This window comes from Pseudomonas sp. FG47 (genome assembly GCF_057809115.1).
Genome location: NZ_JBMDJI010000006.1, coordinates 115,343 through 204,302, shown reverse-complemented (window position 1 = coordinate 204,302; position 88,960 = coordinate 115,343). Strand labels below are relative to the sequence as shown.

The window sequence follows — 88,960 nt, the reverse complement described above, 5'->3', positions numbered from 1 at the left end:
CGTTCGGCCTCCTGAAGTCGCGAAGTTAGGGGCGGCGCCTGCACTGGCGCAGCTATCGCTCGCAAGGTTTGGCGTTAGCCTCTTGATCGGCAAAGGCAAAGGCAAAGGCAAAGGCAAAGGCGCAAGCCGATAGAGATGCGAGTATGGGCGCGCGCGGGGCGGTCGATAGCCTGGCCTCATCAGCACAATAGCGAACGGTGGTTGTTCTGGAACCTGCGAAGTAGGACAATTACCGGCTTCACGTCCCTATCAGCGACCTTGCATGGCCTTTCTTGCACTTGGTATCAACCATAAGACTGCCTCGGTAGACGTACGCGAGCGCGTGGCGTTTACTCCAGAACAGCTGGTCGACGCCCTGCAGCAGCTGTGCCGACTGACCGCCAGCCGCGAGGCGGCGATCCTGTCGACCTGCAACCGCAGTGAACTCTATATCGAGCAGGACCACCTCGCCGCCGACACCGTGCTGCAATGGCTGGCCGACTACCACCAGCTGAGCCTCGACGAACTGCGCGCCAGCGCCTACGTCCATGAGGACCACGACGCCGTCAAGCACATGATGCGCGTGGCCTCCGGCCTCGACTCGCTGGTGCTCGGCGAGCCGCAGATCCTCGGCCAGATGAAGTCGGCCTATGCGGTGGCTCGCGAGGCCGGCACCGTCGGTCCGCTGCTAGGGCGCCTGTTCCAGGCCACCTTCAGCGCCGCCAAGCAGGTGCGCACCGACACCGCGATCGGCGAGAACCCAGTGTCGGTGGCTTTCGCCGCAGTCAGCCTGGCCAAGCAGATCTTCTCCGACCTGGGCCGCAGCCAAGCCCTGTTGATCGGCGCCGGCGAGACCATCACCCTGGTCGCCCGCCACCTGCACGAGCAGGGCGTGCGCCGCATCGTCGTGGCCAACCGCACCCTCGAGCGCGCCAGCATCCTGGCCGAACAGTTCGGCGCCCACGCCGTGCTGTTGTCCGATATCCCGCAAGAGCTGGTCAACAGCGACATCGTCATCAGCTCCACCGCCAGCCAGTTGCCGATCCTCGGCAAAGGCGCGGTGGAAAGCGCCCTGAAACAGCGCCGGCACAAGCCGATCTTCATGGTCGATATCGCCGTGCCACGGGATATCGAGCCACAGGTCGGCGAGCTGGACGACGTCTACCTGTATACCGTCGACGACTTGCACGAAGTGGTCGCGGAAAACCTCAAGAGCCGTCAGGGCGCGGCCCAGGCTGCCGAAGAGCTGGTTTCGGCCGGTGCCGACGACTTCATGGTGCGCCTGCGCGAGCTGGCCGCGGTGGACGTGCTCAGGGCCTACCGCCAACAGAGCGAGCGCCTGCGCGACGAAGAGCTGCAAAAGGCCCAGCGTTTGCTGGCCAACGGTGGCAACCCCGAGGACGTGCTGCTGCAACTGGCCCGGGGCCTGACCAACAAACTCCTGCATGCGCCCAGCGTGCAACTGAAAAAGCTCTCCGCCGAAGGCCGCCTCGATGCGCTGGCCATGGCCCAGGAACTCTTTGCCCTCGACGAGGGCTCGACGGATAAATCCCCGCAATGAAAGCGTCGCTGCTGAATAAACTGGACACCCTCCAGGACCGCTTCGAGGAACTCACCGCGCTGCTTGGTGACGCCGAAGTCATTTCCGACCAGACGCGCTTTCGCGCCTACTCGCGCGAGTACGCCGAAGTCGAGCCGGTGATCGGCGCCTATCAAGAGTGGCGCAAGGTGCAGGACGACCTCGAGGGCGCCCAGGCGCTGCTCAAGGACGCCGACCCCGACCTGCGCGAGATGGCCGTCGAGGAAGTGCGCGAAGCCAAGGAGCGACTGGTTGGCCTGGAGTCGCAGTTGCAGCGCATGCTGTTGCCCAAGGACCCCAACGACGGGCGCAACGTGTTCCTGGAAATCCGCGCTGGCACCGGCGGCGACGAGGCGGCGATCTTCTCCGGCGACCTGTTCCGCATGTACTCGCGCTATGCCGAGAAACGCGGCTGGCGCCTGGAAATCCTCTCCGAGAACGAGGGCGAGCACGGCGGCTACAAGGAAATCATCGCCCGCGTCGAGGGTGATAGCGTCTATGGCAAGCTCAAGTTCGAGTCCGGCGCGCACCGTGTGCAGCGGGTGCCCGAGACCGAATCCCAGGGCCGTATCCACACCTCGGCGTGCACCGTGGCGGTGCTGCCCGAGCCCGACGAGCAGGTGGCGATCGAGATCAACCCGGCCGACCTGCGGGTAGACACCTACCGCGCTTCCGGTGCCGGCGGCCAGCATGTCAACAAGACCGACTCGGCCATCCGCATCACCCACTTGCCCACCGGTATCGTGGTCGAGTGCCAGGAAGAGCGCTCGCAGCACAAGAACCGTGCCCGCGCCATGTCCTGGCTGTCGGCCAAGCTCAACGACATGCAGACCAGCGCCGCGCAGAGCGCCATCGCCAGCGAGCGCAAGCTGCTGGTGGGCTCGGGCGACCGTTCCGAACGCATTCGCACCTACAACTATCCACAGGGCCGGGTTACCGACCACCGTATCAACCTCACCCTCTACTCCCTGGACGATGTCCTCGCCGGGGGCGTGGAGGCCGTGATCGAGCCGCTGCTGGCTGAATACCAGGCCGATCAGCTGGCCGCCCTGGGAGACTGAGATGACCATCATCGCCAGCCTGCTGCGTAACGCGCAGTTGCCGGAGTCGCCAACCGCGCGGTTGGACGCCGAACTGCTCCTGGCCGCGGCCCTGGGCAAGTCGCGCAGCTACTTGCACACCTGGCCCGAGCGGATCGTCAGCAGCGAAGCGGCCGAGACCTTTGCCGGTTACCTCGAACGCCGTCGCGGCGGTGAGCCGGTGGCCTATATCCTCGGCCAGCAAGGGTTCTGGAAGCTCGACCTGGAAGTGGCGCCGCATACCCTGATCCCGCGCCCCGATACCGAGCTGCTGGTGGAGGCCGCGCTCGAGCTGCTGCCCGGCACGCCGGCCCGGGTGCTCGACCTGGGCACCGGCACCGGGGCCATCGCCCTGGCCTTGGCCAATGAGTGCCCGGCCTGGCAGGTCAGCGCCGTCGACCGTGTCGACGAGGCCGTGGCCCTGGCCGAGCGCAATCGCCAGCGCCTGGGCCTGGGCAATGTCCAGGTGCGCCGCAGCCACTGGTTCGAGGCCTTGGTCGATGAGCGCTTCGAGCTGATTCTCAGCAACCCGCCTTATATCCGTGCCGCCGATCCGCACCTGGTGGCCGGCGATGTGCGTTTCGAACCGAGCAGTGCCCTGGTGGCCGGCGAGGACGGCCTGGACGACCTGCGGGTGATCGTTGCCCAGGCCCCTGCGCACCTGGTGCCCGGTGGCTGGTTGCTGCTCGAGCATGGTTACGACCAGGCTCCTGCCGTGCGCGCGTTGCTGGTCGCGGCCGGTTTCGGCGAGGTCGCCAGCCGGGTCGACCTGGGTGGCCATGAGCGTATCAGCCTGGGGCGCCTGCCATGCTGAGCGACCAGGAGCTGCTGCGCTACAGCCGTCAGATCCTGCTGTCGCAGGTGGATATCGACGGCCAGTTGCGCCTGAAACATGGCAAGGCCCTGGTGATCGGCCTCGGCGGGCTCGGCTCGCCGGTGGCGCTGTACCTGGCTGCCGCGGGTGTCGGCACCTTGCACCTGGCCGACTTCGACACCGTTGACCTGACCAACCTGCAGCGCCAGGTGATCCATGACAGCGACAGCGTTGGCATGAGCAAGGTCGACTCTGCGATCAAGCGCCTGCTGGCGATCAACCCAGAGATTGCCCTGGTTGCCCATCGTCGGGCGCTCGACGAGGATTCGCTGGCCGCTGCCGTGGCGGCGGTCGATGTGGTGCTGGATTGCTCCGACAACTTCGCCACCCGCGAGGCGGTCAACGCCGCTTGCGTGGCGGCCGGCAAGCCGCTGGTCAGCGGCGCGGCGATCCGCCTCGAGGGGCAGTTGTCGGTGTTCGACACCCGTCGCGACAGTAGCCCTTGCTACCACTGCCTGTACGGCCATGGTAGCGAGGCCGAGCTGACCTGCAGCGAAGCTGGGGTCATCGGCCCGTTGGTCGGCCTGGTGGGCAGCCTTCAGGCCCTCGAGGCGTTGAAGCTGCTGGCAGGCTTCGGCGAGCCACTGGTGGGGCGCTTGCTGCTGATCGATGCGCTGAGCACGCGCATGCGCGAACTGCGGGTCAAGCGCGACCCCGCCTGCGCCGTGTGCGCCAACCGCCATGGCTGAGCGTTCGGCGCCGGTGGGCGTGATGGACTCGGGGGTCGGCGGCTTGTCGGTGCTCGCCGAGATCCAGCGCTTGCTGCCCAACGAATCGCTGCTGTACGTCGCCGATAGCGGCCATGTGCCCTATGGTGAGAAATCACCGGACTATATCCGCCAACGCCTGCGCCATATCGCTGGGTTCTTCCAGACGCAGGGCGCCAAGGCCATGGTCCTGGCCTGCAACACGGCGACCGTGGCGGCGGTGGCCGACCTGCGCGAGCTGTATGCGGATTGGCCGTTGGTGGGGATGGAGCCTGCGGTCAAGCCGGCGGCGGCGGCGACCCGTTCCGGCGTGGTGGGCGTGCTGGCCACCACCGGCACGCTGCAAAGCGCCAAGTTCGCCGCCTTGCTCGACCGTTTCGCCAGCGATGTGCGGGTGGTTACCCAGCCTTGCCCTGGGTTGGTCGAGCGTATCGAGGCGGGAGACCTGAGCAGTGCGCAACTGCGCCAATTGCTGCTGGGCTATGTACAACCCTTGTTGGCGGCCGGTTGCGATACCTTGATCCTTGGCTGCACCCATTACCCCTTCCTGCGTCCGCTGCTGGCCGAGATGGTGCCCGCTGAGCTTGCGATCATCGACACCGGCGCGGCCGTGGCGCGGCAACTGCAGCGTTTGCTGGTCGCGCGCGAGCTGCTGGCCGAGGGGCCGGCGCGGGCTACCGAGTTCTGGAGCAGTGCCGATCCCGATGGTTTGCAGCGGGTGTTGCCGCTGCTGTGGACAAGTACCGCCAGCGTGCAGCGTTTCCCCCTGTAGGGACCGGCATGGCCGGTGCCGTGTGCCGCGGCGCCTGGTTCGCCAGCAAGGCTGGCTCCTACGGGTCGGGGGTGGCCGGGATAACGCTGTAGGAGCCGGCTTTGCCGGCGAACACCGGCATGGCCGGTGCCATCCATCGCGGCGCTTGGTTAGCGCACATGTTCCGGCAACGGCCACAGGTTGTTCATGCCCAGGGCCTCGAGCATCAGTTCGGGGTCGCGCTGCTCCAGCTCTGCAATCAGCACTGCCGCGGCGCTCTGCGCGGTCCAGGCTTCAGGTGGCAACGATACACTCAGTGCCGGCGGCGCCACCACGGTCAGGTCGATGCCTCGGTCCAGCAACAGCTGGCGTTGCTCGCGCACCCCTTGGGGTAGGCTGTTGACGCCGCTGGGTGGCTGGGTCGGGTTATATAATTGCAAGGCCGAGTAACGGTTGAAAATCACCATCACCTGCGGCTGCTTACCTTTCATCAGCGCCGACAGGGCGCAGTTGAGCGCGCTTTCTGTGGCGCTCATGTTGCTTTGCACGATCCTCTCGAACAGGTTGCCAAGCGTGGTGTTGTCCGGCAGGTAGTCGCAGGCACCGGCGTTGATGATCAGGCCGTCGAGTGCCCCCCACTTGTCCAGTAGCCGCTGGTGGATGGCAGCGGCCTGGCTGGCCTCGGTCAACAGACCGGGCAGACGCAGCAAACTGGCCCCATGGTGGGCGCCCAAGGCGTCGAGCTCATGGCTATCCCTGCCACTGGCGGCAACTCGATGCCCTTGATCGAGCAACTGTTCCACCATGGCCAAGCCCAATCCCTGGCTGGCGCCTGTAACCCAGAAACTGCGTTTTGTACTCAAGGCAAGGCCCCCTGATCCTGCCAGCCGGACAAGCCCTTGAAGGCCGCCAATGCCCGCTGACGACTGCTTTCGAGATCGACTATTGGGTTCGAGTAATTATTAGTAGCAAATAGATCGGCAGATTTCACGGGGTAGTGAATCGATTTATCGTCCAGCGCCTGCAACTCAGGTAGCCAATGACGGATGAAACGCCCCTGCGGGTCGAAGCGCTGCGACTGGTTGATCGGGTTGAAGATCCTGAAATAGGGCACCGCGTCGGTGCCGGTCGACGCGCTCCACTGCCAGCCACCGTTGTTGGCGGCCAGGTCGCCGTCTATCAGATGGCGCATGAAATGCCGCTCGCCGTGGCGCCAGTCGATCAGCAGGTTCTTGCTGAGGAACATGGCAACGATCATGCGCAGGCGGTTGTGCATCCAGCCGGTGTGCAGCAATTGGCGCATGGCCGCATCGATGATGGCAAAGCCGGTACGGCCTTGCTGCCAGGCTTGCAGGTCGTCGGGCGCGGTGCGCCAGGGCAGGGCCTCGGTCTGTGGGCGGAAGGCGCGATGTCGCGAAACGCGCGGGTAGCCCACCAGCACGTGTTTGTAGAACTCGCGCCAGAGCAGTTCGTTGACCCAGGTCTGCACGCCGACGTTGCCGCTGTCGAACTCGCCGCGGTTGCCGGCCAATGCGCCATGTAGGCATTGACGCGGGGAGAGCACGCCCGCCGCCAGGTAGGGCGAGAGCTGGCTGGTGCCGGCCTTGGCCGGCAGGTCGCGCCATTGCTGGTAGTCTTCGATGCGTTCGTCGACGAAGCGTGTCAAACGTTGCCGCGCTTCGTCTTCGCCGGCTGGCCAGTGCCGACGCAGCGCCTCGCTGGGGGCTTCGAAACCGTCGATATGCTGGGGAATCGGGTCGCTGGCGATCGCCATCGCCGCCTGCCGGCGCACAGGCCGGGCCAAGGCCGGCACGTCACGGTGCAGGTGCTCCAGGCAGACGCGCTTGAACTGGCTGAACACCTGGAAGTAGTGGCCGCTGCGGGTGAGGATGCTGCCCGGTTGGAACAGCAACTGGTCGAGGTGGCCAATGGCATCGACGCCCGCTTGGCGCAGGAGTTGCCGGGTAGCCTGGTCGCGGCGGGCTTCGTTGAGGCCGTATTCGTCGTTCCAGTGCACGGTTTGCACATTGTGCTCCCGGCAGACCGCCAGCACGCACTGCGGCACCGTCGCCCAGGTGTCGGTGCTGCGGATCAGCAGCGGAATGTTCAGTGCTTCGAGGGCTTGGCGCAGTTGGCGCAGGTTGCGCAGCCAGAAGTCGACCTTGCAGGGCGCATCGTCGTGGGCTTGCCACTGACCGGGGCTGGCGACCCACAGGGCCAGGGTCGGCCCACGTTGGCAGGCGGCCGCCAGGGCGGTGTTGTCGTCGATGCGCAAGTCGTTGCGCAGCCAGATCAGTTGCATGCAGAGAGCGCCTTGTGAACGGTCATGATTGCTGGAGCGCGCGCAGCGCGGCCGCTGGTGTATCGAACAGCTGCAGGCCGGGCAGGGCCATGGCCTTGAGCGTGGTCTCATGGATAAGGACCGCGGCGCCACCCAGGAGTTTGGGGCCGGTGACGTCGTGCAAGGCACGGGTGAGCCCGGCCAGGTCCGGGTGGCGCCCCAGGTGCAGCACCAGGGCGCGGGGTTGCAATTGCTCGATGGCGTGGCGTAACTGGCGTGGTTCCACCGCCCACTCGAGGATCTCCAGTGCCTGGCCACTGCTGCTCAGCAGCCAGGCGCTGAGCCAGAACTCGGCAGCGAAGAGCGTATCGTCGGTGCGGGCAAGCAGTACGCAGGGCCCGGCCAGGGAGTGGTTGTCGTGGTACACCCTCGCGCCCAGCTTGCTGCGTAGCCAGGTATGGAAGAACACTTGCTCCAGGCGGGCATCGAAGTGGGTCTGCCAGCGCAGGTGCAAGGCATCGAGCAGGGGCAGGAGCAGGCGCTCGCAGACGGTCACCGCCGGATACAGCGCCATTGCCTGGTTCAGCAACTGGTCCAGCGGGCGTTGGGCCAGACGGGCGACGGCGTCGATCAGCTGTTCGATGCGCGCGCCCCATTCCCCCTGGATCGGCGCTGGCGCTTCGGCGGCATGGTCAAGCAGTTCGCGTACCTGGCTCACCGCAGCGCCGCGGTCCAGCCAGCGCAGCACGTCCTGGACCCGCTGTACCTGGTCCTGTGGATAAAGCCGATGGCCCTTGGCCGTGCGCTGCGGCTTGATCAGCCCGTAGCGGCGTTCCCAGGCGCGCAGGGTGACGGGGTTGACCCCCGTCAGGCGGGCGACCTCGCCAATGGGCAACAGGGGGTCAGATGGCATTGCGCAGTCCCAGTTCGAGGGGGTGAGGTTGTAGGTAGACCTGTTGCAACAGGTACGGGTCAGGGTGCTTGCGCAGGTGGTGGCGCAGCAGGGTCAGGGGAACCACCAAGGGCACCACGCCCTGCTGGTACTGGCCGATGATCTGCTGCAGCTCCGCCTTGTCCGCCTGGCCAAGGTCGTTGCGCAGGTAGCCGCTCAGGTGCTGCAGCACATTGCCGTGGGTGCCGCGACTGGCGCAGCGGCGCAGGGCCTGCATCAGTTGGCTGAAGTAGCGCGGGCCGACCAGCGCCGGATCGTCGTCGCGGCGCAGGCTGCCGAGTAAACGGCCCAGGCGGCGGTAGGCTTCAGGGTTGTGGGCCATCAGCAGGTATTTGTAGCGCGAGTGGAAAGCGATCAGCGCGCCGCGGCTCAGGCCCTGGCCCAGCTGCTGCTGCCAGTCGGCGTAGGCGTAGACCCGGGCGATGAAGTTTTCCCGCAGGACCGGGTCGTGCAGGCGGCCTTCTTCCTCGACCGGCAGGTCCGGGCGGCGTGCGCAGAATGCCGCCGCGTAGGCGCCACGACCGCCCTGCTGGGCAGGGCGGCCGTCGTCCTGGTAGACCTTGACCCGTTCCAGGCCACAGGACGGCGATTTCTGCATGAAGATGTAGCCGCAGATGTCGTCGACTTCCTCGGCGATCTGCTCGGCGTAGGCGCGCAATGGCCCGGCCAGGTCGGTGCCGCCATTGCGCGTGCCGACCACGGCAGGGTGCTCGGGGGCGCCCACCAGACGAATCGGTTCGCGCGGGGTGCCCAGGCCGATCGCCACCTCCGGGCATAGCGCCACCCAGTCGAAGTGCTGGCCAAGCAGCTCGAGGCACAGGTTGGAGGCTTTGTGGCCGGCGTTGTAGCGCACCGGTTGGCCGGTCAGGCAGGCGCTGATGGCCAGGCGTGGCTTGTGGGCGAGCGAGGGCGCGTTCATCGCTGTCTCCGAAGTGACTTGTACAGATTGCACAGGTTGTACAAGTCAATTCCAGCACAAATGCAAACTTATACAAAGCAACTTTTTTGTATAAGTCTGCTGACGCGCTATTCCAGATGCGCCAACAGGCGCCTTGCCGCCTCCTGGCCGCTGAGCCACGCCCCTTCGACCCGACCGGACAGGCACCAGTCGCCACAGGCATACAGGCCCAGGTCGGCATCGGCCAGTGTGCCCCATTCGTGGTTGCCCGCCGGGCGTGCGTACAGCCAGCGGTGGGCGAGGGCGAACGTGGGGGCTGGCACCACGCAGCCGACCAGTTCGGCGAACTCGCCCCACAACTGTTCGATCACCTCTTCCTTGGGCAGGTCGATATGGTGCTTGCTCCAGCTGGAGGTGGCATGCAGCACCCAGGTATCGAGCTGTTCGTCACGCCCCGGCTTGCTGCGGTTGCGTGCCAGCCAGTCGAGTGGATTGTCCTGCACGAAGCAGCCTTGCATGGGGGTGTCGAGCGGGGTCTGAAAGCCCAGGGCGATGGCCCAGGTCGGTTCCATCTGCACGCCGGCGGCGACCGCGGCGAGCTTCGGCGCGGCGGCCAGCAGCGGTGTGGCCTGGGGGGCGGGCACGGCGATCACCACGCGGCTGAACGGCCCATGGCTGCATCCCTCGGTGTCCTGCAGGTGCCAGTATTGCTTGCCGCGAAACACTTCGGCGATACGGCAGCCGAAGTTGACCGTGACATCCTTGAGCAGGCCGCGGGTGATGGCGCTCATGCGCGGCACGCCGACCCAGCGCACCTGCTCGTCGGGGGATGGGGTCAGCTCGCCATCGCGGTAGTTGTACAGCTGGGGCTTCCACTGCTCCGCCCAGCCGGCGTCTACCCAGTGGTGCACCTGCTCGACGAAGCGCCGGTCGCGGGCGGTGAAGTACTGGGCGCCGAGATCCAGCGCGCCAGCATCGCTGCGCTTGCTGGCCATGCGGCCGCCGCTGCCATGGCCCTTGTCGAACAGGTGGACGGTCTGCCCGGCCTTTTGCAGAGCCTGGGCGGCGGACAGGCCGGCGATACCGGCACCGATGATGGCAATAGGTACTGTCATGATGGCCTCTTCGAACCTAGCTGTATGCAGCCTACGCTGCCAGGCAAACCTGTACAATGCACAATCTTTGTATAAGGTTATTCCGCTCGATTAGGACAGGTTGGCCTATGTTTATCCGAGAGCGTTCGGTCAAAAAAGTGCCTTGATCTTAAAAATAGACCACGGCCGCCAAGTGTGAGGACACAGCCATGCATATATTGCTGACCGGCGGTACCGGCCTGATCGGCCAACACCTCTGCCAGCTGTGGCAGGAACAGGGGCATCGCCTGAGCGTATGGAGCCGCCGCCCCGGGGAGGTGGCGAAAATCTGTGGCCGCGATGTTCGCGGGGTCGCCCGGCTTGAGGAAATCGCCAGCGATGACCGGGTGGATGCGGTGATCAACCTGGCCGGTGCGCCGATTGCCGACCGGCCCTGGACGGCGGCCCGACGCACCTTGTTGTGGGCCAGCCGGGTGACCCTGACCGAGCAGCTGCTGGCCTGGCTGGCAAGCCGCGAGCAACGGCCGCAGGTGTTGGTGTCGGGCTCTGCGGTGGGCTGGTATGGCGATGGCGGCGAACGTGAGCTGAGCGAAGCCTCGCCGCCGGTGAAGGAGGACTTCGCCAGCCAGCTGTGCATCGCCTGGGAAGAAACCGCGCAACGCGCCCAGGCCCTTGGCATTCGTGTGGTGTTGGTGCGCACGGGGCTGGTGCTGGCCGCCGATGGCGGCTTTTTGTCGCGCCTGCGCCTGCCGTACAAACTGGGCCTGGGCGGGCCGTTGGGCGATGGTCGGCAGTGGATGCCATGGATCCATATAGACGACCAGATCGCCTTGATTGATTTTCTTGTGCAGCATAACGACGCCAGCGGTCCTTATAATGCCTGCGCGCCAGAGCCGGTGCGCAACCGCGCATTCGCCAAGTGCCTGGGCCGCGCCCTGCACCGTCCGGCGTTCATGCCGGTGCCGGCGTTGCTGCTCAAGGCCGGGCTCGGCGAGCTGTCGACGCTGTTGCTCGGTGGCCAGCGTGCCCGCCCGGTACGCTTGCTGGCGGCGGGCTTCACGTTCCGCTTCAACGATCTGCAATCGGCCCTGGACGACCTGTCCAGCCGCCTCTGACATAGGACGCTGCATGACCGATCATGCCCTGCTGCTGGTCAACCTGGGTTCGCCGGCTTCAACTTCGGTGGCCGATGTGCGCCGTTATCTCAACCAGTTCCTGATGGACCCATACGTGATCGACCTGCCCTGGCCGGTGCGTCGGCTGCTGGTGTCGCTGATCCTGATCAAGCGCCCGGAGCAGTCGGCCCACGCCTACGCGTCGATCTGGTGGGACGAGGGCTCGCCGCTGGTGGTGCTGACCCGGCGCTTGCAACAGGCGATGACGGCCCACTGGCCCCATGGCCCGGTGGAAATCGCCATGCGCTATGGCCAGCCGGCGCTGCCCGAGGTGTTGGAGCGCCTGGCAGCCCAAGGCGTGCGCAAGGTGACCCTGGCGCCGCTTTATCCACAGTTCGCCGACAGCACGGTGACCACGGTGGTCGAGTTGGCCAGGCAGACCATCGCCGAACGCAAGCTGCCCCTGCAAACCCGCATCTTGCAGCCATTCTACGAGCACCCCGACTACATCGCGGCGTTGGCTGCCAGTGCCCGGCCCTACCTGGAGCAGGGCTACGATCACCTGCTGCTGAGCTTCCATGGCTTGCCCGAGCGGCACCTGAAGAAGCTCGACCCCACCGGCCAGCACGACTTCCAGGCCGCCGACTGCTGCAAGGACGCCAGCGCCGAGATGCGCGCGGTGTGCTATCGCGGCCAGTGCCTGGCCACGGCACGGGCGTTCGCGGTGAAGATGGGTATCCCCGAGGGCAAGTGGTCGGTGTCGTTCCAGTCGCGCCTGGGGCGGGCCAAATGGATCGAGCCCTATACCGAAACGCGGCTGGACGAGTTAGGCAAGGCTGGAGTGAAGAAGCTGCTGGTGATGTGCCCGGCGTTCGTTGCCGACTGCATCGAGACGCTGGAGGAGATCGGCATGCGCGGCAGCGAGCAGTTCATCGAGGCGGGCGGCAGGGAGTTGGTGCTGGTGCCGTGCTTGAATGAGCACCCGGAGTGGGTGAAGGCGTTGGCGGGGATGTGCGAGAAGGCTTGAGATTTGTATAGAGGGGCTGTTTTGCAGCCCTTTCGCGGCACAAGGCCGCTCCTACATCGTCTGTAGGAGCGGCCTTGTGCCGCGAAAGGGCCGCAAGGCGGCCCCAGGATGTCAAGAAAGACTTAAGGCAGTTGATCGTCCAGCTTCTTGTTCTTCCAGCCGTCGTTGCCCGGCAGGATCAGGTTCAGGGCAATGGCCACCACCGCGCACAGCGCGATGCCTTTCAGGCCCCAGTCATCCGGGCCGTCACCGCTGCCGATCAGCACGCCACCGATACCGAACACCAGGGTCACCGAGACGATCACCAGGTTGCGGGCTTCGGCCAGGTCGATCTTGTGGCGGATCATGGTGTTCATGCCCACCGCCGCGATCGAACCGAACAACAGGCACAGGATGCCGCCCATCACCGGTACCGGGATGCTCTGCAGCAGCGCGCCGAACTTGCCGATGAAGGCCAGGGTGATGGCAAAGATCGCCGCCCAGGTCATGATCTTCGGGTTGTAGTTCTTGGTCAGCATCACCGCGCCGGTCACTTCGGCGTAGGTGGTGTTGGGCGGCCCGCCGAACAGGCCGGCGGCTGTGGTCGCCAGGCCGTCGCCCAGCAAGGTGCGGTGCAGGCCCGGCTTCTTCAGGTAGTCGCGTCCGGTCACGCTGCCCACCGCGATCACTCCGCCGATATGCTCGATCGCCGGTGCCAGGGCGACCGGGACGATGAACAGGATGGCCTGCCAGTTGAACGCTGGCGCGGTGAAATTGGGCACCTCGAGCCAGGGCGCGGCGGCGATCTTGGCGGTATCGACCACGCCGAAGGCGAACGACAGGGCGAAGCCCACCAGCACGCCAGCGATGATCGGCACCAGGCGGAAGATACCCTTGCCGAACACGGCGACGATCAGCGTGGTCAGCAGCGCCGGCATGGAGATCAGCATGGCGGTCTTGTAGGGCATCAGCGCGGCGCCGTCGCCGCCCTTGCCCATCGCCATGTTGGCGGCGATCGGCGCCATGGCCAGGCCGATGGAGATGATCACCGGGCCGATCACCACCGGCGGCAACATGCGGTCGATGAAGCCGGTGCCCTTGATCTTCACCATCAGGCCCATGAAGGTGTACACGAACCCAGCAGCCATCACGCCGCCCATGGTCTCGGCCAGGCCGAACTGGCCCTTGGCAAGGATGATCGGGGTGATGAAGGCAAAGCTCGAGGCCAGGAATACCGGGACCTGACGGCCTGTGACCAGCTGGAACAGCAGGGTGCCGATACCGGCGGTGAACAGCGCCACGTTAGGGTCCAGGCCGGTGATCAGCGGCATCAGCACCAGCGCGCCGAATGCCACGAAGAGCATCTGCGCGCCCGAAACGACCTGGCGCCAGAGCGGGTCGTTGAAGCCGTCCTGCATGGTCAGGCGTCCTTCTGCTTGGTGCCGAAGATCTTGTCGCCGGCATCGCCCAGGCCTGGAACGATGTAGCCGTGTTCGTTAAGGCGCTGGTCGATCGAGGCGGTGTAGATCTGCACGTCCGGGTGGGCTTTTTCCACCACGGCGATACCTTCGGGGGCCGCGACCAGGACCATGGCGCGGATCTCCTTGCAGCCGGCTTTTTTCAGCAGGTCGATGGTGGCGACCATCGAGTTGCCGGTGGCCAGCATCGGGTCGATGATCAGGGCCAGGCGCTGGTTGATGTCCGGCGCGAGCTTTTCCAGGTAGGTGTGGGCTTCGAGGGTTTCCTCGTTGCGGGCGACACCGACGGCGCTGACCTTGGCGCCGGGCACCAGGCTGAGCACGCCGTCGAGCATGCCGATACCAGCGCGCAGGATCGGTACCACGGTAATCTTCTTGCCGGCGATCTTCTCGACTTGCACCTTGCCGCACCAGCCGTCGATCTCGTAGGTTTCGAGCGGCAGGTCCTGGGTGGCTTCATAGGTCAGTAGTGCACCGACTTCCTGGGCGAGTTCGCGAAAATTCTTGGTGCTGATATCGGCACGGCGCATCAGGCCGAGCTTGTGGCGGATCAGCGGATGGCGGATCTCACGAGTAGGCATAGGGGGAGGGCTCCGGGAGGCGGGCAAAAAAACCGCGCTAGATTAATCTATTCAGTCCTTGATGTCGTGCAGTCATTGTGCACGTTAGTCCATAAAGGCTTGATCTGAGACGAGCGGATGCGTACCTTTGCCCGCTTTTCCAAAATGCACCCCCTGGAGCGCGCCATGTCCGCCGATCTCGAGCATATCCGTCAAGTGATGCACGAGGCTGATTGCCTGTACAACGAAGCCGAGGTCGAGGTGGCCATCGCCGAGGTCGGCAAACGCATCTGCGTTGACCTGCACGACAAGAACCCGGTTGTGTTCTGCGTGATGAACGGTGGCCTGATCTTCGCCGGAAAGCTGTTGACCCACCTGCAGTTCCCGCTGGAAGTCTCGTACATCCATGCCACCCGCTACCGCAACCAGACCAGCGGTGGTGAGCTGTTCTGGAAGGCCAAGCCGGAAGTGTCGTTCATCGACCGTGACGTGCTGATCGTCGATGACATCCTCGACGAAGGCCACACCCTCAGCGCGATCATCGAGTTCTGCAAGCATGCCGGCGCCCGTGCGGTGCACACTGCCGTGCTGATCGACAAGGACCACGACCGCAAGGCCAGCCCGGACCTGAAAGCCAGCTACTTCGGCCTGTCCTGCGTGGACCGCTACATCTTCGGCTACGGCATGGACTACAAGGGCTACTGGCGCAACGCCAACGGCATCTTCGCCGTCAAGGGGTTGTGAGCATGCGCCAGCCCGCTTACCTCGATCAGTCGTTGTTCGCCGAGCTGGCGCAAAAAGCCACCGATAGTCCGCGTGGCCGGCATCACCACAATTTCCATGAAATGCACGAGCCTTGCCACCGCCTGGCGGTCGGCCTGCAACCGTCTACCTACATTGCGCCGCATCGGCACCTGAGCGACGACAAGGCCGAAGTGTTGGTCGTACTCAAGGGGCGCCTGGGGCTGTTGATCTTCGATGATCAGGGCGTGGTAATCGAAAAGCGTGTACTGCAGGCAGGCGGTGAGTGCCTGGGCGTCGACCTGACGCCAGGCACTTACCATGGCTTGGTGGTGCTCGAGCAGGATAGCGTGCTGTTCGAAGGCAAGGCCGGGCCCTATCGCCCGTTGGGCGAAGGCGAGCATGCCCACTGGGCCCCGCGCGAAGGGGAGCCCGAGGTTGCCGAGTACCACGCCTGGATGCGCGCGCAGTTCGACTGACCGTCTTTCGCGGCGGTGCGGGCTTGCCCCGTGATGAGGCCTGTGCGTAGAGTGCCTGCTCATGCCAAGGAGCCTCACATGCGTGCGATCGTCCCCCTGCTGCTGGCGGTGAGCCTGCCGTTGTCCGCCGCCCCGCTGCACAGCCAGTTTCTCCCGCCAGACGATCTTTCCCTGCGCCAGGAGGCACCGACCAGCCAGCAACTGCTGCAGGTCACCGACTACAGCGTGGTGGTCGGCACCCAGCGCCAGTCCGACCAGCAGCCGATCCCTATCACTGCTTCGTTGCAGATGCGCCTTAAAGGCAAGCCGCTGAGCAAGGGCGCGACCATTGGCCAGGTGCTGGTCAACTTCGATGGCGAGGGTGGCAAGAGCCTGAAGAAGCCGGTGTATGACGACAAAACCCGCACCCTGACCCTGAACTACCCGCTGGCCGATTACCGGGTGATCGTCGACCTGCTGCGCAACGAGACCCTCTACGTGCAGTTCCTCACCTATGCCAATGGTCATATCTGGGCCGACTTGCACACCGGTAGCGTACGTACGCGTTGAGGCTCGTCGCTGCGCGAGGGTAAACTGCCGGCCTTTGAAAATGCCCGTGATGGCCCAGTTGGAGTCGGCGATGCGTAAAGACAAGAAACAAGTGATTGGTGATGAGATCAGCGATGACTACATCAAGACCTTCCTGCAGTTCGAGCCGGCCGATGGCCTGACCTCGCCGTCGCATCACAAGCTGATCAAGGCCTATCGTGGCCTGCGTGTCGACGACTTCGAGCGCTATGTGGGCTTCTTCGTCGAGGCCGGTTACGACCTTGACGGCAAGGACGAGCATGGCAAGACCTTCGTCGAGGCCATCGCCGACCAGCGCAATGCGCCGGAGTATATCGAGATCATCGACAACGCCCGCGGCTGATTTCACCTTTCGGCTTCTCCTGTAGGAGCGGCCTTGTGCCGCGAAAGGGGCGCGAAGCGGCCCCAGATTTCAGCATTCCTGTAACATTGCCGGGGCTGCTTTGCAGCCCTTTCGCGACACAAGGCCGCTCCTACAAGAGGGAGGTCAGCCTGGCGAGACAGGCACAAAAAAACGCCCCGAAGGGCGTTTTTTCGTTTCAGCCGGATCAGGCGTAATGCTTGGCCGGGCTGCTCTCCACCAGTTCCAGCGCCACATCGTTGTCGGCGCTGATCTTGTGGTACAGGGCCGCGTCGGTGGCCAGGGTCTTCTCGCGTGCCGGGAAGATCTCCTTGAGCTTGGCGGCCCAGGCACCCTTGGCCTGCTCGGGGAAGCAGCGTTCGATCAGCTCGAGCATGATCGAAACGGTCACCGAAGCGCCTGGCGAGGCGCCGAGCAGTGCGGCCAGGCTGCCGTCCTGGGCCGAGACCAGCTCGGTGCCGAACTGCAGCACGCCGCCTTTCTTCGGGTCCTTCTTGATGATCTGCACGCGCTGGCCAGCCACTTCCAGGCGCCAGTCCTCGGCCTTGGCCTCGGGGTAGAAGCGGCGCAGGGATTCCAGGCGCTGTTCCATCGACTGCATCACTTCGCTGACCAGGTACTTGGTCAGGTCCATGTTGTCGCGGGCCACGGCCAGCATCGGGCCGATGTTGCCCATGCGCACCGAAAGCGGCAGGTCCATGAACGAGCCGTGCTTGAGGAACTTGGTGGTAAAGCCGGCGTAAGGTCCGAACAGCAGCGATTTCTTGCCATCGACCACGCGGGTGTCCAGGTGCGGTACCGACATCGGCGGCGCGCCAACGGCGGCTTGGCTGTAGACCTTGGCCTGGTGTTGCTTGACGATTTCCGGGTTGTCGCAACGCAGCCACTGGCCGCTGACCGGGAAACCACCGAAGCCTTTGCTTTCCGGGATGCCGGACAGCTGCAGCAGTGGCAGGGCGGCGCCACCGGCACCCAGGAAGACGAAGCGGGCGTCGACTTCACGGCTGCCGCCGCTGTTGACGTCCTTGATGCTCACGGTCCAGCCGCTGCCGTTGCGGCGCAGGCCGACGACCTTCTTGCTGTATTTGACCTGTGTGTCCGGCGTGTCGCCGAGCAGCTTGAGCAGCTTGTTGGTCAGGGCGCCGAAGTTGACGTCGGTGCCCTTGAGCACGCGGGTGGCGGCGATGTGCTGGTCGGCCGGACGGCCTGGCATCATCAGCGGCATCCAGTCGTTCATCACGGCCTTGTCTTCGGTGTATTCCATCTCGGCGAAGGCGTGGTGCTGCTTGAGCATCTCGAAACGCTTCTTGAGGAAGGAAACGCCCTTGTCACCCTCGACGTAGCTCAGGTGCGGCACCGGGTTGATGAACGCGCGCGCCGAGCCGAAGCTGCCCTTCTTGCTCAGGTACGCCCAGAACTGGCGGGAAACCTCGAACTGGGTGTTGATGTGCACGGCCTTCTTGATGTCGATGCTGCCATCGGCGGCCTGCGGGGTATAGTTCAGCTCGCACAGGCCGGCATGGCCGGTACCGGCGTTGTTCCAGGGGTTGGAACTCTCCGCGGCCCCGGAGTCCATCGCCTCGACGACCTCCAGTTTGAGGGTCGGGTCGAGCTCCTTGAGCAGTACGGCCAGGGTGGCACTCATGATGCCCGCGCCTACCAGTACCACATCAACCGATTCGTTCTGCGCCATTAACGCGTCTCCACAATCTACAGCACCTAATTGACAGCATAGGATCCCTGGGGTGGCCAGGATCGCCATGTCCGACTCTTCGCAGTTCTTGCAACTTCCGCGGACACCGCCAATCAGTCTTGGGTGTTCAGGTATTGAACCCCGTTTGCCGCAGGTGCGGCAATTCGACTTATGGTCAAGTGAACCGTCGTGCGTTATGGACCGGCCTCAGGCTCCCATCCAGGATGAGCGCTTTTGCCGTCTGTTCAGGGCTGTTCGGGACACATCTGCCGCTTTTACACATGCCAGACTGTTCATTTGCTCGCCACACTCTCGTGAAGTTGTGAAAAACCGTTTTTTCACGCTCTTTTGGAGTCGTGAACCTCAAAAGTGGACTGCGCGATGGCAACCCGCAGGTTCATGCGAAGCGGAAGGCCGGGAACAGCAGGCACGACAGCCAATGCAAGACCTGAGTGGAAGGCTCTCTGTGGGCGAAGCGTCGAGGGTGCCGGGGTCAAGCGGCGAATGCGGGGCCCGATCAGGAGACGTCCTTATAATCGGGGGGAGATTATAACGATGTCGCGGGCGGAAAGGGCGTACTTGTTGGGTTTTTATTGCAGCGTTTATCAGGCTGACAGGGTGCGTCGCTGCCAATGCTGCATTGCGCGGGCGCAAACCCGGGCGCTGCTCGGTAGCGGGCGACCGAGCCAGGCCAGTTGCGCCTCGTGCACCTGCACCCAGGCGCCGTTGCCCGGCGCTGTAGTGCACTGCTTGAAACCGAGGCAGGTGCCATCGCTGTCGAGGCGGGCGTAAGTGGCGTGGCGCGGGCGGTGCAAGAGCAGGGTCCAGAGCGAGGCCATGATGGTCAGTCCTGTGTGTGAGGGCTGACGCGAGGATAACCGCAGGGGCATGAAACGATTGTGACAGAAGGGCGGTTGCAAGCTACAAGCGGCAACCGCCAAGGAAAAGCGCAAGTGCTTTTGCCTGCAGCTTGCCGCTGGAAGCTTGCCGCTAGGTATACTGTGGGCCTTTGCCGCTTTTTCTGGAGAAACGCGCATGTTGCAACGTCTGTTGGTCGGTTTGTTCGCGGTGGCCAGCCTGAGCCTGGCCGGTTGTGCCCACAGCCCGCAACAACTCAGCCCGCAACCCAAGCTCACCCAGCAGTTGGCCCCGGTCGGGCATGGCCAGCCGGTGGTGGTCAAGGTGGTCGATGGGCGTGCTTCGCAGTCGCTGGGCACCCGCGGTGGCATGTACCCCGAGACCAGCACCATCACCGTCAATGGCAATGACGTGGTGCCCAAGCTGCAGGCCCAGGCCGAAGCCGCGGTGCGCCTGCTCGGCTTCACCCCGACGCCCAACGCCGCTAACGCCCCGCAGCTGACCGTGACCCTGGCCGAGCTCAAGTACCAGTCGCCCAAGGACAAGATGTACGTGACCGAGGCGACCATCGGCGCCACCTTCCGTGCCGATGTGTCCAACGCCAACCGTCGCTACAGTGGCCGTTACGGTGCGTCGCTGGACCAGCGTTTCGGCATGGCGCCGAACCAGGAGACCAACACCAAGCTGGTGAGCGATGTGCTCAGCGATGCCCTGACCCGGCTGTTCAAGGACCCGACCGTCGGTCAGGTACTGGGCGAGTAAGGCTTTTGTGCTAAAGAAAACCCGCTGCCTGGGCTCAGGCAGCGGGTTTTTTATTGTGGCGCGGATAATTCGGCAATTTGTAGTCGCAGCAGGCTCAGGCGGCCAGTACGGTGAAATCCAGCAGGCTGATCCCGGTGTGCGGATCGATTTCCGGCAGGTCGTCGTGGGCATGCCCGCCGAGGGCGCAATAGACCAGCCACTGGCGATCCTGGACATTGATGGCGAAGCCATCGATCAGCGCCTGCTGTTCGTCGCTCTGGGCGACGAGGTAGAGGCGGTCCTGGTTTTCGGCGTGCAGCATGACAAGCTCCGGTCAGTTGAAGGCCGACAGGGTGGCCTGTCTTGATGACGAGCGTGTGACAGATGAAATTAAATGACAGCTGGTCGCAAAGTCGCGGTGACGGGCTGGGCCTTGGGTAGAATGCCCGGCTTTGCCGCACGTGATACCGAGGTCGCGCAATGTCGTTGCAAATGCTCTGGGGCTTCTTGGCCGCCCATCCGGCCAAATTGATCAACTTGCTGGCCCTGATCATCACTTGCCCAGGCGGGTTGTTGCTGCACAGTGCCCGACGCCGCGAGGCGGTGGTCCGTGCAGGCCTGGCGGTGGAAGACGGCATGGTGGATGCCTTCGAGCAGCGCGTGCCGCGCTACTTCTACATCCTTGGCTTCTCGTGCCTGGCGATGGCCTTGCTGTTGTCCTGGTTCAGCACCTGGGTCTGAAGGCTGCCGGTGCTGGCCTGTGGGCGCGGGCTTGTCCCGCACCCACGAGGTGCCTTCACGTACCTGGTCAGGCGGATGCCGGCTGGCGCTTGACCTGATACTGGTTGCGTACCGGCGTCGCATACTGCTGCACCAGGTACGGCTGGTGTTCCACTGGGCAAGCGTCCAGGCGCCGTTGCCATTCTTGCTTGGCCCTGGCCAGTTCATCGGCGGGGAACATCTTCTCCGCGCTCGGCACATCCAGGGCTGGGTCTTGCTCTGCCCACATCGCATACGCCAGGTAATGCACCGGGAACAGCCGGTAGCCGCCGAGAATCTGGCGGTCGATGGCCTGTGCCAGTTGCTTGGTGTCCTCGTGGTACTCGGTCACCGGTGGCGCGAAGTTGATGTGCACCCGGCCTTTGTAGCCGGTGATGCCCTGAGCGATGCTGTTGTCGTCCTCGCCCGGGGCCTTGGTGTAGCTGCCGGTGGTGGCGCGGATGTATAGCTCGCGGGCCTTGGCTTGGTCACAGGGGTCGTATTCGTAGCTGATCGACACTGGCGTCAGGTTAAGGCTCTGGACCACCGCGCCGAATGGCTCGTCCTTGCGGCTCATGTGGAACATCTTGAGGATCGCCGAATCGGTACGGTCGTCACCGTCCTTGGCGCGGCCTTCGGCCTGGGCAATCCAGATCGACACGCAATCGTGGCGGATCGAGTGGTTGATATAGGCCGACAGCAACTGGTAGGCGGCCAGCTTCTCGCGGCGGCCGCTGATCGAGCGGTGGACGATGAAGCTCTTGTTCAGGCGCATCATGTCGCTGACGAACGGCTTTTGCAGCAGGTTGTCGCCGATGGCGATGCGCGGCGTCGGCAGGCCTGCGTGGTACACCGCGTAGTTGACGAACGCCGGGTCCATCACGATGTCGCGGTGGTTGGCCAGGAACAAATAGGCGGTACCGGCCTTGAGCTGCTCGACGCCGGTGTAGGTCACGCCGTCGGTGGCGCGGTCGATGGTGCGGTCGACGTAGTACTCGACCTTGTCCTGCAGGGTGGAGACGCAGGTAACCCCGGCGAACTCCTGGCGCAGACGTCGGGCGATCAGCGGTTTGAGCAGCCAGCCGAAGGCGCCCGCCGCGCGCGGGAAGCGGAAGTGGGTGAGGATATCGAGGAATGCCGGGTCGCTGAGCAGCCGTGCCAGAACGGCAGGGACCTCAGCGTCGTCGTACGGTCGGATGGCATCGAATTCGCCCATCATGCTCTCTTGTTGGAAACGGCTAGGGTAATAAGGTAGGGGCGGGCTCCGAAAAACGGCTCGGACACACACAGGCCCTGTAAACAGACCGGCAATTATACGCACAAGTCACCCCGGAGGCCGCGATGCTGGAAACTGCGATCTACGATTGCCCCTATTGTGGCGAGCGAATCGAAACCACGGTGGACCTGTCCGGGGGCGATCAGGAGTACATCGAGGACTGTCAGGTGTGCTGCAAGCCTATCCGCTTCGTGCTGCAGGTGCATGGCCAGGAGTGGATGCTGGATGTCTACGGTGAGAACGACTGATGCAACGGATCTATGAGCCGGAAAGCCTGCTGGAGGCGCAGATGTTGATGGGCATGCTGGCCAGCGAGGGTATCGCGGCGCACCTGGTCGGGCGTGATCTGATGGGCGCCATGGGCGAGCTGCCGATCCAGGGCTTGCTGGGCCTGGCGGTGGCCGATGAGCAGGCCGAATACGCACGACAGTTGATCGATGCGTACAATGCTGCCCAGCCACTTGCCGGCGACGAACCGGAGAGTTATCCCGGAACCCTGATCTGCTAGGTTTTGAATTCGCCCATGTGTGGACGCTACGCCCTGTTTCGCTGGTCCCAGGCCTTTGCCGGGCTGCCCGGTTTCCCGGTGGGCCAGCAGGCCCAATGGAACATCTCGCCCGGTGCCTCGGTGCTGATCCAGCGCCAGCTCGACGGCCAGTTGCAGCTGGCCAGCGCCCGCTGGGGGTTGACCCCAGCGTGGTTGACCGACCTGTCCCGCACCCCCGCCCAGGCCCGCGCCGAAACCGTCGCCGAACAACCTATGTTCCGCGAGCCTCTGCGCCAGCGGCGCTGCCTGATGCCAGCCAATGGTTTTTACGAATGGCGGGGCACGGCGCGCAAGCGCCCGTACTGGGTGACGCCGGGGGAGGGCGCGTCGCTGTTCTTCGCGGCATTGTGGGAAGTCTATCCGGTGCAGGAGCAGGCCTGGCTGAGCTGCGCGGTGGTGACCCAGGCGGCGATGAACCAGCGTCGGCCGCTGATCCTGGACGAGGCCGAGCAGGCGCTGTGGCTGGATCCTGAAACACCGATGGCGAGATTGCACGAGTTGTTGGCCAAGCCGCCGTCGGCCTTGCGCGAGCGGGCGCTGGCGTATTTCGTCAACGACCCGCAGCTCAATGGGCCGGAGTGCCTGACGCCTGCCTAGACGACGGACGCTACCCCTGTAGGGGCGCGTGTGCAGGTCTACACCCTGAACTGATTGATCAAGCGCCGCTGCTGCTCCGCCAGCTTGGTCAGCTCGGCGCTGGCCTGGCTCGACTCGTCGGCGCCGCCGGCGACCTCGCCGGCCACCTGGCCGATGTTGATCACATTGCGGTTGATGTCCTCGGCCACGGCGCTCTGCTCTTCGGCGGCGCTGGCGATCTGGGTGTTCATGTCGTTGATCACCGACACCGCCTGGGTGATGCTCTCCAGCGCCTCGGCGGCGCGGCTGGCCTGCAGCACGCTGTCGTCGGTCTTGCCCTGGCTATCCTCCATCACCTTGACCACTTCGCGGGTGCCTTGCTGCAACTGCTGGATCATCTGCTGGATTTCTTCGGTGGCCTGCTGGGTCTTCTGCGCCAGGTTGCGTACCTCATCGGCGACCACGGCGAAGCCGCGGCCCTGTTCTCCGGCGCGGGCTGCTTCGATGGCGGCGTTGAGCGCCAGCAGGTTGGTCTGCTCGGCAATGGCGCGGATGGCCACCAGGATGGCGTTGATGTTCTCGCTGTCGCGGGCCAGGTCCTGGACCACGGTCACCGCCCGGCCGATCTCGCTGGCCAGGGCACTGATGGCGCTGGAGGTATCGCGGACGATGTCCAGGCCCTGGTTGGCCGCGCGGTCGGCCTCGCTGGCGGCCTGGGCCGCCTGGGTGGCGTTGCGCGCCACATCCTGGGCCGTGGCGGTCATCTCATGCACGGCGGTGGCCACCTGGTCGATCTCGGCCATTTGCTTGTGCACGCCCTGGTTGGTGCGGATGGCGATGTCGGCGGTATGCTCGGACGAGTCGCTGACTTTCTGCACCGAGCTGACCACCTGGCTGATCATCGCCTGCAGCTTGGCCAGGAAGGTGTTGAAGCCGCTGGCGATGGCGCCCAGTTCGTCGGCGCGGTCGCTTTGCAGGCGGCGGGTCAGGTCGCCCTCGCCCTGGGCGATGTCGTCGAGCATGGCGACCATCTGCTTGAGCGGGCGGGCGATGCCCAGGGCCAGCAGCCAGATTACCAGCAGGCCGACGGCGGCGATGGCCAGGCCGACCAGGGTCATGCCGGTGATATCGGTGCGGCGTTGGTCAGCCAGATCCTGCTGCAACTGATTGACGTCGGCCATGACCGTGCTCAGCGGCAGCTCCAGCAACAGGGTCCAGCGCGCATCGGTGCTGGCGACCTTGAAGGGCAGGTACAGTTCGATGCGGTCCTTGCTGGCGTCCACTTCGTAGTGCAGTTGCTCGCCGCTCAGGGTGTTGAGGGTGGCGGCTTCCTCGCTGTCCAGCACGTCGCTGGCCTTCTCGCCGAACTTGGCCGGGTCGCGGGTGTAGGCCACCAGGCGACCGTTGCTCGAGACCAGGGCCAGCTCGCCGGCGCCGTCGTACAGCTGGCGATCTGCGGTGTTGAGCAGGTCCTGGATGAAGTTCACCGACAGGTCGGCGCCGGCCATGCCCTGGAATTGGCCGTCGATCATGATCGGTTCGACGAACGAGGCGAGCATGACCATCTTGTCGCCCACCTTGTAGGGAGCGGGGTCGATCACGCAGGCTTTTTTCGACTCTTTCGGGCACAGGTAGTACTCACTGGCGCGCACGCCGGTGGCCAGCACCGTGCGGTCGTCGACATCGGCCAGCTTGTCCTGGCCGAGGCTGCCGTCGGCGTTGCGGAACCACCAGGGCAGGAAGCGCCCGCTGGCGCTGTCGATGCCCACCAGGTTGCTGCCGACGTAGCGCGCATCGGCGTGGTCGAGGGCGTTCGGTTCCCAGCCCAGGTAGGCGCCGAGCACGCTCGGATTGGCCTGCACGGTGCGCTTGAGCTGGTTGATCAGGTGTTCGCGGTCGACGCGCATCAGTGGCTGGCCATCGCCCCCCTGCATGCCGATCATCGCGTTGCCGGTGGCCAGGCCGCGGGCGATCGCCAGCGGCGCTTCCAGGCCGCGCTGGATCTCGCTGACCTGGGTGCGGGCCAGAGCCGCCAGGCGCTGCTCGATGACGTTCTCGAACTGCTGCTGGGTACGTTGTTGCACCAGTGCCTGGGTTCGTTGCCCGGCATACACCGCGTACAGCACCAGTGCCGCGACAATGCTCAGCACGATGGCACCGGCCAGGGCGGCCACGGAAAACTGGATCGACTTGAACTTCATGGCAAAGCTCCGCGCGCAAGGAGGTCGTTATCCAGGGTTATCGGCGGGCTAATACCAAAGCATGAGGCGACGGCGAGAAATCTTCCCTGTGGCTCTGGCAGGGGCGGGCGACTGGGCCTAGGATACGCGGCACGTAAAAAGGGAGTGTTTTCATGCGTAAGTCATTCGTTGTCAGCCTGCTGACTGCCGGTGTCCTGCTGGGCGGCTGCCAGGCGGTCAATACCACCAGTGGTGGTGCCGTGGGCGTTCAGCGCCAGCAGTACATGTTCAGCATGCTGTCGACCGACGAGGTCAACCAGATGTACGCCCAGTCGTACCAGCAGACCCTCGGCGAAGCGTCGAGCAAGGGCGTGCTGGACAAGAGCAGCAACGACGCCAAGCGCGTGCAGGCCATCGCCAAGCGCCTGATCGCCCAGGCGCCACAGTTCCGGCCGGATGCCGCGCAGTGGAACTGGGAGGTCAATGTGATCAAGAGCGATGAGCTCAACGCCAACTGCGGCCCGGGTGGCAAGATCATCGTCTACACCGGCCTGATCGATCAGTTGCAACTGACCGACGCCGAGATCGCCGCCGTGGTCGGCCACGAGATCGCCCACGCCCTGCGCGAGCACAGCCGTGAAGCCATGTCCAAGGCCTACGGCGTGCAAATGGCCCGTCAGGGCGCTGGTGCCATCTTCGGCCTGGGCCAGGACAGCATGGCCATGGCCGACACCGTGGTGAACTACGCCATGACCCTGCCCAACAGCCGCGCCAACGAGAACGAGGCCGACCTGATCGGCCTGGAGCTGTCGGCTCGCGCCGGCTATGACCCGAACGCCGCGATTACCCTGTGGAACAAGATGAGCAAGGCGTCCGAAGGCGCGCCGCCCGAGTTCATGAGCACCCACCCGGCCTCGAGCAGCCGTATCGCCTCGTTGCAGGCGGCGATTCCTAAGGTGATGCCGCTGTATCAAGCCGCCAAGAAGTAATTCACCGGGCCCCCTGTAGGAGCCGGCTTGCCGGCGAACACCGGCAAAGCCGGTGCTAGGCACCGCGCTGTCTGGTTCGCCAGCAAGGCTGGCTCCTACAGGGTCTTCAGCCTATCCAGCCACTGGTCTTCATCGCCGAATACACCGCGACCACGGCCAGCACGAAGAACGCGGTCGCCGCCAGGCGACGGATCAGCGTCAGCGGCAGTTTTTCCGCCGCGAAGTTGCCAGCCAGCACCACCGGCACGTTGGCGATCAGCATGCCCAGCGTCGTGCCGATGATCACCATGATCAGGTGCGGGTACTGCGCCGCCAGCATCACCGTGGCCACCTGGGTCTTGTCACCGATCTCCGCCAGGAAGAACGCGATCAGCGTGGTCACGAACGGCCCGAAGCGGCGCGCGTTGCTGGTTTCGTCATCGTCCATCTTGTCTGGCACCAGGGTCCACAGCGCGGTGGCGGTGAAGCTCGCGGCGAGGATCCAGTGCAGTACCGACTCGGTGAAGAAGCTGCTGACCCAGGCGCCGACCGCGCCAGCGGCGGCATGGTTGGCCAACGTCGCGGCGACGATCCCGGCAATGATCGGCCAGGGCTTGCGAAAGCGAGCGGCAAGGATGAGCGCGAGCAATTGCGTCTTGTCGCCGATTTCGGCAAGCGCGACGATCGCGGTAGGGACGAGCAATGATTCCAGCATCAGGATTCCTACGGGGGCGGGTCGACACGGCTATGACACGTACGACCTCCCCGCCCCGGGTAAGGTGTGCGTGTCATAGGTCTTGTCAAACCCTGGACCTGTCTGCGCAGATCGTGGGTCGCACGCGCCATGGCCTGTGGGCCAAGTGTGTTGACGCGTGCCGGGCGAGCAGGGTGCTCGCGGGAGACTACTCCCCTAGGACGGAGCGGATTCTGCCTAGGCGAATCGCTTTCGGCAAGCCCTGTTTTTATCCATGTGTTGCGCGGTAGATGCGAAAACCTTGTGCTTCGGCACGGATCTCACAGTTGCCCAGGGCGCCTTCGATGAGCGGCTGGTAACGAAGGAAGCTGTTGGCTACCAAGCGGATTTCACCGCCTTTTCGCAGATGTTCCCTGGATTTTTTCAGCAGGTTTTCCGAGGCGTGATAGTCGGTATGTACACCGGTATGGAACGGCGGATTGCTCAGGATTACATCCAGGTCGCTGGGGGCCGCATCGATCCCGTCACCGCTGATCACCTCGCCTTCCAGACCATTGGCGGCCAGGGTCAGGCGACTGGCCGCGACCGCGAAGGCGTCGACATCGAGCAAGGTGACCTGGCTTTGCGGATAGCGACGCTTGATCGTGGCCCCGAGCACCCCGGCACCACAGCCGAAGTCCAGGACATGGCCGCTCGGCAGGCCGTCGAGGTGCTCCAGGAGCAGGGCGGTGCCCTTGTCCAGGCGCCCGTGGCTGAACACGCCGGGCAGGCTGATCACCTGCAGAGGGCCATCTTCGAGCGGCAGTTCGAAGCGTTCGGCCAGGCTTTCCAGAGGCTTGGCTTCGGGCGCGTTGTCCACGGTCACCTGCCATAGTTGGCAGTGGCGGGCGCTGTCGAGCTTGCGCGGCCGGCCGAAGGCCTGCAATTGCTTGGCCGCGCCCTCGACGCCACCGCGTTTCTCCCCCACCAGGTACAGCGTGCGCCCGGCAAGGCGCGAGGCCAGGGCGTTGAGCAGGTAGGCCGCCAGCTCGCGTGACTTGGGCAGGAACAGCACGGCGGCGTCGAAGGCTACCTCGGGCACTTCGACACCGTAGTGGCTGCGCCCGGCGAAGCGGCTCTCGAGCACGGCCTGGTCGCCGGCATGCCAGGTCCAGCCGTGGGCCCCTGGCAACTGGCCGAGCAGGCCATCGGCCTGGGCGCCGGCGACCAGCAGCGGGCCTTGGAACAGCTCTGCCTGGCGGAGCAACACTTCACTGCGCGGGTCCATGGACGACGCCTCCTGAAAAAGTGGCGCAGTGTACCAGAGGCGGGTCAGCCGACCACGCGCCGCGGATGCCCGGCGAAGTAGGCCTGGGCGTTCTCGGCCAGCTGGCCGACGATGCGCTGGCGCGACTCCACCGCGCCCCAGGCACTGTGCGGGGTGATGATCAGGCGGGGGATATCCGCCGCCAGCAGCGGGTTGCCGTTGACCGGCGGTTCGACGCTTAGCACATCGCTGGCGGCGCCCCCCAGGTGGCCGCTGCGCAGGGTGTCGGCCAGGGCCTGTTCGTCGATCAACCCGCCGCGGGCGGTGTTGACCACCAGCGCGCCGGGCTTGAGCAGCGCCAGCTCGCGGGCACCGATCATGTGCCGGGTCTGCTCGTTTAGCGGGCAGTGCAGGGTCAGGGCATCGACCTGTGGCAGCAATTCGTGCAGTGGCAGGCGATCGGCCCGGGGTGGCCGGCCGGGGATCTGCCCGCTCAGCACGCGCATGCCGAAGGCCTCGGCCAGGCGCGCCACCGCGCCGCCCAGTTCGCCATGGCCGAGCAGGCCGAGGGTCTTGCCCTCCAATTCGACAATAGGGAAATCCAGCAGACAGAACTGGCTGGCCTTGGCCCATTGCCCGGCCTTCACCGCCTGGTCGTAGTCGCACAGGCGCGTGGCCAGGGCCAGCAGCAGGGCCAGGGTGTGCTGGGCCACCGATGGCGTGCCGTAGCCCTGGCAGTTGCTCACGGTGATGCCCTGGGCTCGGGCGGCGGCCAGGTCGACATTGTTGGTGCCGGTGGCGGCCACCAGGATCAGCTTGAGTTGCGGGTTGGCGGCCAGCGTGGCGGCATCGAGCATCACTTTGTTGCTGATGACGGCCACGGCACCTTGCAGGCGTTCGGCGACCTGCTCCGGGCGGGTCGTGGCATGCAGTTGCAACGTGTCGAACTGGGCATGCAAGGGCGAAAGGTCGAGGTCACCCAGGTCCAGTGACTGGTGATCGAGAAACACGGCGCGACGTGGGCTGGACATCAGGGGCTCCGGTGGCAGGGCAGGATGGGGTCGGCGCAGTGTCCGGCCCGGCGCCGCCGCTCGTCAACGGTAGCGCCTGCGCTCATACCTGCACGGCACAAATCATTCCTTCGGCTGATTTGACCGGTGCGTCACCGAACTACAGTTGATCTCTGAACTGTCCTGCCCGCTTTGAAGAAAAGGGATACCCATGTTGCAGACGCGCATCATCAAGCCCGCCGAGGGCGCCTACCAGTACCCGCTGCTGATCAAGCGCCTGTTGATGTCCGGCAGCCGCTACGAGAAGACCCGCGAGATCGTCTACCGCGACCAGATCCGCCTGACCTATCCGCAGTTGAGCGAGCGTATCGCCCGCTTGGCCAACGTGCTGACCGAAGCCGGCGTCAAGGCGGGAGACACCGTGGCGGTGATGGACTGGGACAGCCACCGCTACCTGGAGTGCATGTTCGCCATTCCGATGATCGGCGCCGTGGTGCACACCATCAACGTGCGCCTGTCGCCCGAACAGATTCTCTACACCATGAACCACGCCGAAGACCGCTTCGTGCTGGTCAACAGTGATTTCATCGGGCTCTACCAAGCGATCGCCGGCCAGTTGACCACGGTCGACAAGACCCTGCTGCTGACCGACGGCCCGGACAAATCCGCCGACCTGCCGAACCTGGTGGGCGAGTACGAGCAGCTGCTGGCCGCCGCCAGCCCGCGCTACGATTTCCCCGACTTCGATGAAAATTCGGTGGCTACCACCTTCTACACCACCGGCACCACCGGAAATCCCAAGGGGGTTTACTTCACCCATCGCCAACTGGTGCTGCACACCCTGGCCGAAACATCGGTACTGGGCAGTTTGGACAGCGTGAGGCTGCTGAGCAGCAACGACGTCTACATGCCGATCACGCCGATGTTCCACGTGCACGCCTGGGGCATCCCCTACGCGGCGACCATGATGGGGATCAAGCAGGTCTACCCTGGGCGCTACGAGCCGGACATGCTGATCAAGCTGTGGCGCGAGGAAAAGGTCACCTTCTCCCACTGCGTGCCGACCATCCTGCAGATGCTGCTCAATTGCCCGTCGGCGGCCGGCCAGGATTTCGGTGGCTGGAAGATCATCATCGGTGGCAGCGCGCTCAACCGCGCCTTGTACCAGGCAGCGCTGGCCCGGGGCATCCAGCTCACCGCCGCCTACGGCATGTCGGAAACCTGCCCGCTGATCAGTGCCGCGCACTTGAACGACGAGCTACAGGCGGGCAGCGAGGATGAACGCACCAGCTACCGGATCAAGGCCGGCGTGCCGGTGCCACTGGTCGAGGCTGCCATCGTCGACGGCAATGGCAATTTCCTCCCCGCCGATGGCGAAACCCAAGGCGAACTGGTGCTGCGTGCGCCCTGGCTGACCATGGGCTACTTCCGCGAGCCGGAGAAGGGCGAGGAACTCTGGCAGGGCGGCTGGTTGCACACCGGTGACGTCGCCACCCTCGACGGCATGGGCTACATCGACATTCGCGATCGCATCAAGGACGTGATCAAGACGGGCGGTGAGTGGATTTCCTCACTCGACCTCGAGGACCTGATCAGCCGCCACCCGGCGGTGCGCGAAGTGGCGGTGGTCGGCGTGCCCGACCCGCAATGGGGCGAGCGGCCCTTTGCCCTGCTGGTGGCGCGTGACGGCATGAACATCGATGCCCGGGCGCTCAAGGAACACCTCAAGCCTTTTGTCGAACAGGGTCATATCAACAAGTGGGCGATTCCCAGCCAGATCGCCCTTGTTACTGAAATTCCCAAGACCAGCGTCGGCAAGCTCGACAAGAAGCGCATTCGCCTGGATATCAGCCAGTGGCAAGCCAGTAACAGCGCCTTCCTCTCTACCCTGTAACCGCTGCGCGGGTCGTGCTACCGCGAGTACGACCCGCAGGCTAGAGGGATCGCGCCTTGTCAAACGATGAAATTGAGCCATGCTTGAGCACTGCCAGCACGCAGGGCGGCCAATCGGGGTGGGGCTTCACCCAGGCGCGCAAATCACACTTTAGAGGGATCAAGCACCTGTGACCGCTGGCTATAGTCGGGTCAGGGGATTTTCAGGAATGGGGGAGGGTACCGCGCATCCTGTGCGTGGTGCCTTGGGCAGGAGCCTGCTTCAACCAGGCGCTCAAGCCGTTTCTGAAAGGACTCACTGCCATAACAAAAAAGTACATGGAGTAGCGTCGATGACATCTGCAAACCCGTTCTGGCGCCGGGCACGTCTGCCCCTGGCCGTCAGCCTCGCTTCCACGCTCGCAAGTCCAGCTTTCGCGGTCAGCTTCAACATCGGTGAAATCGAAGGCCAGTTCGACTCGTCGCTCTCCATCGGCGCCAGCTGGTCGACGGCCAACCCCAACAAGAACCTCATCGGGGCCAACAACGGCGGCAGGGGGCTGTCGCAGACCTCCGACGACGGCCACCTGAACTTCAAGAAGGGCGAGACCTTCTCGAAGATCTTCAAGGGTATCCACGACCTCGAGCTCAAGTACGGCGACACCGGCGTGTTCGTCCGCGGCAAGTACTGGTATGACTTCGAACTCAAGGACGAAGGTCGCGAGTTCAAGGACATCAGTGACTCCAACCGCAAGGAGGGCGCGAAGTCCTCGGGCGCCCAGATCCTCGACGCCTTTGTCTATCACAACTACTCCATCGCCGATCTGCCAGGCACCGTGCGCTTCGGCAAGCAGGTGGTGAGCTGGGGCGAAAGTACCTTCATCGGTGGCGGCATCAACTCCATCAACCCCATCGATGTCTCGGCATTCCGTCGTCCGGGCGCGGAGATCAAGGAAGGCCTGATCCCGGTCAACATGTTCTACCTGTCGCAAAGCCTGACCGACAACCTGACCGCCGAAGGTTTCTACCAGGTCGAGTGGGACCAGACCGTCGTCGACAACTGCGGCACCTTCTTCTCGCAGCCAGACGTGATCGCCGATGGTTGCGACAACAACCTGGCAGTGCTGGCCAAGCAGTCTGCCGTGGCCGGACGCCTGGGAGCCCTGGCGGGGCCGACCATGCGTGCCTTGCAGGGGCAGGGCGTCAGCTGGGGCTCGCCGGACGAAGGCGTGATCGTGCGTCGTGGCCCGGACCGTGATGCCCGCGACAGTGGCCAGTTCGGCTTGGCGCTGCGCTACATGTACGAACCCCTGAACACCGAGTTCGGCGGTTACTTCATGAACTACCACAGCCGCGCGCCGATCTTCAGTGGCCGTGGCGCCGCAGCCCGCTTCTACAACCCAGCCAACCTGGCTGGCGCGCTGGTCCGTGCCGGGGTGCCGGCCGGCGCCGCCACCAACCCGGCCCTGCTGCAGCAGCTCATGCCCCTGTATGTGGCCGGTAACTCCAGCTACTACGTCGAGTACCCGGAGGACATTCGCCTGTATGGCCTGAGCTTCTCCACCACCCTGCCCACCGGCACGGCCTGGAGCGGCGAAATCAGCTATCGGCCGAACGCACCGGTGCAGCTGAACACCACCGATATCCTGTATTCGGGCCTGACCCCGCTCGACCCCAACGCCTCGGTGCTCAAGGGCATCCCGGACACCGACCAGCCTGGCTACCGGCGCAAGGAAATCACCCAGTTGCAAACCACGTTCACCCACTTCTTCGACCAGGTCATGGGCGCCGAGCGTCTGACCATGGTCGGCGAGGTCGGCTGGACCCACGTCGGCGGGCTGGAAAGCACCTCCAAGATGCGTTACGGCCGTGACCCGGTCTACGGGCCTGGCCCGCTGCCTGGCGGTCGTTGCCAGAGCCTCAACGCCACCACGCTGGCCGGCGCCCCGCAGAACAACCTTTCGCGCTACTGCGAAAACGACGGTTTCACCACCTCCGACTCCTGGGGTTATCGCGTACGCGCCATCTGGGACTACAACAACGTCTTCGCCGGCGTGAACCTGCGCCCAAGCGTGGCCTGGTCCCATGACGTCGATGGCTACTCGCCGGGCCCTGGCGGCAACTTCGAGGAAGGGCGCAAGGCGGTCAGCCTGGGGCTGGACGCCGAGTACCAGAACACCTACACGGCGAGCCTGTCGTACACCAACTTCTTCGATGGCAAGTACACCACCGTGGATGATCGCGACTTCGTCGCCCTCAGCTTCGGCGTGAACTTCTAAGAACTCTGATCCAGGACGACAACAGAATGAAAATGACCACACGTCTGCTGCAAGCCGGGGTATTGGGCATGTCCCTGCTGGCGACCAGCGTCATGGCTGCGGTTTCCGCCGACGAGGCGGCCAAGCTGGGCGCGTCGCTCACGCCGATGGGCGCGGAGAAGGCCGGTAACGCCGATGGCTCCATCGGCCCGTGGGAGCCGCTGTCCAAGAGCGCCGGCAGTGCCGACAGCAAGGGCTTCCTGTCCGACCCTTATGGCAGTGAAAAGCCGCTGTTCACCATCACCGCGCAGAACGCCGAGCAGTACAAGGACAAGCTCTCGCCTGGCCAGCTAGCCATGCTCAAGCGCTACCCGGACAGCTACAAGCTCCCCGTGTACAAGACCCACCGCGGTGCCACCGTGCCGGACGACGTGTTCGCGGCGGTCAAGGAAAACGCCACCAAGACCACCCTGGTCGCCGGTGGCAACGGCCTGGAGAACTTCCGCACCGCCATTCCGTTCCCGATTCCCAAGGACGGCCTGGAAGTGATCTGGAACCACATCACCCGCTACCGTGGCGGCAGCGTGACCCGCCTGGTCACCCAGGCCACTCCGCAGCAGAACGGCTCCTATAGCCTGGTGTACTTCCAGGACCAGTTCGTCTTCCGCGACAAGATGAAGGACTACGACCCGGCCAACCCCGGCAACATCCTGTTCTACTTCAAGCAGGAAGTGACCGCGCCGGCGCGCCTGGCCGGTACCGTACTGCTGGTCCACGAGACCCTCGACCAGGTCAAGGAGCCGCGCAAGGCGTGGATCTACAACGCCGGCCAGCGTCGTGTACGCCAGGCGCCGCAGGTGTCCTATGACGGCCCGGGTACCGCTGCCGACGGCCTGCGTACCTCCGACAACCTGGATATGTACAACGGCGCACCGGACCGCTACGACTGGAAGCTCGAAGGCAAGAAGGAGATGTACATTGCCTCCAACGCCTACAAGCTGGATGATCCGAAGCTCAAGTACGCCGACATCATCAAGGCCGGGCACATCAACCAGGACCTGGCGCGTTACGAGCTGCGCCGCGTGTGGCATGTGGTCGCGACCCTGAAGCCAGGCCAGCGGCACATCTATGCCAAGCGTGACTTCTACATCGACGAGGACACCTGGCAGGCTGCGGTGATCGACCAGTACGATGGTCGCAACCAGCTGTGGCGCGTATCGGAAGCCCACGCCCAGCCGTACTACAACGTGCAGGTACCGTGGTACACCCTGGAAGCCATCTACGACCTGCAATCGGGCCGTTACCTGGCACTGGGCATGAAGAACGAAGAAAAGAGCGCGTACAACTTCGGCTTCAGTGCCAGCAAGGCCGACTTCCAGCCAGCGGCCCTGCGCCAGGCAGGTGTGCGTTGAACTGATCGCTGTTCACTCCGTGTGATCCCCCAGAACGCCCCGGCTTGCCGGGGCGTTTCTGTTCCCGCGCCCTCGGCCCGCATCCTTGGTGTTGTTTCGTTTTGTTGTAGTCTTTTTGGGCCAAAGGGCCTGCATCATCTTCAAATGCGCGGCGTTTGCCGCTAGTCTCGCAACCATCCGTACCCGCCGCATTACTCCAATCAGAACGAGCCGGCCATGACAGACTTGTCCCGTACGCATGGAGTCGCCAGCCAGGCCTTGGGCCTTTTGGACGGGCGTTTTTTCCGCCCGCCCCTGCCAGAGGCGCATGTGCCCCGCGCACGCCTGTGCCAGCGCTTGCACAGCGGCTTGGCGGGGCGCCTGTTGCTGGTGAACGCCCCGGCGGGCTTTGGCAAAAGCTCGCTCGCCATCGAGTTCTGCCAGGCGCTACCCAACCACTGGCGCAGTTTGTGGCTGGGTCTGAGCCTGCGCGATGCCGACCCGGGACGTTTCCTCGAACGGCTGCTCGAAGGGCTGCAACAGTTTTGCCCGGCCCTCGGTGGACAGGCTCTGGGGCTATTGAAGATGCGCCAGCGGCATCAACCGTTCGCCTTCGAGGAATGGCTCGACGGCCTGCTCGACGAGTTGGCGCTCTACCTGCAACCTGACACGCCGTTGCTGCTGGTGCTGGACGACTACCACCTGGCCCAGGGGCCGGTACTCGACCGCTGCCTGCAATTCTTCCTCAATCACCTGCCGCCCGGGCTGGTGCTGCTGGTCACCAGTCGTCAACGCCCCGACTGGCACCTGGCACGCTTGCGCCTGTCGCGGCAATTGGTCGAGCTCAACGAGCAGGACCTGCGCCTGACCCCGGACGAAGCGCTGGCGGTGATTGGCCGCCAGCCCACCGGTTTGCGCGGCCAGGCCCTCGACAACCTGATCCAGCGCAGTGACGGCTGGGTGGCTGGCCTGCGCTTCTGGCAACTGGCCGCCAGCGAGTCGGGTGACGACCATGCCTTGCCCCAGGCCTTGCACGGGGGCGAGGGGCTGATCCGCGATTATTTGCTGGAAGAAGTGATCGAGATCCTGCCCGCGCCGGTCCAGGCATTCCTCTATGACACCGCCTGCCAGGAGCGCTTCTGCGCCGAGCTGTGCGATGCCCTGCGCGAGCGCCACGACAGCGCCGAGGTGCTGCGCTACCTGCAGGCCCACCAGGTGTTCCTGGTGCCGCTCGACGAGCATGGCACCTGGTTCCGTTATCACCATTTGTTCTCCGACCTGCTGCGCAGTCGCCAGGCCAGCGAGCCGCTCGCCGGGCTGCACCTGCGCGCCTGTCGCTGGTTCGAGGGCCAGGGCCTGCTCGACGAGGCGGTGGAGCAGGCGCTGCGCGCCGGCCATCTGGATGTGGCGGCCGATCTGGTACAGAGCCTGTCGGAAGAGCAACTGCTGGCCGAACAGAACGTCGGCATGTTGCTGCGTTGGAAAATGGACCTGCCCGACAGCCTGCTGATCAGCACGCCACGGCTGATCGTGCTGTACAGCTGGGCGCTGGGCCTGGCCTGCCAGCTCGATGCCGCCGAGGAGCTGGCGGCCTATCTGAGCCGCTTCCTGCCGGCCCCTTCGGCCACCGCGCAAAAATCGATGCTGGCCCAGTGGCTGGCCCTGAGCGGGGTGATCGCCCGTGGTCGCGGTGATCGTGCGCGCACCTTGGCCTATTGCTCCGAGGCGCTGCAAAGCTTGCCCTGCAAGCGTTACGGGCAGCGCCTGGTGTGCCTGTCGACCTTGTCCAACCTGGCCATCGCCGATGGCGATTTCTGGCGCGCGCGGGGCTGGAACCGCGAAGCCCTCGAACTGGCCCAACGGGTCGGTAATCCGTTGTTCGAAGCGCTGGCCCACTATGATCGAGCCAGGGTGCTGCATGCCCGCGGCGAGGTCCTGCGGGCGCTGGAGGAGGTGCGCCAAGGCTTGCAGCGCCTGCAGGGGCTATCCGGGCAACGCCTGTATGCCGTGCGCGCCCGACTCACCCTGTACGAAGGCTACCTGCTGGCTGCGCGCCTGCAGTCGGGGCCGGGACGCACCCGCTTGCGGGCAGGCTTGAGCGAGGCGCGCAGTTGCCGAGACATCAGTGTGCTGATCGGGCACTGCGTGATCGCCTCGCTCGACGGCCGCGAGGGGCGCTTCGCCGAGGCGTTCGCCGAGCTGGCCGAGGCCGAGCGGCTGATGCACATCTGGGACGTGCCGCCGATCTTCTACCTGGCCATGATCACCCTGGTGAAATGCGAATTGTGGCTGGCCCAGGGCCGCACCGACCTGGCCGAGTCGTGGCTGACACGTCTCGGCCAGACCTATGGCGGCGAGCAGCCCGCGGCGGCGCCCGAGTTCCACCCCCTGCTACCGCTGCACATCGAATTGCAGCAGGCGTTGTTGGAGCGGGTGCTGGAGCGTGCGCACGATGCCGAGGCGCGTCTTGGTGCCTTGGTCGAGCGGGGGCGGGCCAGCGGCGGAATGACCCTGGTGGTCAGCGCCCTGTGCCAGCTTATCCAAATGCTGCTCGAGCAAGGCCGTGAAGCCGAGGCCGCGAAGCTGCTCACCCAGGCCCTGGAGGCTGCCCAGGGCGGCGCCCAGCAAGCGTTCCAGCGGCTGCTGGATGATCAGCCCCAGTGGTTGCGCGAGCAGTTGCTGGCGCGCGCACCCTGCGCCGTGCAAGGCGACTTGCTGGCGCGGCTGCCCGAGTCGGCGCCCAACCTGCCGGTGATCGCCGAGGCCCTGAGCGGCCGTGAGCTGGCAGTGCTGGAATTGATCGCCCAAGGCTGCTCCAACCAGCAGATCAGCGAGCAGTTGTTCATTTCGTTGCACACCGTCAAGACCCACGCCAGCCATATCAACAGCAAGCTGGGGGTCGAGCGCCGTACCCAGGCGGTAGCCCGGGCCAAATCGCTTGGCCTGTTGGCCTGAAGGCGCGCACGGCGATAAAATAGTGGCCTTGAGCCACTTTCTGGCCCTGGCGTGCCGCACTCATCTTTTCCGACCCGCTGCCGATACAGGTCTCGGCGGCATGTATCGCTTCGCGCCACTTTCCTTCTTCTTCCAGTACAGGTCGTGTTGATGCTGCAGTACGGGCAAAAAAGCTTTCTGATCGTCGACGACTACACCGACTTCCGCACGTCGACCCGCTCCATGCTCCGAGAACTCGGCGTGCGCGACGTCGACACGGCCGACAGTGGCGAACAGGCGCTGCGCATGTGCGGGCAGAAACGCTACGACTTCATCCTTCAGGATTTCCATCTGGGCGATGGCAAGAAGAACGGCCAGCAAGTGCTCGAAGACCTGATCATCGACAAGCTGATCAGCCATGAATGCGTGTTCATCATGGTCACCGCCGAAAGCAGCCAGGCCATCGTACTCAGCGCCATCGAGCATGAGCCCGACGCCTATCTGACCAAACCCTTCAACCGCGTCGGGCTTGCCCAGCGCCTGGAGAAGCTGACCCAGCGCAAGACGCTGCTCAAGCCGATTCTCCAGGCCCTGGACCGCGGCCGCCCGGCCGAGGTGCTCGGCGCTTGCGCCGAGCTGTGCAAGAAGGACCCGCGTTTCGCGCCGCTGTGCCTGCGCTACCGGGCCGATGCCCTGCGCGACCTCAACCGCTTCGACGAACTGGAGAAGTTCCTCCAGAACATCCTCGCCAGCCGGCCACAGCCCTGGGTTTACGCCGCATTGGGCAGCCTGTTGCACAAACGCGGCCAGAATGCCCAGGCCCAAGGGGTCTATGAGCAGGCGCTGAAGGCTTTCCCGATCATGCCCAACCTGTACGACGGCATGGCTGAAGTGCTGGTGGCCCAGGGCGAGGGCAAGCGCGCGCAGCACATGCTCGAGGAGGCCGTGCGCCTTTCGCCGCTGGCCGTGCGTCGTCAGGCCGCGCTGGGCAAGCTGGCGCTGGACAACGCCGATTTCGAGAGCGCGTCCAAGGCCTACCGTCATGCGGTGAACCAAGGGCAGAGTTCGCGCTACAAGGATGCCGAAAGCAACCTGGGCCTGGTCCAGGCGCTGATGAACAAGAACGCCGGCAATGGCCTCGATGCCCGTACCCGGGTCGAGATCAACACTGTGCTCAGCGAAGTGGCCAAGGAAAACGTCGAGGACCAGGGCCTGCAAGTGCGCGCGCGGCTGATGAAGGCGGCCAGCCTGCAGCAGGCCGGGGACCCGGATACCGCGGCCAAGCTCACCGAGCAGGCCATGCAGCGCCTGGAAAAAATGGATCAGTTCTTCTCGGTCGAGGCCGCGCTGACCGTGGCCAAGCAGTTGCAGCAACTGGGTCAGGACGCGGCAGGTACCTCGATCCTCAAGGGCTGCGTGGAAACCTACGGCGACGACCCCAAGGTCATGCAGAGCGTGGCCAAGCTTACCGACGACCCGGTCGTGCTCGGCGCCGTGACCGAGGCGGTCGACCTCAACCGCCAGGGCGTGCGCAGCTACCAGGGCGGTCAGCTCAACGAGGCGCTGGGGATGTTCCGCAAGGCGCTGTCGCTGCAACCGAAGAACATCAGCATCGCTTTGAACACGGCCCAGGCCCTGTTGCGCATTGGTGGTGAAACACCACCGCCGGCATTGATGCAGGAGTGTCGAGACTGCCTCACCAGCGTGGCCGGCATCCCGACTAGCGACAGCCGCTACGACCGCTACCGCAAACTGCACATCCGGGTGTTCGGCGCATGAGCCAGGATAACCAGGGGCTGGATTTCTCCACGGTGATCGCCTCCACCGTGCATGACCTGAAAAACTCCCTCTCGGCCCTGACCCATGCCCACAGCCAGTGGCTGGCGCGCCTGCCCGAGGAACTGCGCGGCGGTAACGAGCAGGGGGTGGTGGAGCATGAGCTGAGCCACCTGAACGGCATGCTCGTGCAGTTGCTGGGCCTGTACAAGCTGGGGGTCAATCAGTTGCCGATCTGCCCGGACTACCACGAGCTGGACGACTTCATCGAAGCCCAGCTCGCCGCCCAGCAGGACGTGATCAAGCACCGCGACATCCTGGCCACCTGGCGCATCGAGACGCAAAGCCCGCTGGGCTTCTTCGACCGCGAACTGGTCGCCTCGGTGGTGGCCAATGTGCTGACCAATGCCATCCGCTATGCCGGCCACACCCTGCTGATCAGCATCGAGGAAGAGGGCGAGCAACTGGTGATCAGCGTCAACGACGACGGCACCGGTTATCCACAGCGTATGCTCGAGCGTCAGCATGACTATGTGCAGGGTATCGATTCGCAGAGCGGCAGCACCGGGCTGGGCCTGTACTTCGCGGCGCGGATTGCCGCCTTGCACGAGCGCAACGGCGTGCGTGGGCGGATCGAGATTGCCAACGGCGGGGCGTTGGGGGGCGGGTTGTTCCGGTTGTACTTGCCGTGAGGGGCAGCCTTTCAAGGTGTTGATTGTGGACTTGCCGGAAAGGGCGGCGAAGCAGCCCCTATAATCTTGCATTGAAGCGTCAGTCATGCTCCTTCGTCAGCCTGACGCAGCCTATGCGATGCTGATTCTGGAATCAGGCGCTTTGGCGGGTATTCCAACCTTTTCCGATCAACTGCTCTCTGTATGCCATCATGCAAAAAAACTCGATCACGCTCATCCGCGAAACCTTCCCCGTCGGCCCCTTGCAGTGCAATTGCACCCTGATCGGCGATCCGCTGAGCAAGAAGGCCATCGTCGTCGACCCGGGCGGTGACGAACAAAAGATCCTCGCCCGCCTGCAGCACCATGGCCTGACCCTGGTGAGCATCATCCATACCCATGCCCATTTCGATCACTTCCTTGCCTCGGGCAAACTCAAGGAACTGACCGGCGCCACGCTGCACCTGCACAAGGCCGACCAGCCGCTGTGGGACAACCTCGAGATGCAATGCCAGATGTTCGGCATGCCCTACACCCCGGTGCCGTCGCCGGACCGTTGGCTGGACGACGACGAGGAGCTGGCTTGCGGCTGCGGCGTGGCCCTGCACACGCCAGGGCATACGCCGGGCTCGATGAGTTTCTGGTTCGCCGAGCACAAGCTGCTGATCGCCGGCGACACCTTGTTCCGCCGTGGCGTCGGGCGTACTGATTTGTGGGGTGGCGATCAGCGGGCTATCGTTCGTTCCATCAAGGAGCGGCTATACCGCCTGGATGAAGAGGCCATCGTGGTGACCGGCCATGGTCCGGACACCCGGCTCGGCGAGGAAATGCGCGAGAACCCGTTCGTGCGTGCCTGAGGTTTCATGGAATTTTTCCGCTGCGCTGTAATCCAAGGCTGGCATAGATCCGTATGTGATCCGTTGCACTAATGAATTTCAGTAGGAGCTTGTCCATGTTCACCATGCGTCGTCTGATTATCGTCGCTACCGCCGCTGCCCTGATGTCCGGTTGTGCCAGCCCCAACCCCTACGACAGCCAGGGCCAGGCGCAGGGCTCCACAGGGATGAGCAAGACCGCCAAGTACGGTGGCCTCGGTGCGCTGGCCGGCGCCATTGCCGGTGCCGCCATCGACCACAACAACCGTGGCAAGGGGGCGTTGATCGGCGCCGCCGCGGTGGGGGCCGCCGCGGCGGGTTATGGCTACTACGCCGACAAGCAGGAAGCCGAGCTGCGCGCGAAGATGGCCAACACCGGTGTCGAGGTGCAGCGCCAGGGCGACCAGATCAAGCTGATCATGCCGGGCAACATCACCTTCGCCACCGATTCGGCGAATATCTCTCCCAGCTTCTATGCACCGCTGAACAACCTGGCGGGTTCCTTCAAGCAGTTCAACCAGAACACCATCGAGGTGGTCGGCTTCACCGACAGCACCGGCAGCCGCCAGCACAACATGGACCTGTCCCAGCGCCGCGCCCAGGCAGTCAGCACCTACCTGACCTCCCAGGGGGTCGACCCGTCGCGGGTCAGCGTGCGCGGCATGGGCCCCGACCAGCCGATCGCCAGCAACGCCGATGCCAATGGCCGTGCGCAGAACCGCCGGGTCGAGGTCAATCTCAAGCCAATCCCTGGCCAGCAGTATGACCAGCAAGGCACCGTGCAGCAGTATCCCTGAGCCGTCGCGCTGAATAATAAAAAGGGCAACCCTGCGGGGTTGCCCTTTTTATTACGGCGCGCGCCATGTGCCTAAGCGGCCTGCCTGCGGATCCAGAAGGGTTGGTCGGCGTAGCGCGACTCGACCTGGTAATACCCACGTTTCAGCGCCTGGTACTCCATGACGTGGCGCTGTATGTCGCTGCGATAGGCCTGGCACTGCTCGGCCTCGTGGCTAGCGTTGGCGAGGCTGATGGCGGCCAGCCGGGCGCTCTGGATGCCGGTGCTCAAGGCATAGCCGATACCCATCGATGACAGCGGGTCGAATGCTGCCACGGCGTCGCCGGCCGCCGCCCAGCCCTTGCCGCAACAGGGCTCGAGATGCTGCGAGTGTGCCGGCCAGACGCGCATGTTGCCCGCCATCGGCCGCTCGCCCAGGCGGGCGCGGGTGTTGGGCGCCTGGGCGAGGGCGGTGGACCAGAAGTATTCCCGGTCGTCGTGCGAGGCCTGGAGCAGGTCGGCGTCGGTCATCAGCACGGTGATCAATCGCCCGTCCGGCACCGGGGCGCTGTACCACCAGCCTGAAGTGATGGCCTCGACCAGCGAGCACCCTTCGACGACGCTGTCGCTGGCGGCGTAATACGCCGAGATACCCACCAGGTGGTCCTGCTGCAGACGGCTGGCGCCGAATGCCCGGGCCAGCCAGGCGCTGCGTCCGGTAGCGTCGATCAGGTAGCGGCAGCGCACCTCTGGCGAAGCCTCCAGGCCATCGACCCGCAACCGCCAGGTATCGCCATCGCGCCCGACCTCGCGCACCCGCACGCCGGTTAGCAGTTGCGCGCCCATGCTGCGGGCGGCGTTGGCCAGCCCAGCATCGAAACGCGTGCGGTCCAGGTGCCAACCGTGCCCGCTACCGGTGAACAGGAAGTCCCGTGCACGGACCTCGCTGTCGCCCCAGGCGGCGGTGAAAGCGAACGACGGGCTGAAGCCGGCCTGGCGGAAATGCTCGCCCACGCCGAGGTAGTCAAGCTGCGGCAAGACGCCGGGCGACAGGGTTTCCCCGACTTTCTCCCGGGCATATTCGCGCTGTTCCAACAGCATCACCGAGTGACCGCTGTGGCGTCGCAGGGTGAGGGCGGCCGCGCTACCGGCCGGCCCTCCCCCGACGACGACCACATCCACGGTCCTCGGCTGTTCAGCGAACAAGATGCCCCCGCGCGGTGACCACTTGCCGCGCATCGATGCTTGGCAGCTTCTCGTCCGGCTTGAGGTACCAGGTGTTGAAGAAGTTGCCGCTGGCGCCATTCAACACGTACTCGGCCGGGCCTATGGCAAAGCTGGCCGCGACGAAGCGGTCATTGTTGCGTTCGGTCTCGACGAAATACGGATACAGGTCGCGCAGCGGCCCCTGGGCCTCATTGGTGATGAAGCCCAAGTAGTGCCAGGCCTGGATCATCTCGGTGTAGCCATTGATGCCGCGGCTGTAGATAGACTGCATCCCGGCGGAGATCCCCGAGGCCTGCTGGGCAGCGGCGGTCAAGTCGCTGGGGATCACATTCCAGGGGCTTTGCGGCGGCCACCAGTAGGCGTAGTAGGACGGCGCCTTGGGTACGCTGTCCTCCTTGTTGACGGCCGGGTCGGTGAAGTTCACGTTCTGCACCGTGCACTGATAGAAGTCGGCCTGCCACGGAATGGCCATGCGCTTGGTCAGGTCACCCGGTTCGCAACCCTGGAACGGGCCTTCCGGGTCTGTTTCGTTCTCGGTGGTGCTCAGGCCGTTGGCGTAGTAGTAGGCGCTTTCGTGACGATGCCTGATCTGGTACGGCTTGGCGTAGAGCGAGGGGCTGTAGAGGCTCCAGGTCACTTCGATACCCGGGCACAGTGGGCCGCCCACGCAGTTGCCGATGCTGGCCTGGTCCAGCGCGCTGACCCCCGGCAGCGGTTTGGGCGGCTCCAGGGTGAACTGGCCCGCCGCCCATTGCCCCAGCAGGAAGTACTGCGTGCGGGTCAATGTGAGGAACTTGTCGAGCAGTTCGTTGCTGACCGAGTTCGAGCCAGAGTTCAGCGGCATCAAGGGAATCCCCGACTTCTGATCGAACAGCTGCGCCTGGGCGCCGTCGGTAAAGCCATTGCTGCCTGGGTTGCGGAACAGCGAGAAATAATCCTGGCGCTTGCCCTGGTTGGCCTGGGTGTTGTCCTTGGCATCGAACGGCGGCGGCGAGAAACTGTTGAGCGACGGGATGGCGGCGACCCAGCGATAGCCGGCGGGACGGCGCAGGATCGGTTCGATGTCACGCTCGTAGTTGGCGATGTAGCTCTTCTGGTATTGCCCGTTGCGGTACAGCTCCGGCAACAGGTTGAGCTCGCGCACCGCGACATCGAAAGCCAGGTCGTCGAGGGTGACGATGTTCTCCAGCTCCGGGGCGAATTTCGGCGAACCGACGATGCACCAGGCGGTGAGGGTTTGCTCGGGCTGGTTGGCCAGCTTGAGGGTGCAGGTGACGGGGCCGTCGGACACATCGTCATGCCAGGTATCGGCGCCGGCAAAGCTGCTGATCGGTTCGTTGCCCCCGGCGTGGCCATGGCCGCCGAGCACCAGCAGGCGCCCCTTGGCATCGGTGCGCAGGGTCCCCAGCGTGTTGATCTGCTGGCCCTGGGTGGCGCGCGCCGGGAACGAGCGGAAGCGGTAGTCGTTGCTGGTGTTGTCCCGCGACAGCTCGACCTTGCCCTGGCGGCCGGACAGCTGGTAAGGGCCTGGGTCGATGATCAGTTTCTGCCGATCGGCTTCGTCGGTAACGCTGTCGTTGCGCAGCGAGACGTGCCGTTGCTTGTAACTGTTATGCGCACCCAGCAGCAGGTTGCCTTCCAGTTCGGCGAAGTTGTACCAGATGGCCTTTTTATTGGCCAGGTGCACCGACCAGGTCATGGACTCGACACCGGGGCTGTCGAGGGTGAGTTCCGTGGCCTTGCCGTTGTCGTCCACGGCGAAGATACAGAAACGTGCGGCCTGGCGTTTGACGCTGCCGTTGGCATCCTTGTAGCGGGTGACGTACACCGGTTGTTGTTGCGGGTCGAGCGTCTGGTTGCCATAGCCATCGCATTCCAGCGGTCGGCCGCCGATTTTTTCCGGGGCCAGATAAAAGCCCGTCTCGCTGTTACCTACACGCGCAACCCCTATGCTGGGGCCTATGACGTATTTCATGACCACTCTCCTTGTCGTGCCTTTCCTTCTCTGCGCGATCACGCCCGATCGCCTGGGCCTTGCGAGGTGACGCAAGCCGGTGCGTCCCGCCCGGTCGAGCCGGGGAGGGCGATAAAGAGGACGGGATCAAAGGCAGGGGAATGCTGGAGGGCGGATGCAATGGTCACGCGTTCGCCACATGCCGAATCGAACGCTGCGCTTCCGTGACGCCTGCGGTGATTTCATCCTGACAGCATTGAACGCTAGTCCCGGCCAGGGGGAAGTCAAATGACGTTGGTCGGGCCGCCGACGAGGGGTGATGGGGCGTCCCGGCCCAAGCCGGGACGGTGGCGCTAGACGGAGGTTTTTGCGCCTTGGTGGGCCTGAATCGCGGTCAGCGCGATGGTATGGACGATGTCCTCGACCTGCGCCCCGCGCGGCAAGTCGTTGACCGGCTTGCGCAGCCCTTGCAGCATCGGCCCGAGGCTGACGCAGTCGGCGCTGCGCTGCACCGCCTTGTGGGTGGTGTTGCCGGTGTTCAGGTCGGGGAACACGAATACCGTGGCACGTCCGGCCACCGGGCTTGACGGTGCCAGTTGCCGGGCGATCTCCGGGTTGGCGGCAGCGTCGTACTGCAGCGGCCCGTCGATCTGCAGGTCGTGCTCGGCCTGCTGCGCCAGGCGCGTGGCCTCGCGGACCTTTTCCACTTCCTCGTCGCTGGCTGCCGAGTCGCTGGAGTAGCTGAGCATCGCCACCCGGGCGGCGATGCCGAACGATTCCGCCGACTCGGCGCTCTGCCGGGCGATCTCGGCCAGTTCCGCGGCGCTGGGGTGCGGGTTCATCACGCAGTCGCCGTAGACCAGCACCTGGTCGGGGAACAGCATGAAGTACACCGACGACACCAGGCTGCTGCCGGGAGCGGTCTTGATCAGTTGCAGGGCCGGGCGAATGGTGTTGGCGGTGGAGTGCACCAGGCCCGAGACCAGGCCATCGACCTCGCCCAGGGCAAGCATCATGGTGCCGATCACCACCGGGTCCTCCAGTTGCTGCTCGGCCATCGGCGCATTGAGGTTCTTGCTCTTGCGCAGGTCGACCATTGGCTCGACGTAGCGCCCGCGGATCGACTCCGGGTCGAGCACTTCGAGGTCCGGCGGCAGGCTGATGCCCTGGGCCCGGGCCACTGCCTCGACTTCCTCGGGCTTGGCCAGTAGCACGCAGCGGGCGATGCCACGGGCCTGGCACAGGGCGGCGGCCTGCACCAGCAGCGGCTGCGCGCCCTCGGGCAGGACGATGCGCTTGTTGGCCTGCTGGGCGCGCTGGATCAGCTGGTAGCGGAACACCGCCGGCGACAGGCGGAGCTCGCGCGGCGTGCCGCAGCGCTGATGCAGCCAGGCGGCATCCAGGTGGCTGGCGACGAAGTCGGTGATGAACTCGGCGCGTTCGCGGTCGTCCACCGGGATCTCGCGGTTCAGTGAGTTGAGCTGATTGGCTGTGTCGAACGAGCCGGTACCCACCGAGAGGATCGGCAGGCCCGCTTGCAGGGCGCCACGGCACAGCTCGAGGATGCGCGGGTCGGGCTTGCTGTCGCTGGTCAGCAGCAGCCCGGCCAGGGGCACGCCGTTGATCGCCGCCATGCACACGGCGAGGATGATGTCGTCGCGATCGCCCGGGGTCACCACCAGGGTGCCGGAGGTTAGCAGCGGCACGGTGTTGGCCACGGTGCGCGCGCAGATGATGATCTTGTTCATGCGCCGCTGGTCGTAGTCACCGGCGTTGAGCACCTGGGCGCCGAGCAGTTCGGCCACGTCGCGGGTGCGCGGGGCGTTGAGCTCGGCCTGCCAGGGAATGCAGCCGAGCAGGCGGAAGTCGTTGCCGCGCAGCAGCGGCGAATGCTCGCGCAGGCGGGTGGCGAACTCGGCCATGCTCTCCTCGGTGCGCACCTTGTTGAGGATCACCCCGAGCACCTTCGGGTCGCGCGGGCCGCCGAACAGTTGGGCCTGCAGTTCGACGCGGCCGGACAGCTCGCTGAGCACTTCGTTTTCCGGCGCCGACACCAGGATCACCTCGGCATCCAGGCTCTTGGCCAGGTGCAGGTTGACCCGCGCGGCATAGCTGGCGTGCCGGGTCGGCACCATGCCCTCGACCACCACCACATCCTTGCCGACACAGGCCTGCTGGTACAGGCGGATGATCTGTTCGAGCAGTTCGTCGAGCTGGCCGTCACCGAGCATGCGCTCGACATGGGCCAGGCTCAGTGGGGTGGGCGGCTTGATGCCGTGGGTGCGGGCGACCAGCTCGCTGGAGCGTTCCGGGCCGGTGTCGCCGGGGTGCGGCTGGGCGATCGGCTTGAAGAAACCGACCTTCAGCCCCGCGCGTTCGAGGGTCCGAACCAGGCCCAGGCTGATGGAGGTCAGGCCGACGCCGAAGTCGGTCGGCGCAATGAAAAATGTCTGCATGCGTGCTTCTCGAAATAAGCGGTGCAAGGAATTCAACGGCCAAGGGTATCGCTAACCACACCCTGAGCGCACCAGCCGCAGGCAAATGCCTGGCCGATGCGGCGCGCGCGCTGGTCGGCGTCGAGCACCCAGGGGCGGGCCTGCCAGGGCGGTTGATGGCGCAGGTGTTGGGCGTGCCCGCAGGACAGCTCGACCACCCAGTGGCCTTCCTCGTCCTGATGGAAGCCGATGATCCGACTGGTGGGCCGTGTATCGTCCGAGCCGCGTTCGCAATCACGCGATGCGTTGGTTACACTGGTGCGCTCTACATTCTTTTGCAAAAGGTCTCGCCCCATGCTGATCGCCGCCAACAAGGCTGTCTCCATCGACTATACCCTCACCAACGACGCAGGTGAGGTCATCGACAGCTCCGCCGGTGGTGCGCCGCTGGTCTACCTGCACGGTGCCGCCAACATCATCCCGGGCCTGGAAAAAGCCCTGGAAGGCAAGCAGGCCGGCGACGAGCTGACCGTGGCCATCGAGCCGGAAGAGGCCTACGGCGAATACTCCGCCGAACTGGTCAGCACCCTGAGCAGCAAGATGTTCGAAGGCGTCGACCAACTGGAAGTGGGTATGCAGTTCCACGCCTCGGCGCCAGATGGCCAGATGCAGATCGTCACCATCCGTGATATCGACGGCGACGACGTGACCGTCGACGGCAACCACCCACTGGCTGGCCAGCGCCTGAACTTCAAGGTCAAGGTCGTCGACGTGCGTGACGCTAGCGAAGAAGAAATCGCTCACCGTCACATCCACGGTGAAGGTGGTCATCACCACTGATTTTCTGCGCTAAGCTCAGAGAGTCGCCAGGCGCTCGGGCAAGCCGGACTTGCCCTCCTCAGGAGGGTGGACGGTTTGGCCGCGCGCCTTTTTAGTGGGCGGGATTCGCCCCAGCGACACTTGGCAACCTGAGAGGGGATTTCATCATGAGTGCATTTCACGACCTGACGTTGAAGGCGCTGGACGGCGAGGACCTGCCCCTTGCACCGTTCAAGGGCCAAGTGGTGCTGGTGGTCAATGTCGCCTCCAAGTGCGGCCTGACGCCGCAATACGCATCGCTGGAAAAACTGCACCAGCAGTTCAAGGGCCAAGGCTTCAACGTGCTTGGGCTGCCTTGCAACCAGTTTGCCGGCCAGGAGCCTGGCAGCGACAAGGAAATCCAGGAGTTCTGCAGCCTCAACTACGGCGTGAGCTTCCCGCTGGGGGCCAAACTCGAGGTCAATGGCCCGCAACGCCATGCGCTGTATCGCTTGCTGGCGGGCGAGGGCGCCGAGTTCCCCGGTGACATCACCTGGAACTTCGAGAAGTTCCTGGTCGGCAAGGATGGCCGGGTGCTGGCACGCTTCGCCCCGCGTACCGCGCCAGACGATCCGACCGTGGTGCAGGCGATCGAGAAAGCGCTGGCCTGAGATGCCGTGGGGCTGCCCGACAGCCCCTGTTTCGATACCGCTAAATCACTGTAATCAATAATACTGTGCCCACCTGCACGCACCCCCCTAAGCTCAGGCGCATTTCCTCACCCCGTCGGGAGCGCCGCATGTCCAGCAACCCTCTGTTCCAGCCTTTCACCATTGGCACCCTCGACCTGCCGACCCGCGTGGTCATGGCGCCGATGACCCGCACCTTTTGCCCTGGTGGCGTACCCCATGACGGCGTGGTCGAGTACTACCGCCGCCGCGCCGCCGCCGGTGTCGGGTTGATCATCACCGAAGGCACCACGGTTGGACACAAGGCCGCCAACGGCTACCCCAACGTGCCACGTTTCCATGGCGAGGACGCCCTGGCCGGCTGGAAGCGCGTGGTCGAGGCCGTGCACGCCGAGGGTGGGCGCATCGTGCCGCAGCTGTGGCATGTGGGCAGCGTGCGACGCCTGGGCACCGAGCCCGATGGCAGCGTGCCGGGCCACGGCCCGAGCGGCAAGGAGAAGGACGGCAAGGTGCTGGTGCAAGGTATGAGTCACGCGGATATCCGTGAGGTCATCGCGGCCTTCGCTCAAGCCGCGCGCGATGCCCAGGCCATCGGTATGGACGGCGTGGAGATCCATGGCGCCCATGGCTACCTGATCGACCAGTTCTTCTGGGCGGCCAGCAACCGCCGCGACGACGAATACGGTGGGGATCTGGCCGGCCGTTCGCGCTTTGCCATCGAGCTGATCCAGGCGGTGCGCGCCGCGGTCGGGCCGGACTTCCCGATCATCTTGCGCTTCTCGCAATGGAAGCAGCAGGACTACAGTGCGCGCCTGGTGCAAACTCCCGAGGCGCTGGCCGCGTTCCTCGAGCCGCTGAGCGAGGCGGGTGTGGATATCTTCCATTGTTCCACCCGACGGTTCTGGGAGCCGGAATTCGACGGTAGCGAGCTGAACCTGGCCGGCTGGACCCGCCAGCTCACCGGCAAGCCGACCATCACCGTGGGTAGCGTGGGCTTGGACGGCGAGTTCCTGCAGTTCATGGTCGATACCGACAAGGTGGCCAAGCCGGCCAGCCTGGAAGGCTTGCTGCGCCGCCTGCAGGACCAGGAGTTCGATCTGGTGGCGGTGGGCCGGGCACTGCTGGTGGATGCACAGTGGGCGCAGAAGGTGCGTGATGGCCGCGAAGCCGATGTGTTGCCGTTCAGCCGCGAGGCGTTGACGACTCTGGCTTGATCAGCAGCGGTGCCGGGGCATCCACCGGCTGCCCGCCCCGGCAGGCGTTGTACAGATAACCCTCGAACTGCTCGATGATCGCCGGCCAGCCTTGGCGGCTGGCGTGCTGGCGGGCATTCAGGCGCACCCGGCGCAGGGTTTCCTGCTCTTCCAGCAGCCAGCAGGCGGCATCGATGAACGCGGCCTGATCGCCCGGCATGGCCAAGGCGCCGCTGTGGCCATGGCGAATATGCTGGGCCGCGGCGGCCTCGTCATAGGCGACCACCGCCAGGCCCGAGGCGAGGGCTTCGAGCACCACGTTGCCAAAGGTCTCGGTCAGGCTCGGGAACAGGAACAAGTCGCCGCTGGCGTAGTGCTCGGCCAGCAGCTCGCCACGCTGTGCGCCACAGAACACCGCTTCGGGCAGTTGTTGTTCAAGTTGGGCGCGCGCCGGACCGTCGCCGACAATCACCAGGCGCAGGCGCTTGTGTGGATGGTTGTTGTGCAGGGCCGCCATGCAGGGGCGCAGCAGGGCCAGGTTCTTTTCCGCCGCCAGGCGGCCGACGTGCAGCACGGCGATGTCGTCGGCCGCCAATCCCCACTGCTCCCGTAGGGCCTGGCTGCGCCGTGCCGGGTTGAACAGCGTGGCATCGACGCCACGGGCCATTAGCCCCAGGCGTTCGAAGCCGCGGCGCTCCAGCTCCAGGCGCTGGCTGGCGCTGGGCACCAGGGTAATGGCGGTACGTCGGTGGAACCAGCGCAGGTAATGGGTCAGCAGTCGCGACAGCAGACCCAGGCCGTATTGGCCGGAATACTGCGGGAAATTGGTGTGAAAACCACTGATCACCGCCACCCCGAGGCGTCGGGCGGCGCGCAGGGCGCTCAGCCCCAGCGGGCCCTCGGTGGCGATGTACAGCACATCCGGGCGCTGCCGGCGCCAGCGCCGCCACAGCTTGTGCATAGACACTTGGCCCCACTGCAGGCCAGGGTAGCCGGGCAGGGGCCAGCCACGGCACAGCAGTAACTGCTCGGGGTCGCCCGGGCCGATGTCGCTGGCCTGGCGCGGGCGGATCAGTTCCACCTGATGGCCGCGCTGGCGCAGCCCGTCGCTCAAGCGGCCAAGGGTATTGGCCACGCCGTTGATCTCCGGTGGGAAGGTTTCGCTGACCAGGGTGATGCGCAAGGACGGTGTGCTCATGGGAAAAGTGTCCTGCCGCCATGTGACGCCCGTGTGACGGGGATATGACGCCTGATTTTCGGCACTTTCGGCTGTTTGAATATTTCCTTGCAAAGCACTCAAGAACTCAGCGCAGGCAGCCGATGCAATTGCATTCGACTACAGGAATACGCTCCGGGAGAGCGGCCATGTTCAACAGCAAACTGAAGCAAGAAATCCAGCAACTGCGCGAAGAGTTGATGTCCATCGAGCAGGTCAAGAACAGCCTGGACAGCGAGATGCTGGTCCTCCAGCTCGACCCCCAGGGGCGCATCGAGTCGGTCAATGGCAACTTCGAGACCGAGATGCTCTACCGCGCCGAACAGCTGATCGGCCGCAATATCGAGGACATTGTCCCGGCCCATGTGAAGAAGCTCGACTTCTATCAGCGCATGAAGCAAGCCATTACCCGTGGCGAGCACCTCAACGGCGCTTTCCGCCTGTTGCGCGGCAACGGCGAGGAGGCTTGGCTGCGCTCGATCCTGCAGCCGGTGAAGAACAGCGAAGGGCGGATCAAGTATTTCTCCCTGCACTCCAGCGACCTGACCCGCACCATCGAGACCTCCCGCGAGCATGAGAGCCTGATCAAGGCCTTGATGCGCTCCACGGCGGTGATCGAGTTCAACCTCGACGGCCAGGTGCTGACCGCCAACGACCGTTTCCTGCAGACCATGGGTTACACCCTGGATCAGGTGCGCGGCAAATCCCACCGCATGTTCTGCGAGCCGGAAGAGGCCAACTCGGCGGGCTACCAGGCGTTCTGGGAAAAACTGCGCCGTGGCGAGTTCGTCGCCGAGCGCTTCAAGCGCATCGACGCCCATGGCCGGGTGGTGTGGCTGGAGGCTTCGTACAACCCGATCATCGATGCCCACGACGTGCTCTACAAGGTGGTCAAGTTCGCCACCGTTATCACCGACCAGGTCAACCAGGAGCTGGCCGTGGCCCAGGCGGCGGACATCGCCTACACCACCTCGCTGGAGACCGACAGCAGCGCGCGCAAGGCCACCGACGTGGTAACCCAGACCGTCGAGGTGATGCGTGGCCTGGAAGGGTCGATGCAGGACGCCGCCGACGGTATCCAGGCGCTGGACAAGCAGTCCAAGGTGATCGGCGCAATCATCAAGACCATCAGCGACATCGCCGGGCAGACCAACCTGCTGGCGCTCAACGCCGCCATCGAGGCCGCCCGTGCCGGTGAGCAGGGCCGGGGATTCGCCGTGGTCGCCGACGAAGTGCGCCAGCTGGCCTCGCGCACCAGCAGCGCCACCGAGGAGATCGCCAAGGTGGTGCAACAGAACGAGCAACTGGCCCAGGCGGCGGTGGACATCATCGACACCAGCAAGCGCCAGGCCGAGCAAGGGCTGGCCCTGGCCGCCGATACCGGCGGGGTGATCGTGGAGATCCAGGAAGGGGCGAAGAAAGTGGTGGATGCGGTGGGGCAGTTTTCCAGCCAGCTGAGTCACTGACCGGCTTGACACCGCTTGTGTAGGAGCGGCCTTGTGTCGCGAAAGGGGTGCGAAGCGCCCCCAGGATTCGTGCATCAAGCTGATATCGCCGGGGCCGCTTTGCGGCCCTTTCGCGACACAAGGCCGCTCCTACAGGTTTATGGGGGCTCAGGTGCGTTCACGCACCCAGAACAACGTCGCCCCGGCCACCGCCGCCGGCATCATCAGCACGTTGACCCCCGGAATCATCAGCGCCAGGTAGGTGATCCCGCCAAAGCCCAACGACTGCCAGCGCTTGCTGCGCAGCCAGGCCAGCATGTCCTGCCAGCTCATCTTGTTGTTGTCCGCCGGGTAGTCGATGTACTGGATGGCCATCATCCAGATACCGAACACCAGCCACAGCGGCGCGGCGATCACGTTGACCACCGGGATGAACGACAGGATGAACAGGCCGATGGCCCGTGGCAGGAAATAACCCAGCTTGCGCATTTCGCGGCTGAAGGTACGCGGCACCATGGCCAGCAGTTCGGCCCAGCTGAATGGTGGGAAGGTATCCTGGCCGCGCACTACCACCTCGACCTTCTCGGCCAGGAAACCGTTGAACGGCGCGGCGATGACGTTGGCCAGCAGGGTGAAGGTGAAGAACACCATCAGCACCACCAGCGCCACGAACAGCGGCCAGAGGATATAGGTGAGGAAGCTCAGCCAGTCGGGCAGGGTCGGCATCAGCGCATCGACCCACAGGCTGAACTGGTGCCCGGCGAAGTAGATCAGCCCGCCGAACAGCAACAGGTTGACCGCCAGGGGCAGCAGCACGAACAGCCGCAGGCTTGGGCTCAGGACCAGTTTCAGGCCTTCGCGAAGGTACTGTGGGCCGGAAAGGGCAGGGGCTTGCATCGGAATGCTCCGCAAAAGGAAAACGCGCTGACCTTACCGAGTTTGGCGCGCCGACGAAAGGCGCCGGGCGTTGGCGAAACGGCCTGTAACAATGCGCCAGGACAATGTCTGTCGGTGGCTGCCTGGCATAGAGACTGTCTATAAGGTGGATTGTCGAAGGATATTTCCTTAATCTCTGCGGCCTCGCTACAGTGCGCTCATCTTTTTACGGTTTTGGGCCAACGCGTTGTAGCCTTCCCCAAGTGCTGCGTGGGTCCGTTTTAATTCCAGCTGGCGCAGCCGGTACCCCGATGCCGGCCCCGTGCGGCCCGCTCGACAGGAGTTCGACATGTCTGAAGTACGTCATTCGCGCGTCATCATTCTCGGTTCCGGCCCTGCCGGTTACAGCGCCGCGGTCTATGCCGCCCGCGCCAACCTCAAGCCGCTGCTGATCACCGGCATGCAGGCCGGCGGCCAGTTGACCACCACCACCGAAGTCGACAACTGGCCGGGCGACCCCCATGGCCTGACCGGCCCGGCCCTGATGCAGCGCATGCAAGAGCACGCCGAGCGTTTCGAGACCGAGATCGTCTTCGATCACATCAACGCCGTCGACCTGGCCAACAAGCCGTTCACCCTGCAGGGCGACAGCGGCACCTACACCTGCGACGCGCTGATCGTCGCCACCGGTGCCAGCGCTCGCTACCTGGGCCTGCCGTCGGAAGAGACCTTCATGGGCAAGGGTGTTTCGGCCTGCGCTACCTGCGACGGTTTCTTCTACCGCAACAAGCCGGTGGCCGTGGTCGGTGGTGGCAACACTGCCGTGGAAGAGGCGCTGTACCTGGCCAACATCGCCAGCAAGGTGACCCTGGTACACCGTCGTGACACCTTCCGTGCCGAGAAGATCCTGGTCGACAAGCTGCACGCCCGTGTCGCCGAAGGCAAGATCGAGCTCAAGCTCAACGCCACCCTGGACGAAGTGCTGGGTGACAACATGGGCGTGACCGGTGCACGCCTGAAGAACAACGACGGCAGCTTCGACGAGATCAAGGTCGACGGCGTGTTCATCGCCATTGGCCACACCCCGAACACCTCGCTGTTCGAAGGCCAGCTGACCCTCAAGGATGGCTACCTGGTGGTTGCTGGCGGCCGTGAAGGCAATGCCACCGCCACCAATGTCGAAGGCGTGTTCGCCGCCGGCGACGTGGCCGACCATGTCTACCGCCAGGCCATCACCTCGGCCGGCGCCGGCTGCATGGCCGCACTGGACGTCGAGCGTTACCTGGACGGCCTGGCCAACGCCGCGCACTGATCCAGCCTTTGCGGGCCAGCCCGCTCCTGCACAGAACGTGGGAGCGGGCTGGCCCCGCGATAAAAAAACCGGCCATCTGGCCGGTTTTTTTGTGCCTGCGATTCAGCTCACAGACTCAACCGCATCGACAGGTCCACCGCCTTCACATCCTTGGTCATCGCGCCGATCGAGATGTAGTCCACACCGGTTTCGGCGATAACCCGCAGGGTGGTCTCGTTGACCCCGCCGCTGGCCTCGAGCTTGGCCTTGCCGGCGGTGATGCGCACCGCTTCGCGCATTTCATCCAGGCTCAGTTCGTCGAGCATGACGATATCGGCGCCGGCGGCCAGGGCCTGGCGCAGCTCGTCCAGGCTTTCCACCTCGATCTCCACCGGCTTGCCCGGGGCGATGCGCTGCGCCGCCGCCACGGCCGCGGCCACGCCGCCGCTGGCGGCAATGTGGTTTTCCTTGATCAGGAAGGCGTCGTACAGGCCGATGCGGTGGTTGTGGCAGCCGCCGCAGGTAACCGCGTACTTCTGCGCCAGGCGCAGGCCCGGCAGGGTCTTGCGGGTGTCCAGCAGGCGCACCTGGGTGCCCTCGACCAGGTCGGCCAGGAAGCGTGCACGGGTGGCCACGCCCGACAGCATCTGCAGGAAGTTCAGCGCCGTGCGTTCGCCACTGAGCAGCGAGCGCGCCGGGCCTTCGAGATGGAACAGTGCCTGGTTGGCCGTGGCCCGCTCGCCGTCCGCCACCTGCCAGTGCACCGCCACGCGCGGGTCGAGCTGGCGGAACACCGCATCCACCCAGGCGGAGCCGGCGATCACGCAGTCCTCGCGGGTGATGATGGTCGCCTTGGCCAGGCGCTCGGCCGGGATCAGCTGGGCGGTGATGTCGCCGCTGCCGATGTCTTCGAGCAACGCGCGGCGCACGTTGGCTTCGATTTCGGCGGTCAGGTCGGCGAGGCGTAGGTTCGGCATGGTCGGCTCCACAAGCTAGGTGCCGGCGATTATAGGGCAGGGGGGCGGCGTGTACAGCTGCCGCGGCGATGACCTTTGGTCGGGATAGATGAGCATTTGGCCGATTGCAGGGTCAGTTGGGTGCGTAAGAATGCGCGCTAGCAGCTGTCAACTTTTTCCCTGATAATGGCGCCTTGTATTTGGCGTCATAGCTTTGACGATTTTTCCGCCGGTGGCACAACGCAACATCCAGCAAGGAGTATGGGATGCAGAAAGAAGGCAAGGTGGTGCCCCTGGCGACCACCCTCGACCGGGGTGCCCGCGCGCCCTCGCCGTGCCTTCCCGTGTTGCTCCTGCAGGTGCGTGACAAGGCCGCCCTGCAACTGCGCCAGGGCTTGCAGGCGTTGTTCGACAACGCCGACGACACCCTCTTCGAAATGGCCGACAAGGCCAGCGGCCGCCTCGACCAGAACCTGTACTTCGAGGCCATGCGTGATCTGCGCCTCAAGCGCAAGAGCATCGAACGCGGCTTTCTCGATACCTTCTACGAGGCCTTCGCCCGTATCGGCCAGTGCGATGCCCTGGCCTCAATGGTCAACGCCCAGTTGGCGTTGCACAGCCCGACGCTGGAGCGTTCGGTGGCGGTGCAGGCGATGGTCGATCGCGTGCTGTCACGCGATGGCTTTGTGCTCGAGCAGTTGACCCTGCGTTTCGAGACCCTGCTGGAACTGGACATCGAGGTTGCGCGCAACCCGCTGGGCCCAGGCAGCCTGTGCGGTTTCTTCCTCCAGGCCGGGCGCGACCTGGGCGTGGGGACGAACGTCAAGCTGGTGTTGCTCAAGTTGTTCGAGCGTTATGTCCTGCGCGACCTCGACCTGCTCTATGGCGAGGCCAACCAGCTGCTGGCCAGTGCCGGCGTGCTGCCGGAACTGCTGCCGGCGCCGCGGCGCCGCGCCGAGGACCGCCGGCACATTGCCCGGCGTGCGCCGAGCAACCCCGCCTTGCACGATCCGGGCGCCGATAGCGCCGGGCAGGCCTTCTTCAGCGCGCTGCAGGCGCTGCTGGCGCCCAGCCGCGGTCGTGTGGCGCCGCGCCTGCAAACGCTCAGCGCGGCGCAGCCGATCGGTACCGAAGACCTACTGCGCCTGCTGACCCACTTGCAGCACTATGTGCCGGCGCCCGGCGAGCCGGACGACTTCAAGCTCGGCCAACAGCTCGAGCAACTGCTGCTGCGGGTCAGCGTGCGCAGCGGCACGCGCCGGCGCATCGCCACCGCCGACGAGGACATGATCAACCTGGTCGAGCTGTTGTTCGCCTTCATCCAGGCGGATGACAACCTGCCGGCGAGCCTGCGCGGGCTGATCGGCCGCCTGCATATTCCCCTGCTGAAAGTGGCCTTGATCGACAAGGGGCTGCTAAGCCGGGCCAGCCACCCGGCGCGGCGCCTGCTCAACGAAATCGCCGCTGCGGCGATTGGCTGGGAAGTCGAGGGTGATGGGCTGCGCGATAGCTTGCATTTGCGGGTCGAGCGGATCGTCCAGCGCCTGCTCAATGATTTTTCCGAAGACTGCGAGCTGTTCAGCGAGCTGCTCGAGGAGTTCCTGCTGTTCAGCCAGGACGAACGCCGGCGCAACGAGCTGCTCGAACAACGGACCCGCGACGCCGAGGAAGGCCGCGCCCGCACCTTGCTGGCCCGCCAGCGGGTGCAGCAGGCGCTGAACCTGCGCCTGCGCGGCCAGGTGCTGCCGCAGGTGGTGGTGCAGATGCTGGTGCAGGCCTGGAGCCAGGTGCTGCTGTTGGCCTGGCTCAAGCAGGGCGAAGACTCCCAGGCCTGGGCCGAGGGCCTGGCGACCATGGATGGGTTGCTCGCCAGCATTGCCCCCAGCGCAGACCCGGCCCGCCTGCTGGAGCAAGTGCCAGGGTTGCTCAAGGCCTTGCGCGAGGGCCTGGCGGGCGTGGCGCTGGACTCGGCGGCGACCCGTGAATTCTTTTTGCTGCTGGAACAGCTGCACCTGCGGGCCTGCGGCGGCGTGCCTGAATTCGACGAGGCGCTGGTCGAGGCGCGCGTGGAGCACGACATCGTGCTGGCCATCGCCGATGAAGCGACCCACGCCCCATGCGCGCCGCTCGACGACCAGGAACCGGCCCTTCGCCAAGTCGAGCGCCTGCGCCTGGGCACCTGGGTCGAAGTGATGGACGATGACGAGCCGCTGCGCTGCAAGCTGGTGGCGCGCATCGACAGCCATGACCGCTTCGTGTTCGCCAACCGGACCGGCTTGAAGGTGCGCGAATGGAACCGCAACGGCCTGGCGGTGGCCTTGCGCCGCGGCGAGCTGCGCTTGCTCGACGATGGCTTGTTGTTCGATCGGGCCCTCGAGGCGGTTCTGGAACAGTTGCGCGTGCAGCAGGCCTAGGCCCCAGGGGCGCGCATTTTCTGCACAATCATTTACATGCACGGGCGGTGCAGGCGCGGCATACTGACAGCCTGCCCGTGGCGTCATTCAGGATCTGCCCCCATGCAATTGGACCGTGCGACCGGCTGGTTTTCTGGCGTCAGCCACTGCCCCTCGCCGAACTGCAACGCCCGCCCCGACGGCGAGGCCATATCGCTGCTGGTGATCCACAACATCAGCCTGCCTCCCGCCTGCTTCGGTACCGGCAAGGTCCAGCAGTTCTTCCAGAACCGCCTCGACCCTGACGAGCATCCTTACTTCGCAACCATCAACCAGCTGACCGTGTCGGCGCACCTGTTCGTCGAGCGCGACGGCGCGGTGACCCAGTTCGTCTCCTTGCTCGACCGCGCCTGGCACGCCGGGGTGTCGCGCTTTGGCGAGCGTGAGGGCTGCAACGACTTTTCCATCGGCATCGAGCTGGAAGGCACCGACCAGTTGCCCTATACCGATGCCCAGTACGCCGCCCTGGCCCAGTTGACCCAGCAGATCCGCGGCGCCTGGCCGGTGATCGACCTTGGGCGGATCTGTGGCCACAGCGACATCGCCCCGCAGCGCAAGACCGACCCCGGCCCGGCTTTCGACTGGCCGCGCTACCGCGCTGAGCTGCAACGCAATGAGGACAAGGCATGAGTTTTCTGGTGTTGGTGCTGGCGCTGTGGGTCGAGAAATTCTCGGCGCTGCGCCAACAGGTGCAACGCGACGGCTTCTTCCTGGGCGAGCTGGTGCGCCTGGAACGCAGTGGCAAGGTCCATCCATGGTCGACCCTGGCGATCCTGATCCTGGCGCCGGTGGCGTTGCTGGTGTTGCTGCTGCATGTGCTGGAGCCCGTGGCCTATGGCTTGCTGGCGCTGCCGGTGCACCTGCTGGTGCTGATCTACAGCCTGGGGCGTGGCGATGTGAAGGCGGCCCTGGGGCCGTTTCGCGATGCCTGGCGCCGGGGCGACGAGCAGGCCGCGCTGCACGTGGCCGAGCGTGACCTGGGCCTGGCCGCGGACGATGCCCCGGGGCTGATCAAGCGGGTCCAGGGGCACCTGCTGTGGCAGGCATACCAAAGTTTCTTCGCGGTGATCTTCTGGTATTTCCTGCTGGGCCCGGGGGCGGCGTTGGCCTATCGGCTGCTGGCCCTGACCACCGAGCATAGCCGCCAACCGGCGCTGCAGGCCCTGGCCGGGCAGTTGCGCCATGCCCTGGACTGGCTGCCGGTGCGGGTGATGACGGTGAGCTTCGCCCTGGTCGGCAACTTTGTCGCGGTGACCCGGGTGATGTTGCACGAGCTGCTCGACTGGCATGTCAGCGCCGGGCACCTGGTGGCCAAGGTCGGTCGGGTGGCGGACGACATTGCCGAAGAGGAGGACCGCCAGCGCAGCCTGGAGCGGCTGGACAGCCTGTGGGAGCTGCTGCTGCGTTGCGCGGTTCTGTGGTACGCCTGCTTTGCCTTGTGGACCGTGCTGATTTGACCCCTATGGGGAACGCTGCAGGAGCCAGCCTTGCTGGCGAACACCGACGCAGTCGGTGCCATCCCCTATGGGGAACGCTGTAGGAGCCAGCCTTGCTGGCGAACACCGACGCAGTCGGTGCCATCCAGCGCGCGCTTAACCTTAAGTTACAAACCTTGCGTTCATTCTGCGCTATACAAGGCACGGGCCCCAAGATGGCCTAGTGCTACCCCGCAGAACAACAAGAATTCAAGGAGGTGACCTGTGAAGCGTCTGCTCTATCCGGCCATCGCACTGATGAACCGGCTGAGCTTCGGCATGAAGTTCAGCCTGATCAGCGTCCTGTTCTTCCTGCCCATGCTGGTCACCAGCTTCTACCTGGTGCGCGATGCCTATCATCAGCTCCAGGCCACCCGCGGCGAGCTGCAAGGCCTGGCGCCACTGGCCCAGAGCCTGGCCCTGCGCGGCGACCTGGAAACCCTGGGCAACCTGTTGCAGATCAACGCCGTGCTCGGCCAGTCGGGCCAGGCCGGCGATCTGGAGACCCGCATCGGCGCCTTGCAGGACAAAGTCCAGGCCCAGCTCGACGGCCTGGGCAGCAGCGACCCGGTGCTCGAAGCCAAGCGCAGTGAACTGGCCGACGCCTTCAGCGCTGCCCGCGGCGAGACCTCGTTGCAGAACAAGGCGGCACTGTTCGACAAGGTGCTGGCCCAGGCCCAGGTACTGGGCAAGCTGGTCGCCAGCCAGGCGGGGCTGAGCCAGGATAGCCAGGCCTCGGTGCGCCAGCTCAGCGAACTGGTCGGCAGCGCCACGGCGCAGGTCACCCAGGCTCTGGGTGAAGGCCGGGCGATGGGCGCGGTGGCCCTGGGGCGCGGCTTCATGGACTCCTCCGGTAGCGCCCGTTTCGAAGACCTGCTGCAACGCCTGGAACGGCTGTCCGCCGACTATGCACTGCGCCTGGACGACGCCCTGGCCGCCGATGGCCAGGCCAAGGCCGCGCTGGGCGTCAGCGCCCAGGCCAGCCAGGCCACGGTCAAGCAGGCCGCGGCGCTGTTCGAGGACCAGGTGGTGGTGGCCGAAACTCTGGATGCGCCATGGGCCGGGTTCTACCAGCAGACCAGCGAGCTGATGGCCCAGACCTATCGGCTCAACGAGGCGGTGCTCACTCACCTGCACGGCCAACTGGAGGAGCGCCTTGCCCAGCACCGCCTGCGCACCGTGGCGCTGGTGGTGGCCCTGGCCACGGTGTTCCTGCTGATCATCTACCTGTACAGCGGCTTCTATGTGTCCACCCGGCAGACCCTCGGCAGCCTCGGCAGTGCCATGGACAAAGTGGCCGCCGGCGACATGACCGTCAGCTTCCAGGCCAGCAGCCGCGACGAGTTGGGCGAGCTGGGCCGGGGCTTCAACGAAACCGTGCGGCGCATTCGCGGCCTGATCGAGCAGGTCGGCAAGACCGTGACCACGGTCGAGGACCAGGCCGGTCAGGTGCTGTCGGTGTCCAGTCGCAGCAACCAGGCGGTCAGCGGCCAGCGCGAACAGATCGAGCAGGTGGCCACGGCGATGAACCAGATGAGCGCCACCGCCCAGGAGGTGGCCCGCAGCGCCGCGCTGGCTGCCGAGGGCGCGCAGCGGGTCAACCACGAAAGCGCTTCAGGTCGTGATCTGGTGCAGAGCCAGCAGGGCAGCATCGCCCGCCTGGCCGGCGAGATCGACCAGAGCGTGGCCGCGGTGAACCAGTTGGCCGGCGACAGCCAGGCCATCGGCCGGGTATTGGAGGTGATCCGCAGCATTGCCGAGCAGACCAACCTGCTGGCGCTCAACGCCGCTATCGAGGCGGCGCGGGCCGGGGAGCAGGGGCGTGGTTTTGCCGTGGTCGCCGACGAGGTACGCACCCTGGCCAAACGAACCCAGGACTCCACCGAGGAGATCGCGCAGATGATCCAGCGTCTGCGCGAAGGCGTGGATGCGGCGGTGCGGGTGATGGGCAGTAGCCACCAGATGGCTGCCGGTACCGTCGACGAGGCGCGCCAGGTACAGCAGGCACTGGGCAATATTCTTGGCGCGGTGGGCGGCATCGTCGAACAGAACCAGCAGATCGCCGCCGCGGTAGAGCAGCAGACCGCCGTGGCCCACGACATCGACCAGAACATCGTGGCGATCAACCGCGCCGCCCAGGACACCACCGAAGGCGCCTGCCAGACCGAGGAGGCCAGCCGGGCGTTGTCGGCGCAGGTGGTGGAACTCAAGCGGCTGATCGGCGCGTTCAGGGTGTGATCAAGGACGACATGGATCCCATGTAGGAGCGGCCTTGTGTCGCGAAAGGGCCGTAACGCGGCCCCTGCGATCTTTGCGTCAACACCGAAATCCTGGGGCTGCTACGCAGCCCTTTCGCGACACAAGGCCGCTCCTACACGGGATACGTGTCGGGCTACCAGCCAAACACCTCGCAGGCGTTGCGACTGCTGGCCTCGGCCAGCAGCCCTGGTTCGATCCCCATGATTTCGGCCAGTGCCCCGACAATCTCGGGTAGATGCTCCGGGCTGTTGCGCTGGCCAGGGTACATGGCCGGGGCCATGTCTGGCGCGTCGGTCTCCAGCACCACGCTGTCCAGCGGCAGGCGCGGCAAGGTCTTGCGCAGGCGCAGCGCCTGCGGCCAGGTGGCGGCGCCACCGAGACCGAGGCGAAAGCCCAGCTTGATGTACTCGCGTGCTTCTTCGTAACTACCGGCGAAGGCATGGATGATCCCCGCCCGCGCCGGCTTGTAACGCTTGAGCGTGGCGATCACCTGGGCATGGCTGCGGCGTACGTGCAGCAGCGCCGGCAGCTCGAAGTCGCAGGCCATCTGCAACTGGGCCTCGAACAGCGCCTGCTGGCGGTCCTGGTCCAGCTCGGCCAGGTAGTAGTCCAGGCCGAATTCGCCCACCGCGCACAGCCGTGGATCGCCGTGCAGACGCTCCAGCCACTGGCGCAACAGGCCAAGGTGCTCGGGGCGGTGCTGTTCCAGGTAGACCGGGTGCAGGCCCAATGCCGCGCGGATACGCTCATCGGCACAGGCCAGCTCCCATACCCGCTGGAAGTTGCCCTCGAACACCCCCAGCACCACCATGCGCTCCACCCCGCGCGCCGCCGCGTTGGCCAGCAGGCGCGGGCGGTCGGCGTCGAAGTCGGGGAAGTCCAGGTGAGTATGGGTGTCGATCAGGCGCATGCTCAGGCCTTGCCGATCCGTTGCTTGAAGGTGCGGCCAATGGCGTGCACGCCGGGCTCGTAGCGTTTTTCCTCGATCGCGGCCAGGGCCAGCTCCAGCGCGGTGGCGGCGATCAGGCCGTGCTGCTGGGCCATGGCGTTGACCGGCAGCGGCAGGAAGTCGAGCAGTTGGTTGTCGCCAAAGGTGCCCAGTTGCAGTTGGCGCGAACCTTCCGGGCGGCTTTGCAGGGTGTCGAACACGCCTTGCAGCAGCACGTAGGAGGTGGTCACCAGGGCATCCGGCAGGCCGCCCAGCTCGTCGATCAATTGCGCCATCAGTTGCTGGCCGCACTCACGGCTGAACGCCTCGCCCTGGTAGCGGCGTACTTCGCCGTCGAACTGGCGCAGCGCCTCGTCGAAGCCACCGGCGCGGGCCTGGCTGACCGACAGTTCCGGGCGCGCGCCGATCAGCGCGATGCTGCGCGGCTGGGTCTTGAGCAGGCTCTGCGCCAGTTGGCGGCTGGCATCGCGGTCGTCGCTGATCACCGAGCAGAAATGCGCCGGGTCCAGGCCCCGGTCGATTGCGATCACTGGCAGGCCCTTGGCCTGCAAGGCGCGGTAGCTATCGTCTTGCGGCGGCAGGCAACTGGCGACGAACAACGCATCGCAGCGTCGGGCGCGAAACAGTTGCTGCAGTTGGCGTTCGCTGTCGGGCTGGTCGTCGCTGCTGGCGATCAGCAACTGGTAGCCACGGGCGCGGGCGCCCTGTTCCAGCTGTTTGGCAATGCGGGCGTAGCTGGGGTTCTCCAGATCCGGGAGAATGAAGCCCAGTGTCCGCGTATGGCGGCTGCGCAGGCCGGCGGCCTGGGGGTTGGGCGTGAAGCCGTGTGCCTCGACCACCGCGCGCACGCGCTCGACGGTGCTGCTGCTGATGCGCTGCTGTTCGGCCTTGCCATTGATGACGTAGCTGGCGGTGGTCACGGACACACCGGCCAGACGGGCGATATCGCTGAGTTTCACCGAATTTTCCTTGTTATTTCCGGGGCTGGCTGCGTGGCTTGACCGGGTAGTTTCACCCATTGGCGAGCCCGCGCGCAGACGACCATTGTCGCAATTGTCCGACAGGATGGGGCTTTTTCGTCGGCAGATTATCGAGTAACGTGGCCGTCCGGTCAGATTAAACGTTTCAGCTTGCTGAAGTTTCCTGCCTTGCGAGTCGGAAATCGCCATTGGCGCTGGACATTGTCACTACATCTGGCAACCAATTTCACAACAATACCTCGGCGCCCGGCGTGGGCGTCGCAAAAGGAGAGGGTCATGCTCGAGCTTGCCGTGGAGCAGATTGCCATGGGCCAGCGCGCCGCCGACAAAGGCGCGGCACTGGCGTTGCTGGCCGACCGGCTGGTCGCCGATGGCCTGGTGGCCGAGGGTTACCTGGCGGGGCTGCAAGCCCGCGAGGCGCAAGGCTCGACCTTCCTTGGCCAGGGCATCGCCATCCCCCACGGCACGCCGCAGACCCGCGACCTGGTATTCGCCACCGGGGTACGCCTGCTGCAATTCCCCGAGGGGGTGGATTGGGGCGACGGCCAGATCGTCTACCTGGCCATCGGCATCGCCGCCCGCTCCGATGAACATTTGCGCCTGCTGCAACTGCTGACCCGCGCCCTCGGTGAAACCGACCTGGCCGAGGCGCTGCGTCGCTCCGGCAGCGCCGAGGCACTGCTCAAGTTACTGCAAGGGGCGCCACGCGAGCTGGCGCTGGATGCCCAGCTGGTCGGCCTCAACCTGGCGGCGGAAGACTTCGACGAACTGGCCTGGCGCGGTGCTCGTCTGTTGCAACGCGCCGGTTGTGCCGACAGCGGCTTTGCCGCCGTGCTGCAGCAGACCGAGCCGCTGCCGCTGGGTGAAGGCCTGTGGTGGCTGCACAGCGAACGTGAGGTGCGCCAACCGGGGCTGGCCTTCGTCACCCCGCAGCAACCGTTGCGCTACCGCGATCAGCCGCTCAATGGCCTGTTCTGCCTGGCCAGCCTCGGAGCGGCGCACCAAGCCCTGCTCGAGCGCCTGTGCGAGGTGCTGATCGAGGGCCGTGGGCAGATGCTCTACCAGGCCACCAGCAGCCGCGCCGTGCTCGAAGTGCTCGGCGGCGAGGCGCCTGCCGACTGGCCGAGCGCCCGGATAGTACTGGCCAACGCCCATGGCCTGCATGCTCGCCCTGCAAAGGTACTGGCGCAGCTGGCCAAGGGGTTCGAGGGCGAGGTCCGCATACGGCTGCACGATAGCGCCCAGCCCGCCGTTTCGGTGAAGAGCCTGAGCAAGCTGCTCAGTCTGGGCGCCCGCCGTGGCCAGGTCCTGGAACTGATCGCCGAGCCCGGTATCGCCGCCGATGCCTTGCCGGTGCTGCAGGCGGCCATCGAGCAGGGCCTGGGCGAAGAGGTGGAGGCACTGCCGCCCACAGCGATGCAGGACGAGGTAACGGTGCCAGCCCTGCAGGCTCCGCTGCCAGGCAGCACGCTGCAAGGCGTTGCTGCGGCGCCGGGCATCGCCAGCGGTCCGGCCCATGTCCAGGTCGAGCGCGATATCGAGTACCCGCTGCGCGGCGAGTCGCCCGCCCAGGAGCGGGCCAGGCTGCGCCAGGCCATCGACACAGTGCACGCCGATCTTCAGGCCCTGGTGCAACGCAGCGACAAGGCCATCGGCGAAATTTTCGTCACCCATCAGGAAATGCTCGCCGACCCGGCCCTGACCGACGACGTCGAGCTGCGCCTGGCCCAGGGCGAAAGCGCCGCCGCTGCGTGGCTGGCGGTGATCGAAGGCGCCGCCCGTCAGCAGGAGGCCCTGCACGATGCGCTGCTGGCCGAGCGGGCCGCCGATCTGCGCGATATCGGTCGTCGGGTGCTGGCGCAACTGTGTGGCGTCAAGGACAGCGCCGAGCCAGAGCAGCCCTATGTGCTGGTGATGGCCGAAGTCGGCCCTTCGGACGTGGCGCGCCTGGACCCGGCACGGGTCGCCGGTATCGTCACTGCCCAGGGCGGCGCCACCGCACACAGCGCCATCGTCGCCCGCGCCCTGGGCATCCCGGCGGTGGTCGGGGCCGGGGCGGCCGTGCTGTTGCTGGATAGCGGCACGCCGCTGCTGCTCGATGGTCAGCGCGGGCGGGTCGTGGTTGCGCCAGCCGAGGCCGAGTTGCAACGAGCCCTGGCAGAGCGTGATGCCCGCGAGCGTCGGCTGCAGATCGCCTGGGCCAACCGCCATGAGCCCGCGCGGACGCGCGACGGCCATGCCGTCGAAGTGTTCGCCAACATCGGCCAGAACAACGGCATCGACAAGGTGGTGGAGCAAGGTGCCGAAGGCGTCGGCCTGTTGCGCACCGAGCTGATCTTCATGGCCCACCCGCAACTGCCCGATGTGGCCACCCAGGAAGCCGAGTACCGGCAGGTGCTCGATGGCCTGGACGGACGGCCACTGGTGGTGCGCACCCTCGACGTTGGGGGCGACAAGCCCTTGCCGTACTGGCCGATCGCGGCTGAGGAAAACCCCTTCCTCGGCGTGCGCGGCGTGCGCCTGACCCTGCAACGCCCGCAGGTGATGGAAGACCAGCTGCGCGCCTTGCTGCGTGCCGCGGACAACCGCCCGCTGCGTATCATGTTCCCCATGGTCGGCCAGCTCCATGAGTGGCGCGCCGCCAAGGCCATGGTCGAGCGCCTGCGCCAGGAGATCCCGGTGGCCGACTTGCAGGTGGGCATCATGGTCGAAGTGCCGTCGGCCGCCTTGCTGGCGCCGCAGCTGGCCCGTGAAGTGGACTTCTTCAGCATCGGCACCAACGACCTGACCCAGTACACCCTGGCCATCGACCGCGGTCACCCGAGCCTGTCGGCACAGGCCGACGGCCTGCACCCGGCGGTGCTCAACCTGATCGACATGACCGTGCGCGCCGCCCATGCCCAGGGCAAGTGGGTGGGCGTGTGCGGCGAGCTGGCGGCCGACCCGCAGGCGGTCGCCGTGCTGCTGGGCCTGGAGGTGGACGAGCTGAGCGTCGCCGCCCGCAGCATTCCTGAAGTCAAGGCCCTGGTGCGCCAGGCCGACCTTTCGACGGCCCGCGCCCTGGCGCGCGAGGCCCTGCAACAAGACAGCGCCGAGGCAGTCCGGGCGCTGGTGGAGCGTTATTGATGGCCAAGATCCTCACCCTCACCCTCAACCCGGCACTGGATATCACCATCAACCTCGACCGCCTGCGAGCCGGCGCGGTCAACCGCAGCCAGGCCCAGCACAGCCATGCCGCCGGCAAGGGGCTGAACGTCGCCCAGGTGCTGGCCGACCTGGGCCACAGCGTCACCGTCGGTGGTTTCCTGGGGCAGGACAACCTGGCGCCGTTCGAGGCGCTGATTGCCTGGCGCGGGTTCGCCGATTGCTTCGTCCGCGTGCCGGGCGAGACCCGCAGCAACATCAAGCTGGTCGAGGCCGATGGCCAGGTCACCGATATCAACGGGCCAGGGCCGCAGGTCGACGAGGCTGCCCGCGACGCCTTGCTGCAACGTCTGGCACAGGTGGCCCCGGGGCATGACGCCGTGGTGGTGGCCGGCAGCCTGCCACGGGGGATCAGCCCCGAGTGGCTGCGCGAGCTATTGCTGATGCTCAAGGCGCAAGGCCTGAAGGTGGCCCTGGACAGCAGCGGCGAAGCCTTGCGCGCGGGCCTGCAGGCCGCGCCCTGGCTGGTCAAGCCCAACACCGAGGAGCTGGGTGAAGTCCTCGGGCTGCCGGTGCAGGCCGCGGCCGAGCAACGCGCGGCCGCACGGCGGCTGCTCGCCACTGGCGTCGAGCATGTGGTGGTGTCCCAGGGCGAGCAGGGCGTGAGCTGGTTCGCCGCTGGCCTGGCGTTGCATGCGCAACCGTCGAAAGTGCGCATCGCCAGTACCGTCGGCGCCGGTGATTCGCTGGTTGCCGGCATGGTCCATGGCCTGCTCCAGGCCGAAGCGCCCGCCGCTACCTTGCGCCGCGCCACCGCCATCGCCGCCCAGGCAGTCACCCAGGTCGGCTTCGGCATTCACGACCGTGAGCAACTGGAGCGCCTGGAAGCCGCCGTGCGCCTTACAGAACAACAAGAAGAGGGCTGCTGATGAACATTGCCATTGTCACCGCCTGCCCCAACGGCCAGGTGTCCAGCGTGCTCAGCGCCCGCCTGTTGGCCGCCGCTGCCCAGCGTCGGGGCTGGAAAACCTGCGTCGAGGTACACGACGCCGAACACCCGGAACTGCGCCTGACGCCAACGCAGATCGCCGAGGCCGACTGGGTGCTGGTGGTCAGCACCGGGCCGGTGGACCTGGCGCGCTTCGCCGGCAAGCGCCTGTACCAGAGCACGCCGGCCCAGGCCCTGGCTGACCGTGAAGGCTTCCTCGACGAGGCCGCTGCCGGCGCCCAGGTGCAAGTGGCGCAAACCCCGGTGCAGGGTGCGCCGAAGATTGTCGCGGTAACCGCCTGCCCGACCGGCGTGGCCCACACCTTCATGGCCGCCGAAGCCCTGCAACAGGCGGCGCAGGCCATGGGCTACCAGCTCACCGTGGAAACCCAGGGCTCGGTCGGCGCGCGCAATCCACTGCCGGCCGAGGCCATCGCCGCAGCCGATGTGGTGTTGCTGGCCGCCGATATCGAAGTACCGGCTGCGCGCTTCGCCGGCAAGCGCATCTACCGCTGCGGCACCGGCATCGCCCTCAAGCAGGCCCGCGCCACGCTGGACAAGGCCCTGGCCGAGGGCAAGGTGGAGGCGACGGGGACGACCGGCGCGGTGCCGCCGGCCGAGAAGACCGGTGTCTACAAGCACCTGCTGACCGGGGTGTCGTTCATGCTGCCGATGGTGGTGGCTGGCGGTTTGCTGATCGCGCTGTCGTTCGTGTTCGGCATCGAGGCCTACAAGGAACCCGGCACGCTGCCCGCCGCCTTGATGCAGATCGGCGGCGAGGCGGCGTTCAAGTTGATGGTGCCGCTGCTTGCCGGCTATATCGCCTGGTCCATCGCCGACCGCCCGGGCCTGGCGCCTGGGATGATCGGCGGCCTGTTGGCGAGTACGCTGGGGGCGGGGTTCATCGGCGGCATCGTCGCCGGCTTCCTGGCCGGCTACAGCGCCAAGGCCATCGCCCGCTGGGTGCGCCTGCCCAGCAGCCTCGACGCGCTCAAGCCGATCCTCATCATCCCGCTGCTGGCCAGCCTGTTCACCGGCCTGGTGATGATCTACGTGGTCGGCCAGCCCGTGGCGGCCATGCTCGAGGGCCTGACCCATTTCCTCGACAGCATGGGCACCACCAACGCCGTGCTGCTCGGGCTGCTGCTCGGCGGCATGATGTGCGTAGACCTCGGCGGGCCGATCAACAAGGCCGCCTATGCGTTCTCGGTGGGGCTGCTGGCCTCGTCGAGCTACGCGCCGATGGCCGCGACCATGGCCGCCGGCATGGTGCCGCCGATCGGCCTGGGCATCGCCACCTTCCTGGCCCGGCGCAAGTTCGCCCAGAGTGAGCGCGAGGCCGGCAAGGCGGCGCTGGCGCTGGGCCTGTGCTTCATCTCCGAGGGCGCGATCCCGTTCGCCGCCAAGGACCCGCTGCGGGTGATTCCGGCGAGCATCGCCGGGGGCGCGCTGACCGGGGCCTTGTCGATGTATTTCGGCTGCAAGCTGATGGCGCCCCATGGCGGGCTGTTCGTGCTGCTGATCCCCAACGCGATCAACCATGCGCTGTTGTACCTGCTGGCCATCGTCGCCGGCAGCTTGCTGACGGCGGTGGTGTATGCGCTGATCAAGAAGAGCGAGCAGGTGGAGATGGTGGTGGCGCCGGTCAAGGGCTAGCCCTGCGATAGCTCCATCAAATGCTTCAACCCCTGGTCTTGCCCCGCAACGGTTTCAGCAGATCGCCCAATCCGTTGTGGTCGATCTCGTGCATCAGCGCCAGCAACCCGCCCAGCTCCCCGGGCGGGAAACCTTTACGGGCAAACCATGCCAGGTAGTCCCCGGGCAGGTCGGCGATGATCCGCCCCTGGTACTTGCCAAAAGGCATGGTGCGGGTGACCAGCAGTTGCAGGGTTTCGGGTTTCATCGGGGAGGCAGCCTGTGGCGGTTGAAGCGCGACCTTACTGCAAACTGCACGACGACCCAAGCGGCGATCATGCAGAACGCCTTTGAACGGCATGTTTGTGAAATCTTCAAGTTGCTGATTTACATGAATTATTTTTATTTCATAGGCTTGGCACGAAGCCTGCTCCGATGAAGGTGACTATCACCTGCCAAGGAGTTGTTGCCATGAGTAATCCCAACAAAGACACGATCGACGTACTCAACGACCTGATCGAGTACAGCAAGGATGGTGAGAAAGGCTTCAAGACCTCTGCCGAGGATGTGAAGAACCCTGAACTGAAAGCATTCTTCGTGCAGCGTGCCAGCGAGTGCGCCAGTGCCGCGGCCGAGCTGCAAAGTGAAGTGCGCCGGCTGGGCGGTGATCCGGAAACCAGCACCAGCATCAGCGGCGACCTGCACCGTGGCTGGGTCAACCTCAAGTCGATGGTCACCGGCAAGGATGAAGAAGCGGTGCTCAACGAAGTGGAGCGTGGCGAGGACCATGCGCTGAAGGCTTACAAGGAAGCCCGCGAGAAGCTGGTCAAGCTGGGACGGTCGGCCAATGACACTTCCTACGCCTTGGTGGAGAAACAGCTGCAGGGTGTGCAGCGTAACCATGACCAGGTGAAGGCGCTGCGCAACGCAGCCCGCGCTCGGTCGTAAGCGGGATAGCTGGGGGCGCTTTGCGCCCCTTTCGCGACACAAGGCCGCTCCTACAGGGGAACGCAACTCCCTGTGGGAGCGGTCTTGTGTTGCGAAAGCTAGGCCCGTGGCCCCTCAACCCGATTGCGCCCATTGGCCTTGGCCCGATACAACGCCTCGTCCGCATCACCCAGCAGCGCCGCCAGGTCCTGATGGGTACCGGGGATATGCAGGCCAATCCCCACACTGACCGTCACCGACCGCTCATCATCGGCGAACGGCGGCATCGCCTCGACACTGGCGCGAATCCGCTCGGCCAGCAGCAACGCGCCGGCCATTTCGGTCTCTGGCAGTACCACCTGGAACTCCTCGCCGCCGTAGCGCGCCGCCAGGTCCGCCGGGCGACGGATGCACAGCTCGATGGTGGTGGCCACCTCGCGCAGCACATGGTCGCCACCGGCATGGCCATGGCGCTGGTTGAAGGCCTTGAAGTGGTCCACATCCACCATCAACACTGCCAGCGGCTTGCGGTTGCGCTGGGCGCGCGCCCATTCCTGGCGCAGCACCTGGTCGAGGCGGCGGCGGTTGGCAAGGCCGGTGAGGCTGTCGGTGGCGGCGAGGGTGGCCAGGCCCAGTTCGGCATCGTGGCGCCGACGTAGCTCGCGGCCCAGCAGCAAGGTCAGCCAGAGGATGCCAATGCACAACACGCCGGTGGCCACGCTGACCACGATCGCGGTACGCCGCCACGACTGGAACACTTCATCGGCCGAGTGGGCCACCAGCACGATCAACGGCAGGTCGGCGACCCGGGCGAAGGTGTAGAGGCGCTGGCCCTCATAGGCCGTCGAGCGGGCGGTAAAGCTGCCGCTGCGCTCGCTGAGGATGCGTTTGAAGTTGGGGCGCTCGCTGAAGCTGGTGCCGATCAGTGGATCCTGCGGCCGGGTCGGCTGGCGCGCCAGCAGCTGGCCATCGGTGTTGAGCAGGTTGATGCTGCTGTCCACGCCGATGTCCAGGCGCTGGAACAGTTCGTTGAAATAGGACAAGCGCAGGGCCCCGGCGGCCAGGCCCTGGAACTCGCCGTTGGCGCCGGAGATGCGCCGGCTGAAGCTGATGCACCAGTCCAGGTTGCCCAGCCGCGCCTTGAACGGCGGGCTGATCAGCAGGCCCAGGCCCGGGCGGTCGCGGTGCGCCTGGAAAGCCACGGTGTCGGCGAAGTTGGCCTGGCGCGGCACCGCGCTGGTGGAGTCGCCGAGCACGTCGCCCTTGGCGTCGAGCCAGAGAATGTCGCCGCGCACCGGCGCGGAGAAGGCCTGGTTGAACAGGATCTGCTGGCGCAGCTTGGTCGGCACGTTGAGCAGCTCGGGGTGCTGCACGGCCCAGATCAGGCCCTTGAGCGACTGGTCGTAGAGTTCGACGTTGCGCAGGATGTCACTTTCGATCAACTGCACGATATTGCTCGACGAGCGCATTTCCGATTGCTCGACGCTGTCGCGTTCGCGGGCCAGCAGGTAGCCGACGATGGCCACTATGGCGAGCACGGCAAGGCAGCTGCCCAGGTTGAGGACCAGCTCGGGGTGTGACTTGTACAGGGCGGATCGTGGTGATCGGGTGGGCAACGTCATGCTCGCAACTGCATAAGCCCCGGGATCCATGGGGAATGGGCCGAAAAGCGGCGGCGATATTCTAGGCAAGCGGGGATTGTCGGACAAGATCAAAGGCGATTTGGCCGACGGAATTGATTCAGGAAGGCCTGGCTCAGGCAACGAGCGGCTGACTTTGCAGGAGCGCCCTTGTGTCGTGAAAGGGCTGTGCAGCAGCCCAGGATTCTGCAGGGCTGCTTAAGAGTGCTGGGGCCGCTTTGCGGCCCTTTCGCGACACAAGGCCGCTCCTATAGTGATTACCGCGTTAGAACACGTTCAGCGGGTAATCCACGATCACCCGGAACTCGTCGTTGTCCTGCTCGCTCGCATACGCCGCGTTGGCTCGGTGCGTGGCATAGCGCAGCAGCACCGACAGGTCCTTGAGCTGGCCTTCCTGGAACACGTACTTCAGGTCGAAGTCACGCTCCCAGTGCCGGGCATTCTTGCCGTCCGCGTTGTAGAAGGTATAGAACTCGGTGTCCTGGCTGGCCTTGGTCAGGTCGGCCTTGCCGCGTGAGTACGACAGCGAGGTGCTCAGGCCTGGGATGCCGAGGCCGGCGAAGTCGTAGTCGTACTGCAGCTTCCACGAGCGCTCGTTCGGCGCGTTGAAGTCCGAATACATGCGCGAGTTGTCGAGGAAGATGCTGTCACCCAGGTTGATGTAGTCGAACGGCGTGTTGCCGTTTACCCGCTGGTAGGCGGCGGTGACGCTGTGGTACCCGGCGGCGACGGTGAAGTGCACGCTCCAGGTGTTGTTGTCGATGCTGCCCAGCTTCGACTGGCCGGTGTCCTGGGTGTGATAGAAGTGCATGCCCGGGTTCAGGCTGACCAGGTCGTTGACCGCGTAGGTGTAGTCGAAGTCGGCGTAGTACTGGTTCCAGATGTCCTTCAGCTCGGCGGCGTAGAGGTTGGCGGTGACGCCCTCGGTGCCGCTCCACGACGCGCCGGCCCAGCTCAGGTTCTGGCTGTCCTGCTCGGGCGTCTGGTTGCTGTAGTAGGTGTTGATGCGGCGGTGGCCGCTCTGGTTGTACGGCTTGGTGAAGCTGACCTTGCCGCCTTCGAGCATCAGCCCGTCGATGCTGTTGTTGGTCAGCGCGACGCCGCGGAAGGTCTGCGGCAGCATGCGGCTTTCGCCACCGGCGATCACCGGGTTGGTGAGGAACAGGTCACCGGCCTTGAACTCGGTGTCGAAGCCCTTGAGCTTGATCGCGCCGCCGGCGGTGGAGAAGGCGTGGCGGGCCTTGTCGCCCGGTTCGCTCGGCAGGATCGAGGTACCGGCATGGCCGGAGCCGCCGTCCAGTTTCAAACCGATCATGGCGTGGGCATCGAGGCCGAAGCCGATGGTGCCTGGCGTATAGCCGGACTCGAAGCGCGCCACGGCGCCCTGGCCCCACTCGCGCTTGTCCTCTACCTTGCGGTTCTTCTCGTTGCGGTTGAAGTAGGCATTGCGAAAATGCAGGTTGAGCGAGGACCCTTCGATGAAACCCTCGGCTCGCTCTTCTTCGGCCTGGGCGGAGACGGGAATCGTTGCGGCCAACGCAACGAACAACGGGGTGAAACGAAACGCGGAAAGCACCGGTACAAACTCCTTTGGTCAAGCGGTTGGGCAGATTTTATTGTCGTGTCTGCCAATCTCTTATTAGAGACGCAACATCCCTGCTGATATTTTCGACACATAAAAAAAGCCGCTGATTAGCAGCGGCTTTGAAAGGCTAACATATCGTCACAGGCGGTGCCCATGGTGTAGCCAAGGGAAAACTTCGAATCGAAAAGGGCCGATCAGCTATCGACATCGCTGTCGGCGGCAACCTTGGAAGCTGTCTGCTGCGAGTCTTTCACCGCGTCGGCCGGCTTTGCGGCATAGGCCTCGCGGGCTTCTTGATGGAGGGCGGCAAGTTCGCTGTTACGGGCGACGAAGGCCGGGGATTCTTCGGCCATGGCCAGGGGCGACAACAACAGGGACGACAGGACGAAGACGCTGGCAATACCCATACTGTTGGACATTTGATGCAACCTTCTTGCAAAGCAAGTGCGAGTGATGACGGGGCTAAAGTTAGCCCTGTAAACAGCCTGGAAACAGAGGCTGTTTGGATAAGCACTGTTGCATAAAAAGTAATGATGAGCGGTAAAAGTATCAGATTTTTACCGCAAACCCGCGTAGTTGACCGTTTGGCAGGCTGATGCCGAAGGTATTGGCGCCTGCTTCGCTGCGCACGAACACACTGCCGCCGTGCATCAGGGCGATGGCCTTGACGATCGCCAGGCCCAGGCCGTGGTTGCCGCCCCCGCTGTTGGCCCGCGCGGCATCCACCCGGTAGAAACGCTCGAACAGCAGCGCCAGGTGCTCGTCGGCGATCGCCGGGCCGGGGTTGCTGACAGCGATGCTCACTTGCTGCTCGTTGGCCTCGATGCGCACGTCGATCACCTGGTGCGGCGCGGTGTGCTGCACGGCGTTGTTCAACAGGTTGATCAGCGCCCGACGCAGTTGGGCCTTCTCGATATGTGCCTGGGCGTCGCCGCTGACGCTGACGCTGACCTGGGCGTCCTCGAGGATGAAGTCGAGGTAGTCCAGGGTGGTGGCCACTTCCTCGGCCAGCGATGCCTGGGTCAGCGCGGTGGCCTTGCTGCCCTGGTCGGCGCTGGCCAGGAACAGCATGTCATTGATGATGCTGCGCAGGCGCTCGAGCTCCTCAAGGTTCGATTGCAGCACCTCGAAGTAGTGCTCGGCGCTGCGCCCGCGGGTGAGGGCGACCTGGGTCTGGCCGATCAGGTTGGTCAGCGGCGAGCGCAGTTCGTGGGCGACATCGGCGTTGAACGCTTCCAGTTGCGTGTAGGCCTGGCTGACCCGGTCGAGGGCGGCGTTGAAGGCGCCGGCGAACTGCGCCAGTTCCGGCGGCAGGTCGTGGGTTTGCAGGCGCCCGTCCAGGCGTGGCGGCGCCAGGGTCTGGGCTTCGTCCGAGAGGGCTTGCAAGGGTTTGAGGCCGATGCGCGCGACCCAGTAGCTGAGCAGCGAGGCCAGCAACACGCCCAGCGCGGCCAGGCCGACGATGGCCACCAGCAGGCTGTGCTGGGCCTGCCAGAAGGTCTCGGTGTCGATGCCGATCAGAAAGCGCAGCGGCGGGCGTCCGCCCAGGGCCGGCAGCTCGCTGACCAACACCTTGTAGGGGTAGGGGCTGTCGGCCAGGCGCAGGTCGCGCATGCCTGGCGCGCCTTTGGCGAAGGCGCGCAGCTGTTGGCTGGGATGGCCGTACTCGAAGGCCGGGTCGCTGCTCACCACCCAGAAGCGGATGCGCCGGTCTTCTTCGCTGAGCAGGTTGAGCTTGTTGTTGATCTTGGCCCAGTGTTCGGCGGTGCCGTAGCGGTTGAGGGTGGACTCGAGCACGCTGAAGCGCGCGTCCAGTTCGGCTTCGGGCAGCAGGTCGAGGCTGCGGTCGACCTGGCGGTACAAGGCACTGCCGATCAATACGAACACGGCCAGTGCCACCAGGGTGAACAGCGCCGAGAGGCGCAGGGCGACGGGGGTGCCGGGTCGGCTCCGGAAAAGGTTCATGGGCAAATACCCCAGGGGGCTGCTTTGCAGCCCTTTCGCGGCACAAGGCCGCTCCTACAGGGGGACGCGATCTGCTGTAGGAGCGGCCTTGTGCCGCGAAAGGGGCGCGCAGCGCCCCCCGGGCTACCCACGGTTTTCCAGGACATAGCCCATGCCTCGGATGGTATGCAGCAGCTTGTTGTCGAACGGCCCGTCGAGCTTGGCGCGCAGGCGCTTGATCGCCACCTCGACGACATTGGCGTCGCTGTCGAAATTGATGTCCCAGACCAGCTCGGCGATGGCGGTCTTGGACAGGATCTCGCCCTGGCGCCGGGCCAGCACGCTGAGCAGCGAGAACTCCTTGGCGGTCAGGTCCAGGCGCTGGCCGGCCCGGCTGGCCTTGCGCGCCATCAGGTCGATCCACAGGTCCGCCACCTGGATCTGCAGCGGTTCATGAATGGCGCTGCGCCGGGTCAGGGCCTGCAACCGGGCCACCAGTTCGAGGAACGAGAACGGTTTGCCCAGGTAGTCGTCGGCGCCTTCGCGCAGGCCGTGGATGCGGTCCTCGACCCGCTCGCGGGCGGTGAGCATGATCACCGGCGTCTGCTTGCGCGCCCGCAGTGCGCGCAGCACGCCGTAGCCATCCAGGCCGGGGAGCATCACGTCGAGCACGATCACCGCGTAGTCGCCTTCGAGCGCCAGGTGCAGGCCGTCGATGCCGTCGCGCGCCAGGTCGACGGTAAAGCCCTGTTCACTGAGGCCACGATGCAGGTAGTCGGCGGTTTTTTCTTCGTCTTCGATGATCAGCACACGCATGGTCTTGTCTCAACTGGCGGTCGGCGCGGGGGCGACGGTGGCCTGGCGGCGGTGGAACAGACGCTCCAGGGCCAAGTATATGACCGGGGTGGTGAACAGCGTCAGGGCCTGGCTCACCAGCAGGCCGCCAACCACGGCGATGCCCAGTGGCTGACGCAGTTCGGCGCCGGCGCCGAAGCCGAACATCAGCGGCAGCGCGCCGAGCAATGCGGCCAGGGTGGTCATGATGATCGGGCGGAAGCGCACCAGGCACGCCTGGTGGATCGCCTGCTCGGGCGTCATGCCGTGGTTGCGCTGGGCTTCGAGGGCGAAGTCGATGAGCAGGATGCCGTTCTTCTTGACGATGCCGATCAGCAGCACCACGCCGATCAGGCCCATGATGGTGAAGTCCTGGCCCATGGCCCAAAGCAGGATCAGCGCGCCCAGGCCCGCCGAGGGCAGGGTGGAGATGATGGTCAGCGGGTGCACGAAGCTCTCGTAGAGCACGCCGAGGATGATGTACACCGCCACCAGCGCGGCGAGGATCAGGTAGGGCTGGCTCGACAGCGAGCTCTGGAACGCCTGGGCGGCGCCCTGGAAGTTGCCGGCGATGGAGTCGGGCATGCCCAGTTCGCGCTGGGTGCGTTCGAGGATCTGCACCGCATCGCCCAGGGCCACGCCGGGGGCCAGGTTGAACGACAGGTTGGCCGCCGGGAACAGGCCGTCGTGGCTGATCGACAGCGGCCCGGTGCTGGGCGGCGCGACATGGGCCAGGGCCGACAGCGGCACCATCTCGCCGGACAGCGGCGAGCGCAGGTAGAAGTAGTTGAGGCTCTCGGCCTTGCCGCGCTGGCGGGCGTCCAGCTCGAGGATCACCTTGTACTGGTTGGTCTCGGTCTGGAACTCGCTGATCTGCCGCTGGCCGAAGGCATCGTACAGCGCCTGGTCGACGTCGGTGGTGGTCAGGCCGAAGCGCGCCGCGGCCTGGCGGTCGATGTCGATGCGGGTGACGCTGGCGCCCAGTTGCAGGTCGTTGGACAGGTCGCGGAACGCCGGATTCTCGCGCAGGCGTTCGGTCAGGCGCTGGGTCCACAGGTTCAGCGCAACGCCGTCGTTGCTCTTGAGCACGTACTGGTACTGGGTGCGCGACGGCCCGGAACTGAGGTTGATGTCTTGCCCTGCGCGCAGGTACAGGACGATGCCGGGAACCTGCGCCAGTTTCGCGCGCATGCGGTCGATCCATGCGCTGGCCGACACGTCGCGCTCGCCACGGGGCTTGAGGGAGATCCAGAAGCGCCCGTTGGCGATGGTCTGGTTGCTGCCGGTGACACCGACCGAATGGGAGAAGGCGCGCACCGCCGGGTCGGCTTCGATGATCCTGGCCAGGGCCTTGTGCTTCTCGATCATCGCGGGGTAGGACACATCGGCCGCCGCCTCGCTGGTGCCGAGGATGAAACCGGTGTCCTGCAGCGGGAAGAAGCCCTTGGGGATGGCCACGTAGCCGACCACCGCCAGGGCCAGGGTCAGGCCGAACACGCCGAGGGTGACACGCTGGTGCGCCAGGGCCCGGTCCAGGCCCTTCTCGTACCAGCGCACCAGGCGCTGGCCGAAACCGTCATGCTGCGTCTCGGGCGGGCGGCGCATGCACAGCGCGGCGAGGGTCGGCGCCAGGGTCAGCGAGACCACCACCGAAATCAGGATGGTCGCGGTGGCGGTCAGGGCGAATTCCTTGAACAGCCGGCCGACCACACCGCCCATGAACAGCAGCGGAATGAACGCGGCGATCAGCGAGAAGCTGATCGACACCACGGTGAAGCCGATCTCGCCGGCACCCTTGAGCGCGGCGGTACGGCTGTCGTCGCCGGCCTCCAGGTGGCGGTGGATGTTCTCCACCACGACGATGGCATCGTCCACCACGAAGCCCACGGCGATGACGATGGCCACCAGGGTGAGGTTGTTCAGGCTGAAGCCGAACACGTACATCAATGCGCAAGTGGCGATCAGCGACACGCCGAGCACGCTGGAAACGATGAAGGTCGCCGACCACTGGCGCAGGAACAGCGCCATCACCCCGATCACCAGGGCCACGGCGATCAGCAGGGTCAGCTCGACCTCGTGCAGCGAGGCGCGGATGGTCTGCGTGCGGTCCTGCAGCACCGATACCTCGACCGCCGCCGGCAGCATTTCCTGCAGGCGGGGCAGGGCGGCCATCACCCGGTCCACGGTGTCGACGATGTTCGCCCCGGGCTGGCGGAAGATCACCAGGTTCAACCCCGGCTGTTCGCCGGACCAGGCCCTGACGTAGGCGTTCTCGGCGCCGTCGATCACCTTGGCGACGTCGGCCAGGTGCACCGGGGCGCCATTGCGGTAGCTGACGATCAGCTTCGCGTAGTCCTCGGGGTGGAACAGCTGGTCGTTGGCGGCCAGGGTCGACACGCTGTGCTCGCCGTACAGCGCGCCCTTGGCCAGGTTGAGGCTGGTCTGCTGGATGGCCTGGCGGATGTCGGCCAGGGTCAGGCCGATGGCGGCGAGCTTTTCGGGCTGGGCCTGCACGCGGATGGCCGGGCGCAGTTGCCCGGTGATGTTGATCAGGCCGACGCCGTCGATCTGGCTGAGCTGGCGGGCCAGCAAGGTCTCGGCGTAGTCGCTCAGCTGGTTGCCGGGCATCTGCGCCGAGCTGACGGTGAGGATCAGCACCGGGCTGTCGGCCGGGTTGACCTTGCGCCAGGTGGGCGGGCTGGGCAGGTCCTGGGGCAGCCGCGCGGTGGCGGTGTTGATCGCCGCCTGGACCTCCTGGGCGGCGGTGTCGATGTTCTTGTCGAGGGTGAACTGCAGAATCAGGTTGGTCGAGCCCAGGGCGCTGCTGCTGGTCATCTGGGTCATGCCGGGGATGGCGCTGAACTGCACTTCCAAGGGCGTGGCGACCGACGATGCCATGGTTTCCGGGCTGGCACCGGGCAACTGGGCGGTAACCTGGATGGTCGGGAAGTCGGCCTCGGGCAGCGGCGCCACCGGCAGGCGCGGGAAGGCGATGGCACCGAGCAGCACCAGGGCGAAGGTCAGCAGCAGGGTGGCGATGGGGTGGTCGATGCACCAGGCCGAGACGCCGTTGCGGGTGTTCATGGCTGGCTCCTGCTTTCGGCCATTTGCGCCGGGGCAGGGGTGTCGGGGGTGACTTCCACGGTGCTGCCGGGCTTGAGCCGCGACTGGCCGTCCAGCACCAGGCGATCGCCGGCCTTGACCCCGGCAATGACGTTCAGCGTGCTGTCCTGGTACACCACCTTGACCGGTACGGCGCTGACCTTGTCGCCGTCCAGGCGGTAGACGAAGTGGCCGTCGATGCTGCGCTGCACCACCGGTGGCGGCACCACCAGGGCGTCCTCGTCCACCGCCGTGCGCAGGCGCACGGTAACCAGCTGGCCCGGCCACAGGCGTGCGTCTCGGTTGTCGAACTCGGCCTTGACCCGCACCGTGCCGGTGGTGGCCGAGACCTGGTTGTCGATCAGCATCAAGTGCCCCTTGGCGAGCAGGCTGCGTTCGCCGTCGGCGTCCAGGTAGGTCTCCACTTCGGCGGGCGTGGCCGCGTTGAGCAGGCCCTGCAGGACTGGCAGCTGCTGTTGGGGCAGGGCGAACTCGACGGCGATCGGGTCGATCTGGGTGACGCTGAACAGGCTCTGGGTGTCGCTGGTGCGTACCAGGTTGCCAGGGTCGACGTTGCGAATGCCGACGCGGCCGCTCACCGGCGAGCGGATCTGCGTGTAGCTGAGCTGCACCGCGGCATTGTCGATGGCCGCCTGGTTGCCCTTGATCGTCGCCTGCAACTGGTTCACCAGCGCCTGCTGCTGGTCGAGGGTCTGCTTGGACACGCCGTCGTCGCTGCTGAGCAACTGGTAGCGCTTGAGGTTGACGTTGCCCACCTGCAACTGCGCCTGGGTCTGGCCGAGCTGGGCGCGGGCCTGGTCGAGGTTGGCGCGGATCGCCCGGTCATCGAGGGTGGCCAGCAGGTCGCCCTGCTTGACCCACTGGCCTTCCTTGACCAGCACCTGGGTCAGCACGCCCTCGACCTGCGGGCGCACCTCGACGCTGTGCAGCGACAGCACCGAGCCGATGGCGTTCAGGTAGCGCGGCACGTCCTGCTGGGCCACGGCGACCACGCGCACCGGTATCGCGCTGGCGGCGCGGTTGACCGGGGCTTCGCGGCGCAATCCCTGCCAGGCGCCGATGGTGATCAGCAGGACAAGGGCCAGGGCGGCGAGTACGAGGGAGCGGGACGGACGTCGCATCGGGGCGGGCACCTTGGCCAAAGGGCTGGGAAATGGATTGGGCTATTGCAGGGTTATAGCGCGCCTACCGGGTCGCCAGCGTGACGCCAGGCTGTCACGGCTGTCAGTTTCGATCGTTTGATGGCCAAGTGCCAATACCCTGCCGTGGATCAATATTGCCCCCGCGTTTGACCCTAGAGTCGTACGCCCTGCCGATTTTCCCGTACAACAACGAGAGCCTCCGATGAAGTGCAATATGCCTGTTACCGGTCGCGAAGTGGATTACCCCGGCGACGCCAACATCCTGTCCACCACCGACCTGGACAGCCGCATCACCTATGCCAACGACGATTTCCTGCGGGTCAGCGGGTTCCCGCGCGAGGAGTTGCTGGGCAATCCCCACCACATCGTCCGTCATCCCGACATGCCACCCCAGGCCTTCGCCCAGATGTGGCAGGCGCTCAAGGCTGGGCGCTCGTGGATGGGGCTGGTGAAGAACCGTTGCAAGAACGGCGACCACTACTGGGTGAGCGCGTTCGTTTCGCCGATCAGCAGCGGCGGGCAGGTGCTGGAGTACCAGTCGGTGCGGACCAAGCCTGGGATCGAGCAGGTCGCGGCGGCCGAGCGGTGCTATGCAAGGTTGCGCGAAGGCCGGCGTGGCTGGCGCGAGCGCTTGCCGGTGCTGCAGTTGGGCACGCGCTTGTCGCTGGCGGTCGGTGTGGTGCTGGCGCTGGTGATCGGCGCGGGTCAATGGTGGCTGGGGGCACCGCTGCTGGAATCGCTGGTGGAGATGGTGGCGGCGGCGGGCTTGAGCAGCCTGGCGATCCTTGGGCTGCTGCGCCCTTACGAGCGGCTGCGGCGGCAGGCCCAGGCGATCGCCGACAACCCGCTCAGCCAGCACCTGTACACCGGCCGGCGTGACGGCCTGGGGCAGATCGAGTTCGCCATGCGCATGCTCAAGGCGCAGCTGGGGGCGGTGGTCGGGCGCATCGGCGACACCTCCTCGCGCCTGGCCGGGCACTCCGGCTCGCTGGTCGAGGCCTTGCACAGCAGCCACGCCAACAGCCTCGAGCAGCAGAGCGAAGCCGACCAGGTGGCCACGGCGATCCACCAGATGAGCGCCAGTGTCGCCCAGGTGGCCAGCAGCGCGCAGATGGCGGCGATGGCGGCTGACCAGGCCGAGGACGAGACCCAGTCAGGCCACCAGCTGGTCGATCGCAACCGCTGCGCGATCCAGGACCTGGCCGGCTCGCTGGTGGAAGCCAGCGAGGTGATCCAGCAGTTGGAGAACCACAGCAGCGAGATTTCCGGGGTGCTCGACGTGATCCGTGGCATCGCCGAGCAGACCAACCTGCTGGCGCTCAACGCCGCCATCGAGGCGGCGCGTGCGGGCGATCAGGGGCGGGGGTTCGCGGTGGTCGCCGACGAGGTGCGTGGCCTGGCCCAGCGCACCGCGCAGTCGACCCACGATATCCAGCGCATGATCGGCGCCCTGCAGGACGGCGCCCGCGCGGCGGTGCAGGTGATGCAGCAGAGCAGTGCCCATGCCGGGCACAGCGTCGAGCAGGCGCAACTGGCCAGCGATGCGCTGGACAGCATCAGCGTGCGGGTCAACCAGATCAACGAGATGAGCCTGCAGATCGCCGCGGCGGTGGAGCAGCAGAGCCAGGTCAGCGAGAACATCAACCGCAACATCACCAGCATTCGCCAGGCCAGCGAGGCGACGGTCAGCGTCGGGCAGCGCAGCCACAGCAGCGCCAGTGACGTGGCCGACCTGGCCAAGGACCTGCGGCGGTTGGCCGATGAGTTCTGGCGGCGCTGTCAGTGAATCGGTGATCGGCCTTGCCGCGCGATCGAATCTAGCTAGAAACCGATGAACGCATAGTAGACCGGCGTATCGCCCGTCACCTGCAGGCAATGGTCCTGCAGGTCGGCGGCAAGCGCCTCGTCCTGCACATGCACCACCCACGGTCCATCGACCGCCCGTGGCGCCTGCTCCAGTACCGAGGCAAACGCTGCCATGTCCGGCAGCCACGCGGTAAACCCGTTACCCTTGAGTGCACTGGTGGTCATGCCCAGTGCCTGGCAGATCGCCACCTTGGCCGCGATATCGTCGCGGTCGGCCTGGCGTGAAGCCTCGATCAGGGCACGCAGCGCCTCATCCACCGGCAGACTGCCGTGAATCAGTTCCGGCCCTTGCGTCCAGGCCTCGGGCGGGCAGTCCTTGTTTTCCGGGCGCAGCGGCAGGTGCGGGTTGATCTCCGCCGGGTAGATGCGACAGACCAGCGGGCGGCTTTCATAGATGCCGCACAGGTCATTGTCATCGAGGTTGCGGCAGCGTCCCGGGTTGAACGCGGCGAAAGTCACCGAGACCTGCAACTGCGCGTCACCGCATGGCACCGGGTGCGACCGGCGCAGCACATGCTCGCGCTGGTCCGTCGGCATGCCAGGGCCATCGACGAGAAAACCTTCGATCAGCACCACTACCTGGCCGCCGGAGATCGCCCACTGTCGGGCCTCGGCCAGGGTCAAAGGCACATGATGGCCGGTGCAGCATTTACCGCAACCGGTGCAGGCGAAACGAATACTGTCGCTCATCGTTTGCCGGCTTCCCATTCCGTGGTGAAGGCCTGCTGGCGTTGGCGGTCATAGAGGCACAGCTCGGTACCGGTGCGGTTCTGCATGTGCTTCTGGGGGTAGGTGCCCTCGATCAGCAGCGCGCTGTAACCGACCTGGTCGTCGAACTCGGCGGGCTTGCCCAGGGCGTGGGCATCCTTGAACTGGCTGGCGCCCAGACAGGCCTTGAGCATGTGCTGGCGTTGGTCGCTCCAGGCTTGGTTGCTCGAAGCGTGGACTGTGCCGCTGGCGAGGGTGCAGAGAATCAGGAACGAATTGAGAAATTTCATACGCGACACCGGCAATGAACCTGCGAAGGGCGCGAATTATGCCCTAACCCTTCCCTTCATCAAGCCAGGAAAATCCTGACTTGATGTGTCATTGGGTGAAAACCTAGTGACAAGTGTCGCAGGTGCCTAGTGTCCTGCCTCGCAAACAAGCCGTTCACATTCGCCGGCGTCTTGGCCGAACACCCAAGCCACTCGCCAAAAGAGAACGTAGTTCCGGGGAAGGCCGCTAGCGTTGTTTGCGCTGCTTGCCTGGCAGCGGTATTAGCATGCCTACTGTTTGTTGATAGCGTTCATAGGTTGCGCCAAACAGTGAGCGCAACTCCCGCTCTTCCAGTCGTGTCCCGATGACGATATAGATCGAACACGCCACGGCGAACAGCAGATGCCCTGCGGTCATGTCTGGGGTCGACCAGAAGGCGATCAGGAAGCCCAGATACAGAGGGTGACGCACGACTTTATAGAAAAAGGGCGTGCTGAAGATGGGCATGCCATGGGGCAAGGGACTAAACCCCGCGATGGCTTGCTTGATGCCGAACAACTCGAAGTGACTGAGCAGAAAGGTCGCAAGCAATACGATCACCCAACCCAACCAATAGAGGCTTGCCAACACCGCGCGCGCTAGGGGTGACTCGATGCTCCAGAGCGGTTGCGCTATTGGTTGCCACAGGGCCATGAGCAGTATCAGTGCCAAGCTGCTGCACAGGACATATGTCGCACGTTCGATCTGTGGGGGGATTTGAGTCCGCTGCTTGAAAGTAGGTCTGGCCATGAGGCTGTGTTGCAGTGCGAACAGGCTAATCAACCCTAGGTCGATGGTGGCCGCAGCCAGCCAACTACCCTGTTCACCGCTGTCGATGTGCTTGGGGACCAGGGTCCGAGAAAGAAACCCCATGAGGTAGAGAAGGGAAAGCATGCTCAAGGCATAGCTGAAGAGGCTGAAGACCAGGCAGGTTAGATTGAAAGCGAACGTACGTGACGAATGTCCATCTCCAGAAGTGGCGTTCATGAAAAAGTCCTTTTTGGCATGCGCAAGATGGCTGCAGGCAGTCGACCGTCTGCAGGATTGACTGATCCCCGCCGCCTTGCACAACCGAGTGCGACACGGAAAACAGTGTCAGCACAAATCCCATGTTTTCAGCGCACCGCCAACTGGCAGAAATGCCAGGTCCAGATCTTGCTCTGATCAGCGCTCCTCGAACACCACCGCCCGCGCCGCCGTCACCAGGCAGTTGGTCAGCTCTGGCGAGGAGAACTTGGTCAGGATCGCGTTGGCCCCGGCCAGCTTGGCTTTGTCGCCGCTCATGGCGCTGTCCAGCGAGGTGTGCAAGAGGATGTACAGGTGCTGGAAGTCCGGGGTTTCGCGCAGGGTGCGGGTGAAGGCGAAGCCGTCCATCTCGGACATCTCGATGTCGGAAACGATGATGTTGATTTCCCGCTCGGTGCCTTGTAGCTCCAGCAGCACATTGATCGCGTCCTTGGCGCTGCGCGCGGTGTGGCACTCGATGCCGAGGTTGCGCAGGGTGTGCACCGATTGCTGCAGCGCCACCTGGCTGTCGTCCACTACCAGGATGTTGGCGGCGGCCAGCAGGCTTGCATCTTCTTCGCTGACTTCCCCCGGGTGCGTTTCGTGGGGCGGCGGGGCGATGCCGTGGATGACTTTCTCGATATCCAGCACCTGAACCAGGGTGTTGTCGACTCGGGTCACGCCGGTGATGAACGAGCGATTGCCCGAGCCGTAGGGCGGCGGTTTGATGTCGGTGCTCAGGCAATGCACGATACGGCTCACCGCTTGCACGTGCAGGCCCTGGCGCGAGCGGCTGATCTCGGTGACGATCAGGCAGCCGCCGTCGGGGTCGGCCAGGGGCATTTCGCCGATGGCGCGGGACAGGTCGATCACCGACAGCGAGTTGCCGCGCAGGGTGGCCACGCCTTTGACGTGCGGGTGGGCCTCCGGCAGCTTGGTTAGCGGCGGGCAGGGGATGATCTCGCTGACTTTCAGCAGGTTGATTGCCATCAGCTTGCCGCTGCGCAGGGTGAACAGCAGCAGGGACAAGGAGTCCGCGCGGGCTTTTTGCGTGGCCATGGGCAACCTTCGCTATGAATGAGGGGGAGGATGCCGGGTTATCGGCTTTTTACTGCCGGGCTTTAGCTTAGTTCGCTATTGGCGTTTGCAAGCAGGCGCCGGCTTGCCGGTGCCATGCACCGCGTTGCCTGGTTCGCCAGCAAGCTGGCTCCTACAGGTGTTGCAGGCTGTAACCGTGTAGGAGCCGGCTTGCCGGCGAACACCGGCGTTGCCGGTGTGATGCACCGCGTTGCCTGGTTCGCCAGCAAGGCTGGCTCCTACAGGTGTTGCAGGCCGTAACCGTTGTAGGCGCCGGCTTGCCGGCGAACACCGGCGTTGCCGGTGCGATGCACCGCGTTGCCTGGTTCGCCAGCAAGCTGGCTCCTACAGGTGTTGCAGGCCGTAACCGTTGTAGGAGCAGGCGAACACCGGCGTTGCCGGTGCCATGCACCGCGTCGCCTGATTCGCCAGCAAGGCTGGCTCCTACAGGGTAGGGAGGGCGCTTAGCGCAAGCCCAAGCGCTTGGCCAGCCGGTTCAGGTTGGCCCGGTCCAGCCCCAGTTCCCGCGCGGTGGCGGCCCAGTTGTCTTGGTGGCGATGCAGGCAGGCTTCGACAATCTGCCGCTGATAGTCATCCACCGCTTCGCGCAGCCCGCCCTCGGGCAATGGCAGGTCGGCCGACGGCGCCTCGGCGACTACCTGCATGGTCGCTGCCACGTTGCGCAGGTCCAGGTCCGCCGCCTCCAGGGTGAGTATCCTCGGGCGCTGCCCATGCTGCCCCAAGGCCTTGAGCGCCGAGCGGCCGATCAGGTGTTCCAGCTCGCGCACATTGCCCGGCCAGTCATACCCCAGCAGCGCGGCCTGGGCCTCGGCCGACAGGCGCAGGCTGCCCAGGCCCAGGCGCGAGCGGTTCTGCTCGAGGAAATAACCGGCCAGCAGCAGCACATCGCGGCCGCGTTCGCGCAGCGGCGGCACTTGCAGCGGGTACACGCTCAGCCGGTGATAGAAGTCGGCGCGGTAGTTGCCGTTGCGCACCTCTTCGGCCAGGTCGCGGTTGGTCGCGGCGATCAGGCGCACATCCACCCGATGCTCGCGGTCCGAGCCCAGGCGCTGCAACTGCCCGCTTTGCAATACCCGCAGCAGCTTGGCCTGTACCGCCAGTGGCAGTTCACCGACCTCGTCGAGGAACAGCGTGCCGCCATTGGCCAGTTCGAACTTGCCCCGGCGCTCACCGTGGGCGCCGGTGAAGGCGCCGCGCACGTGGCCGAACAGTTCGCTCTCGACCAAGGTGTCGGGCAGGGCGGCGCAGTTGAGGCTGATCAGCGGTTTGTCCGCGCGGTTGCTGGCGCGGTGCAGGGCTTGGGCTACCAGCTCCTTGCCCACGCCGGTTTCGCCGGTGATCAGCACGGTCAGGTCGCTGCCGCCGACCAGGCGGATCTCCTCGACCAGGCGCTTGTGCGCCTTGCTCTGGCCAATCAGTTCCTTGTCCTGGCCGCTGGCCTGGCGATACACCTCGGCACGCTGGTGCTCATCCTCGGCGCGCAGGGCCAGGTGCTCGATGCGCTCGGCCACGGTGACGGTGGCGGCGGCCAGGCTGGCAAAGGCTTGCAGAGCCTCGAGCTCGAGGCTCTGGAACTGGCCGGCGGTAAGGGCATCGAGGGTCAGCAGACCCCAGGGACGCTCGTCGACCATCAGCGGGCAACCCATGCAGTCGTGCACCTCGAGGTCGACATGGGCGGCATCCACCAGCCCGTCGTAAGGGTCGGGCAGCGGGCTGTCACTGGGGAAGCGGGTGGGCTCGGGGCGGCTGAGCAAGGCCTGGAAGCGCGGGTGTTCACTGACCCGGAAGCGCCGGCCGAGGGTATCCGCCGACAGCCCGTCCACCGCCAGCGGCACCAGCCATTCGCCGTCCAGGCGCAGCAGCGCGGCGGCATCGCAGGGGAGCAGGCCGCGCATGGCCTGGAGCAAGCGACGATAACGTTCCTGGTCGGGCAGGTCGCAGGACAGGTCGCTCACCAGGGGGAGGAGGGCGGTGAGCAGGGGTTTTGCAGTCATATGGACTCCTGTTGGTCGAAATGACTATACGCGCGAGTGTGTCCTTTTGACACCGGTCAATGAAAACCCCCGGTTTTATTGACGATGAAAGTTGGCACGATTGCTGAAATAGCCTACGCAACCATTCGAAGCCACAGGCTCAGGAGTTGTCGTAATGCTCAATGCCGAACAACGTGCAATCATCAAAGCCACCGTGCCCCTGCTGGAAAGCGGCGGTGAGGCCCTGACCACCCATTTCTACAAGATGATGCTCAGCGAGTACCCCGAGGTACGCCCGCTGTTCAACCAGGCCCACCAGGCCAGCGGCGACCAGCCGCGCGCCCTGGCCAACGGCGTGCTGATGTATGCCCGCCACATCGACCAGCTCGAGCAGCTGGGCGGTCTGGTAGGCCAGATCATCAACAAGCACGTCGCCCTGCAGATTCTCCCCGAGCACTACCCGATCGTCGGCAGCTGCCTGCTGCGCGCCATCGAGGAGGTACTGGGCAAGGAAATCGCCACCCCTGAGGTGATCGCTGCCTGGGCTGGCGCCTATGGCCAGTTGGCCGACATCCTCATCGGCGCCGAAGAGAACCTGTACAAGCAGAAAGAAGAGGCCGCTGGCGGCTGGCGCGGCACCCGCGAGTTCCGCCTGGCGCGCCGCGAGCAGGAAAGCAGCGAGATCGTCTCGTTCTACTTCGCCCCGGTCGATGGCAAGCCGGTACTCAAGGCCGAACCCGGCCAGTACATCGGCCTGAAGCTGGAGATCGACGGCCAGGAGCAGCGTCGCAACTATTCGCTGTCGGCCCTGTGCGACGGCGAGCAGTACCGCATCAGCGTCAAGCGCGAGGCGGGCGGCAAGGTCTCCAACTACCTGCACGAGCAACTGCAGGTGGGCGATACCCTGCAACTGTTCCCGCCGGCGGGTGATTTCACCTTGGCCGCCAGCGACAAGCCGCTGGTGCTGATCAGCGGCGGCGTGGGCATCACCCCGACCCTGGCCATGCTCGAGGCGGCGTTGAAGACCCAGCGCCCGGTGCATTTCATCCACTGCGCGCGCAATGGCGCGGTGCATGCCTTCGGCGACTTTATCGACGGCCTGGCCGCGCGCTACCCACAGCTCAAACGCTTCTATTGCTACGCCGAGGACGACGGTAGCCGCCAGGCCGATGCCGTGGGCCTGCTGAATCAGGAATTGCTGGGCGAGTGGCTGCCGCGCGAGCGCGACGTCGATGCCTACTT

The 88,960-nt window shown here is 65.4% G+C and carries 76 protein-coding genes, 4 pseudogenes and 1 riboswitch (1 of these 81 only partly in view); of the genes and pseudogenes, 42 read left to right on the top strand and 38 right to left on the bottom strand.

All coding sequences use genetic code 11. The annotated features are described in order from the left end of the window. Positions 1-262 precede the first annotated feature (262 nt). Genes hemA through murI form a run of 5 tightly spaced genes read left to right on the top strand, consistent with a single transcriptional unit; the run spans position 263 to position 4,990 of the window. Positions 263-1,540: a glutamyl-tRNA reductase gene (hemA, locus tag ACODS5_RS08225; protein ID WP_134690091.1), complete on the top strand. Its 1,278-nt coding sequence runs from the start codon at positions 263-265 to the stop codon at positions 1,538-1,540. Continuing rightward, positions 1,537-2,619 (top strand): peptide chain release factor 1, encoded by a 1,083-nt coding sequence (prfA, locus tag ACODS5_RS08220; protein WP_489108374.1) that lies wholly within the window; start codon positions 1,537-1,539, stop codon positions 2,617-2,619. The genes hemA and prfA overlap by 4 nt, the downstream gene beginning before the upstream one ends. A 1-nt stretch (position 2,620) precedes the next feature. Next, positions 2,621-3,451, top strand: a complete 831-nt coding sequence (prmC, locus tag ACODS5_RS08215; RefSeq protein ID WP_489108373.1) for a peptide chain release factor N(5)-glutamine methyltransferase — start codon at positions 2,621-2,623, stop codon at positions 3,449-3,451. Continuing rightward, positions 3,445-4,200, top strand: a complete 756-nt coding sequence (locus ACODS5_RS08210; protein ID WP_217850245.1) for a molybdopterin-synthase adenylyltransferase MoeB — start codon at positions 3,445-3,447, stop codon at positions 4,198-4,200. The genes prmC and ACODS5_RS08210 overlap by 7 nt, the downstream gene beginning before the upstream one ends. Then, positions 4,193-4,990: a glutamate racemase gene (gene murI / locus ACODS5_RS08205; protein WP_489108372.1), complete on the top strand. Its 798-nt coding sequence runs from the start codon at positions 4,193-4,195 to the stop codon at positions 4,988-4,990. The genes ACODS5_RS08210 and murI overlap by 8 nt, the downstream gene beginning before the upstream one ends. Positions 4,991-5,139: 149 nt before the next feature. Here the strand turns inward: murI and ACODS5_RS08200 are convergent, their stop codons facing one another. The 5 genes from ACODS5_RS08200 to ACODS5_RS08180 all read right to left on the bottom strand — a co-directional run bounded on the left by ACODS5_RS08200 (position 5,140) and on the right by ACODS5_RS08180 (position 10,215). Next, positions 5,140-5,832 (bottom strand): SDR family NAD(P)-dependent oxidoreductase, encoded by a 693-nt coding sequence (locus ACODS5_RS08200; protein ID WP_489108371.1) that lies wholly within the window; start codon positions 5,830-5,832, stop codon positions 5,140-5,142. Then, positions 5,829-7,271, bottom strand: a complete 1,443-nt coding sequence (gene phrB, locus ACODS5_RS08195) for a deoxyribodipyrimidine photo-lyase (protein WP_489108370.1) — start codon at positions 7,269-7,271, stop codon at positions 5,829-5,831. Before phrB ends, ACODS5_RS08200 begins: the two co-directional genes overlap by 4 nt. Before the next feature lie 22 nt (positions 7,272-7,293). Next, complete coding sequence (locus ACODS5_RS08190; protein ID WP_256660228.1) at positions 7,294-8,163, bottom strand: MerR family transcriptional regulator; 870 nt, start codon at positions 8,161-8,163, stop codon at positions 7,294-7,296. Continuing rightward, entirely contained in the window at positions 8,153-9,121 is a 969-nt protein-coding gene (locus tag ACODS5_RS08185) for a YbgA family protein (RefSeq protein ID WP_489108369.1), read from the bottom strand. Before ACODS5_RS08185 ends, ACODS5_RS08190 begins: the two co-directional genes overlap by 11 nt. Positions 9,122-9,228: 107 nt before the next feature. Continuing rightward, on the bottom strand, positions 9,229-10,215 hold the full coding sequence (locus tag ACODS5_RS08180) for an NAD(P)/FAD-dependent oxidoreductase (RefSeq protein ID WP_489108368.1): 987 nt from the start codon (positions 10,213-10,215) through the stop codon (positions 9,229-9,231). 188 nt (positions 10,216-10,403) lie between these two features. Here ACODS5_RS08180 and ACODS5_RS08175 point away from each other — a divergent pair, with 188 nt between their 5' ends. Together ACODS5_RS08175 and hemH are read left to right on the top strand one after the other, a co-directional pair. Further along, positions 10,404-11,309, top strand: a complete 906-nt coding sequence (locus tag ACODS5_RS08175; RefSeq protein WP_489108367.1) for a TIGR01777 family oxidoreductase — start codon at positions 10,404-10,406, stop codon at positions 11,307-11,309. Positions 11,310-11,322: 13 nt separating this feature from the next. After that, complete coding sequence (gene hemH, locus ACODS5_RS08170; RefSeq protein WP_489108366.1) at positions 11,323-12,336, top strand: ferrochelatase; 1,014 nt, start codon at positions 11,323-11,325, stop codon at positions 12,334-12,336. A 122-nt stretch (positions 12,337-12,458) separates the two neighbouring features. On the opposite strand, the gene ACODS5_RS08165 is transcribed toward hemH, so the two are convergent. Then, entirely contained in the window at positions 12,459-13,733 is a 1,275-nt protein-coding gene (locus ACODS5_RS08165; protein WP_134690080.1) for a uracil-xanthine permease family protein, read from the bottom strand. A 2-nt stretch (positions 13,734-13,735) separates the two neighbouring features. Next, positions 13,736-14,374, bottom strand: a complete 639-nt coding sequence (upp, locus tag ACODS5_RS08160) for a uracil phosphoribosyltransferase (protein ID WP_134690079.1) — start codon at positions 14,372-14,374, stop codon at positions 13,736-13,738. Positions 14,375-14,539: 165 nt separating this feature from the next. Here upp and ACODS5_RS08155 point away from each other — a divergent pair, with 165 nt between their 5' ends. From ACODS5_RS08155 to ACODS5_RS08140, 4 genes are all read left to right on the top strand, one after another. Beyond that, positions 14,540-15,097, top strand: a complete 558-nt coding sequence (locus ACODS5_RS08155; RefSeq protein WP_134690078.1) for a hypoxanthine-guanine phosphoribosyltransferase — start codon at positions 14,540-14,542, stop codon at positions 15,095-15,097. 2 nt (positions 15,098-15,099) lie between these two features. Next, complete coding sequence (locus ACODS5_RS08150) at positions 15,100-15,573, top strand: WbuC family cupin fold metalloprotein (protein WP_134690077.1); 474 nt, start codon at positions 15,100-15,102, stop codon at positions 15,571-15,573. 78 nt (positions 15,574-15,651) lie between these two features. Next, positions 15,652-16,122, top strand: coding sequence for a hypothetical protein (locus tag ACODS5_RS08145; RefSeq protein ID WP_134690076.1), 471 nt, complete (start codon positions 15,652-15,654; stop codon positions 16,120-16,122). Positions 16,123-16,192: 70 nt separating this feature from the next. Next, entirely contained in the window at positions 16,193-16,483 is a 291-nt protein-coding gene (locus ACODS5_RS08140; protein WP_489108365.1) for a PA4642 family protein, read from the top strand. Between the two features lie 205 nt (positions 16,484-16,688). On the opposite strand, the gene mqo is transcribed toward ACODS5_RS08140, so the two are convergent. Both mqo and ACODS5_RS08130 read right to left on the bottom strand, forming a co-directional pair. After that, the gene (gene mqo, locus ACODS5_RS08135) at positions 16,689-18,194 is read right to left on the bottom strand and encodes a malate dehydrogenase (quinone) (RefSeq protein ID WP_134690074.1); all 1,506 of its coding nucleotides are present in this window, start codon (positions 18,192-18,194) and stop codon (positions 16,689-16,691) included. Between the two features lie 605 nt (positions 18,195-18,799). Then, complete coding sequence (locus tag ACODS5_RS08130; RefSeq protein WP_134690073.1) at positions 18,800-19,033, bottom strand: hypothetical protein; 234 nt, start codon at positions 19,031-19,033, stop codon at positions 18,800-18,802. A gap of 196 nt (positions 19,034-19,229) precedes the next feature. Here ACODS5_RS08130 and ACODS5_RS08125 point away from each other — a divergent pair, with 196 nt between their 5' ends. Beyond that, a complete protein-coding gene (locus tag ACODS5_RS08125; RefSeq protein ID WP_489108364.1) occupies positions 19,230-19,814 on the top strand; it encodes a YajG family lipoprotein in 585 nt (194 codons plus the stop codon). A 94-nt stretch (positions 19,815-19,908) separates the two neighbouring features. Here ACODS5_RS08125 and ACODS5_RS08120 read toward each other — a convergent pair whose 3' ends face one another. Next, on the bottom strand, positions 19,909-20,115 hold the full coding sequence (locus tag ACODS5_RS08120) for a hypothetical protein (RefSeq protein ID WP_134690071.1): 207 nt from the start codon (positions 20,113-20,115) through the stop codon (positions 19,909-19,911). Positions 20,116-20,273: 158 nt separating this feature from the next. On the opposite strand from ACODS5_RS08120, the gene ACODS5_RS08115 reads away from it, so the two are divergent. Continuing rightward, a complete protein-coding gene (locus ACODS5_RS08115) occupies positions 20,274-20,534 on the top strand; it encodes a hypothetical protein (protein ID WP_134690070.1) in 261 nt (86 codons plus the stop codon). A 67-nt stretch (positions 20,535-20,601) separates the two neighbouring features. On the opposite strand, the gene ACODS5_RS08110 is transcribed toward ACODS5_RS08115, so the two are convergent. Beyond that, complete coding sequence (locus tag ACODS5_RS08110; RefSeq protein ID WP_489108363.1) at positions 20,602-21,768, bottom strand: 1-acyl-sn-glycerol-3-phosphate acyltransferase; 1,167 nt, start codon at positions 21,766-21,768, stop codon at positions 20,602-20,604. A 125-nt stretch (positions 21,769-21,893) separates the two neighbouring features. Here ACODS5_RS08110 and ACODS5_RS08105 point away from each other — a divergent pair, with 125 nt between their 5' ends. The 3 genes from ACODS5_RS08105 to ACODS5_RS08095 are packed head-to-tail and all read left to right on the top strand — an operon-like array spanning position 21,894 to position 22,972. Continuing rightward, complete coding sequence (locus tag ACODS5_RS08105; RefSeq protein ID WP_134690068.1) at positions 21,894-22,076, top strand: CPXCG motif-containing cysteine-rich protein; 183 nt, start codon at positions 21,894-21,896, stop codon at positions 22,074-22,076. Beyond that, positions 22,076-22,336 carry a putative signal transducing protein gene (locus ACODS5_RS08100; protein ID WP_134690067.1) on the top strand — a complete coding sequence of 87 codons (261 nt, stop codon included), beginning with the start codon at positions 22,076-22,078 and terminating at the stop codon, positions 22,334-22,336. Before ACODS5_RS08105 ends, ACODS5_RS08100 begins: the two co-directional genes overlap by 1 nt. A gap of 15 nt (positions 22,337-22,351) precedes the next feature. Beyond that, positions 22,352-22,972, top strand: a complete 621-nt coding sequence (locus tag ACODS5_RS08095) for an SOS response-associated peptidase (protein WP_134690066.1) — start codon at positions 22,352-22,354, stop codon at positions 22,970-22,972. 38 nt (positions 22,973-23,010) lie between these two features. On the opposite strand, the gene ACODS5_RS08090 is transcribed toward ACODS5_RS08095, so the two are convergent. Then, the gene (locus ACODS5_RS08090) at positions 23,011-23,754 is read right to left on the bottom strand and encodes a methyl-accepting chemotaxis protein (protein WP_372239484.1); all 744 of its coding nucleotides are present in this window, start codon (positions 23,752-23,754) and stop codon (positions 23,011-23,013) included. Between the two features lie 111 nt (positions 23,755-23,865). Continuing rightward, positions 23,866-24,069: pseudogene (locus ACODS5_RS08085) on the bottom strand (HAMP domain-containing protein); the annotation flags it as partial. 1,235 nt (positions 24,070-25,304) lie between these two features. On the opposite strand from ACODS5_RS08085, the gene ACODS5_RS08080 reads away from it, so the two are divergent. Continuing rightward, positions 25,305-26,120, top strand: coding sequence for a M48 family metallopeptidase (locus ACODS5_RS08080; RefSeq protein ID WP_134690064.1), 816 nt, complete (start codon positions 25,305-25,307; stop codon positions 26,118-26,120). 106 nt (positions 26,121-26,226) lie between these two features. Here the strand turns inward: ACODS5_RS08080 and ACODS5_RS08075 are convergent, their stop codons facing one another. From ACODS5_RS08075 to ACODS5_RS08065, 3 genes are all read right to left on the bottom strand, one after another. Next, the gene (locus ACODS5_RS08075) at positions 26,227-26,811 is read right to left on the bottom strand and encodes a TMEM165/GDT1 family protein (protein WP_177414205.1); all 585 of its coding nucleotides are present in this window, start codon (positions 26,809-26,811) and stop codon (positions 26,227-26,229) included. Positions 26,812-26,901: 90 nt separating this feature from the next. Further along, a riboswitch (yybP-ykoY riboswitch) is annotated at positions 26,902-27,023 on the bottom strand. A 38-nt stretch (positions 27,024-27,061) separates the two neighbouring features. Beyond that, entirely contained in the window at positions 27,062-28,060 is a 999-nt protein-coding gene (locus tag ACODS5_RS08070; RefSeq protein WP_134690062.1) for a methyltransferase, read from the bottom strand. A gap of 44 nt (positions 28,061-28,104) precedes the next feature. Beyond that, positions 28,105-29,070: a 2-hydroxyacid dehydrogenase gene (locus ACODS5_RS08065; protein WP_134690061.1), complete on the bottom strand. Its 966-nt coding sequence runs from the start codon at positions 29,068-29,070 to the stop codon at positions 28,105-28,107. 190 nt (positions 29,071-29,260) lie between these two features. Between ACODS5_RS08065 and ACODS5_RS08060 the strand changes: the two genes are divergently transcribed. From ACODS5_RS08060 to ACODS5_RS08025, 8 genes are all read left to right on the top strand, one after another. Further along, a complete protein-coding gene (locus ACODS5_RS08060; protein ID WP_134690060.1) occupies positions 29,261-30,943 on the top strand; it encodes a fatty acid--CoA ligase in 1,683 nt (560 codons plus the stop codon). A gap of 331 nt (positions 30,944-31,274) precedes the next feature. Beyond that, a complete protein-coding gene (locus tag ACODS5_RS08055) occupies positions 31,275-33,200 on the top strand; it encodes a DUF1302 domain-containing protein (protein ID WP_134690059.1) in 1,926 nt (641 codons plus the stop codon). 26 nt (positions 33,201-33,226) lie between these two features. Beyond that, positions 33,227-34,591 carry a DUF1329 domain-containing protein gene (locus tag ACODS5_RS08050; RefSeq protein ID WP_489108362.1) on the top strand — a complete coding sequence of 455 codons (1,365 nt, stop codon included), beginning with the start codon at positions 33,227-33,229 and terminating at the stop codon, positions 34,589-34,591. A gap of 216 nt (positions 34,592-34,807) precedes the next feature. Further along, positions 34,808-37,525: a winged helix-turn-helix domain-containing protein gene (locus tag ACODS5_RS08045; RefSeq protein ID WP_134690057.1), complete on the top strand. Its 2,718-nt coding sequence runs from the start codon at positions 34,808-34,810 to the stop codon at positions 37,523-37,525. Positions 37,526-37,675: 150 nt separating this feature from the next. Continuing rightward, on the top strand, positions 37,676-39,283 hold the full coding sequence (locus tag ACODS5_RS08040) for a tetratricopeptide repeat-containing response regulator (RefSeq protein WP_134690056.1): 1,608 nt from the start codon (positions 37,676-37,678) through the stop codon (positions 39,281-39,283). Next, the gene (locus ACODS5_RS08035; RefSeq protein ID WP_134690055.1) at positions 39,280-39,972 is read left to right on the top strand and encodes a sensor histidine kinase; all 693 of its coding nucleotides are present in this window, start codon (positions 39,280-39,282) and stop codon (positions 39,970-39,972) included. The genes ACODS5_RS08040 and ACODS5_RS08035 overlap by 4 nt, the downstream gene beginning before the upstream one ends. Before the next feature lie 191 nt (positions 39,973-40,163). After that, complete coding sequence (locus ACODS5_RS08030) at positions 40,164-40,808, top strand: MBL fold metallo-hydrolase (protein WP_489108361.1); 645 nt, start codon at positions 40,164-40,166, stop codon at positions 40,806-40,808. 95 nt (positions 40,809-40,903) lie between these two features. Further along, complete coding sequence (locus ACODS5_RS08025; protein ID WP_134690053.1) at positions 40,904-41,623, top strand: YiaD family glycine zipper/OmpA-like lipoprotein; 720 nt, start codon at positions 40,904-40,906, stop codon at positions 41,621-41,623. Positions 41,624-41,694: 71 nt separating this feature from the next. Here ACODS5_RS08025 and ACODS5_RS08020 read toward each other — a convergent pair whose 3' ends face one another. The 4 genes from ACODS5_RS08020 to ACODS5_RS08005 all read right to left on the bottom strand — a co-directional run bounded on the left by ACODS5_RS08020 (position 41,695) and on the right by ACODS5_RS08005 (position 47,573). Then, the gene (locus ACODS5_RS08020; protein WP_489108360.1) at positions 41,695-42,777 is read right to left on the bottom strand and encodes an FAD-dependent oxidoreductase; all 1,083 of its coding nucleotides are present in this window, start codon (positions 42,775-42,777) and stop codon (positions 41,695-41,697) included. 19 nt (positions 42,778-42,796) lie between these two features. Then, a complete protein-coding gene (lodA, locus tag ACODS5_RS08015) occupies positions 42,797-44,803 on the bottom strand; it encodes a CTQ-dependent lysine 6-oxidase LodA (RefSeq protein WP_489108359.1) in 2,007 nt (668 codons plus the stop codon). Positions 44,804-45,135: 332 nt separating this feature from the next. Next, on the bottom strand, positions 45,136-47,238 hold the full coding sequence (gene pta, locus ACODS5_RS08010; RefSeq protein ID WP_134690050.1) for a phosphate acetyltransferase: 2,103 nt from the start codon (positions 47,236-47,238) through the stop codon (positions 45,136-45,138). Between the two features lie 32 nt (positions 47,239-47,270). Beyond that, positions 47,271-47,573: a DUF3565 domain-containing protein gene (locus tag ACODS5_RS08005; protein WP_489108376.1), complete on the bottom strand. Its 303-nt coding sequence runs from the start codon at positions 47,571-47,573 to the stop codon at positions 47,271-47,273. Between ACODS5_RS08005 and ACODS5_RS08000 the strand changes: the two genes are divergently transcribed. The 3 genes from ACODS5_RS08000 (at position 47,572) to ACODS5_RS07990 (ending at position 49,918) form a co-directional block, all read left to right on the top strand. Beyond that, a complete protein-coding gene (locus tag ACODS5_RS08000; protein WP_134690048.1) occupies positions 47,572-48,057 on the top strand; it encodes an FKBP-type peptidyl-prolyl cis-trans isomerase in 486 nt (161 codons plus the stop codon). The genes ACODS5_RS08005 and ACODS5_RS08000 overlap by 2 nt on opposite strands. A 146-nt stretch (positions 48,058-48,203) precedes the next feature. Then, positions 48,204-48,686 carry a glutathione peroxidase gene (locus ACODS5_RS07995; protein ID WP_489108358.1) on the top strand — a complete coding sequence of 161 codons (483 nt, stop codon included), beginning with the start codon at positions 48,204-48,206 and terminating at the stop codon, positions 48,684-48,686. 128 nt (positions 48,687-48,814) lie between these two features. Beyond that, entirely contained in the window at positions 48,815-49,918 is a 1,104-nt protein-coding gene (locus tag ACODS5_RS07990) for an NADH:flavin oxidoreductase (protein WP_134690046.1), read from the top strand. On the opposite strand, the gene ACODS5_RS07985 is transcribed toward ACODS5_RS07990, so the two are convergent. Then, on the bottom strand, positions 49,887-51,095 hold the full coding sequence (locus tag ACODS5_RS07985) for a glycosyltransferase family 4 protein (RefSeq protein WP_134690045.1): 1,209 nt from the start codon (positions 51,093-51,095) through the stop codon (positions 49,887-49,889). The two genes, ACODS5_RS07990 and ACODS5_RS07985, sit on opposite strands and share 32 nt — an antisense overlap. 44 nt (positions 51,096-51,139) lie before the next feature. On the opposite strand from ACODS5_RS07985, the pseudogene ACODS5_RS07980 reads away from it, so the two are divergent. Next, positions 51,140-51,985: pseudogene (locus tag ACODS5_RS07980) on the top strand (PAS domain-containing protein); the annotation flags it as partial. A gap of 162 nt (positions 51,986-52,147) precedes the next feature. Next, positions 52,148-52,579 carry a methyl-accepting chemotaxis protein gene (locus tag ACODS5_RS07975; RefSeq protein WP_371923703.1) on the top strand — a complete coding sequence of 144 codons (432 nt, stop codon included), beginning with the start codon at positions 52,148-52,150 and terminating at the stop codon, positions 52,577-52,579. 147 nt (positions 52,580-52,726) lie between these two features. Here ACODS5_RS07975 and cysZ read toward each other — a convergent pair whose 3' ends face one another. After that, positions 52,727-53,455 (bottom strand): sulfate transporter CysZ, encoded by a 729-nt coding sequence (gene cysZ / locus ACODS5_RS07970; RefSeq protein WP_489108357.1) that lies wholly within the window; start codon positions 53,453-53,455, stop codon positions 52,727-52,729. Positions 53,456-53,783: 328 nt separating this feature from the next. On the opposite strand from cysZ, the gene trxB reads away from it, so the two are divergent. Beyond that, the gene (gene trxB / locus ACODS5_RS07965) at positions 53,784-54,746 is read left to right on the top strand and encodes a thioredoxin-disulfide reductase (protein WP_134690042.1); all 963 of its coding nucleotides are present in this window, start codon (positions 53,784-53,786) and stop codon (positions 54,744-54,746) included. A gap of 107 nt (positions 54,747-54,853) precedes the next feature. Here the strand turns inward: trxB and nadC are convergent, their stop codons facing one another. After that, entirely contained in the window at positions 54,854-55,702 is an 849-nt protein-coding gene (gene nadC / locus ACODS5_RS07960; protein ID WP_134690041.1) for a carboxylating nicotinate-nucleotide diphosphorylase, read from the bottom strand. Between the two features lie 245 nt (positions 55,703-55,947). On the opposite strand from nadC, the gene ACODS5_RS07955 reads away from it, so the two are divergent. From ACODS5_RS07955 to ACODS5_RS07935, 5 genes and pseudogenes are all read left to right on the top strand, one after another. Next, positions 55,948-58,095 (top strand): DUF1631 domain-containing protein, encoded by a 2,148-nt coding sequence (locus ACODS5_RS07955; RefSeq protein ID WP_489108356.1) that lies wholly within the window; start codon positions 55,948-55,950, stop codon positions 58,093-58,095. Positions 58,096-58,197: 102 nt separating this feature from the next. After that, positions 58,198-58,764: a 1,6-anhydro-N-acetylmuramyl-L-alanine amidase AmpD gene (gene ampD / locus ACODS5_RS07950; protein WP_489108355.1), complete on the top strand. Its 567-nt coding sequence runs from the start codon at positions 58,198-58,200 to the stop codon at positions 58,762-58,764. Next, positions 58,761-59,591, top strand: coding sequence for a regulatory signaling modulator protein AmpE (ampE, locus tag ACODS5_RS07945; protein ID WP_489108354.1), 831 nt, complete (start codon positions 58,761-58,763; stop codon positions 59,589-59,591). The genes ampD and ampE overlap by 4 nt, the downstream gene beginning before the upstream one ends. Before the next feature lie 276 nt (positions 59,592-59,867). Then, positions 59,868-60,989 (top strand): annotated as a pseudogene (locus ACODS5_RS07940) (HAMP domain-containing protein); the annotation flags it as partial. Between the two features lie 318 nt (positions 60,990-61,307). Further along, positions 61,308-61,847 (top strand): annotated as a pseudogene (locus ACODS5_RS07935) (methyl-accepting chemotaxis protein); the annotation flags it as partial. A 154-nt stretch (positions 61,848-62,001) separates the two neighbouring features. Here the strand turns inward: ACODS5_RS07935 and ACODS5_RS07930 are convergent. Then, positions 62,002-62,778 (bottom strand): TatD family hydrolase, encoded by a 777-nt coding sequence (locus tag ACODS5_RS07930; RefSeq protein WP_134690036.1) that lies wholly within the window; start codon positions 62,776-62,778, stop codon positions 62,002-62,004. Positions 62,779-62,780: 2 nt separating this feature from the next. After that, positions 62,781-63,776 (bottom strand): catabolite repressor/activator, encoded by a 996-nt coding sequence (cra, locus tag ACODS5_RS07925; RefSeq protein ID WP_489108353.1) that lies wholly within the window; start codon positions 63,774-63,776, stop codon positions 62,781-62,783. 297 nt (positions 63,777-64,073) lie between these two features. Here cra and ptsP point away from each other — a divergent pair, with 297 nt between their 5' ends. From ptsP to ACODS5_RS07910, 3 genes are read left to right on the top strand one after another with little or no spacing between them, the layout of a single operon-like run. Beyond that, positions 64,074-66,923, top strand: a complete 2,850-nt coding sequence (ptsP, locus tag ACODS5_RS07920; RefSeq protein WP_489108352.1) for a phosphoenolpyruvate--protein phosphotransferase — start codon at positions 64,074-64,076, stop codon at positions 66,921-66,923. Further along, positions 66,923-67,870 (top strand): 1-phosphofructokinase, encoded by a 948-nt coding sequence (gene pfkB / locus ACODS5_RS07915; RefSeq protein ID WP_489108351.1) that lies wholly within the window; start codon positions 66,923-66,925, stop codon positions 67,868-67,870. The genes ptsP and pfkB overlap by 1 nt, the downstream gene beginning before the upstream one ends. After that, positions 67,870-69,585, top strand: coding sequence for a PTS fructose-like transporter subunit IIB (locus tag ACODS5_RS07910; protein WP_489108350.1), 1,716 nt, complete (start codon positions 67,870-67,872; stop codon positions 69,583-69,585). The genes pfkB and ACODS5_RS07910 overlap by 1 nt, the downstream gene beginning before the upstream one ends. A gap of 25 nt (positions 69,586-69,610) precedes the next feature. Here the strand turns inward: ACODS5_RS07910 and ACODS5_RS07905 are convergent, their stop codons facing one another. Next, positions 69,611-69,832: a DUF3820 family protein gene (locus ACODS5_RS07905; protein WP_031315465.1), complete on the bottom strand. Its 222-nt coding sequence runs from the start codon at positions 69,830-69,832 to the stop codon at positions 69,611-69,613. Positions 69,833-70,035: 203 nt separating this feature from the next. Between ACODS5_RS07905 and ACODS5_RS07900 the strand changes: the two genes are divergently transcribed. Then, positions 70,036-70,512, top strand: coding sequence for a ferritin-like domain-containing protein (locus ACODS5_RS07900; protein ID WP_046857067.1), 477 nt, complete (start codon positions 70,036-70,038; stop codon positions 70,510-70,512). Between the two features lie 98 nt (positions 70,513-70,610). Here the strand turns inward: ACODS5_RS07900 and ACODS5_RS07895 are convergent, their stop codons facing one another. The 7 genes from ACODS5_RS07895 to ACODS5_RS07865 form a co-directional block, all read right to left on the bottom strand. Next, positions 70,611-72,107: a GGDEF domain-containing protein gene (locus ACODS5_RS07895; RefSeq protein ID WP_134690095.1), complete on the bottom strand. Its 1,497-nt coding sequence runs from the start codon at positions 72,105-72,107 to the stop codon at positions 70,611-70,613. Positions 72,108-72,396: 289 nt separating this feature from the next. Then, positions 72,397-73,707 carry an OprD family porin gene (locus ACODS5_RS07890; RefSeq protein WP_489108349.1) on the bottom strand — a complete coding sequence of 437 codons (1,311 nt, stop codon included), beginning with the start codon at positions 73,705-73,707 and terminating at the stop codon, positions 72,397-72,399. A gap of 203 nt (positions 73,708-73,910) precedes the next feature. Further along, the gene (locus ACODS5_RS07885) at positions 73,911-74,135 is read right to left on the bottom strand and encodes a hypothetical protein (protein ID WP_134690030.1); all 225 of its coding nucleotides are present in this window, start codon (positions 74,133-74,135) and stop codon (positions 73,911-73,913) included. A gap of 130 nt (positions 74,136-74,265) precedes the next feature. Then, on the bottom strand, positions 74,266-75,681 hold the full coding sequence (locus ACODS5_RS07880) for a heavy metal sensor histidine kinase (RefSeq protein WP_134690029.1): 1,416 nt from the start codon (positions 75,679-75,681) through the stop codon (positions 74,266-74,268). Positions 75,682-75,804: 123 nt separating this feature from the next. Next, a complete protein-coding gene (locus ACODS5_RS07875) occupies positions 75,805-76,476 on the bottom strand; it encodes a heavy metal response regulator transcription factor (protein WP_489108348.1) in 672 nt (223 codons plus the stop codon). Between the two features lie 9 nt (positions 76,477-76,485). Beyond that, positions 76,486-79,578 carry a multidrug efflux RND transporter permease subunit gene (locus ACODS5_RS07870; protein ID WP_489108347.1) on the bottom strand — a complete coding sequence of 1,031 codons (3,093 nt, stop codon included), beginning with the start codon at positions 79,576-79,578 and terminating at the stop codon, positions 76,486-76,488. Then, a complete protein-coding gene (locus ACODS5_RS07865) occupies positions 79,575-80,738 on the bottom strand; it encodes an efflux RND transporter periplasmic adaptor subunit (RefSeq protein WP_489108346.1) in 1,164 nt (387 codons plus the stop codon). The genes ACODS5_RS07870 and ACODS5_RS07865 overlap by 4 nt, the downstream gene beginning before the upstream one ends. Positions 80,739-80,961: 223 nt before the next feature. Here ACODS5_RS07865 and ACODS5_RS07860 point away from each other — a divergent pair, with 223 nt between their 5' ends. Continuing rightward, on the top strand, positions 80,962-82,545 hold the full coding sequence (locus ACODS5_RS07860; protein ID WP_489108345.1) for a methyl-accepting chemotaxis protein: 1,584 nt from the start codon (positions 80,962-80,964) through the stop codon (positions 82,543-82,545). A 35-nt stretch (positions 82,546-82,580) separates the two neighbouring features. Here the strand turns inward: ACODS5_RS07860 and ACODS5_RS07855 are convergent, their stop codons facing one another. From ACODS5_RS07855 to norR, 5 genes are all read right to left on the bottom strand, one after another. Further along, on the bottom strand, positions 82,581-83,315 hold the full coding sequence (locus tag ACODS5_RS07855; RefSeq protein WP_489108344.1) for a YkgJ family cysteine cluster protein: 735 nt from the start codon (positions 83,313-83,315) through the stop codon (positions 82,581-82,583). Further along, positions 83,312-83,623, bottom strand: a complete 312-nt coding sequence (locus ACODS5_RS07850) for a hypothetical protein (RefSeq protein ID WP_489108343.1) — start codon at positions 83,621-83,623, stop codon at positions 83,312-83,314. Before ACODS5_RS07850 ends, ACODS5_RS07855 begins: the two co-directional genes overlap by 4 nt. A 226-nt stretch (positions 83,624-83,849) precedes the next feature. Next, positions 83,850-84,629: a methanethiol S-methyltransferase gene (gene mddA, locus ACODS5_RS07845; RefSeq protein WP_489108342.1), complete on the bottom strand. Its 780-nt coding sequence runs from the start codon at positions 84,627-84,629 to the stop codon at positions 83,850-83,852. A 177-nt stretch (positions 84,630-84,806) separates the two neighbouring features. Beyond that, positions 84,807-85,706 (bottom strand): chemotaxis protein, encoded by a 900-nt coding sequence (locus ACODS5_RS07840; RefSeq protein WP_134690022.1) that lies wholly within the window; start codon positions 85,704-85,706, stop codon positions 84,807-84,809. 482 nt (positions 85,707-86,188) lie between these two features. Beyond that, positions 86,189-87,739: a nitric oxide reductase transcriptional regulator NorR gene (gene norR, locus ACODS5_RS07835; RefSeq protein ID WP_489108341.1), complete on the bottom strand. Its 1,551-nt coding sequence runs from the start codon at positions 87,737-87,739 to the stop codon at positions 86,189-86,191. A gap of 154 nt (positions 87,740-87,893) precedes the next feature. Between norR and hmpA the strand changes: the two genes are divergently transcribed. Beyond that, positions 87,894-88,960 carry the 5' portion of an NO-inducible flavohemoprotein gene (gene hmpA, locus ACODS5_RS07830; protein WP_134690019.1) on the top strand. Its footprint extends 112 nt past the window's final position, so the window shows 1,067 of its 1,179 coding nt (coding positions 1-1,067); its start codon is at positions 87,894-87,896; its stop codon lies beyond the right edge, outside the window.

Excerpts from the sequence above, each read along its gene's own strand:
- hemA (WP_134690091.1), top strand. The coding sequence starts at position 263 with ATGGCCTTTCTTGCACTTGGTATCAACCATAAGACTGCCTCGGTAGAC.
- prfA (WP_489108374.1), top strand. The coding sequence starts at position 1,537 with ATGAAAGCGTCGCTGCTGAATAAACTGGACACCCTCCAGGACCGCTTC.
- prmC (WP_489108373.1), top strand. The coding sequence starts at position 2,621 with ATGACCATCATCGCCAGCCTGCTGCGTAACGCGCAGTTGCCGGAGTCG.
- ACODS5_RS08210 (WP_217850245.1), top strand. The coding sequence starts at position 3,445 with ATGCTGAGCGACCAGGAGCTGCTGCGCTACAGCCGTCAGATCCTGCTG.
- murI (WP_489108372.1), top strand. The coding sequence starts at position 4,193 with ATGGCTGAGCGTTCGGCGCCGGTGGGCGTGATGGACTCGGGGGTCGGC.
- phrB (WP_489108370.1), bottom strand. The coding sequence starts at position 7,271 with ATGCAACTGATCTGGCTGCGCAACGACTTGCGCATCGACGACAACACC.
- ACODS5_RS08190 (WP_256660228.1), bottom strand. The coding sequence starts at position 8,163 with ATGCCATCTGACCCCCTGTTGCCCATTGGCGAGGTCGCCCGCCTGACG.
- ACODS5_RS08185 (WP_489108369.1), bottom strand. The coding sequence starts at position 9,121 with ATGAACGCGCCCTCGCTCGCCCACAAGCCACGCCTGGCCATCAGCGCC.
- ACODS5_RS08180 (WP_489108368.1), bottom strand. The coding sequence starts at position 10,215 with ATGACAGTACCTATTGCCATCATCGGTGCCGGTATCGCCGGCCTGTCC.
- ACODS5_RS08175 (WP_489108367.1), top strand. The coding sequence starts at position 10,404 with ATGCATATATTGCTGACCGGCGGTACCGGCCTGATCGGCCAACACCTC.
- hemH (WP_489108366.1), top strand. The coding sequence starts at position 11,323 with ATGACCGATCATGCCCTGCTGCTGGTCAACCTGGGTTCGCCGGCTTCA.
- ACODS5_RS08165 (WP_134690080.1), bottom strand. The coding sequence starts at position 13,733 with ATGCAGGACGGCTTCAACGACCCGCTCTGGCGCCAGGTCGTTTCGGGC.
- upp (WP_134690079.1), bottom strand. The coding sequence starts at position 14,374 with ATGCCTACTCGTGAGATCCGCCATCCGCTGATCCGCCACAAGCTCGGC.
- ACODS5_RS08155 (WP_134690078.1), top strand. The coding sequence starts at position 14,540 with ATGTCCGCCGATCTCGAGCATATCCGTCAAGTGATGCACGAGGCTGAT.
- ACODS5_RS08150 (WP_134690077.1), top strand. The coding sequence starts at position 15,100 with ATGCGCCAGCCCGCTTACCTCGATCAGTCGTTGTTCGCCGAGCTGGCG.
- ACODS5_RS08145 (WP_134690076.1), top strand. The coding sequence starts at position 15,652 with ATGCGTGCGATCGTCCCCCTGCTGCTGGCGGTGAGCCTGCCGTTGTCC.
- ACODS5_RS08140 (WP_489108365.1), top strand. The coding sequence starts at position 16,193 with ATGCGTAAAGACAAGAAACAAGTGATTGGTGATGAGATCAGCGATGAC.
- mqo (WP_134690074.1), bottom strand. The coding sequence starts at position 18,194 with ATGGCGCAGAACGAATCGGTTGATGTGGTACTGGTAGGCGCGGGCATC.
- ACODS5_RS08130 (WP_134690073.1), bottom strand. The coding sequence starts at position 19,033 with ATGGCCTCGCTCTGGACCCTGCTCTTGCACCGCCCGCGCCACGCCACT.
- ACODS5_RS08125 (WP_489108364.1), top strand. The coding sequence starts at position 19,230 with ATGTTGCAACGTCTGTTGGTCGGTTTGTTCGCGGTGGCCAGCCTGAGC.
- ACODS5_RS08120 (WP_134690071.1), bottom strand. The coding sequence starts at position 20,115 with ATGCTGCACGCCGAAAACCAGGACCGCCTCTACCTCGTCGCCCAGAGC.
- ACODS5_RS08115 (WP_134690070.1), top strand. The coding sequence starts at position 20,274 with ATGTCGTTGCAAATGCTCTGGGGCTTCTTGGCCGCCCATCCGGCCAAA.
- ACODS5_RS08110 (WP_489108363.1), bottom strand. The coding sequence starts at position 21,768 with ATGGGCGAATTCGATGCCATCCGACCGTACGACGACGCTGAGGTCCCT.
- ACODS5_RS08105 (WP_134690068.1), top strand. The coding sequence starts at position 21,894 with ATGCTGGAAACTGCGATCTACGATTGCCCCTATTGTGGCGAGCGAATC.
- ACODS5_RS08100 (WP_134690067.1), top strand. The coding sequence starts at position 22,076 with ATGCAACGGATCTATGAGCCGGAAAGCCTGCTGGAGGCGCAGATGTTG.
- ACODS5_RS08095 (WP_134690066.1), top strand. The coding sequence starts at position 22,352 with ATGTGTGGACGCTACGCCCTGTTTCGCTGGTCCCAGGCCTTTGCCGGG.
- ACODS5_RS08090 (WP_372239484.1), bottom strand. The coding sequence starts at position 23,754 with ATGGCCGAGATCGACCAGGTGGCCACCGCCGTGCATGAGATGACCGCC.
- ACODS5_RS08080 (WP_134690064.1), top strand. The coding sequence starts at position 25,305 with ATGCGTAAGTCATTCGTTGTCAGCCTGCTGACTGCCGGTGTCCTGCTG.
- ACODS5_RS08070 (WP_134690062.1), bottom strand. The coding sequence starts at position 28,060 with ATGGACCCGCGCAGTGAAGTGTTGCTCCGCCAGGCAGAGCTGTTCCAA.
- ACODS5_RS08065 (WP_134690061.1), bottom strand. The coding sequence starts at position 29,070 with ATGTCCAGCCCACGTCGCGCCGTGTTTCTCGATCACCAGTCACTGGAC.
- ACODS5_RS08060 (WP_134690060.1), top strand. The coding sequence starts at position 29,261 with ATGTTGCAGACGCGCATCATCAAGCCCGCCGAGGGCGCCTACCAGTAC.
- ACODS5_RS08055 (WP_134690059.1), top strand. The coding sequence starts at position 31,275 with ATGACATCTGCAAACCCGTTCTGGCGCCGGGCACGTCTGCCCCTGGCC.
- ACODS5_RS08050 (WP_489108362.1), top strand. The coding sequence starts at position 33,227 with ATGAAAATGACCACACGTCTGCTGCAAGCCGGGGTATTGGGCATGTCC.
- ACODS5_RS08045 (WP_134690057.1), top strand. The coding sequence starts at position 34,808 with ATGACAGACTTGTCCCGTACGCATGGAGTCGCCAGCCAGGCCTTGGGC.
- ACODS5_RS08040 (WP_134690056.1), top strand. The coding sequence starts at position 37,676 with ATGCTGCAGTACGGGCAAAAAAGCTTTCTGATCGTCGACGACTACACC.
- ACODS5_RS08035 (WP_134690055.1), top strand. The coding sequence starts at position 39,280 with ATGAGCCAGGATAACCAGGGGCTGGATTTCTCCACGGTGATCGCCTCC.
- ACODS5_RS08030 (WP_489108361.1), top strand. The coding sequence starts at position 40,164 with ATGCAAAAAAACTCGATCACGCTCATCCGCGAAACCTTCCCCGTCGGC.
- ACODS5_RS08025 (WP_134690053.1), top strand. The coding sequence starts at position 40,904 with ATGTTCACCATGCGTCGTCTGATTATCGTCGCTACCGCCGCTGCCCTG.
- lodA (WP_489108359.1), bottom strand. The coding sequence starts at position 44,803 with ATGAAATACGTCATAGGCCCCAGCATAGGGGTTGCGCGTGTAGGTAAC.
- pta (WP_134690050.1), bottom strand. The coding sequence starts at position 47,238 with ATGCAGACATTTTTCATTGCGCCGACCGACTTCGGCGTCGGCCTGACC.
- ACODS5_RS08000 (WP_134690048.1), top strand. The coding sequence starts at position 47,572 with ATGCTGATCGCCGCCAACAAGGCTGTCTCCATCGACTATACCCTCACC.
- ACODS5_RS08005 (WP_489108376.1), bottom strand. The coding sequence starts at position 47,573 with ATGGGGCGAGACCTTTTGCAAAAGAATGTAGAGCGCACCAGTGTAACC.
- ACODS5_RS07995 (WP_489108358.1), top strand. The coding sequence starts at position 48,204 with ATGAGTGCATTTCACGACCTGACGTTGAAGGCGCTGGACGGCGAGGAC.
- ACODS5_RS07990 (WP_134690046.1), top strand. The coding sequence starts at position 48,815 with ATGTCCAGCAACCCTCTGTTCCAGCCTTTCACCATTGGCACCCTCGAC.
- ACODS5_RS07985 (WP_134690045.1), bottom strand. The coding sequence starts at position 51,095 with ATGAGCACACCGTCCTTGCGCATCACCCTGGTCAGCGAAACCTTCCCA.
- ACODS5_RS07975 (WP_371923703.1), top strand. The coding sequence starts at position 52,148 with ATGCGTGGCCTGGAAGGGTCGATGCAGGACGCCGCCGACGGTATCCAG.
- cysZ (WP_489108357.1), bottom strand. The coding sequence starts at position 53,455 with ATGCAAGCCCCTGCCCTTTCCGGCCCACAGTACCTTCGCGAAGGCCTG.
- trxB (WP_134690042.1), top strand. The coding sequence starts at position 53,784 with ATGTCTGAAGTACGTCATTCGCGCGTCATCATTCTCGGTTCCGGCCCT.
- nadC (WP_134690041.1), bottom strand. The coding sequence starts at position 55,702 with ATGCCGAACCTACGCCTCGCCGACCTGACCGCCGAAATCGAAGCCAAC.
- ACODS5_RS07955 (WP_489108356.1), top strand. The coding sequence starts at position 55,948 with ATGCAGAAAGAAGGCAAGGTGGTGCCCCTGGCGACCACCCTCGACCGG.
- ampD (WP_489108355.1), top strand. The coding sequence starts at position 58,198 with ATGCAATTGGACCGTGCGACCGGCTGGTTTTCTGGCGTCAGCCACTGC.
- ampE (WP_489108354.1), top strand. The coding sequence starts at position 58,761 with ATGAGTTTTCTGGTGTTGGTGCTGGCGCTGTGGGTCGAGAAATTCTCG.
- ACODS5_RS07930 (WP_134690036.1), bottom strand. The coding sequence starts at position 62,778 with ATGCGCCTGATCGACACCCATACTCACCTGGACTTCCCCGACTTCGAC.
- ptsP (WP_489108352.1), top strand. The coding sequence starts at position 64,074 with ATGCTCGAGCTTGCCGTGGAGCAGATTGCCATGGGCCAGCGCGCCGCC.
- pfkB (WP_489108351.1), top strand. The coding sequence starts at position 66,923 with ATGGCCAAGATCCTCACCCTCACCCTCAACCCGGCACTGGATATCACC.
- ACODS5_RS07910 (WP_489108350.1), top strand. The coding sequence starts at position 67,870 with ATGAACATTGCCATTGTCACCGCCTGCCCCAACGGCCAGGTGTCCAGC.
- ACODS5_RS07905 (WP_031315465.1), bottom strand. The coding sequence starts at position 69,832 with ATGAAACCCGAAACCCTGCAACTGCTGGTCACCCGCACCATGCCTTTT.
- ACODS5_RS07900 (WP_046857067.1), top strand. The coding sequence starts at position 70,036 with ATGAGTAATCCCAACAAAGACACGATCGACGTACTCAACGACCTGATC.
- ACODS5_RS07885 (WP_134690030.1), bottom strand. The coding sequence starts at position 74,135 with ATGTCCAACAGTATGGGTATTGCCAGCGTCTTCGTCCTGTCGTCCCTG.
- ACODS5_RS07880 (WP_134690029.1), bottom strand. The coding sequence starts at position 75,681 with ATGAACCTTTTCCGGAGCCGACCCGGCACCCCCGTCGCCCTGCGCCTC.
- ACODS5_RS07875 (WP_489108348.1), bottom strand. The coding sequence starts at position 76,476 with ATGCGTGTGCTGATCATCGAAGACGAAGAAAAAACCGCCGACTACCTG.
- ACODS5_RS07870 (WP_489108347.1), bottom strand. The coding sequence starts at position 79,578 with ATGAACACCCGCAACGGCGTCTCGGCCTGGTGCATCGACCACCCCATC.
- ACODS5_RS07865 (WP_489108346.1), bottom strand. The coding sequence starts at position 80,738 with ATGCGACGTCCGTCCCGCTCCCTCGTACTCGCCGCCCTGGCCCTTGTC.
- ACODS5_RS07860 (WP_489108345.1), top strand. The coding sequence starts at position 80,962 with ATGAAGTGCAATATGCCTGTTACCGGTCGCGAAGTGGATTACCCCGGC.
- ACODS5_RS07855 (WP_489108344.1), bottom strand. The coding sequence starts at position 83,315 with ATGAGCGACAGTATTCGTTTCGCCTGCACCGGTTGCGGTAAATGCTGC.
- ACODS5_RS07850 (WP_489108343.1), bottom strand. The coding sequence starts at position 83,623 with ATGAAATTTCTCAATTCGTTCCTGATTCTCTGCACCCTCGCCAGCGGC.
- mddA (WP_489108342.1), bottom strand. The coding sequence starts at position 84,629 with ATGAACGCCACTTCTGGAGATGGACATTCGTCACGTACGTTCGCTTTC.
- ACODS5_RS07840 (WP_134690022.1), bottom strand. The coding sequence starts at position 85,706 with ATGGCCACGCAAAAAGCCCGCGCGGACTCCTTGTCCCTGCTGCTGTTC.
- norR (WP_489108341.1), bottom strand. The coding sequence starts at position 87,739 with ATGACTGCAAAACCCCTGCTCACCGCCCTCCTCCCCCTGGTGAGCGAC.